General features: G+C 55.5%; 110 protein-coding genes (2 of these 110 only partly in view). 67 read left to right on the plus strand and 43 right to left on the minus strand.

Going from position 1 to position 114,548, the window contains the following annotated elements; translation table 11 throughout:
- The 7 genes from AC4IC4_RS08615 to flgL form a co-directional block, all read left to right on the plus strand.
- Nucleotides 1-674: the 3' portion of a flagellar basal body rod protein FlgF gene (locus AC4IC4_RS08615; protein ID WP_008500811.1), read on the plus strand. It extends 82 nt beyond the left edge of the window; 674 of the gene's 756 nt are visible here — the last part of the coding sequence; its start codon lies beyond the left edge, outside the window; the stop codon is at nt 672-674.
- Nucleotides 675-685: 11 nt separating this feature from the next.
- The gene (flgG, locus tag AC4IC4_RS08620; RefSeq protein WP_008500810.1) at nt 686-1,468 is read left to right on the plus strand and encodes a flagellar basal-body rod protein FlgG; all 783 of its coding nucleotides are present in this window, start codon (nt 686-688) and stop codon (nt 1,466-1,468) included.
- Between the two features lie 57 nt (nt 1,469-1,525).
- Entirely contained in the window at nt 1,526-2,224 is a 699-nt protein-coding gene (gene flgH / locus AC4IC4_RS08625) for a flagellar basal body L-ring protein FlgH (RefSeq protein ID WP_024909015.1), read from the plus strand.
- A gap of 12 nt (nt 2,225-2,236) precedes the next feature.
- Nucleotides 2,237-3,334 carry a flagellar basal body P-ring protein FlgI gene (locus tag AC4IC4_RS08630; protein ID WP_024909016.1) on the plus strand — a complete coding sequence of 366 codons (1,098 nt, stop codon included), beginning with the start codon at nt 2,237-2,239 and terminating at the stop codon, nt 3,332-3,334.
- Entirely contained in the window at nt 3,334-4,287 is a 954-nt protein-coding gene (gene flgJ / locus AC4IC4_RS08635) for a flagellar assembly peptidoglycan hydrolase FlgJ (RefSeq protein ID WP_032650844.1), read from the plus strand. The genes AC4IC4_RS08630 and flgJ overlap by 1 nt, the downstream gene beginning before the upstream one ends.
- A 75-nt stretch (nt 4,288-4,362) precedes the next feature.
- Entirely contained in the window at nt 4,363-6,003 is a 1,641-nt protein-coding gene (gene flgK, locus AC4IC4_RS08640; RefSeq protein ID WP_032650846.1) for a flagellar hook-associated protein FlgK, read from the plus strand.
- Between the two features lie 14 nt (nt 6,004-6,017).
- On the plus strand, nt 6,018-6,971 hold the full coding sequence (flgL, locus tag AC4IC4_RS08645; protein WP_024909019.1) for a flagellar hook-associated protein FlgL: 954 nt from the start codon (nt 6,018-6,020) through the stop codon (nt 6,969-6,971).
- A 75-nt stretch (nt 6,972-7,046) separates the two neighbouring features.
- Here flgL and AC4IC4_RS08650 read toward each other — a convergent pair whose 3' ends face one another.
- The gene (locus AC4IC4_RS08650) at nt 7,047-8,261 is read right to left on the minus strand and encodes an MFS transporter (protein WP_491472552.1); all 1,215 of its coding nucleotides are present in this window, start codon (nt 8,259-8,261) and stop codon (nt 7,047-7,049) included.
- A 109-nt stretch (nt 8,262-8,370) separates the two neighbouring features.
- Between AC4IC4_RS08650 and AC4IC4_RS08655 the strand changes: the two genes are divergently transcribed.
- Nucleotides 8,371-9,309, plus strand: coding sequence for a LysR family transcriptional regulator (locus tag AC4IC4_RS08655; RefSeq protein ID WP_491472553.1), 939 nt, complete (start codon nt 8,371-8,373; stop codon nt 9,307-9,309).
- Between the two features lie 41 nt (nt 9,310-9,350).
- Here the strand turns inward: AC4IC4_RS08655 and rne are convergent, their stop codons facing one another.
- The gene (rne, locus tag AC4IC4_RS08660) at nt 9,351-12,470 is read right to left on the minus strand and encodes a ribonuclease E (protein ID WP_491472554.1); all 3,120 of its coding nucleotides are present in this window, start codon (nt 12,468-12,470) and stop codon (nt 9,351-9,353) included.
- A gap of 572 nt (nt 12,471-13,042) precedes the next feature.
- Between rne and rluC the strand changes: the two genes are divergently transcribed.
- Nucleotides 13,043-13,990, plus strand: a complete 948-nt coding sequence (rluC, locus tag AC4IC4_RS08665) for a 23S rRNA pseudouridine(955/2504/2580) synthase RluC (RefSeq protein ID WP_024909023.1) — start codon at nt 13,043-13,045, stop codon at nt 13,988-13,990.
- A 132-nt stretch (nt 13,991-14,122) separates the two neighbouring features.
- Here rluC and AC4IC4_RS08670 read toward each other — a convergent pair whose 3' ends face one another.
- Nucleotides 14,123-14,707 carry a Maf family protein gene (locus AC4IC4_RS08670; RefSeq protein WP_024909024.1) on the minus strand — a complete coding sequence of 195 codons (585 nt, stop codon included), beginning with the start codon at nt 14,705-14,707 and terminating at the stop codon, nt 14,123-14,125.
- Between the two features lie 140 nt (nt 14,708-14,847).
- Here AC4IC4_RS08670 and yceD point away from each other — a divergent pair, with 140 nt between their 5' ends.
- The 22 genes from yceD (at nt 14,848) to AC4IC4_RS08780 (ending at nt 33,509) form a co-directional block, all read left to right on the plus strand.
- Entirely contained in the window at nt 14,848-15,369 is a 522-nt protein-coding gene (gene yceD / locus AC4IC4_RS08675) for a 23S rRNA accumulation protein YceD (protein WP_491472555.1), read from the plus strand.
- A gap of 16 nt (nt 15,370-15,385) precedes the next feature.
- The gene (rpmF, locus tag AC4IC4_RS08680; RefSeq protein WP_003857964.1) at nt 15,386-15,559 is read left to right on the plus strand and encodes a 50S ribosomal protein L32; all 174 of its coding nucleotides are present in this window, start codon (nt 15,386-15,388) and stop codon (nt 15,557-15,559) included.
- Between the two features lie 80 nt (nt 15,560-15,639).
- Entirely contained in the window at nt 15,640-16,674 is a 1,035-nt protein-coding gene (gene plsX / locus AC4IC4_RS08685) for a phosphate acyltransferase PlsX (protein ID WP_024909025.1), read from the plus strand.
- 6 nt (nt 16,675-16,680) lie between these two features.
- On the plus strand, nt 16,681-17,634 hold the full coding sequence (locus tag AC4IC4_RS08690) for a beta-ketoacyl-ACP synthase III (protein WP_008500797.1): 954 nt from the start codon (nt 16,681-16,683) through the stop codon (nt 17,632-17,634).
- A 15-nt stretch (nt 17,635-17,649) separates the two neighbouring features.
- Nucleotides 17,650-18,579, plus strand: a complete 930-nt coding sequence (gene fabD, locus AC4IC4_RS08695) for an ACP S-malonyltransferase (protein WP_032650852.1) — start codon at nt 17,650-17,652, stop codon at nt 18,577-18,579.
- A 12-nt stretch (nt 18,580-18,591) separates the two neighbouring features.
- On the plus strand, nt 18,592-19,326 hold the full coding sequence (fabG, locus tag AC4IC4_RS08700; RefSeq protein WP_008500795.1) for a 3-oxoacyl-ACP reductase FabG: 735 nt from the start codon (nt 18,592-18,594) through the stop codon (nt 19,324-19,326).
- A 154-nt stretch (nt 19,327-19,480) separates the two neighbouring features.
- Complete coding sequence (acpP, locus tag AC4IC4_RS08705) at nt 19,481-19,717, plus strand: acyl carrier protein (RefSeq protein ID WP_003857954.1); 237 nt, start codon at nt 19,481-19,483, stop codon at nt 19,715-19,717.
- 91 nt (nt 19,718-19,808) lie between these two features.
- Nucleotides 19,809-21,050, plus strand: a complete 1,242-nt coding sequence (gene fabF / locus AC4IC4_RS08710) for a beta-ketoacyl-ACP synthase II (RefSeq protein ID WP_032638623.1) — start codon at nt 19,809-19,811, stop codon at nt 21,048-21,050.
- 120 nt (nt 21,051-21,170) lie between these two features.
- Nucleotides 21,171-21,980 carry an aminodeoxychorismate lyase gene (gene pabC, locus AC4IC4_RS08715; RefSeq protein WP_248163987.1) on the plus strand — a complete coding sequence of 270 codons (810 nt, stop codon included), beginning with the start codon at nt 21,171-21,173 and terminating at the stop codon, nt 21,978-21,980.
- Between the two features lie 2 nt (nt 21,981-21,982).
- Nucleotides 21,983-23,005, plus strand: a complete 1,023-nt coding sequence (gene yceG / locus AC4IC4_RS08720; RefSeq protein WP_491472556.1) for a cell division protein YceG — start codon at nt 21,983-21,985, stop codon at nt 23,003-23,005.
- The gene (gene tmk / locus AC4IC4_RS08725) at nt 22,995-23,636 is read left to right on the plus strand and encodes a dTMP kinase (protein WP_024909031.1); all 642 of its coding nucleotides are present in this window, start codon (nt 22,995-22,997) and stop codon (nt 23,634-23,636) included. The genes yceG and tmk overlap by 11 nt, the downstream gene beginning before the upstream one ends.
- A complete protein-coding gene (holB, locus tag AC4IC4_RS08730) occupies nt 23,633-24,637 on the plus strand; it encodes a DNA polymerase III subunit delta' (RefSeq protein WP_248272240.1) in 1,005 nt (334 codons plus the stop codon). The genes tmk and holB overlap by 4 nt, the downstream gene beginning before the upstream one ends.
- 10 nt (nt 24,638-24,647) lie before the next feature.
- Nucleotides 24,648-25,442 carry a metal-dependent hydrolase gene (locus AC4IC4_RS08735; RefSeq protein WP_032650858.1) on the plus strand — a complete coding sequence of 265 codons (795 nt, stop codon included), beginning with the start codon at nt 24,648-24,650 and terminating at the stop codon, nt 25,440-25,442.
- Between the two features lie 297 nt (nt 25,443-25,739).
- Nucleotides 25,740-27,173, plus strand: coding sequence for a PTS glucose transporter subunit IIBC (gene ptsG, locus AC4IC4_RS08740; protein WP_023311158.1), 1,434 nt, complete (start codon nt 25,740-25,742; stop codon nt 27,171-27,173).
- Between the two features lie 247 nt (nt 27,174-27,420).
- Entirely contained in the window at nt 27,421-27,780 is a 360-nt protein-coding gene (gene hinT, locus AC4IC4_RS08745) for a purine nucleoside phosphoramidase (protein ID WP_006809243.1), read from the plus strand.
- A gap of 1 nt (nt 27,781) precedes the next feature.
- Nucleotides 27,782-28,156, plus strand: a complete 375-nt coding sequence (locus tag AC4IC4_RS08750; protein ID WP_024909034.1) for a YcfL family putative periplasmic lipoprotein — start codon at nt 27,782-27,784, stop codon at nt 28,154-28,156.
- Between the two features lie 10 nt (nt 28,157-28,166).
- Nucleotides 28,167-28,814 (plus strand): penicillin-binding protein activator LpoB, encoded by a 648-nt coding sequence (gene lpoB, locus AC4IC4_RS08755; protein WP_045326975.1) that lies wholly within the window; start codon nt 28,167-28,169, stop codon nt 28,812-28,814.
- Nucleotides 28,795-29,619: a thiamine kinase gene (gene thiK, locus AC4IC4_RS08760; protein WP_491472557.1), complete on the plus strand. Its 825-nt coding sequence runs from the start codon at nt 28,795-28,797 to the stop codon at nt 29,617-29,619. Before lpoB ends, thiK begins: the two co-directional genes overlap by 20 nt.
- A gap of 11 nt (nt 29,620-29,630) precedes the next feature.
- Entirely contained in the window at nt 29,631-30,656 is a 1,026-nt protein-coding gene (nagZ, locus tag AC4IC4_RS08765) for a beta-N-acetylhexosaminidase (RefSeq protein WP_491472806.1), read from the plus strand.
- Between the two features lie 34 nt (nt 30,657-30,690).
- Nucleotides 30,691-31,233 (plus strand): alpha/beta hydrolase YcfP, encoded by a 543-nt coding sequence (gene ycfP, locus AC4IC4_RS08770; protein ID WP_008500781.1) that lies wholly within the window; start codon nt 30,691-30,693, stop codon nt 31,231-31,233.
- Nucleotides 31,234-31,471: 238 nt separating this feature from the next.
- Nucleotides 31,472-32,776: an NAD(P)/FAD-dependent oxidoreductase gene (locus AC4IC4_RS08775; protein ID WP_061715538.1), complete on the plus strand. Its 1,305-nt coding sequence runs from the start codon at nt 31,472-31,474 to the stop codon at nt 32,774-32,776.
- 193 nt (nt 32,777-32,969) lie between these two features.
- A complete protein-coding gene (locus AC4IC4_RS08780) occupies nt 32,970-33,509 on the plus strand; it encodes a glycine zipper 2TM domain-containing protein (protein WP_008500779.1) in 540 nt (179 codons plus the stop codon).
- Nucleotides 33,510-33,568: 59 nt separating this feature from the next.
- On the opposite strand, the gene AC4IC4_RS08785 is transcribed toward AC4IC4_RS08780, so the two are convergent.
- The gene (locus tag AC4IC4_RS08785; protein WP_024909039.1) at nt 33,569-34,204 is read right to left on the minus strand and encodes a TetR/AcrR family transcriptional regulator; all 636 of its coding nucleotides are present in this window, start codon (nt 34,202-34,204) and stop codon (nt 33,569-33,571) included.
- Between the two features lie 244 nt (nt 34,205-34,448).
- Between AC4IC4_RS08785 and bhsA the strand changes: the two genes are divergently transcribed.
- The 7 genes from bhsA to AC4IC4_RS08820 all read left to right on the plus strand — a co-directional run bounded on the left by bhsA (nt 34,449) and on the right by AC4IC4_RS08820 (nt 43,253).
- Nucleotides 34,449-34,706 (plus strand): multiple stress resistance protein BhsA, encoded by a 258-nt coding sequence (gene bhsA, locus AC4IC4_RS08790; RefSeq protein ID WP_008500777.1) that lies wholly within the window; start codon nt 34,449-34,451, stop codon nt 34,704-34,706.
- A gap of 828 nt (nt 34,707-35,534) precedes the next feature.
- On the plus strand, nt 35,535-38,048 hold the full coding sequence (locus AC4IC4_RS08795) for a type VI secretion system Vgr family protein (protein ID WP_491472558.1): 2,514 nt from the start codon (nt 35,535-35,537) through the stop codon (nt 38,046-38,048).
- Entirely contained in the window at nt 38,045-40,183 is a 2,139-nt protein-coding gene (locus AC4IC4_RS08800) for a T6SS effector phospholipase Tle3 domain-containing protein (RefSeq protein ID WP_491472559.1), read from the plus strand. Before AC4IC4_RS08795 ends, AC4IC4_RS08800 begins: the two co-directional genes overlap by 4 nt.
- A 13-nt stretch (nt 40,184-40,196) precedes the next feature.
- Nucleotides 40,197-40,907 carry a T6SS immunity protein Tli3 family protein gene (locus AC4IC4_RS08805; protein ID WP_491472560.1) on the plus strand — a complete coding sequence of 237 codons (711 nt, stop codon included), beginning with the start codon at nt 40,197-40,199 and terminating at the stop codon, nt 40,905-40,907.
- Between the two features lie 2 nt (nt 40,908-40,909).
- On the plus strand, nt 40,910-41,623 hold the full coding sequence (locus tag AC4IC4_RS08810) for a T6SS immunity protein Tli3 family protein (RefSeq protein ID WP_491472561.1): 714 nt from the start codon (nt 40,910-40,912) through the stop codon (nt 41,621-41,623).
- Nucleotides 41,623-41,880 (plus strand): PAAR domain-containing protein, encoded by a 258-nt coding sequence (locus AC4IC4_RS08815; RefSeq protein WP_157188939.1) that lies wholly within the window; start codon nt 41,623-41,625, stop codon nt 41,878-41,880. The genes AC4IC4_RS08810 and AC4IC4_RS08815 overlap by 1 nt, the downstream gene beginning before the upstream one ends.
- Complete coding sequence (locus AC4IC4_RS08820; protein ID WP_208763762.1) at nt 41,880-43,253, plus strand: hypothetical protein; 1,374 nt, start codon at nt 41,880-41,882, stop codon at nt 43,251-43,253. Before AC4IC4_RS08815 ends, AC4IC4_RS08820 begins: the two co-directional genes overlap by 1 nt.
- An 863-nt stretch (nt 43,254-44,116) precedes the next feature.
- Here AC4IC4_RS08820 and ldtC read toward each other — a convergent pair.
- The 3 genes from ldtC to AC4IC4_RS08835 form a co-directional block, all read right to left on the minus strand.
- Nucleotides 44,117-45,082 (minus strand): L,D-transpeptidase LdtC, encoded by a 966-nt coding sequence (gene ldtC / locus AC4IC4_RS08825; protein ID WP_032650862.1) that lies wholly within the window; start codon nt 45,080-45,082, stop codon nt 44,117-44,119.
- 148 nt (nt 45,083-45,230) lie between these two features.
- Entirely contained in the window at nt 45,231-48,677 is a 3,447-nt protein-coding gene (mfd, locus tag AC4IC4_RS08830) for a transcription-repair coupling factor (protein WP_491472562.1), read from the minus strand.
- 149 nt (nt 48,678-48,826) lie between these two features.
- A complete protein-coding gene (locus AC4IC4_RS08835) occupies nt 48,827-49,900 on the minus strand; it encodes an acyltransferase family protein (RefSeq protein ID WP_090417349.1) in 1,074 nt (357 codons plus the stop codon).
- A gap of 256 nt (nt 49,901-50,156) precedes the next feature.
- On the opposite strand from AC4IC4_RS08835, the gene lolC reads away from it, so the two are divergent.
- The 5 genes from lolC to cobB are packed head-to-tail and all read left to right on the plus strand — an operon-like array spanning nt 50,157 to nt 55,095.
- Entirely contained in the window at nt 50,157-51,356 is a 1,200-nt protein-coding gene (gene lolC, locus AC4IC4_RS08840) for a lipoprotein-releasing ABC transporter permease subunit LolC (RefSeq protein ID WP_491472563.1), read from the plus strand.
- Complete coding sequence (gene lolD / locus AC4IC4_RS08845; protein WP_010429765.1) at nt 51,349-52,050, plus strand: lipoprotein-releasing ABC transporter ATP-binding protein LolD; 702 nt, start codon at nt 51,349-51,351, stop codon at nt 52,048-52,050. The genes lolC and lolD overlap by 8 nt, the downstream gene beginning before the upstream one ends.
- Nucleotides 52,050-53,294, plus strand: a complete 1,245-nt coding sequence (lolE, locus tag AC4IC4_RS08850) for a lipoprotein-releasing ABC transporter permease subunit LolE (protein ID WP_491472564.1) — start codon at nt 52,050-52,052, stop codon at nt 53,292-53,294. The genes lolD and lolE overlap by 1 nt, the downstream gene beginning before the upstream one ends.
- A gap of 53 nt (nt 53,295-53,347) precedes the next feature.
- A complete protein-coding gene (nagK, locus tag AC4IC4_RS08855; RefSeq protein WP_491472565.1) occupies nt 53,348-54,259 on the plus strand; it encodes an N-acetylglucosamine kinase in 912 nt (303 codons plus the stop codon).
- A gap of 14 nt (nt 54,260-54,273) precedes the next feature.
- Nucleotides 54,274-55,095 (plus strand): Sir2 family NAD+-dependent deacetylase, encoded by an 822-nt coding sequence (gene cobB, locus AC4IC4_RS08860; RefSeq protein WP_024908604.1) that lies wholly within the window; start codon nt 54,274-54,276, stop codon nt 55,093-55,095.
- 45 nt (nt 55,096-55,140) lie between these two features.
- Here cobB and AC4IC4_RS08865 read toward each other — a convergent pair whose 3' ends face one another.
- A complete protein-coding gene (locus tag AC4IC4_RS08865) occupies nt 55,141-57,072 on the minus strand; it encodes a methyl-accepting chemotaxis protein (protein ID WP_024908603.1) in 1,932 nt (643 codons plus the stop codon).
- 237 nt (nt 57,073-57,309) lie between these two features.
- On the opposite strand from AC4IC4_RS08865, the gene AC4IC4_RS08870 reads away from it, so the two are divergent.
- On the plus strand, nt 57,310-58,539 hold the full coding sequence (locus AC4IC4_RS08870; RefSeq protein WP_491472566.1) for an EAL and HDOD domain-containing protein: 1,230 nt from the start codon (nt 57,310-57,312) through the stop codon (nt 58,537-58,539).
- Between the two features lie 47 nt (nt 58,540-58,586).
- Here the strand turns inward: AC4IC4_RS08870 and potD are convergent, their stop codons facing one another.
- Genes potD through potA form a run of 4 tightly spaced genes read right to left on the minus strand, consistent with a single transcriptional unit; the run spans nt 58,587 to nt 62,389 of the window.
- The gene (gene potD / locus AC4IC4_RS08875) at nt 58,587-59,621 is read right to left on the minus strand and encodes a spermidine/putrescine ABC transporter substrate-binding protein PotD (protein ID WP_024908601.1); all 1,035 of its coding nucleotides are present in this window, start codon (nt 59,619-59,621) and stop codon (nt 58,587-58,589) included.
- Nucleotides 59,618-60,409, minus strand: coding sequence for a spermidine/putrescine ABC transporter permease PotC (gene potC, locus AC4IC4_RS08880; protein ID WP_008500765.1), 792 nt, complete (start codon nt 60,407-60,409; stop codon nt 59,618-59,620). The genes potD and potC overlap by 4 nt, the downstream gene beginning before the upstream one ends.
- On the minus strand, nt 60,406-61,263 hold the full coding sequence (gene potB / locus AC4IC4_RS08885; RefSeq protein WP_032650877.1) for a spermidine/putrescine ABC transporter permease PotB: 858 nt from the start codon (nt 61,261-61,263) through the stop codon (nt 60,406-60,408). The genes potC and potB overlap by 4 nt, the downstream gene beginning before the upstream one ends.
- Nucleotides 61,247-62,389 (minus strand): spermidine/putrescine ABC transporter ATP-binding protein PotA, encoded by a 1,143-nt coding sequence (gene potA / locus AC4IC4_RS08890; RefSeq protein WP_175557795.1) that lies wholly within the window; start codon nt 62,387-62,389, stop codon nt 61,247-61,249. Before potA ends, potB begins: the two co-directional genes overlap by 17 nt.
- A 237-nt stretch (nt 62,390-62,626) precedes the next feature.
- On the opposite strand from potA, the gene pepT reads away from it, so the two are divergent.
- Nucleotides 62,627-63,850: a peptidase T gene (gene pepT / locus AC4IC4_RS08895; RefSeq protein WP_395312687.1), complete on the plus strand. Its 1,224-nt coding sequence runs from the start codon at nt 62,627-62,629 to the stop codon at nt 63,848-63,850.
- Between the two features lie 96 nt (nt 63,851-63,946).
- Nucleotides 63,947-64,438 (plus strand): REP-associated tyrosine transposase, encoded by a 492-nt coding sequence (locus tag AC4IC4_RS08900; RefSeq protein WP_491472567.1) that lies wholly within the window; start codon nt 63,947-63,949, stop codon nt 64,436-64,438.
- Between the two features lie 89 nt (nt 64,439-64,527).
- Here the strand turns inward: AC4IC4_RS08900 and AC4IC4_RS08905 are convergent, their stop codons facing one another.
- From AC4IC4_RS08905 to rluE, 8 genes are all read right to left on the minus strand, one after another.
- Nucleotides 64,528-65,649 (minus strand): ribosomal protein uL16 3-hydroxylase, encoded by a 1,122-nt coding sequence (locus AC4IC4_RS08905; RefSeq protein WP_024908596.1) that lies wholly within the window; start codon nt 65,647-65,649, stop codon nt 64,528-64,530.
- Nucleotides 65,650-65,740: 91 nt separating this feature from the next.
- Complete coding sequence (gene phoQ, locus AC4IC4_RS08910; RefSeq protein WP_024908595.1) at nt 65,741-67,204, minus strand: two-component system sensor histidine kinase PhoQ; 1,464 nt, start codon at nt 67,202-67,204, stop codon at nt 65,741-65,743.
- Nucleotides 67,205-67,876, minus strand: a complete 672-nt coding sequence (gene phoP / locus AC4IC4_RS08915; protein ID WP_024908594.1) for a two-component system response regulator PhoP — start codon at nt 67,874-67,876, stop codon at nt 67,205-67,207.
- Between the two features lie 123 nt (nt 67,877-67,999).
- Nucleotides 68,000-69,370, minus strand: coding sequence for an adenylosuccinate lyase (gene purB, locus AC4IC4_RS08920; protein WP_008500757.1), 1,371 nt, complete (start codon nt 69,368-69,370; stop codon nt 68,000-68,002).
- Nucleotides 69,371-69,389: 19 nt separating this feature from the next.
- Entirely contained in the window at nt 69,390-70,019 is a 630-nt protein-coding gene (gene hflD / locus AC4IC4_RS08925; RefSeq protein WP_008500756.1) for a high frequency lysogenization protein HflD, read from the minus strand.
- A 27-nt stretch (nt 70,020-70,046) separates the two neighbouring features.
- Entirely contained in the window at nt 70,047-71,159 is a 1,113-nt protein-coding gene (mnmA, locus tag AC4IC4_RS08930) for a tRNA 2-thiouridine(34) synthase MnmA (protein WP_032657963.1), read from the minus strand.
- A gap of 40 nt (nt 71,160-71,199) precedes the next feature.
- Entirely contained in the window at nt 71,200-71,673 is a 474-nt protein-coding gene (locus tag AC4IC4_RS08935; protein WP_023292763.1) for an NUDIX hydrolase, read from the minus strand.
- A 9-nt stretch (nt 71,674-71,682) separates the two neighbouring features.
- Complete coding sequence (rluE, locus tag AC4IC4_RS08940) at nt 71,683-72,336, minus strand: 23S rRNA pseudouridine(2457) synthase RluE (RefSeq protein WP_032650888.1); 654 nt, start codon at nt 72,334-72,336, stop codon at nt 71,683-71,685.
- 117 nt (nt 72,337-72,453) lie between these two features.
- Between rluE and icd the strand changes: the two genes are divergently transcribed.
- The 3 genes from icd (at nt 72,454) to AC4IC4_RS08955 (ending at nt 74,449) form a co-directional block, all read left to right on the plus strand.
- Nucleotides 72,454-73,704: an NADP-dependent isocitrate dehydrogenase gene (gene icd, locus AC4IC4_RS08945; RefSeq protein WP_008500752.1), complete on the plus strand. Its 1,251-nt coding sequence runs from the start codon at nt 72,454-72,456 to the stop codon at nt 73,702-73,704.
- A 77-nt stretch (nt 73,705-73,781) separates the two neighbouring features.
- Nucleotides 73,782-74,129, plus strand: a complete 348-nt coding sequence (locus tag AC4IC4_RS08950) for a DUF1304 domain-containing protein (protein ID WP_048990787.1) — start codon at nt 73,782-73,784, stop codon at nt 74,127-74,129.
- A 74-nt stretch (nt 74,130-74,203) separates the two neighbouring features.
- Entirely contained in the window at nt 74,204-74,449 is a 246-nt protein-coding gene (locus tag AC4IC4_RS08955) for a DUF2543 family protein (protein ID WP_048990786.1), read from the plus strand.
- A gap of 288 nt (nt 74,450-74,737) precedes the next feature.
- Here the strand turns inward: AC4IC4_RS08955 and AC4IC4_RS08960 are convergent, their stop codons facing one another.
- The gene (locus tag AC4IC4_RS08960) at nt 74,738-76,237 is read right to left on the minus strand and encodes an EAL domain-containing protein (protein WP_407859763.1); all 1,500 of its coding nucleotides are present in this window, start codon (nt 76,235-76,237) and stop codon (nt 74,738-74,740) included.
- Between the two features lie 235 nt (nt 76,238-76,472).
- On the opposite strand from AC4IC4_RS08960, the gene AC4IC4_RS08965 reads away from it, so the two are divergent.
- From AC4IC4_RS08965 to AC4IC4_RS08975, 3 genes are all read left to right on the plus strand, one after another.
- Nucleotides 76,473-77,993 (plus strand): EAL domain-containing protein, encoded by a 1,521-nt coding sequence (locus AC4IC4_RS08965; RefSeq protein ID WP_491472568.1) that lies wholly within the window; start codon nt 76,473-76,475, stop codon nt 77,991-77,993.
- 113 nt (nt 77,994-78,106) lie between these two features.
- Nucleotides 78,107-79,591, plus strand: a complete 1,485-nt coding sequence (locus tag AC4IC4_RS08970; RefSeq protein WP_491472569.1) for a sensor domain-containing diguanylate cyclase — start codon at nt 78,107-78,109, stop codon at nt 79,589-79,591.
- Nucleotides 79,592-79,704: 113 nt separating this feature from the next.
- A complete protein-coding gene (locus AC4IC4_RS08975) occupies nt 79,705-79,953 on the plus strand; it encodes a GlsB/YeaQ/YmgE family stress response membrane protein (protein ID WP_008500746.1) in 249 nt (82 codons plus the stop codon).
- 129 nt (nt 79,954-80,082) lie between these two features.
- Here the strand turns inward: AC4IC4_RS08975 and AC4IC4_RS08980 are convergent, their stop codons facing one another.
- Both AC4IC4_RS08980 and AC4IC4_RS08985 read right to left on the minus strand, forming a co-directional pair.
- The gene (locus AC4IC4_RS08980) at nt 80,083-80,181 is read right to left on the minus strand and encodes a YoaK family small membrane protein (RefSeq protein ID WP_014883431.1); all 99 of its coding nucleotides are present in this window, start codon (nt 80,179-80,181) and stop codon (nt 80,083-80,085) included.
- A 45-nt stretch (nt 80,182-80,226) separates the two neighbouring features.
- The gene (locus tag AC4IC4_RS08985; RefSeq protein WP_048990801.1) at nt 80,227-81,255 is read right to left on the minus strand and encodes a sensor domain-containing diguanylate cyclase; all 1,029 of its coding nucleotides are present in this window, start codon (nt 81,253-81,255) and stop codon (nt 80,227-80,229) included.
- 309 nt (nt 81,256-81,564) lie between these two features.
- Here AC4IC4_RS08985 and AC4IC4_RS08990 point away from each other — a divergent pair, with 309 nt between their 5' ends.
- Entirely contained in the window at nt 81,565-81,819 is a 255-nt protein-coding gene (locus AC4IC4_RS08990) for a putative hemolysin (RefSeq protein WP_024908585.1), read from the plus strand.
- Between the two features lie 80 nt (nt 81,820-81,899).
- Entirely contained in the window at nt 81,900-82,205 is a 306-nt protein-coding gene (locus AC4IC4_RS08995) for a nuclear transport factor 2 family protein (protein WP_032650897.1), read from the plus strand.
- Here the strand turns inward: AC4IC4_RS08995 and AC4IC4_RS09000 are convergent, their stop codons facing one another.
- Nucleotides 82,206-82,550, minus strand: a complete 345-nt coding sequence (locus tag AC4IC4_RS09000; protein ID WP_032650899.1) for a DUF488 domain-containing protein — start codon at nt 82,548-82,550, stop codon at nt 82,206-82,208.
- A gap of 101 nt (nt 82,551-82,651) precedes the next feature.
- On the opposite strand from AC4IC4_RS09000, the gene AC4IC4_RS09005 reads away from it, so the two are divergent.
- Complete coding sequence (locus AC4IC4_RS09005; protein WP_061715518.1) at nt 82,652-83,359, plus strand: CTP synthase C-terminal region-related (seleno)protein; 708 nt, start codon at nt 82,652-82,654, stop codon at nt 83,357-83,359.
- Between the two features lie 31 nt (nt 83,360-83,390).
- Here the strand turns inward: AC4IC4_RS09005 and AC4IC4_RS09010 are convergent, their stop codons facing one another.
- Nucleotides 83,391-84,578, minus strand: a complete 1,188-nt coding sequence (locus AC4IC4_RS09010) for a CynX/NimT family MFS transporter (RefSeq protein WP_491472570.1) — start codon at nt 84,576-84,578, stop codon at nt 83,391-83,393.
- A 99-nt stretch (nt 84,579-84,677) separates the two neighbouring features.
- Here AC4IC4_RS09010 and AC4IC4_RS09015 point away from each other — a divergent pair, with 99 nt between their 5' ends.
- Entirely contained in the window at nt 84,678-85,469 is a 792-nt protein-coding gene (locus AC4IC4_RS09015; RefSeq protein ID WP_032650905.1) for an AraC family transcriptional regulator, read from the plus strand.
- Here the strand turns inward: AC4IC4_RS09015 and AC4IC4_RS09020 are convergent.
- Complete coding sequence (locus AC4IC4_RS09020; protein WP_024908579.1) at nt 85,453-85,899, minus strand: DUF441 domain-containing protein; 447 nt, start codon at nt 85,897-85,899, stop codon at nt 85,453-85,455. The genes AC4IC4_RS09015 and AC4IC4_RS09020 overlap by 17 nt on opposite strands.
- 145 nt (nt 85,900-86,044) lie before the next feature.
- Here AC4IC4_RS09020 and yoaI point away from each other — a divergent pair, with 145 nt between their 5' ends.
- Nucleotides 86,045-86,149, plus strand: coding sequence for a small membrane protein YoaI (gene yoaI / locus AC4IC4_RS09025; RefSeq protein WP_010430055.1), 105 nt, complete (start codon nt 86,045-86,047; stop codon nt 86,147-86,149).
- Nucleotides 86,150-86,169: 20 nt separating this feature from the next.
- Here the strand turns inward: yoaI and AC4IC4_RS09030 are convergent, their stop codons facing one another.
- The 3 genes from AC4IC4_RS09030 to yeaG all read right to left on the minus strand — a co-directional run bounded on the left by AC4IC4_RS09030 (nt 86,170) and on the right by yeaG (nt 90,064).
- Nucleotides 86,170-86,670 (minus strand): YbaK/prolyl-tRNA synthetase associated domain-containing protein, encoded by a 501-nt coding sequence (locus AC4IC4_RS09030; protein WP_047651996.1) that lies wholly within the window; start codon nt 86,668-86,670, stop codon nt 86,170-86,172.
- A 98-nt stretch (nt 86,671-86,768) separates the two neighbouring features.
- Complete coding sequence (locus tag AC4IC4_RS09035; RefSeq protein ID WP_491472571.1) at nt 86,769-88,055, minus strand: YeaH/YhbH family protein; 1,287 nt, start codon at nt 88,053-88,055, stop codon at nt 86,769-86,771.
- Nucleotides 88,056-88,129: 74 nt separating this feature from the next.
- Entirely contained in the window at nt 88,130-90,064 is a 1,935-nt protein-coding gene (gene yeaG, locus AC4IC4_RS09040) for a protein kinase YeaG (RefSeq protein WP_008500713.1), read from the minus strand.
- A 430-nt stretch (nt 90,065-90,494) separates the two neighbouring features.
- Here yeaG and AC4IC4_RS09045 point away from each other — a divergent pair, with 430 nt between their 5' ends.
- Nucleotides 90,495-91,241, plus strand: a complete 747-nt coding sequence (locus AC4IC4_RS09045) for a MipA/OmpV family protein (RefSeq protein WP_024908575.1) — start codon at nt 90,495-90,497, stop codon at nt 91,239-91,241.
- 78 nt (nt 91,242-91,319) lie between these two features.
- Here AC4IC4_RS09045 and AC4IC4_RS09050 read toward each other — a convergent pair whose 3' ends face one another.
- Nucleotides 91,320-92,204, minus strand: a complete 885-nt coding sequence (locus AC4IC4_RS09050; protein WP_048990777.1) for a D-hexose-6-phosphate mutarotase — start codon at nt 92,202-92,204, stop codon at nt 91,320-91,322.
- Between the two features lie 73 nt (nt 92,205-92,277).
- Entirely contained in the window at nt 92,278-93,273 is a 996-nt protein-coding gene (gene gapA, locus AC4IC4_RS09055) for a glyceraldehyde-3-phosphate dehydrogenase (RefSeq protein ID WP_014831506.1), read from the minus strand.
- A gap of 340 nt (nt 93,274-93,613) precedes the next feature.
- Here gapA and msrB point away from each other — a divergent pair, with 340 nt between their 5' ends.
- Nucleotides 93,614-94,027 carry a peptide-methionine (R)-S-oxide reductase MsrB gene (gene msrB, locus AC4IC4_RS09060; protein ID WP_048990774.1) on the plus strand — a complete coding sequence of 138 codons (414 nt, stop codon included), beginning with the start codon at nt 93,614-93,616 and terminating at the stop codon, nt 94,025-94,027.
- A 56-nt stretch (nt 94,028-94,083) separates the two neighbouring features.
- Nucleotides 94,084-94,347, plus strand: coding sequence for a YeaC family protein (locus AC4IC4_RS09065; protein WP_196239757.1), 264 nt, complete (start codon nt 94,084-94,086; stop codon nt 94,345-94,347).
- A 60-nt stretch (nt 94,348-94,407) separates the two neighbouring features.
- On the opposite strand, the gene chiD is transcribed toward AC4IC4_RS09065, so the two are convergent.
- From chiD to sppA, 4 genes are all read right to left on the minus strand, one after another.
- On the minus strand, nt 94,408-95,664 hold the full coding sequence (gene chiD / locus AC4IC4_RS09070) for a chitinase ChiD (protein ID WP_491472572.1): 1,257 nt from the start codon (nt 95,662-95,664) through the stop codon (nt 94,408-94,410).
- Nucleotides 95,665-95,882: 218 nt separating this feature from the next.
- A complete protein-coding gene (gene pncA, locus AC4IC4_RS09075) occupies nt 95,883-96,524 on the minus strand; it encodes a bifunctional nicotinamidase/pyrazinamidase (RefSeq protein ID WP_491472573.1) in 642 nt (213 codons plus the stop codon).
- Between the two features lie 9 nt (nt 96,525-96,533).
- Nucleotides 96,534-97,550 carry an asparaginase gene (gene ansA / locus AC4IC4_RS09080; RefSeq protein WP_008500705.1) on the minus strand — a complete coding sequence of 339 codons (1,017 nt, stop codon included), beginning with the start codon at nt 97,548-97,550 and terminating at the stop codon, nt 96,534-96,536.
- Between the two features lie 63 nt (nt 97,551-97,613).
- Nucleotides 97,614-99,470, minus strand: a complete 1,857-nt coding sequence (gene sppA / locus AC4IC4_RS09085; protein WP_491472574.1) for a signal peptide peptidase SppA — start codon at nt 99,468-99,470, stop codon at nt 97,614-97,616.
- 167 nt (nt 99,471-99,637) lie between these two features.
- On the opposite strand from sppA, the gene AC4IC4_RS09090 reads away from it, so the two are divergent.
- The 3 genes from AC4IC4_RS09090 to AC4IC4_RS09100 all read left to right on the plus strand — a co-directional run bounded on the left by AC4IC4_RS09090 (nt 99,638) and on the right by AC4IC4_RS09100 (nt 103,261).
- Entirely contained in the window at nt 99,638-100,189 is a 552-nt protein-coding gene (locus AC4IC4_RS09090) for an NAD(P)H nitroreductase (protein WP_491472575.1), read from the plus strand.
- 116 nt (nt 100,190-100,305) lie between these two features.
- Nucleotides 100,306-101,349 (plus strand): selenide, water dikinase SelD, encoded by a 1,044-nt coding sequence (gene selD / locus AC4IC4_RS09095; protein ID WP_024908567.1) that lies wholly within the window; start codon nt 100,306-100,308, stop codon nt 101,347-101,349.
- A 4-nt stretch (nt 101,350-101,353) separates the two neighbouring features.
- Nucleotides 101,354-103,261, plus strand: coding sequence for a DNA topoisomerase III (locus tag AC4IC4_RS09100; protein WP_024908566.1), 1,908 nt, complete (start codon nt 101,354-101,356; stop codon nt 103,259-103,261).
- Between the two features lie 71 nt (nt 103,262-103,332).
- On the opposite strand, the gene gdhA is transcribed toward AC4IC4_RS09100, so the two are convergent.
- Nucleotides 103,333-104,676, minus strand: coding sequence for an NADP-specific glutamate dehydrogenase (gene gdhA, locus AC4IC4_RS09105; protein ID WP_491472576.1), 1,344 nt, complete (start codon nt 104,674-104,676; stop codon nt 103,333-103,335).
- Nucleotides 104,677-104,904: 228 nt separating this feature from the next.
- On the opposite strand from gdhA, the gene AC4IC4_RS09110 reads away from it, so the two are divergent.
- Nucleotides 104,905-105,183, plus strand: a complete 279-nt coding sequence (locus AC4IC4_RS09110) for a YnjH family protein (RefSeq protein ID WP_024908564.1) — start codon at nt 104,905-104,907, stop codon at nt 105,181-105,183.
- Here the strand turns inward: AC4IC4_RS09110 and AC4IC4_RS09115 are convergent.
- Complete coding sequence (locus AC4IC4_RS09115; protein WP_024908563.1) at nt 105,140-105,559, minus strand: pyrimidine (deoxy)nucleoside triphosphate diphosphatase; 420 nt, start codon at nt 105,557-105,559, stop codon at nt 105,140-105,142. The genes AC4IC4_RS09110 and AC4IC4_RS09115 overlap by 44 nt on opposite strands.
- Nucleotides 105,560-105,634: 75 nt before the next feature.
- On the opposite strand from AC4IC4_RS09115, the gene AC4IC4_RS09120 reads away from it, so the two are divergent.
- On the plus strand, nt 105,635-106,204 hold the full coding sequence (locus AC4IC4_RS09120; protein ID WP_048991599.1) for a carboxymuconolactone decarboxylase family protein: 570 nt from the start codon (nt 105,635-105,637) through the stop codon (nt 106,202-106,204).
- The gene (locus AC4IC4_RS09125) at nt 106,197-106,814 is read left to right on the plus strand and encodes a CDP-alcohol phosphatidyltransferase family protein (RefSeq protein WP_267214662.1); all 618 of its coding nucleotides are present in this window, start codon (nt 106,197-106,199) and stop codon (nt 106,812-106,814) included. Before AC4IC4_RS09120 ends, AC4IC4_RS09125 begins: the two co-directional genes overlap by 8 nt.
- Here the strand turns inward: AC4IC4_RS09125 and AC4IC4_RS09130 are convergent.
- From AC4IC4_RS09130 to xthA, 6 genes are all read right to left on the minus strand, one after another.
- Nucleotides 106,811-108,118, minus strand: a complete 1,308-nt coding sequence (locus AC4IC4_RS09130; protein WP_024908560.1) for a sulfurtransferase — start codon at nt 108,116-108,118, stop codon at nt 106,811-106,813. The genes AC4IC4_RS09125 and AC4IC4_RS09130 overlap by 4 nt on opposite strands.
- A gap of 73 nt (nt 108,119-108,191) precedes the next feature.
- Nucleotides 108,192-108,812, minus strand: coding sequence for an ATP-binding cassette domain-containing protein (locus AC4IC4_RS09135; RefSeq protein WP_491472577.1), 621 nt, complete (start codon nt 108,810-108,812; stop codon nt 108,192-108,194).
- Complete coding sequence (locus AC4IC4_RS09140; protein WP_491472578.1) at nt 108,812-110,341, minus strand: ABC transporter permease family protein; 1,530 nt, start codon at nt 110,339-110,341, stop codon at nt 108,812-108,814. Before AC4IC4_RS09140 ends, AC4IC4_RS09135 begins: the two co-directional genes overlap by 1 nt.
- Nucleotides 110,314-111,474, minus strand: coding sequence for an ABC transporter substrate-binding protein (locus AC4IC4_RS09145; RefSeq protein WP_491472807.1), 1,161 nt, complete (start codon nt 111,472-111,474; stop codon nt 110,314-110,316). Before AC4IC4_RS09145 ends, AC4IC4_RS09140 begins: the two co-directional genes overlap by 28 nt.
- 15 nt (nt 111,475-111,489) lie before the next feature.
- A complete protein-coding gene (locus tag AC4IC4_RS09150; protein WP_090417315.1) occupies nt 111,490-112,173 on the minus strand; it encodes a TVP38/TMEM64 family protein in 684 nt (227 codons plus the stop codon).
- 6 nt (nt 112,174-112,179) lie between these two features.
- Complete coding sequence (xthA, locus tag AC4IC4_RS09155) at nt 112,180-112,986, minus strand: exodeoxyribonuclease III (protein ID WP_032645347.1); 807 nt, start codon at nt 112,984-112,986, stop codon at nt 112,180-112,182.
- A 433-nt stretch (nt 112,987-113,419) separates the two neighbouring features.
- On the opposite strand from xthA, the gene astC reads away from it, so the two are divergent.
- A protein-coding gene (astC, locus tag AC4IC4_RS09160) for a succinylornithine/acetylornithine transaminase (RefSeq protein WP_024908554.1) crosses the window boundary here: on the plus strand, nt 113,420-114,548 show its 5' portion. The gene runs 92 nt beyond the window's last position; the window shows 1,129 of its 1,221 coding nt (coding positions 1-1,129); its start codon is at nt 113,420-113,422; its stop codon lies beyond the right edge, outside the window.

The raw sequence follows: 114,548 nt of genomic DNA on the forward strand, positions 1-114,548 counted from the left end.
ATGCCTCAACGCCGGGCTTTCGCGCGCAGCTTAATGCGCTGCGCGCGGTGCCGGTAGAAGGGCTTTCTCTGCCAACCCGTACGCTGGTGACGGCATCGACCCCTGGCGCAGATATGACGCCTGGGCAGATGGACTATACCTCACGCCCGCTGGATGTTGCCCTGCAGCAGGACGGCTGGCTGGCGGTGCAAACGGCCGACGGCAGCGAAGGCTATACCCGTAACGGTAACATCCAGGTGAGCGCGACGGGCCAGCTGACGATTCAGGGGCATCCGGTGATGGGGGAAGCGGGTCCGCTGACCGTGCCGGAAGGTTCTGAGCTGACTATCGCCGCGGACGGCACCATTTCGGCGCTGAACCCAGGTGACCCGGCCAACACCGTTGCGCCCGTCGGACGTCTGAAGCTGGTTAAGGCGGAAGGCAAAGAGGTGCAGCGTGGCGATGACGGCATGTTCCGTCTGACCCAGGCGGCGCAGGCGACGCGTGGTGCCACGTTACAGGCCGATCCGAGCATCCGCGTGATGTCCGGCGTTCTGGAAGGCAGTAACGTCAAGCCGGTCGAAGCCATGACCGACATGATCGCCAGCGCCCGCCGTTTTGAAATGCAGATGAAGATCATCAGCAGCGTGGATGAAAACGCGGGCAAGGCTAACCAACTTCTGGCTATGAGTTAACAGGACTCCTTATGATCAGTTCTTTATGGATCGCGAAAACAGGCCTGGACGCCCAGCAAACCAATATGGATGTGATTGCCAACAACCTGGCAAACGTGAGCACCAATGGTTTCAAGCGTCAGCGCGCCGTTTTCGAAGATTTGCTTTATCAAACCATCCGCCAGCCGGGGGCGCAGTCTTCTGAACAGACGACGCTGCCTTCGGGCCTGCAGATCGGTACCGGTGTTCGCCCGGTGGCCACCGAGCGTCTGCACAGTCAGGGCAACCTGTCTCAGACCAACAACAGTAAAGACGTGGCAATCAAAGGGCAGGGCTTCTTCCAGGTGCAGCTGCCTGACGGTACCTCTGCTTATACCCGCGACGGTTCGTTCCAGGTCGATCAGAACGGCCAGCTGGTGACGGCGGGCGGTTTCCAGGTCCAGCCTGCGATCACCATCCCGGCCAACGCCCTGAGCATCACCATCGGACGTGACGGTGTGGTCAGCGTGACCCAGCAGGGACAGGCCGCGCCGGTTCAGGTTGGGCAGCTCAACCTGACCACCTTCATGAACGATACCGGTCTGGAAAGCATTGGTGAGAACCTCTACACCGAAACGCAATCCTCCGGTACGCCAAATGAGAGCACCCCAGGCCTGAACGGTGCGGGCCTGCTGTACCAGGGCTATGTTGAAACCTCCAACGTGAACGTGGCGGAAGAGCTGGTGAATATGATCCAGGTTCAGCGCGCGTATGAAATTAACAGTAAAGCAGTGTCGACGACCGACCAGATGCTGCAGAAACTGACGCAACTCTAAGGTGTAGCCCGGTGCGGTAAACGCCGCGCCGGCTCCCTGTTTTCGAAGATGAAGGCAATGCAAAAAAACGCGGCGTTTCGTTATCCGATACTGACTGTTCTGGCTGTCACCCTCAGCGGGTGTGCTTTGATCCCGTCCAAACCATTGGTCCAGGGTGCGACGACTGCCCAGCCCGTTCCTGGCCCTGCGCCAGTGGTAAACGGCTCCATTTTCCAGACCGCGCAGCCGATTAATTACGGCTATCAGCCGCTGTTTGAAGATCGCCGTCCGCGTAACGTCGGCGATACATTGACCATTGTGCTGCAGGAAAACGTCAGCGCGAGCAAGAGTTCGTCGGCGAATGCCAGCCGCGATGGCAAAACCAATTTTGGCTTCGATACCGTGCCACGCTATCTCGAAGGGCTGTTCGGCAACGCGCGTGCTGATGTGAACGCGTCCGGCGGTAATACCTTTAACGGCAAAGGCGGCGCGAACGCCAGCAACACCTTCAGCGGTACGCTGACGGTCACGGTTGACCAGGTACTGGTTAACGGCAACTTACATGTTGTGGGTGAAAAACAGATCGCCATCAACCAGGGCACTGAATTCATTCGCTTCTCGGGCGTGGTTAACCCTCGCACCATCAGCGGCACCAACACCGTTCCGTCCACCCAGGTGGCGGATGCGCGCATTGAGTACGTCGGTAACGGCTATATCAATGAAGCGCAAAATATGGGTTGGCTGCAGCGCTTCTTCCTTAATTTATCGCCGATGTAAGCGAGGTGACCCATGTTTAAATCGATCTTCGCCGTGGCGCTTGCGCTGGTGGCAACGTTTGCCCAGGCTGACCGTATTCGCGACCTCACCAGCGTTCAGGGCGTACGTGAAAACTCCCTGATTGGCTACGGTCTGGTGGTGGGTCTGGATGGTACCGGTGACCAGACGACCCAGACGCCGTTCACCACCCAAAGCCTGAACAACATGCTTTCCCAGCTCGGCATTACCGTGCCGGCGGGAACTAACATGCAGCTGAAAAACGTGGCGGCAGTAATGGTCACCGCGTCCTACCCGGCGTTTGCGCGCCAGGGACAAACCATTGACGTGGTGGTCTCCTCAATGGGTAACGCCAAAAGCCTGCGCGGCGGTACGCTGCTGATGACCCCGCTGAAAGGCGTCGACAGCCAGGTCTATGCGCTGGCGCAGGGGAACATTCTGGTCGGCGGTGCGGGAGCATCCGCAGGTGGAAGCAGCGTGCAGGTGAACCAGCTGAACGGCGGACGTATCACCAACGGGGCGATCATTGAGCGTGAACTGCCGACTCAGTTTGGCGCGGGCAATACCATTAACCTGCAGCTCAATAATGAAGACTTCACGATGGCGCAGCAGATTGCCGATACCATCAACCGCAGCCGCGGCTACGGTAATGCAACGGCACTCGATGCGCGCACCGTGCAAATCCGTACCTCCACCGGCAGCAGCAACCAGGTGCGCATGCTGGCAGACATCCAGAATATGGAAGTGAACGTTCCGGTCCAGGATGCGAAGGTGATCATCAACTCCCGTACCGGCTCGGTGGTCATGAACCGGGAAGTGTCGCTCGACAGCTGCGCCGTAGCGCAGGGGAACCTCTCCGTGACGGTAAACCGCTCCGCGAACGTGAGCCAGCCGACTACGCCATTTGGTGGCGGTCAGACGGTGGTGACGCCGCAAACGCAAATTGATATGCGTCAGAGCGGCGGGTCACTGCAAAGCGTTCGCTCCAGCGCCAACCTGAACAGCGTGGTGCGTGCCCTGAACGCCCTGGGGGCAACGCCGATGGATCTGATGTCCATCCTGCAATCGATGCAAAGCGCGGGCTGCCTGCGCGCCAAACTGGAAATCATCTAATGCTGACCGATAGCAAACTGTTGACCAGTGCAGCCTGGGACGCCCAGTCGCTCAACGAACTGAAAACCAAAGCAGGTAAAGACCCGGCGGCGAACATCCGCCCGGTCGCCCGCCAGGTGGAAGGGATGTTTGTACAGATGATGCTGAAAAGCATGCGTGAAACCCTGCCGAAAGATGGGATGTTCAGCAGTGATTCAACGCGTCTCTACACCAGCATGTATGACCAGCAGATTGCGCAGCAGATGACTGCGGGTAAAGGCCTCGGTCTGGCTGACATGATTGTCAAACAGACCGAAGCCGCGCAGGGCATTCAGCCTCAGGAGCAGCCGCAGCAGGTGCCGATGAAGTTCGACCTGGAAACGGTGACCAGCTATCAGAACCAGGCCCTGACGCAGCTGGTGCGTAAAGCGATGCCAAAAGCCACGAGCAGCGGCGATGAGCCGCTCTCCGGTGACAGCAAAGACTTCCTGGCGCAGCTTTCTCTGCCTGCGCGTCTTGCCAGCGAACAGAGCGGCGTGCCGCATCACCTGATTCTGGCGCAGGCCGCGCTGGAGTCGGGCTGGGGTCAGCGTCAGATCCGCAAGGAAAACGGCGAGCCGAGCTTCAACATCTTCGGCGTGAAGGCCACCTCCAGCTGGAAAGGGCCGACAACGGAGATCACGACCACCGAATACGAGAACGGTGCGGCGGTGAAGGTCAAAGCCAAATTCCGCGTCTACAGCTCTTATCTGGAAGCCTTGTCCGATTATGTCGGCCTGCTGAGCCGAAATCCGCGTTATACCGCCGTTACGCAGGCGGCGACGGCGGAGCAGGGTGCTCAGGCGCTGCAAAACGCGGGCTACGCGACTGACCCGAACTATGCACGTAAGCTCACCAGCATGATCCAGCAGCTGAAATCCATGGGCGAGAAGGTCAGCAAAGCCTATAGCACAGATATCGAAAATCTGTTCTGAAAGTTCTCAAGTCCCGGTGGAGGTTGCCGATAACCTTCATCAGGACTCGTGTCTGAACGTATAAAAGGAACCCCCATGTCCAGTTTGATTAACAGCGCCATGAGTGGCCTCAGTGCTGCTCAGTCGGCACTCAATACCGTCAGTAATAATATTTCAAGCTATAACGTGGCAGGTTACACCCGCCAGACCACGGTGCTGGGCGCATCTAACAGCACGCTGACCGGCGGTGGCTGGGTGGGTAACGGGGTGTATGTCTCCGGTGTCCAGCGTGAGTATGACGCCTTCATCACCAACCAGCTGCGCGCCGCGCAGACGCAGAGCAGCGGTCTGACGACGCGCTATCAGCAGATGTCAAAAATTGACGATGTGCTCTCCGATACCACCAACTCGCTCTCTACCACCCTGCAGGATTTCTTCAAGAGTCTGCAAACGCTGGTGAGCAACGCGGAAGATCCGGCTGCACGTCAGACGGTGCTGGGGAAAGCGGGCGGTCTGGTCAATCAGTTTAAAACCAACGATCAGTATCTTCGTGACCAGGATACGCAGGTCAATACCGCCATCTCAAGCAGCGTATCTCAGATCAACAACTACGCGACGCAGATTGCGAATCTGAACGATCAGATTTCTCGTTTGACCGGCGTCGGTGCGGGCGCATCGCCTAACGACCTGCTCGACCAGCGCGATCAGCTCGTGACTGAACTGAACAAAATCGTGGGCGTGGAAGTCTCCGTACAGGATAGCGGCACGTTTAATATCTCTCTCGGCAATGGTTACAGCCTGGTGCAGGGCAGCAAAGCCAGCCAGCTGGCTGCGGTGAAGTCCAGCGCCGATCCGGCGCGTACGACCATCGCCTACGTCGATGACGTGGCGGGTAATATTGAGATCCCCGAGAAATTTATCACCACCGGTTCTTTAGGCGGTTTACTGACCTTCCGTAATGAAGATCTGGATAAAGCGCGTAACACTCTGAACCAGATGGCGCTGGCCTTTGCCGATGCGATGAACACGCAGCATGAAGCTGGTTTTGATGCAAACGGTGATGCGGGCGGTAAGCTGTTCAACTTTGGTTCTCCTGCGGTGCTGTCCAACAGCAAGAACGGCGGATCGGCGGTTGTTACGGCCTCTGTGGCGGACAGCAAACAGGTCCAGGCGACTGACTATAAGCTGCAGTTTAACGGCACTGACTGGACGGTCACCCGCACATCAGACAAAACCAGCTTTACGATGAGCCCGGATGCCAGCGGTAATCTGTCGTTTGATGGCCTTAACGTCAACGTGAGCGGTACGGCAAATACCAAAGACAGTTTCACCGTGAAGCCGGTTTCCAACGTCATCATGAACATGGATCTGGCGATCAGCGACGAGTCCAAACTGGCGATGGCGTCGGTACAGAACGGCGGCGAAAGTGACAACCGTAACGGCCAGAAACTGCTCGATCTGCAAAATGGCAAAGTGGTGGGTGGAAATAAAACCTTCAACGATGCGTATGCCTCTCTCGTCAGTACCGTCGGTAGCACCACGGCGTCACTGAAGGTGAGCAGCCAGACGAAAGCCAATGTGGAAACGCAGTTAATCAAGCAGCAGCAGACCATCTCTGGGGTAAACCTCGACGAAGAGTATGGCAATTTGCAGCGTTATCAGCAGTATTACCTAGCGAACGCCCAGGTTCTCCAGACTGCCAGTACGCTCTTCGATGCAATTATCAACATTCGTTAAGGTTGAGGTGAATAATGCGTATTAGCACCCAGATGATGTATGAGCAGAACATGCGCGGGATCACTGACTCCCAGAGCAGATGGCTGAGCTACGGTGAGCAAATGTCCACCGGTAAGCGCGTTAACCGTCCTTCGGACGATCCTATCGCCGCGTCGCAGGCCATCGTTCTGTCGCAATCTCAGTCGCAAAACAGCCAGTTCGCGCTTGCGCGTACCTTTGCAACGCAGAAGGTCTCGCTGGAAGATAACGTGTTAACCCAGGTGAACACCGCAATCTCAAGCGTGCGCGAGAAGTTAGTTTACGCGTCGAACGGCACATTAAGCGATGACGACCGCCTTTCTCTGGCGACCGATATCCAGGGGATCCGCGATCAGCTGATGAACCTGGCCAACACGACGGATGGCAATGGTCGCTTTATCTTTGCGGGATACAAAACCGAGAGCGCACCGTTTGATGCCGTGACCGGAGATTATAACGGCGGCGCAGAGGCCATCTCGCAGCAGGTTGATACGGCGCGAAATATGACCATTAGCCATACCGGACAGCAAATTTTCGAAAGCATTACCAGTAATGCGGAACAGCTGCCGGGCGGTGGATATGGCCAGACCAACATGTTCAAAATCCTGGATTCTGCCATTGCGTCCCTGAAGACACCGATTGAGAACGATCCGGCTGCCGCAACGGCGCAAAACCAGGTGATTGCCAATGCGCAGATCGGCATCAAAAACGCCCAGAACAACGTCCTGACGGTCGTTGCGGATGTGGGAACCAAGATGAACGAACTGGAAAAACTCGATACGCTGGGAGATGACCGCGCCCTGGGTCAGACTAAGCAGATGAGTGATCTGGTAGATGTCGACTGGAACGAAGCGATTTCCTCTTACACCATGCAGCAGGCGGCCTTGCAGGCGTCTTATAAAGCGTTTAGCGATATGCAGGGCATGTCTCTGTTCCAGCTGAACAAATAACATCTTGACCTCTTGGAACATGTCTTGAAACTGGGCATGTTTTACTGCCCAATCCGTCTGGATTGGGCATTTTTTTTATGCGGCCTCTGCCGGTACGGAGGCGACACGCGCGCTTTCTATCAGACGGATGGTCAGCGCAATGGCGCCACTGACTGTCGACAGAGCGACCACACCCGTCCAGCCAGCCAGCGAGTAGATATTGCTGCCTAACGCGGAGCCCAGCGCCATCCCGATAAAGACCACCGTAAAGAGCAGGGCATTGAGACGACCACGCGCCTGCGGTTCAAGGCTGTACACCAGGTTTTGGTGAGCGACCAGGCTGGACTGCAGACCCAGGTCAAACCCGACGGCAGAGACGGCGATCAGCATCAGCTGTCCATGAACGCTCAACGCGGGCATCAGGAACATCAAGGCGAATGAAACGGTCACTAGGACGGCACCAAGCTGCGTAACTTTTCCTGCGCCCAGTTTGTCCGCCAGACCACCCGCCAGCGGGGCGGCTAATGCACCGGCGGCACCCGCAATACCAAATCCACCCGCTACGGCACTGCCAAGGTGATAGCGTTCCAGCAGCATGACCGCGAGCGTTGACCAGAAGGCGCTGAAGGCAATCGACAGAAAACCCTGAGCCAGCGCCGCGCGGCGCAGCGCCGGATAACGACGCCACAGATGTTCCATTGAACGCATCAGCGCGGGATAGCTCAGCGTGGAGTGAATGGCAAAACGGGGAAGCACAAACCACATCATCACCCCGATGAACGCAATGCTCGCCGCCGCCAGCTGGTACATGACGCGCCAGCCAAACGCTTCGCCCACTACGCCGCTCACGGTTCTTGATAATAAGATACCCATCAGCAGCCCGGTCATTACCGTGCCCACGGTTTTCCCCTGTTTACCTTCTGGTGCAAGAATCGCCGCAGCAGGGACGATATCCTGTGCCATGGTGCCGGCCATGCCGATGAGCAGGCTTGCCAGCAGCAGAGAATGGATCTGCCCGGTCAGGCTACAGCCGAGAAGAAACAGCGCCAGCGCTGCGCTTTTAATCAGAATTAACGTCCTGCGGTCGTGGCGATCGCCCAGGGGAAGCAGGAACAGGATACCGAGCGCATAGCCTGCCTGAGTTAACGTTGGGACCAGACCCATACCTTCAATGCTCAGATGCAGATCGGCACCCATCAGCGGCAGCAGGGGCTGCGCGTAATAGATTGATGCCACGCTGAAACCGGCCCCCAGAGCCAGCATAAAAATCACCCAGCGGCTTACAGCATGGGGAGTCGTTGTTGTGTTCATAAGTTGTTCCTCATTCGTCGTGTGCGGCTATTTTTTATCAGTACGCCTTGCGACGGTAGCGGGCCCGGTGGTAAAACGCTTATACGTTTAACGTATAAGTGAAAATGCAATGAAAAGAGCTGAGCGTATAGACAGGGTGGAGCTAATGCGGACGTTTGTCCGGATAGTGGAGGCGGGTTCCCTCTCTGCGGCGGCACGGCAGCTGGCCACCACCCAGGCCACGGTGAGCAGACGGCTACAGTCGCTGGAGACCATGCTGGGCGTGCGCCTGATATTGCGCACCACCCACACGACGCGGCTGACGGATGATGGCGAACGCTGCTACCAGCACGCTCGTCGGGTGATTGACAGCTGGCTGGCGCTGGAAGATGAGGTGGGGCAGACGGAAGATGAGCCCGTAGGCGTGCTGCGGGTGCGGGCACCCCACGCGTTTGGTCAGGATCAGCTTCTGAAACCCGTAACCGAATTTTTGCAACGCTATCCGCAGCTTTCGATTGAGTGGATGCTCAACGATCGCTCGGCGGACTTCCTCGGCGACAACCTTGACTGCGCTATTCGGGTGGGCGTGGAGGTCGATCCGGCGACCGTATCCGTGCTGCTGGCGGAAGTGCCGCGCTCGGTAGTCGCCTCTCCGGCACTGCTGGCCCGCTTCCCGGCGGTGAATACGCCGGAAGATTTGCAGCAGTTTCCCTGGATAGCGATCAGCTCTTTCTACCAGCGCCACGTGGAGCTATTTCATGATGCCTCGCCCACCACCGCGCGGATTGCTATTACGCCACGCCTCAGCACCGACAGCCTGTATGTCGCACGCAATACGGTGCTCACCGGTCTCGGTGTGGCGGTGGTATCCAGCTGGACGGTACAGGATGATATTCGGGAAGGGCGGTTGGTGCATTTGCTGCCGGAGTGGCAGCCAGCGGCGCTGCCGGTGCATCTGGTTTACCCCTGGTCCCGTTATTATCCGGCACGCTTGCGGCGTTTTCTGGAGCTGATGCGGCAGGTCATGCCGGAGGTCTCCGGGATGAGAAGGCCTGTGCAGCAGCCATAAAAAAAGCCGACCCTAAGGTCGGCTTTTTACTTTCAGCGTCGTTATTCGACAGACTGCGGACGCGTTGCCGGTGCAGTCGCCTGATGCGTTGCACTGTGACCGCCAGCAGCGCCTTTACCATCGAAGCTGAATGCCGGGCGTACCCAGTCACTGTGACGCGGAGCTTCTGGCACGTAATCCGGCGCCGGAGCGCGGGTCATCGGTGCTGTCGCCACGTGGGCAGCGGCTGGCGCAGAGACAACCGGTTCAGGTTTCACTTCAGGCGCTTTCGGTTCTTCAACAACCGGTTCAACCTCAACCTCAATCTCAACGTCCTGAACGACTTCTTCAGTGGTGGTTTCAACGATAGCTTCAGCGGTGTCTTCCACTGCGGCTACAGGTTCAGCTTCTTCAGCAACTTCCTCAGCCACCACGACATCTTCTTCAGCAATAAGCTGCGGTGCGGCATCAACCGGCGCGGCAATTACTTCCGGATGAGTGGTTTCGACTTCAACTGCCTGAGGTGCTTCCGTTTCAACAACCTGAGGTTCAACCACGGTTGCCGCTTCAGTCACAACGTCTTCTACCGCTGCCGCAGGTGCAATCACCTCTTCGGTTACAGGTTGCTCTTCAACAACCTGCTCCGGGCGAGCAACAGGGTAGCGGATCCAGACTTTGCCGGAAGCCATTTCTGGCGAAGCACAGGCAATGGTCAGCGGCATTGGCGACTGAGTTGGGTAACGCTCGTCACGATAGCGACGACGGCGCTGGCCGCTGACGCGCAGATGACGTGGGGAACGGCGTGAACGGCGCGGCATTCCGGCGTTATCACGGTTTTCACCGTTTTCATCCTGCTCAACGTTGTTTTCAACGACCGCTGGCAGATCAACTTTCGCCAGCTGCGTGCCGGTTGCGTTCTCGCGGGTTTCAACTGCGACAACGGTTGACTCTTCGGTTGCTTCTGAGGCGAAGCGGACTTTCTGAGCAAGCTGGCGCTGCTTACGGCGCGGCATAACCTGAGTACGTTCTTCCTGCTCGCCGTCCTGCTGTTCAACAGGCTCTTCGCGGTTCAGGTTTTTGACTTCCTGCTGTGCCTGACGCTTCTCGTCGTTACGGCGACGGTTGCGTTCACGGCGCGGCTGCTGGTCGTCACGCTGTTTGCTTTTCTCAGACTCATCGCCCGCCTGCTGGCGAATTTCACGATCTTCAACATTCTGCTGCTGTTTCTCGCGACGGTTGCGACGGTTGTCTTCGCGTTGCTCACGACCTTCGTTATTTTCAGAACGGTTGTCGCGGTTGTCACGACGCTCGCTGCGGTCATTACGATCGCTACGGTCGTTACGATCGCGGCGGTTGTTCTGACGCTTACGGCGGTCCTGCTGGCGTTCAGGCTTGGCCGCTTTTGGCTCTTCCTTCGGCTGTTCTGGCTGAGCTTCTTCTTCAGCAAACATCTTCTTCAGCGCGCCAAAGAAACGGCTCAGCAGACCCGGCTGCGCCGGCTGGGCTTTCGCTGCTGCTGGTTTCTGCGCTTCAGGTTTAGCCACAGGTTTTTCCAGGGCCGCTTCCGGTGGGGCTTCTGGCATGATAAAGGTCGCTAACGCAGGCTGCTCAGGCAGTTTGCGCTCGGCTGGCTCTTCATCGGAAGGCAGGGCCATCTCTTCTTCGTGCAGCTTCGGCAGCAGATAGCTGAGCGTGGACGTCTCTTCGCCTTTACGGACACGCAGCACGTGATAGTGCGGAGTTTCCATCTGGTCGTTTGGCACGATGATGCAGCGAACGCCACCCTGACGCGCTTCAATAGCACTTACCGCAGCACGTTTTTCGTTCAGCAGGTAGGAGGCAATTGGCACAGGAACAATCGCGTGCACCTCTTTGGTATTCTCTTTCAGCGCTTCTTCTTCAATCAGACGCAGAATAGAGAGGGACAGCGATTCGTTATCACGCACGGTACCGGTGCCGGAGCAGCGAGGGCAAACGTGATGGCTGGACTCACCCAGCGACGGGCTCAGACGCTGACGGGACATCTCCAGCAGGCCAAAGCGTGAGATATGGCTAATCTGGATACGCGCTCTGTCCTGACGCACCGCTTCGCGCAGACGGTTTTCTACCGCACGCTGGTGGCGAACAGGGGTCATGTCGATGAAGTCGATAACAATCAGACCACCCAGATCGCGCAGGCGGAGCTGGCGGGCGATTTCATCAGCGGCTTCAAGGTTGGTGTTGAAGGCGGTCTCTTCGATATCGCCGCCGCGAGTTGCACGCGCGGAGTTGATGTCGATAGCGGTCAGCGCTTCAGTGGTATCGATAACGATAGAACCGCCGGACGGCAGACGCACTTCACGCTGGAAGGCGGATTCAATCTGGGATTCGATCTGATAGTGGCTGAACAGCGGGATTTCACCGGTGTACAGTTTAATTTTGCTGGTGAAATCCGGACGACCCAGCGCGGCGATGTGCTGGCGCGCCAGTTCAAGCACTTTCGGGTTATCGATCAGAATCTCACCTATGTCCTGACGCAGATAGTCACGGAAGGCACGCACGATCACGTTGCTTTCCTGGTGGATCAGGAACGGAGCAGGGCGGCTTTCCGCTGCTTTCTGGATGGCTTCCCAGTGCTTCAGACGGAAGCTCAGGTCCCATTGCAGCGCTTCGGCTGATTTGCCCACGCCCGCGGTACGCACGATAAGACCCATGCCATCAGGCAGTTCGAGGCTTGCCAGCGCTTCTTTCAGCTCGGTACGGTCATCACCTTCGATACGGCGAGAGATGCCACCCGCACGCGGGTTGTTAGGCATCAACACCAGATAGCTCCCTGCCAGGCTGATAAAGGTGGTCAGTGCGGCACCTTTGTTGCCACGCTCTTCTTTATCAATCTGAACGATAACTTCCTGACCTTCACGCAGAACATCTTTGATGTTTGGTCGGCCATGGGCGTTGTAGTTTGCAGGGAAATATTCGCGGGCGATTTCTTTCAGAGGGAGGAAACCATGACGCTCAGCACCGTAATCGACAAATGCAGCTTCAAGGCTTGGTTCAATGCGGGTGATTTTACCTTTGTAAATGTTCGCTTTTTTCTGTTCGTGTCCAGGACTTTCGATATCCAGATCGTACAGGCGCTGCCCATCCACAAGGGCGACACGCAACTCTTCTTGCTGAGTTGCGTTGATTAACATTCTTTTCATCGTAACTTACTCGTTATTCTTACATTGACGACAAAGCTGCGGGCAAGGTGACGCTTTCCGGGGTATGAACCGATGGCCTCGTGTCTGTTCACGTCGCCAACCTCACGGTTGTCGCTCGCTTAAGAGGCGCAGAGTGTCGGTTGCCTGTATTTCATACGGAAACACAGCGCAATTATCAGGGGAATTGCCTGGGTAGAACTCTCCAGAGAACAATCCTTATACCGGGAAGTACTGCAACCCGCAGCCCGCTAACTGCCTGAAAGATCAATACGTCTTACGCCATTGCTGCGTGGATGATCGGTCAGACAAAATTGGTCATTCCGTCAACATCCTTACTTAACCAGGATTTAACACGGAAAACAGCCTCATTATTCCACTGCTCGCCGGGTTATAGCAAGATGACTTTTACCAATTATCACCCGGTTACTCACAGTTTCTTCACTTCAGAATGGCGATTGGTTTAATAACCACCAAATCGGTTGCGCGAAACGGGGAGCTGGCCGGATAAAAGTAAATATAAGCATAGAAAAATGAGTGGCGCTATTGGCTGACGATATTTAGAATCGCCACCCATGAAAACAGAGACTCCAGCCGTAAAAATGGTTGCCATCGCCGAAGACGACGCGGGGCAACGTATCGATAACTTTTTGCGCACCCAGCTGAAAGGTGTGCCAAAGAGTATGATTTATCGCATCCTGCGTAAGGGCGAGGTGCGGGTTAACAAAAAACGCGTGAAGCCCGAGTACAAACTCGAAGCCGGTGACGAAGTGCGTATTCCGCCGGTGCGCGTGGCAGAGCGTGAAGAAGAGACCGTTTCACCAAAACTGCAGAAAGTGGCTGCCCTGAGCGACGTCATCCTTTACGAAGATGACCACATTCTGGTGCTCAATAAACCGTCAGGAACGGCAGTCCATGGCGGTAGCGGTCTGAGCTTCGGCGTGATTGAAGGGCTGCGTGCCCTGCGTCCGGAAGCGCGCTTCCTTGAGCTGGTGCACCGTCTTGACCGCGACACTTCAGGCGTACTGCTGGTGGCGAAAAAGCGTTCCGCGCTGCGTTCGCTGCATGAACAGCTGCGTGAAAAAGGGATGCAGAAAGACTATCTGGCGCTGGTGCGCGGTCAGTGGCAGTCCCATGTAAAAGTGGTGCAGGCGCCGCTGCTGAAGAACATTCTGCAAAGCGGTGAACGCATTGTCCGCGTGAGCCAGGAAGGGAAACCGTCTGAGACGCGCTTTAAGGTTGAAGAGCGCTATGAGTTTGCCACGCTGGTGCGCTGCAGTCCGGTGACTGGTCGTACCCACCAGATCCGCGTGCATACGCAGTTTGCAGGGCACCCCATCGCCTTTGATGACCGCTATGGCGACCGCGAGTTTGATAAGCAGCTGGCGGGGACGGGACTGTCGCGTCTTTTCCTGCATGCGGCAGCACTGAAGTTTACCCATCCGAATACCGGTGAAGTCATCCGTATTGAAGCGCCGCTGGATGAGCAGTTGAAACGCTGTCTTAAAGTTCTGCGCGGCTAAGGTAAACGTAAAACGGCAACGAATGTTGCCGTTTTTAATGTTTGCTCCCTCTCCCCGTGGGAGAGGGCCGGGGTGAGGGCAGCAGGTCGCAGTGTAGTAGGCCCATGCAATCGCAGCGCCACCCGGCGAAGGTCACACCGTCAACGGATTACACTCTTCCCGTCTTAACATCTGACACAAGGCAATCAGCGGTAACCCCACCAACGTGTTGGGATCGCGACCGTCCAGCTTGTCAAACAGCGCAATCCCCAATCCTTCACTTTTAAAGCTCCCCGCACAGTTCAGCGGACGTTCCCGACGCACATAATCCACAATCTCTTGCTCGCTGAGATGGCGGAAGTGTACGTCGAACGGTTCACACTCCGTTTGCAGATGACCGGTGGCGGAGTTATAGAGCGCCAGGCCCGTATAAAAGGTCACGATAGTGCCTCGCGCGCGCAGAAGCTGCTGGCAGGCGTTCTCCTCCGTATGGGGCTTGCCGGTGATTTCGCCGTCCAGCACGCAAACCTGATCGGAGCCTATAATCAAATGCGAAGGATAGCGTGCGGCCAGCGACTGCGCTTTCTCTTTAGCAAGACGCGTTACCAGATGACGCGGTGACTCGCCCGGCTGTGGCGTCTCATCAACCTCTGGCGCGGCGCATTCAAACGGGATCCCGAGCTTTTCCAGCAGCATTCGGCGGTAGGGAGACGTGGAAGCAAGGACGAGATTTGGCATATTTTTATCACCAGATATAGCGTATCGATGCCAGCCATTTTAAACTACAGGCCGCAATGTGTGCGAATAATTGGCAAAAGGCAGCTCTGGTTGCCTTTTTCTTTGACTCTATGACGTTACAAAGTTAATATGCGCGCCCTATGCAAAAGGTAAAATTACCCCTGACTCTTGATCCGGTTCGTACGGCTCAAAAACGCCTCGATTATGAAGGTATCTATACTTCCGATCAGGCTGAGCGTATTGCCGAATCCGTAGTCAGTGTGGACAGTGATGTAGAATGCTCCATGTCGTTCGCTATCGACAACCAGCGTCTCGCCGTTTTAACCGGTGATGTAAAGGTGACGGTAACGCTCGAGTGTCAGCGTTGCGGGAAACCGTTTGTACAGCATGTTCACACAACGTATTGTTTCAGTCCGGTTCGTTCTGACGAACAGGCTGAAGCACTCCCGGAAGCGTATGAGCCGATTGAGGTTAACGAATTCGGTGAAATCGATCTTCTGGCTCTGGTTGAAGATGAAATCATCCTCACCTTGCCAGTGGTTCCGGTGCATGATTCTGAACACTGTGAAGTGTCCGAGGCGGACATGGTCTTTGGGGAACTGCCTGATGAAGCGCAAAAACCAAACCCATTTGCCGTATTAGCCAGCTTAAAGCGTAAGTAATTGAGGAGTAAGGTCCATGGCCGTACAACAGAATAAACCAACCCGTTCCAAACGTGGCATGCGTCGTTCCCATGACGCGCTGACTGCAGTTACCAGCCTGTCTGTAGACAAGACTTCTGGTGAGAAACACCTGCGTCACCACATCACCGCTGACGGTTTCTACCGCGGCCGCAAGGTTATCACTAAGTAATCACGCGCAAGCGTGATTAGGCTTAGTGAGGATTTCCCCGTGCAAACGGGGAATTTACCGAACCAGGCTGCGACGATACCTTGACACGTCTAACCCTGGCGTTAGATGTCATGGGGGGAGATTTTGGCCCTTCCGTGACAGTGCCTGCAGCATTGCAGGCACTGAATTCTAATTCGCAACTCACACTTCTTTTAGTCGGCAATCCCGACGCAATCACGCCATTACTCGCAAAAGCTGACTTTGAACAACGTTCGCGTCTGCAGATTATTCCTGCGCAGTCAGTTATTGCCAGTGATGCCCGACCTTCGCAGGCTATTCGCAATAGTCGTGGCAGCTCTATGCGGGTAGCGCTGGAGCTGGTGAAAGAAGGGCGAGCTCAGGCTTGCGTCAGCGCGGGGAATACCGGCGCGCTGATGGGGCTGTCGAAATTACTGCTCAAACCTATTGAAGGTATTGAGCGTCCGGCGCTGGTGACGGTGTTACCGCATCAGCAGAAGGGCAAGACGGTGGTGCTCGATTTGGGCGCTAACGTCGACTGTGATAGTACTATGCTGGCTCAGTTTGCCGTGATGGGATCGGTGCTGGCAGAAGAAGTCGTCGGGATCAACACTCCCCGTGTTGCGTTACTGAACATTGGTGAAGAAGAGACCAAAGGCCTGGACAGCATTCGCGAAGCGGCTGAATTGCTCAAACAGGTTCCCTCCATCAACTATATTGGTTATCTCGAAGCCAATGAGTTGTTGACGGGGAAAACGGATGTTCTGGTGTGCGATGGCTTCACCGGAAACGTAACGTTGAAGACCATGGAAGGGGTCGTGCGCATGTTTCTTTCTCTGCTGAAATCTCAGGGAGAAGGCAAAAAAAGCGCCTGGTGGCTGATTTTATTGAAGCGTTGGTTACAAAAGAGCCTGACGCGGCGATTCAGTCACCTCAACCCCGACCAGTATAATGGCGCCTGTCTGTTAGGATTGCGCGGCATCGTGATTAAGAGTCATGGCGCCGCCAATCAGCGAGCATTTGCTGTCGCGATTGAACAGGCAGTGCAGGCGGTGCAGCGACAAGTCCCTCAGCGGATTGCCGCTCGCCTGGAATCTGTATTAGCTAAAAGTGACTGAGCGTACATGTATACGAAGATTTTAGGTACCGGCAGCTACCTGCCAAAACAGGTGCGTACCAACGCCGATCTGGAAAAAATGGTAGATACGTCTGACGAGTGGATTGTCACGCGCACAGGTATCCGTGAACGTCGTATTGCCGCGCCAGACGAAACCGTGTCGACCATGGGTTACGAAGCCGCACAGCGTGCTATCGAAATGGCGGGCATTGATAAAGAACAGATTGGTTTGATCGTGGTCGCCACGACGTCTGCCACGCACGCTTTCCCAAGCGCGGCGTGCCAGGTGCAAAACATGCTCGGCATTAAAGGCTGTCCGGCGTTTGACGTCGCTGCCGCGTGCGCAGGTTTCACCTATGCGCTGAGCGTTGCCGATCAGTACGTGAAATCCGGTGCCGTTAAATATGCGCTGGTGATCGGTGCTGACGTGCTGGCACGTACCTGCGATCCTACCGATCGTGGAACGATCATTATTTTTGGTGATGGTGCGGGCGCGGTGCTGCTGGGGCAGTCCGAAGAGCCGGGTATCATCTCGACGCATCTGCATGCTGATGGCAGCTACGGCGAACTGTTGACCCTGCCTAACGCCGATCGCGTTAATCCGGACAACTCGATTTACCTGACAATGGCAGGGAACGAGGTGTTCAAGGTGGCGGTGACTGAGCTTGCGCACATCGTTGATGAAACGCTGGAAGCGAATAACCTTGAGCGCTCCGCGCTCGACTGGCTGGTGCCGCATCAGGCGAACCTGCGTATCATCAGCGCGACCGCGAAAAAGCTGGGCATGTCGATGGATAACGTTGTGGTGACGCTGGATCGTCATGGCAACACCTCTGCGGCGTCGGTACCGTGCGCATTTGATGAAGCGGTACGCGATGGACGAATCAAACGGGGCCAGCTGGTCTTGCTTGAAGCCTTCGGTGGCGGGTTCACCTGGGGTTCCGCGCTGGTTCGTTTCTAGGATAAGGAATAAAAAATGACGCAATTTGCTTTTGTGTTCCCGGGCCAGGGCTCTCAAACCGTTGGGATGTTGTCTGAAATGGCAGCAACCTATCCGGTCATTGAAGAGACTTTCCGTGAAGCTTCTGATGCACTGGGTTATGATTTATGGGCGCTGACCCAGCAGGGTCCGGCCGACGAGCTGAACAAAACCTGGCAGACCCAGCCCGCGCTGCTGACCGCGTCCGTTGCGCTGTGGCGTGTCTGGCAGCAGCAGGGCGGTAAAGCCCCCGCGCTGCTCGCGGGTCACAGCCTGGGCGAATACTCTGCGCTGGTGTGTGCCGGTGTGATCGCGTTTGCTGACGCGGTACGTCTGGTGGAACTGCGCGGCAAATTCATGCAGGAAGCGGTGCCGGAAGGCACGGGCGGTATGTCTGCCATCATCGGTCTGGATGACGCTGCAATTGCAAAAGCATGTGAAGAATCTGCTGAAGGCCAGGTGGTCTCTCCGGTTAACTTCAACTCGCCGGGCCAGGTGGTTATTGCCGGCCATAAAGAAGCGGTTGAACGTGCAGGTGCGGCCTGTAAAGCGGCGGGTGCTAAACGTGCGCTGCCGCTGCCGGTCAGCGTGCCGTCTCACTGTGCGCTGATGAAGCCTGCCGCCGAGAAACTGGCGGTTGAGCTGGAAAAAATTACGTTTAACGCACCGACGATTTCCGTTGTGAACAACGTCGATGTGAAATGCGAAACCACTCCAGAAGCTATCCGTGATGCACTGGTTCGCCAGCTCTACAGCCCGGTACAGTGGACCAAAACCGTTGAGTTTATGGCCTCTCAGGGCGTTGAGCATCTGTATGAAGTCGGCCCAGGGAAAGTCCTCACCGGTCTGACAAAACGTATTGTTGACACCCTGACAGCCTCGGCGATTAACGAGCCGGAAGCGATGTCAGCGGCACTCTCGCAATAAAAGAGGAATACCATGAGTTTTGAAGGAAAAATCGCCCTGGTCACTGGCGCAAGCCGCGGTATCGGGCGTGCAATTGCTGAAACACTGGTTGCGCGCGGCGCGAAGGTGATTGGTACAGCAACCAGCGAGAATGGCGCTCAGGCCATCAGCGAGTATCTGGGTGCAAACGGTAAAGGTCTGGTACTGAATGTGACTGAACCTGCATCTATCGAATCTGTTCTGGAAAATATTCGCGCAGAGTTTGGCGAAGTGGATATTCTGGTAAACAATGCCGGGATCACTCGCGATAACCTGTTAATGCGAATGAAAGACGACGAGTGGAACGATATCATCGAAACCAACCTGTCATCTGTATTCCGTCTGTCAAAAGCGGTAATGCGCGCTATGATGAAAAAGCGTCATGGTCGTATTATCACTGTCGGTTCTGTGGTTGGTACCATGGGAAATGCTGGTCAGGCTAACTACGCTGCGGCGAAAGCAGGTCTGATTGGTTTCAGTAAGTCGCTGGCGCGTGAAGTTGCGTCCCGCGGTATTACGGTAAACGTTGTTGCTCCGGGCTTTATTGAAACGGACATGACGCGTGCGCTGACTGATGAGCAGCGTGCGGGTACGCTGGCGGCAGTTCCGGCGGGTCGTCTTGGCGACCCTAAAGAAATCGCCAGTGCGGTTGCATTTTTAGCCTCTGACGAAGCGGGTTACATCACTGGTGAGACCCTCCACGTCAACGGCGGGATGTATATGGTTTAACCACGATGAAAAATATTTGCGTTATTAGGGCGAATGGCCTCAAAATAACGTAAAATCGTGGTACGAACTGCCGGGATTTAGTTGCAAATTTTTCAACATTTTATACACTACGAAAACCATCGCGAAAGCGAGTTTTGATAGGAAATTTAAGAGTATGAGCACTATCGAAGAACGCGTTAAGAAAATTATCGGCGAACAGCTGGGCGTTAAGCAGGAAGAAGTTGTGAACTCCGCTTCCTTCGTTGAAGACCTGGGCGCAGATTCTCTTGACACCGTTGAGCTGGTAATGGCTCTGGAAGAAGAGTTTGATACTGAGATTCCGGACGAAGAAGCTGAGAAGATCACCACCGTTCAGGCTGCCATTGATTACATCAACGGTCACCAGGCGTAAGTGAACATCTCCAGGCGGTCATTCGACCGCCTGAGTTTTATCTTTTTTAGTCCCACGAATCTCTTTTTTTATCCCTCCCTGGAGGACAAACGTGTCTAAGCGTCGTGTAGTTGTGACCGGACTTGGCATGTTGTCTCCTGTCGGCAATACCGTAGAGTCCACCTGGAAAGCTCTCCTTGCCGGTCAGAGCGGCATCAGCCTAATCGACCATTTCGATACTAGCGCCTATGCAACGAAATTTGCTGGCTTAGTAAAGGATTTTAACTGTGAAGAGATCATCTCGCGCAAAGAGCAGCGCAAGATGGATGCCTTCATTCAATATGGAATTGTCGCTGGCGTTCAGGCCATGCAGGATTCTGGCCTTGTGATTACGGAAGAGAACGCAACCCGTATCGGCGCCGCTATCGGCTCCGGGATTGGCGGTCTTGGCCTGATCGAGGAAAACCATACATCCCTGATGAATGGCGGCCCGCGTAAGATCAGTCCGTTCTTCGTTCCGTCCACGATTGTTAATATGGTGGCAGGTCACCTGACCATCATGTTCGGCCTGCGTGGGCCAAGCATTTCTATCGCCACCGCTTGTACGTCTGGCGTACATAACATCGGCCAGGCCGCGCGCATTATTGCGTACGGCGATGCAGATGCTATGGTTGCCGGCGGTGCTGAAAAAGCCAGTACTCCACTGGGTGTCGGCGGTTTCGGCGCGGCCCGTGCGCTTTCTACCCGCAACGATAATCCACAGGCGGCAAGCCGTCCGTGGGATAAAGACCGTGATGGCTTCGTGCTGGGTGACGGTGCGGGCATGATCGTACTGGAAGAGTACGAACACGCGAAAAAACGCGGAGCGAAAATTTATGCTGAAGTCGTTGGCTTTGGTATGAGCAGCGATGCTTACCACATGACGTCTCCTCCGGAGAACGGTGCAGGTGCTGCGCTGGCGATGGAAAACGCGATCCGTGATGCGGGTATTACCCCAGCACAAATTGGCTACGTGAACGCGCACGGCACCTCTACGCCAGCAGGCGATAAAGCTGAAGCTCAGGCGGTTAAGTCTATCTTCGGCGAATCTGCCAGCCGCGTAATGGTGAGCTCCACGAAGTCCATGACCGGTCACCTGCTGGGTGCGGCGGGTGCAGTAGAGTCAATCTACTCCATCCTTGCGCTGCGCGATCAGGCTGTTCCGCCAACCATCAACCTGGATAACCCGGATGAAGGTTGCGATCTGGACTTCGTTCCTCACGAAGCGCGTCAGGTTAGCGGTATGGAGTACACCCTGTGTAACTCCTTCGGCTTCGGCGGTACCAACGGTTCTCTGATCTTCAAAAAGATCTGATCCTGACGTCCCGATAGCTTTTAAAAAGGTCCGCTTGCCGGGCCTTTTTTATTAAGCCTAATCTTCTTGTCGGCTGCATGACATCCTGCCAGACTAAATGCCCACGCATAAGGAGCCACCATGTTTTTAATCAATGGCCTTGAGCAGGACACGCTGCCTGCCAGCGACAGGGCGATACAGTTCGGTGATGGTTGCTTTACGACGGCGCGCATTCTGGATGGCGATGTCTGCCTGCTGGAGGCGCACATTCGACGTCTGCAGCATGGCTGTGAAAAGTTAATGATTCCCTTTACGCACTGGGACATATTGCGCCAGGAAATGTGCCAGCTGGCAACCGGGAAGGACACCGGCGTACTCAAAGTCATCATCAGTCGCGGCAGTGGTGGCCGGGGCTACAGCGCCGCATCGTGTATCAACCCAACGCGTATTCTCTCCGTTTCTGCTTATCCTGCGCATTATTCTCGCTGGCGAGAGGACGGCGTCACGCTGACGCTGAGCCCGGTTCGACTGGGACGGAACCCGATGCTGGCCGGGCTTAAGCATCTCAATCGCCTCGAGCAGGTGCTCATTCGTACTCATCTTGAACAGACGGACGCCGATGAGGCGCTGGTTCTTGACAGCGAAGGGTTCATTACGGAATGCTGTGCGGCTAATTTACTCTGGCGGCAGGGGGGAGAGGTGTTCACTCCGTCGCTGGAACACGCTGGCGTAAATGGGTTAATGCGTCAGTTTTGTCTGCAACAGCTGGCACGCTCTGGCTTTCGCGTTGTCGAAGTTAGCGCAGGAGAAGCCGCGCTACAGACTGCCGATGAAGTCATCATCTGCAATGCGCTGATGCCTGTTGTACCCGTCCGTGCGTATGGCCAACAACGCTGGTCTTCGCGCGAGCTGTTTCAGTTTTTAGCCCCGATATGTGAGCAAACCAGATAGTCATGAAAAAAATGTTGCGCTTTGTCCTTATCCTCATCGTTGCGCTGGGCGTCGCTGGCGGAGCTGGCGTATGGAAAGTTCGCCAGCTGGCTGACAGCAAGATCCTGGTTAAAGACGAAACGATCTTTACCCTGAAAGCGGGAACCGGCCGCCTGGCGCTTGGGGAACAGCTCTATGGCGACAAGATTATCAATCGTCCACGGGTATTCCAGTGGTTATTGCGCGTGGAGCCTGAGCTGTCACATTTCAAAGCCGGTACCTATCGCTTTACGCCGGGAATGACCGTCAGAGAGATGCTGCAGCTGCTGGAAAGCGGCAAGGAAGCCCAGTTCCCCCTGCGATTTGTGGAAGGGATGCGCCTGAGCGATTACCTCAAACAGCTGCGCGATGCGCCTTATATTAAGCATACCCTGAAGGATGACAGCTATCAGACGGTGGCCGACGTGCTCAAGTTTGAGCATCCTGAGTGGGTGGAAGGTTGGTTCTGGCCGGATACCTGGATGTATACCGCAGGCACGACTGATGTGGCGATTCTTAAGCGGGCGCACAAAAAAATGGTCGCCGCCGTGGATGCCGCCTGGGAAGGGCGAATGGACGGGCTGCCGTATAAAGATCAAAACCAGTTTGTCACCATGGCCTCAATTATCGAGAAAGAGACCGCCGTTGCCGCCGAGCGCGATCGAGTGGCGTCAGTATTTATCAACCGTCTGCGCATCGGCATGCGTCTGCAAACCGACCCTACCGTTATCTACGGCATGGGCGAGAGCTATGCCGGCAAGATCTCAAGAAAAGATCTGGAGACGCCAACGGCGTATAATACCTACGTGATTAGCGGATTACCGCCAGGTCCGATTGCCACGCCGAGCGAAGCGTCGCTTAAAGCCGCCGCGCATCCGGCAAAAACACCGTATCTCTATTTTGTGGCTGATGGAAAAGGGGGACACACCTTTAACACCAACCTTGCCAGCCACAATCGCTCTGTTCAGGACTATCTGAAGGCACTTAAGGAAAAAAATGCGCAGTAAATACATTGTCATTGAGGGACTCGAAGGAGCGGGTAAAACTACCGCCCGCAACGTGGTGGTGGATACGCTAAAAGCGCTTGGCGTGGCGGACATGGTATTTACCCGCGAGCCGGGCGGCACGCAGCTGGCTGAAAAGCTGCGCAGCCTGGTGCTGGATATTAAATCCGTCGGCGACGAAGTTATCACTGACAAAGCCGAAGTGCTGATGTTCTACGCGGCGCGCGTTCAGCTGGTTGAGACGGTTATCAAACCTGCCCTGGCCGGCGGCAAGTGGGTGATCGGTGACCGTCACGATCTGTCGACTCAGGCGTATCAGGGCGGAGGACGTGGTATCGACCAGACCATGCTGGCTACGCTGCGTAATGCCGTACTGGGGGATTTTCGCCCCGACCTGACGCTCTATCTGGATGTGACTCCGGAAGTGGGCCTCAAGCGTGCCCGCGCGCGCGGTGAGCTGGACCGCATTGAACAAGAGTCGTTTGATTTCTTTAACCGCACCCGTGCGCGCTATCTTGAACTTGCCGCACAGGACAGCTCAATTTGTACCATCGATGCGACGCAGTCCCTGGACGACGTCACGCGTGACATTCAGCATACCATTACGCAGTGGGTGCAGGAGCAGCAGGCATGAAATGGTATCCATGGTTGCGCCCACACTTTGAACAGCTGATCGGCAGCTATCAGGCGGGTCGGGGGCATCATGCGTTACTGATTCAGGCATTGCCAGGGATGGGTGATGATGCGTTGATTTATGCCATCACCCGTTTTCTGATGTGTCAGCAGCCGGAAGGGCACAAGAGCTGTGGTAAATGCCGTGGCTGTCAGCTGATGCAGGCGGGCACGCATCCTGACTACTACACCCTTGAGCCTGAGAAGGGCAAAAGCGCGCTCGGCATCGATGCCGTGCGGGAAGTCAGTGAAAAATTGTACGAGCACGCGCGACTGGGCGGCGCTAAAGTGGTCTGGCTTAAAGACGCCACACAGCTTACCGAGGCGGCGGCTAATGCCCTGCTGAAAACCCTGGAAGAGCCGCCGGTTAAAACGTGGTTTTTCCTCTCGTGTCGTGACCCGGGACGATTACTGGCGACGCTGCGTAGCCGCTGTCGTCTTCATCACCTGGCGGTGCCCCAGGAATCGTGGGCGCTGAGCTGGCTTGAGCGTGAGGTGACAACGTCACCTGAGAGTGCGCTGACCGCCTTGCGCCTGAGCAGCGGCGCGCCCGCGGCGGCGCTGGCATTACTGCAGCCTGACGTCTGGTCAGAGCGAGAAACGCTCTGCCGGGCTGTTGAAACGGCACTGAATAACCACGACTGGCTAAGCGTATTGCCTGCGCTTAACAGCGATCGGGTCGTTGAGCGTCTGCACTGGCTGGCCTCGTTGCTGCTGGATGCACTCAAAACTCAGCAAGGGGCAACGCTTCTGACCAACCCGGATGCGTGGTCGCTGGTGAATACGCTGGCGAACCGCCTCTCAGGGACGATTCTTCATGCGATGCTTCATGAAATTTGCCAGAGCCGAGAACAGCTTTTAACCGTGACGGGCCTTAATCGCGAGCTTTTACTGACTGACCAGTTACTGCGTATCGAACATTACCTGCAACCCGGCGTCACACCGCCTGTTTCCCATCTCTGAGAGAGACATTATGTTTTTAGTCGACTCACACTGCCATCTTGATGGCCTGGATTATCAATCCCTGCATAAAAACGTGGATGACGTGCTGGCAAAAGCCGCTGCCCGCGATGTGAAATTCTGTCTTGCGGTGGCAACCACGCTGCCGGGCTACCGCTCCATGCGTGAGCTGGTGGGCGTTCGCGATAACGTGGTGTTCTCCTGCGGCGTGCATCCGCTGAATCAGGACGAGGCGTACGACGTTGAGGATCTGCGCCAACTGGCAGCAGAAGAGGGCGTGGTGGCGATGGGCGAGACCGGGCTGGACTACTTTTACACGCCGGAAACCAAACCGCGTCAGCAGGAGTCCTTCCGCAACCATATTCGCATTGGCCGGGAGCTGAACAAGCCGGTTATCGTCCACACCCGCGACGCGCGTGCGGATACCCTGGCGATCCTCCGGGAAGAAAACGTGACGGATTGCGGTGGCGTACTACACTGTTTCACAGAAGACAGAGAAACGGCGGGTAAGCTGCTTGATTTGGGGTTTTATATCTCGTTTTCGGGGATCGTGACGTTCCGTAACGCTGAGCAGCTGCGTGATGCTGCACGTTATGTTCCGCTCGATCGCATTCTGGTGGAGACCGACTCTCCGTATCTCGCACCGGTACCGCATCGCGGTAAAGAGAACCAGCCCGCTATGACGAGAGATGTGGCTGAATACATGGCCGTACTGAAGGGCGTCAGCATTGATGAGCTGGCCCGCGTGACGACGGAAAACTTCTCCACGCTGTTCCATATCGACCCCGCCCGCCTGCAATCTGTCTGATACACCTGTTTTTTTTAGGCTCGTAATTAATAAGTAAAGCGAGTAAAGTTCACCGCCTCATTTGGGGCGGTGAGGGTGTTTTTAGACACATCCGGACATGCTTTTTGTAAATAACTGAAAGTTTTTCGACCGCCTTAAGCTGAAACGTGATAGCCGTCAAACAAACTCAGAGGGAATTATTTTACTCTGTGTAATAAATAAAGGGCGCTTAGATGTCCTGTCCACGGCACGGTACTCCCCCCGGGCCAATGCGTGAAAGCGTAAAAAAAGCACAAATACTCAGGAGCACTCTCAATTATGTTTAAGAATGCATTTGCTAACCTGCAAAAGGTCGGTAAATCGCTGATGCTGCCAGTATCCGTACTGCCTATTGCAGGTATCCTGCTGGGTGTCGGTTCTGCTAACTTCAGCTGGCTGCCAGCCGTAGTCTCCCACGTGATGGCCGAAGCAGGCGGTTCTGTCTTTGCTAACATGCCGCTGATCTTCGCGATCGGTGTGGCTCTGGGCTTCACCAATAACGACGGCGTTTCTGCGCTGGCTGCAGTGGTTGCCTACGGCATCATGGTGAAAACCATGGCTGTGGTTGCGCCGCTGGTTCTGCATTTACCGGCAGAAGAGATCGCCGCGAAACACCTGGCGGACACCGGTGTTCTGGGCGGTATCATCTCCGGTGCGATTGCAGCGTATATGTTCAACCGCTTCTATCGCATCAAGCTGCCTGAGTATCTGGGCTTCTTCGCGGGCAAGCGTTTCGTTCCGATCATCTCTGGTCTGGCAGCGATTTTCACTGGCGTGATCCTGTCCTTCATCTGGCCACCAATCGGCTCCGCTATCCAGACCTTCTCTCAGTGGGCTGCTTACCAGAACCCGGTTGTGGCGTTTGGTATCTACGGCTTCATCGAGCGTTGCCTGGTGCCATTCGGTCTGCACCACATCTGGAACGTTCCATTCCAGATGCAGATTGGTGAATTCACCAACGCAGCAGGCCAGGTATTCCACGGCGATATCCCACGTTACATGGCGGGTGACCCAACTGCAGGTAAACTGTCTGGTGGCTTCCTGTTCAAAATGTACGGTCTGCCTGCAGCGGCGATTGCTATCTGGCACTCTGCGAAGCCAGAGAACCGTGCAAAAGTGGGCGGTATCATGATCTCCGCAGCGCTGACCTCGTTCCTGACCGGTATCACCGAGCCGATCGAGTTCTCCTTCATGTTCGTTGCGCCGATCCTGTACGTTATCCACGCGATTCTGGCGGGCCTGGCGTTCCCAATCTGTATTCTGCTGGGTATGCGTGACGGTACGTCCTTCTCTCACGGCCTGATCGACTTCATCGTTCTGTCCGGTAACAGCAGCAAACTGTGGCTGTTCCCAATCGTCGGTGCGTGCTACGCAGTTGTGTACTACACCATCTTCCGCGTGCTGATTAAAGCACTGGACCTGAAAACCCCAGGCCGTGAAGATGCGACAGAAGACAGCAAAGCTGGCGCGACCAGCGAAATGGCTCCTGCACTGGTTGCTGCGTTCGGTGGTAAAGAGAACATCACTAACCTGGACGCGTGCATCACTCGTCTGCGTGTGAGCGTTGCCGACGTCGCGAAAGTAGACCAGCCGGGTCTGAAAAAACTGGGCGCAGCGGGCGTAGTTGTTGCAGGTTCTGGTGTACAGGCAATCTTCGGTACCAAATCCGATAACCTGAAAACCGAAATGGATGAGTACATCCGCAGCAACTAAGTTGTGACCTGGGGAGACTAAGGCAGCCGAATGGCTGCCTTTTTTATTTGTGTCGTAAAAAACGCCACTGAGACGCGCAAGCGGTCACTCTTCACTCAGCTGATGAACATTCAGGAAAGAAATCGAGGGAGGAGGTTGAAAGGACAGGAGAAACTCGCTCATACTCTTGAATTGTGTCACACACCGATCCCGGGAGTGTGTTTACAGCGGACGCATTGCGCCAGATTAAACAAAAAAGGAAAAGGTCATGGCTGAAGAAACGATTTTCAGTAAAATTATCCGCCGCGAAATTCCGTCGGATATCGTCTATCAGGATGAACTGGTGACGGCTTTCCGGGACATTTCCCCTCAGGCCCCGACGCACATCCTTATCATTCCCAATATTCTGATTCCGACTGTAAACGACGTAAAAACCGAGCATGAAGTGGCGTTAGGTCGTATGCTGACGGTGGCCGCGAAAATCGCTGAACAGGAAGGGATTGCAGAAGACGGTTACCGTCTGATCATGAACTGCAACCGTCATGGTGGCCAGGAAGTGTATCATATTCACATGCATCTGCTGGGTGGACGTCCTCTGGGGCCGATGCTGGCACATAAAGGTCTTTGACATGCGTAAAGGGCGTATTGCAGCGCTGGTAGTGACGATGATGATTGTGGGGTGCAGCACGCGCCCGGCGATCCCCGTGAACGATGAACAGACGCTGGTCATGGAATCCTCCGTGCTTGCCGCGGGCATCACGGCGCAACAGCCCGCGCTGACCATCAGTGAAATCAACTCATCTGCCTCCTCTACGCTCTTTAATGAAAGACACGAACCCGTGACGGTCCACTACCGTTTTTTCTGGTATGACGTAAGAGGTCTCGAAATGCATCCGCTGGAGGCGCCGCGCAGCGTCACCATTCCGGCCAGGTCGTCGGTAACGCTCTATGGCAGCGCCAACTATCTGGGTGCGCATAAGGTGAGACTTTATCTTTATCTCTGAGGGGTGAACCTTGATTAAAAACTTGAGCCGCTATGCGCTCGTGACAGCTTTCGCGCTGTTCCTGGCGGGGTGTGTGACCCGAACTGAACAGCCTGCGCCTGTGGAAGAGGCGAAACCGGGCACAGAACAGCCAACACAGCCAACGCAGCCGCAGCCAACCGTGCCGTCCGTACCGTCTATACCGGCGCAGCCTGGCCCGATTGAGCATCCGGACCAGACGTCGCAGCCCACGCCGCGCGTGCGCCATTACGACTGGAACGGCGCAATGCAGCCCATGGTCGGCAAAATGCTGCAGGCACAGGGCGTGACGGCAGGTAGCGTGTTGCTGGTTGATAGCGTGAACAACCGTACCAACGGTTCGCTGAACGCGGGCGAAGCGACTGAAACGCTGCGCAACGCCCTGGCAAACAACGGTAAGTTTACGCTGGTCTCGGCTCAGCAGCTCGCGGTAGCCAAACAGCAGCTGGGCCTGTCGCCGCAGGATAGCCTTGGCACACGCAGCAAGGCGATCGGCATTGCCCGTAACGTTGGCGCACAGTATGTGCTTTACTCTAACGCCACCGGTAACGTGAATACCCCAGCCCTGCAGATGCAGCTGATGCTGGTTCAGACAGGCGAAATTATCTGGTCAGGTAAAGGTGCGGTTACGCAACAATGACAGCACGCGTGAAGAGATTCTGACGCGCTATTTTCCTCAATACCGCCTTATCGCGCCGCAGGCCCACTCCGGGCTTGGCGGCGCGAGTTGCATTATAGCGCAGGGCGAACACCGTCTGGTCTTGCGGCAGAATCACGATCCCTACGCGCCTGCCTCCCATTTTCGTCGTCAGTTTCGTGCCCTGAGACGTCTTCCGTCAGATCTCGTGCCAGCCCCCCGTTTTTTCAGACAGGGCTGGATGGCCGTCGACTATCTGGACGGTGACGTTAAAAGCGCGTTACCGGACACGCCGGCGCTCGCGGCGATGCTGTATCATCTGCACCGGCAGCCACGTCTGGGATGGCGAATCACGTTATACCCGCTGCTGGAACGCTACTGGCAGCAGGCCGAGCCTGGCAGACGCACCCCAATGTGGCTGGCACATCTCAAGCGGCTGCGTAAAACGGGCGAGCCGCAGCCGATTCGGCTCGCGCCGCTGCACATGGATGTTCATGCCGGGAATATTGTTCATACGCCAGCGGGCATCAGGCTTATCGACTGGGAGTATACCGGAGATGGCGATGTGGCGCTGGAGCTGGCGGCAGTCTGGACGGAGAGTGACGCCGCGCGGCAAATACTCATCAGGGACTACGCCCAGGTGGCACATATTGACCCCGAGGCGCTGAGGCGTCAGGTCAGATGCTGGCGACCCTGGGTCGTCATGTTAATGGCTGGCTGGTTTGAAATGCGCTATCGGCAGTCCAGAGACAAACACTTTATTGCGCTGGCAGACGATGCCTGGCGTCAGTTACAAACGAAAGGATAAGAGAGGTGGATGTGGGTCCAGTCATGTTGGATGTAGAAGGGTTTGAGCTGGATGCGGAGGAGCGTGAAATTCTGGCGCATCCGCTGGTGGGTGGCCTGATCCTGTTTACCCGCAACTATCACGATCCGGCGCAGCTGCGTGAGCTGGTGCGTCAGATCCGCGCCGCGTCGCGCAATCATCTGGTGGTCGCCGTCGATCAGGAAGGCGGCCGCGTGCAGCGTTTTCGCGAAGGGTTTACCCGCCTGCCGGCTGCCCAGTCTTTTGCCGCGCTGTTAGGCACGGAAGAGGGGGGGAAACTGGCGCAGGAGGCCGGCTGGCTGATGGCCAGCGAAATGATCGCCATGGATATCGACATCAGTTTTGCCCCGGTTCTGGACGTGGGGCATATCAGCGCCGCCATTGGCGAGCGTTCATACCATGAAGATCCGCGTATTGCGCTGGCCATGGCGACCCGGTTTATCGACGGTATGCACGATGCCGGAATGAAAACCACCGGGAAACACTTCCCGGGTCACGGCGCAGTGACGGCGGACTCACACAAAGAGACCCCGCGCGATCCGCGCCCGGAAGCGGAAATTCGCGCCAAAGATATGTCGGTGTTCAGGTCGCTGATCACCGACAACAAGCTGGATGCCATTATGCCTGCGCACGTGATTTACAGCGACGTTGATCCGCGCCCTGCCAGCGGCTCTCCGCACTGGCTGAAAACCGTTCTGCGTCAGGAGCTGGGGTTCAATGGCGTGATCTTCTCTGACGACTTATCGATGGAAGGGGCGGCGATTATGGGCAGCTACGCTGAACGCGGTCAGGCGTCGCTGGATGCAGGTTGCGATATGATCCTGGTCTGCAATAATCGTAAAGGTGCCGTGAGCGTGCTGGATAACCTGTCGCCGATCAATGCAGAGCGTGTTACACAATTGTATCATAAAGGTTCATTTAGCCGTCAGGAGCTGATGGATTCGGCGCGCTGGAAGACGGTCAACGCCCGGCTTGAAGACCTGAATGAGCTCTGGCAGGCACATAAAGCCAGCCTGTAAACCCTCCCGGAAGGCGTAGCGTGGTGAGAAGACGATGATCATCTATTTACACGGTTTTGACTCAAACAGTCCTGGTAATCATGAGAAGGTGCTGCAGCTGCAGTTTATCGATCCGGATGTACGGTTGATCAGCTACAGCACGCGCCATCCGAAGCATGATATGCAGCATCTGCTCAAAGAGGTGGACAAGATGTTGCAGCTCAACGTCGACGATCGCCCGCTGATTTGCGGCGTGGGGCTGGGTGGCTACTGGGCGGAGCGGATTGGCTTCCTGTGCGACATTCGCCAGGTGGTGTTCAATCCTAACCTGTTCCCGAACGAGAACATGGAAGGCAAAATTGACCGCCCGGAAGAGTATGTCGATATTGCGACCAAGTGCGTCAGCAATTTTCGTGAGAAAAACCGCGACCGCTGCCTGGTGATCCTTTCACGTAATGATGAAGCGCTCAACAGCCATCGGGCAGCAGAACTGCTGCATCATTACTATGAGATCGTCTGGGACGAAGAACAGACCCACAAGTTCAAGAACATCTCCCCGCATCTGCAGCGTATCAAAGCGTTTAAAACGCTGGGTTAATCCCTTATCCGCAGGCATCAAAGCCCGGCCGCGAAAGCGTACCGGGCTTTCTTTTTGACCAGAATTGTCTACTTTTAAGCCATCAAAACTTGATGCATATCAATTTTGGTATGACCAATGCGCCTGACGTGGTATTCTCAATGCACCTGAATGGTTTCAGTGCTGTAACTTGTTGTTAATTAAGGGTTATTTTTATAACTTTTAATTAACAATTGGTTAATAATTTGAGGGGGTCACGTTGACTACGCCATTGAAAAAGATAGTGATTGTAGGCGGTGGTGCTGGCGGGCTGGAGCTGGCTACACAGCTGGGCAAGAAGCTGGGTCGCGGTAAAAAAGCCAAAATTACGCTGGTGGATCGTAACCACAGCCACCTGTGGAAACCGCTGCTGCACGAAGTGGCGACCGGTTCTCTGGACGAGGGCGTAGACGCGCTCAGCTATCTGGCGCACGCGCGCAACCACCATTTCCAGTTCCAGCTGGGCTCGGTGGTGGACATCAACCGTGAAAGCAAAACCATCACCCTGGCAGAGTTGCGCGATGAAAAAGGGGAGCTGCTGGTTCCTGAGCGCAAGCTGCCGTACGACACGCTGGTCATGGCGCTGGGCAGTACCTCCAACGACTTCAACACGCCGGGCGTGAAAGAGCACTGTATCTTCCTCGATAACCCGCACCAGGCGCGTCGTTTCCATCAGGAAATGCTGAACCTGTTCCTGAAGTACACCAGCAATATGGGTGCGAACGGTAAGGTGAATATCGCCATTGTCGGCGGTGGTGCGACGGGCGTTGAGCTGTCTGCGGAGCTGCACAATGCAGTGAAACAGCTGCACAGCTACGGTTACAAAGGGTTAACTAACGAAGCGCTGAACGTCACGCTGGTTGAAGCCGGTGAACGCATCCTGCCTGCGCTGCCTCCGCGAATTTCCGGTGCGGCACACAATGAGCTCACCAAGCTGGGCGTGCGGGTGTTGACGCAGACCATGGTGACCAGCGCCGACGAAGGCGGCCTGCACACCAAAGACGGCGAGTATATCAAAGCGGATCTGATGGTCTGGGCGGCAGGTATCAAAGCGCCTGACTTTATGAAAGAGATCGGCGGTCTGGAAACGAACCGTATTAACCAGCTGGTCACCGAGCCAACGCTGCAAACCACGCGCGACCCTGACATCTTTGCTATCGGTGACTGTGCCTCCTGCGCGCGTCCTGAAGGTGGATTCGTGCCGCCGCGCGCGCAGGCCGCTCACCAGATGGCAAGCCTGGTGCTGCACAACATTCTGGCGCAGTACAAAGGCAAGCCAATGAAAGCCTATGTCTATAAAGACCATGGTTCACTGGTGTCGCTGTCAAACTTCTCTACCGTCGGCAGCCTGATGGGCAACCTGATGCGCGGCTCAATGATGGTCGAAGGGCGCATTGCCCGCTTCGTGTATATCTCCCTGTACCGCATGCACCAGATTGCGCTGCACGGCTACTTCAAAACCGGGCTGATGATGCTGGTGGGCAGAATCAACCGCGTGATCCGTCCGCGTCTGAAGCTGCACTAATCTTTCACTCCCTCCGGGTCCTCCGGAGGGAGTTTTTAGCATTTCATGCTGTAGATCACAGTTTGAGTGCTTAAGAGTTCTCCTAAATACAATATATCTCCTCTCAACGCCCCTTTTTTGATCCTTTATCTTATTGGCGAAGCGATGCCTCCATTGCAAAATTGTTACCAATAGCAACAAAGGAGGAAGTCCCGTGAATAAATCAATGTTGGCGGGTATAGGGATTGGCGTCGCGGCTGCGTTAGGTGTGGCTGCCGTTGCCAGTCTCAACGTATTAGATCGCGGCCCGCAGTATGCGCAGGTGGTTTCTGCTACACCGATTAAAGAAACGGTAAAAACGCCTCGTCAGGAGTGCCGTAACGTCTCCGTGACGCACCGTCGTCCGGTGCAGGATGAAAACCGCATTGCCGGTTCTGTTCTGGGCGCGGTAGCGGGTGGCGTGATTGGTCACCAGTTCGGCGGCGGCCGGGGTAAAGATGTGGCGACCGTGGTCGGCGCGCTGGGTGGCGGCTATGCCGGTAACCAGGTACAGGGCGCGATGCAGGATAACGATACTTACACCACGACTCAGCAACGCTGCAAAACCGTCTATGACAAGTCGGAAAAAATGCTGGGCTATGACGTGACGTACAAAATTGGCGATCAGCAGGGCAAAATCCGCATGGATAAAGACCCGGGCACGCAAATTCCACTGGATGGAAATGGCCAGTTGGTTCTGAATAACAAAGTGTAAAAAAGATGTTCTCTGAATTTAGCTCCTCATGCGCTCAGGCTGAGGAGCTTTTTTTTGCTTCAGATTTTCAGTAGCTCAGGCCACAGTCGCAGCGTGGTTTCGCTAATATTCTGCAGTTTTTCCAGAGTAGCCCCTTCACGGGCGCTGATCGACATCCCCTGCAAAATACAGCTCAGGTATTGCGCCAGCAGCTGAGGGTTGCATTGTGCAGGGATTTCACCGCGCTGCTGGCGCTGAGCCAGAAATGCGCTGAGCGTCTCTTCCTGCATGGCATGCCGCGATTTCACCGTATTGGCAATCTCTTTCGAGGACGCCGCCAGGGTGGCAGAGGTGTTAATCATAAAGCAGCCCGCAGGCGTCTCTTTACTGGTGAAGCAGGTCGCGACGGCGGTGAAATAGTCGCGAAGCGCCTGTTCGACGCTTTTCTCTTCACAGAACAGCTGGGCTTCGTGTTTCGCCGCAAAGCGCGAAATGTATCTGTCCAGCACTGCCCTGAACAGCCCCTCTTTATTGGTAAATTCGGCATACAGCGTCGGCGCTTTGGCTCCGGTGGCTTCTACCAGATCGGAAAGCGAGGTTGCTTCATACCCATGTTGCCAGAAGAGAGTCATGGCCTTATCAAGCGCTGCATCCCTGTCAAACACTTTTGGTCGGCCACGGCTTTTCTTCGCACAACTCGTGACATCGGTTGTCATGTGCCGTTGGTCCTCTGTTGGTTTGGTGAATAACCATTATAAAAATAAACGCAACCCACCACCAGTGCTGAATGCTTAAAAATATATTAATCATATCTATATGAAAAATAACAACTTTAAAATTAAGTTAATGGTCGTTATAAAATTATGTTGACGCGTGACCTGGATCACATTTATGATTTACCTATCGATCGTTAACTAAATAGATAACGACCTCCAAATTCATCTGCTAAAGGTAAACATCATGAAAAACGTAAAAACCCTCATCGCTGCTGCTGTCCTGAGTTCACTCTCTTTCGCAAGCTTTGCTGCTGTACAGGTACAGTCCACTCCGGTCGATCAGCATAAAGTCGGGACGATCTCTGCGTCTGCCGGGACTAACCTGGGTTCACTGGAAGATCAGCTGGCGCAAAAAGCGCAAGAGATGGGTGCAAAATCTTACCGCATCACCTCTGTGACCGGTCCTAACACCCTGCACGGCACGGCTGTCATCTACAAATAAGCCGGGCATAAACCCTCATTTATGCCACTGCAATAAAAAACGCCCTGCACATGTGCAGTAATGCCGATCGTTTAAGAACACTTGAACGATCCTGCCAGTAAGAGACAATCCGGGTTCAGCCCCTCTGAGCCCGGATTTTTTTTCGTCTGAACACGATATGGACTTCGTTATGGATGCTTACCCGTCCGTGGATACCTTTTCCCGCTCTTTGTATGCGTCCAGCGAGAGTCGTCTGGCCATAATCTGATGCAACCAACAAAGTGGTGTCTACCAAATAGGTGGTGGGTATCAAAGTGTCAGATATGCGGAAAAAAGTGACTCGCGGCAGGCGAAAAAGTTGCCCTGATTATTCTCTTGAATTTAAGCAGCGGCTCTTTGCCTCCTCCTGCGAACCCTGGATACCGGGACGGATTTTATCCTCATATACTGGTGGCAGATAAAATTCCGCTTACGGAAACTACCGTATATTCTTATCAGGCGGCGAACCGGTTTAATATTTATTGCTGTTCGCCAGGGAAGAGCGATTTATAGCAGGAAAAAAGGGCCAAATAACCCTTCAACGGCGGTTCTTGAATATCTGATGATGCGTTCACAGGAAAAGCGCGTTGTCCATATTGTTGTTGCCGACTGAATTGTTATATACGGGTCGGGTATTATTCCGGGTCATATTTATTTATGGTGTGAATATTGTTGTTTTATTTATTTTTAAACTGAATGATATGTATTTTGTAACATTCTGTGATGTGTTACGGAATGACATTTTATTCAATGGTCTGTGGGAGTATTGTTTTTTAATAAACAGTCATTCTTTATTATGGATATTTTGCGATGAAAGGACCGTCAGGCATTGTTCAGCAACAGGATACGTTAAACCGTTATTTACTGTATATTCCACGAGGCAAATCTGTTTTACCGGATGTTCACTCTTTTACCGGGGAAGAAGAACTCAGTAAGCCCTATCGCTACACCATCCGTTTTACCAGCCCGGCATCAAACATTGCCGTCAACGATGTCCTCAATCAGAGGGCGGAATTTATTCTGCGTGCCCCGAATCCGAAATCTGACTGGCACAATCAGGAGCCCTGGCTGCCGGTGCGCCAGATTAACGGAGTGATCACGTCGTTTGCCCGTCTGAAGTCATCTGCCGATGAAGCCCTTTACGAGTGTGTGCTGGAGCATGATCTGGCGCTGCTGGACCGGAATTACCGTTCGGCCGTATACATGAATGTGACAGTGCCAGAGCTCGTCACGAAGCTGATGAAGGAGAGCGGGCGTTTTCAGGGTTACAACATCGATTTTGATCAGTTGAGCCACAGCTACCCCAGCCGTGAAATGATTATTCAGTGGAAAGAAACCGATCTCCAGTTTATCCGCCGTCTGCTGGCCGAGGTGGGGATCTGGTTCCGCTTTGAAAACCATGACAAGGTACAGGGCGAAACGGTGGTTGTCTTTGGTGACGGTGGCCGCCGCTATATCTTCAACGATAAGAAGCTGCCGTACGTTCGCCATTCCGGCATGACCAGCCATGAAGAATACATTACCGAGCTTGAAGAACAATACGAACTCATTCCCGAAAGCGTGCTGGTGCGTACGTATAACTACCGCAATCCATTTTCGCCACAGGCGGATAAAACCATTTTCGATAATGATATTCCCGACGGGATAACCAGCGGAAAACAGTATCACTATGCCGATCATTATCTGGAGGACGGCGATTTTTACGGTGAAGAGGCGGAAACAGCCACGTTCTGCGCACGCCTGCGCTATGAGCGCCTGCTGAACAAACAGAGTGTGCTGGGAGGGACAACCAGTGACCCGGCACTGCTGCCGGGTGTGATGTTCCACCCGACAGGGGATATTCCTGACGGGTTTAAACACGGTTTTCTTGTCACCACAATGACGCTTTCCGGCAGTCGTGCACAGCACTACCGTGCCATCCTGAAGGGGATCCCTTATCTGAACGGCTACAGCTATCGTCCGGAATATCTGTCGCGACCGGTGATTGCCGGTACGGTACCCGGTCGCGTGGCGGCCATCAATCGGGATCACACGTACGCCGGAGTCGATGCTCAGGGCCGATACCGCGTGAAGTTTGATTTTGACCTCGACGAGAAACGTGACGGATTTGAAAGTGCGCTGATGCGTCTGGGCAGACCGTACGGCGGGGATGTGTTTGGTTTTCATTTCCCGCTGCTGGACGGCACAGAGGTGGCTGTAGCCTTTGAAGGCGGCGATCCGGACCGGCCCTTTATTGCGCATGTCATGCATGACGGTAAACACCCTGATCTGGTTACAAACCGCAACGACACCCGCAACGTGATCCGCACTGCTGCTTCGAACAAAATCCGCCTGGAGGACCGCCGCGGTCAGGAACACATCAAGATTTCCACGGAGTACGGCAAGAGTCAGGTCAGCGCTGGCCACCTCGTTGACGCGGAGGGAAAGCAGCGCGGTGAAGGTGTGGAAGCGCGCACTGACAATCACATGGCGCTCCGTGCCGCAAAAGGGGTGATGATCACCACGGAGGCGCAACCGCGTGCTGCGGGTAAGCAACTGGATATGACGGCCGCCATTGCGCAGCTGGAGAAAGCGTTGTCGCTGGCAATGACGCTGCAACAAAGCGCACTGACAGCCGGGGCCAGTAATGTGGAAACCGATCAGCAAAGTCAACTGCGCCAGACGCTGACTAACCTTACCGGCGCGGGCCTGCTGACCTATGCCGACAAAGGTCAGGCGCACGTCACGCCGGACAGTTTGCAGCTGTCTGCCGGGAAAGATGTGATTGTGACGGCGGGCCAGGATACCAGCGTAAACGTGGTGAAAAAATTCTCGCTGGCCGTGGGGGAAAAACTCTCGCTGTTTGCCCGCAAGCTCGGCATTCAGATGATTGCCGGTGCCGGGGATATCACGACGCAGGCCCAGCGCGGGGAAATGCATATGCTTTCGCTGAAGGATTTCACGATGGCGAGTACCGACGGACAGCTGAACGGCAGCGCCAAGCAGGGCATACAGCTGGTCTGTGGCGGTGGCGGAATACGCGTCAGTCCGAACGGACTGGTCACCATCTTCTCGCCAACGGGAATCGAACTGAAAGGGCCAAATCTGAAGTATGACGGCCCGGAAAGCGCACAGGTCACGGTCCCGCCGTTCAATCAGGGCGCGTTTAAACTCCGCTACCAGCTGCACGCCGGAGACGACCCGGAGCAGATTCTCGCAAACAAAAAATTCAGGCTGACCAGTACTGCCGGGAAAGTGGTGGAAGGCATAACTGACAGCAACGGCCATTCATCGCTGCTCGATGCCGACGACCTGGATACCTACAAAATGGAGTTAATGGAATGACGGAAGCCAAACAAAGCCCGTATGCCCCACGGGTGATATCTGAAGGTGATATTCCTGTTCACAAAAGTCTGGGGGAGGTGGCCCAGACCCGCCGTGTGGGCGTCCCGCGTCCGATGCCGGGGATTGTGATCCTCGTTCACGGGGTAAACGACGTCGGGGAGGCCTACCAGAACCAGGAAAAAGGCATTCTTGCGGGACTGAGTAAGCGTCTTAATCGTCAGGATTTTTACGTGCATGAATGGGGTGATTACAGAATTACCCATCCTGGCCGTTCGCCTGTTATCCCGTTCTACTGGGGGTATAAGCCTGTTACGCATGAAGACTACCAGGCAGACCAGAAGCGATACCGGGATGAAGTGGCGAAGTTGGGTAGCCAGGCGAATATACCGTTTGATGCTTATCAGGAGAATGACGAGAAGAAAAAAGCGGCACTGGGTAACGACGGCAAAGGCTCGTTTAAGTATCAGAACGACAACTTCAAAAACGCCCTCGATACAAATTTTGCCAAAGGTGGAGGGACGTTTGCCAATGCGACAACCAACATTCCCGATATGCTGGGTCCGGGGGCTGGTGGCGCTGCGCTGGCCGCCGCAGGGTTTGCCACATTGCACATGAACGGCGGCGATTTCACGCACCCCATCTTTCCGAACCCGCACCGCATCTATCAATTCTTTGCCGCGCAGCGCCTAGCGGATTTGATCCTGACTATCCGCCGAAATCCAGTGACCGGGAAGGATGTTATTAATGTAGTGGCTCACAGCCAGGGCACGATTATCACCATGCTGGCAAATATGCTGGTCAAACAGGAGGGTTTTGATCCGGTTAATTGCACCATTCTGAACCACTCACCGTATTCGCTGGAAGGTCGTCTCAGTGAAGACGCCCAGCCCGGTCATCACCAGACGGCGTTTGCCCGTCAGGAAACGTTTAAACATTTTTGTGCATTGATGGGCACCCAGTACAAAGGCGGGGAGCTGTCAGAGGCAGATATGCAGGCGATGGAAGCCAGCTGTGTATCACGCAAGTCTTCTGATAACCCATTACGCGAGGATGCCAGATATCGTCGTGATAATAACGGCAAAGTTTATAACTACTGGTGTCCGCAGGATGGCACTGTGTCTTTACAAAACATCCAGGGATTCGGCTGGCGAGGGATTCCCGATAAGTTGGCTTCTGGCATTCCGAACCTGCGTCAGCGTGTGTTCTGCCAGCATCGCTGGGTAGGGCGACTGGAAACAGAGTCGTTTAAGATGGCACCGGAGCGGAAAGGCGATTTCAGCACTACGCCGGTGATGAACGCAGGCTACTCGTACAGCGATGTGGTGATAAACGGCGAAGAGCTGCCGGAGCCGTTTATATTTAAACTCATGGGGCAGGATAACCATCCGGATAACGATCCGAAGACCAGTGATAAACCGTACACCGCGTATATCGATCCGAACAGCCCGGATGCCTACATTTCCTATTCAGCTAAAGCCAGTACCATTTCGCGCACTGCATCGGCTACCTATGCGCTTAGTAACTATCAGCGTATCAGCTGGCAACCGGGTCATGTATTAACGCCGAATGAGCTGCAGGTGGAAAGTTTTGACCGGGGGCATGAAGTTATTCGCGGTGAAGTGACGGGAACGAGAGATTTTTCTCAGCTGACGCTGACCTGGCTTAAATCCCGAGACGAACTTGAAAAGGAGTGGCAGAAAACCGATCCGGTAGGCTACAGCCAGCACTCTTCTATCGTTGCGAGTGAATTTGCACCGTCGCACGCGATGGCGTTCGACCTGGCTATCGGTCAGTGCAAATCGTTTGACTATCAGGCCGGCAAGTTCTGGGAAGGATTGTTACACCGCGCAGACTGGCGCGACCCGCAGAATGGCAATCAACATGCGAGAGAATATTACCGTTCAGGTAAATTGAATGAAGCCTTGACCAAATGGTTTATGAATAAACCCGATGATGTTCTGCCTAAAGGTGAGTTCGGCGTGGAAAACCAGTTTAACAACGCGACAACCGTCAGGCCGTCCCGCGACCTGGCCGCCGGGAATCAGGAAGTGGCAAATCTACAATGGGATATGCCTAAGCCAAAATCTGACAGCGACTTGGGAATAGCGAAACAAAAATCGTGGTGGGAATCATGACAGGGAGACAGATATGAGTCTGAAATATACAACGGGTATTGCCATAGCAGCGGTACTGATAAGTTCCGGTTGTCAGGCGAAAGAACCGCCGACGCAGGTAGTTTACCGTTTTGATGACCATCGTTATCTGGAGCTGAAAGGTTGGAACTGCGAGGGCGAGCTCTGGTATACGGATACCAAACGAGGCATTCATACGGAGCCAGTCAGTCAGTATTACCGATTATTTACCCGCAAGTTTATACATCCGTCAGAACGATATATTGCAATAACAGGCTGGGGTGCCGGTGGATTTATGGTTTCTAAAGATTACGGACAAACCTGGCGTTCTGTAGGTATTGCACCTGGTCGTAATGAGCCAAATGGTGATGATGGTCCTCCTTATGAAGACGTTCTTTCTTTCACTGTCGTCAACGATCAGGGTTTTTTGCAGACCAAACATCGACTGTATATGTCGTCCAAACCGTTTGATGACCCGCGCATTCAGCCCGGTGGTCCTGGGATTGAATACACCGTGGATGACGGTATGGGAGGTAAGGTAAACGGCAAGCTGGAGCCAAGCAATGCTGGCCCTGCATGGGGGCTGGACTACATAACTAAACAAGGTCTGAAAGAGGATACAGCCCAGTTTAAGGCTAACTATCAGGGCTTACCCGATAAAGTACCGGAAGTGAAAGATTATACCGGCTGGGACCATATGCAGTGCAATATGGATGCAGGGAGATAGCCATGAAAGGATTTTATTCATTGCTGACCGCGCTGTTGCTGGTGGCCGCAGGTTGCAAGGCTTCAGAGCCGCCGACGCAGGTGGTGTACCGCTTTGATGACCATCGTTATCTGGAATTGAAAGGCTGGAATTGCGAAGGGGAGCTCTGGTACACAGACACTCAGCGGGGTATTCATACCGAATCTGTTAGTCAGTTTTACCGGATTTTTACCAAAAGATATGTTCATCCTTCAGAGCGTTACATTGCGCTTCCGACCTGGGATGTAAGTGGTTTTCGGATTTCAAAAGATTACGGACAAACCTGGCAGGTTGCGCAGTATTCTCCTGGTGAAAATGATCTTAAGGGAATGAATGCCCCACAGCAGGAAGATGTTCTTTCCTTCACAGTGGTCAACGACCAGGGTTTTTTGCAGACCAAACACCGGCTGTATATGTCGTCCAAGCCATTTGACGACCCGCGCCTTGCCGCTGGTGGTCCTGGGATTGAATATACCGTTGACGACGGAACTGGGCAAAAGGTAAGCGGGAAAGTGGAACCTCGTTCACCTGGCTGGCCTTGGGGAATGGTGTATATGACTAAACAAGGTTTAGAAGGCTCTACTGAGCAACTTAAAACCAATTGGCAGAATCAACCCGATAAGGTTCCGGAAGTGAAGGGCTATACGGGCTGGGATCACATGCGCTGCGATATGGATGCAGGAAGGAAAGGATACTGATGAACGGCGTAATTCGACTGAATGACCCGCTGGTGAGCGGTGGGAAGGTAATTAAGGCGTCAGGCGCGCAGTTTATGGGCCTTCCTGTCGCGCTGAAAGGGGATGAGGTGACGTGTCCCGAACATAAGGGGACGTTCCCCATTAACGAGTGCCATCCGACCTGGACGATGAACGGCCGCGGTGTGGTCGTGGATGGTTGTAAAGCGGCGTGCGGCTGTGCCATTCGCACCACGCTTCCCACTGCGGGGGTTGTTTAATGAACTGGTGGTTATTCTCCAAACAGGATGAATTTGAAGAGCGTTTCCCCTATCTGTGGATATGTCTCTTATATGTGGTCGTCGTGGTTATCTGCCTGGGCGTCCGGGCTGTCACATGGCCGGGTAATAAGCATGTCGATCTCGATTTTCTTGCCCAGTCAGTGGTTATTCCGGTTGTTTTTCTGACGGGGTTCGTACAAGTGTTCTCTACCGTGTATCACGGGCTCAGGCACTACATGGAAACGCGATTGCTGATTGCGGCCCAGCAGGAATACAAGGTTGTCAGCTACGCCAGGGGAAATATTACCCTTGCTGGCTGGTCTGTACTGACGCCTCCAAAGGCAACGAAGGAACTGGCGCTGAGTATGCTGAAACTTGAGGGGGAGTTTCCGCTGGCCGCTAAAATACCGTTGAAAATCGAACTGGAAGAATCCTTCGATTTCACGAGAGCCGGGCAGGCTATTATCCGCGTCCTGGAGCCGATGGTCGGAAAACTTTCTCAGTACCGGCAGATTGAAGCGCTGGTGTGGGTACGAGACGGGGACGAATCCTGTAGCGATGAGCTCAGGCGCGTGCTTGAACGTTTAGCGATCGCTACCAAGAAAATAACATTTCTGCCTGAATGCCCGGACTATACGAAAATCACGGAGTGGATAAAGCAGACGAACGGATACGTCGTTGAACGCCTGCTTATCTGTGTCGATCTGCATTCTGACGAAGAAGAGTCGAAGCAGATGGAAAATGTCACCGCGCTTTTCCTCACGAATTACTACGTTAAAACGGAAGGAGAAAAACCGGTTTACCTTTATCAGCCGATGACGGGTGTCACGGACGTTGAAAAAACAGTACCTGTTTATCTGCGTGCGGAAGCGGTCAGTAAACCCAAACAGATCTGGTATACCGGGCTTTCACGTACAGAAAAGTACCCGCTGCTGGAAGTGCTGGATGAGAAAAAAGCTGTGCCGGACCGGCTGGAGCTTGAAATGTCGCTCGGTGAGCATTCTGCCGGGTATCCTTGGCTGATGCTGGCTCTGGCGGCCGATGCGGTAACGTATGCGCAGGGCGATCAGCTGGTGGCTGCTTCCGAAAAGAACAGGTTTTCAATGACGGCTCTGTCGTCCCGGTTAACTCGCCAACCTGATTATCCCCAGGAGAAAAGATACACGACACCGTGGGAAGTTTGTGGGATCGCCGGGTTGATGTTCTTTTTTGGAATTATGATAACCATTGGCAGTTTTGGTGATGGCGGTAAATCTATATCCGGCTGGTTTTTAATTATAATGGCTGTTCTATGTATAGTTATGTTTTTGGTGGTGGGGGCATTTTTTACCTGGTTTTATGGTGATAAAGCTCGTGAGCATATGGGAATGTAATGATGAATGAACTAATTGCTCTGATTTTACCTCACAAAGCTGTATTTTATTATGATGGCTTGGCTTTAGGTGTGATGCTTGCGTTAATGGCAGTGTATATTGATTTGTCTTTTGATCACAGAAACAAAAAGCACTGGTGTACGCACAATAAATTACAGTCATTGAAAGATTCTCCGGAAATCTACCAGTTATATATGTCGATACGTAACCCTTCTCGACGGAATTACTTTGTTAGTGTGCCGCTGAAATTTTTTACAGACTTTAAGACATTTTTAATGATATTGGCTATGTATCTGGGGAGTACAGTCTTAACCATGTCTTATGTTATATATCATTGATAGATGTAGCGGGCTTTGTGCCCGTTGTCATTACATGTCTGAAATAGTAGAGTGAATAACTTTCAGTTCTTTGATATTTTTTGAATGAGCGTTAGTGCGGCTTCTGCCTGTTTGGGATCTCGCTTCTGGTCATAATCTGATGCATCCGACAACGTGGTGTACACCAAATAAGTGGTGGGAATCAAAATGTCAGATATGCAGAAAAATGTGATTCCCGGCAGGCGTAAAGGCTGCCCTGATTATTCTCTTGAGTTTAAGCAGCAGCTCGTTGCCACCTACTGTGAACCCGGGATATCCTGGTGTCCCAGGTACGGGGCTGTGGAAAAGGTGCGACGGGAAACATCCCTAAGCATTTGAAAGGAATGAGGCAAAATGTTAAAGCCTTTATCCGGCCAGAAAAAAAAGCACCGACGATACGATCGTTCAGTGCTTAATGTATCGCCTAAATAACCGTTCAGCTTTAAGTCACGCGAGCCTTAAGTGAACGGCATTACTGCACATGTGCAGGGCGTTTTTCTTTCTGAATTACATCGATTGCTGGATTACATCGTGATGCCGGGTGACATCGGTCGGCATGCCTGACCGGGCCTCCATCGCGCGCTCCATCACCACGCTGTTGGTATTCGCATTCGTTTTGAAGCTTACCATCGCGGCATTCAGGTTAATGGGCAGCGTCTGCGGATCATCGCCAATGTTTTTCGATAGCGGCTGGTGAATTTCGACCAGCCGCACGCCGCCCGGCTCCTCAGAAACCTTAATCGGCGTATTGATAATATTCACTTTGGTACCCGGCGTAACGACGTTAAACAGCGTTTTGATATCGTCATCGCGCAGACGAATACATCCGGAACTGACGCGCATGCCGATGCCAAAGTCCGCATTCGTGCCGTGCAGCAGGTAAACGCCACCGTAGGCTGCCAGGCGGATCGCGTGGTGTCCCATTGGGTTATCCGGGCCTGCCGGCACCACAGCTGGAAGATCAATGCCCTGAGCTTTATAGCGTGCACGAATATTGGCCGTCGGGGTCCAGGTTGGATTCGCGCGTTTATCCGAGACGGTGGTGACCATCGTCGGCGTCAGGGTGTCGCCGCCCAGCTGACCAATACCAATCGGGTAGACGGTCACTTCATTTTTACCCGGCGGGTAATAGTACAGACGCAGCTCGGCCAGGTTTATCACCATCCCCTCGCGCGGGGCGTCCGGCAGGATCGTCTGTAGCGGGATAGTCAACACGCTGCCCGCGCGCGGGACGTAAGGGTCGACGCCGGGGTTCGCCTGCAGCAGAGCCAGAAAACCGACGTTATATTTTTTGGCAATCGCTTCCAGAGAACCGCCATTATTTTCAACCACATGAAAGCGGTTTTCACCTACCACCTTGCTGCCGGGAGGGGGAAGGGGCCAGGTGTTTGCGCGAGCAGGAAGCGCAACCGCGACGGTGGCTGCCAGCGCAAACAGGGTTAACCAGCGAGTAAAACGCGAAGAGGTCATCATCACCATAATCCATGTAAATGATAAGGTTATTGTTTTATAAGGCGTTAAACATAATTATGGCGAATGGGTATGTCGGGAAGATCGGGTGAAGTGCAAAGAGTTTGTAAATTGTCCCCCCGTAGCGCTGGGCTAACAGGGGGAAGGGAGGTTATACGATCGCGTTCTCTTCCAGCTGACGCATAAAGTTACGCACCCAGTCCATACGGGTTTTGCGCTCCGTCAGCTCCTGGGTAAATTTCAGACGGGTTGGGCCATCCAGACGGAAATGCTGCGGCTGTTTTTGCAGCAGACCGATGAGCCACATCGGGTTGACGTGGTTCTTCTCGGCGAATTCAATCACGCCGCCTTTTTCATTGCCTTCGAGCTTGCGAATCCCCAGCTTCTGCGCCTGCTGTCGCAGTCTCGCGATATCCAGCAGATTTCTCGCCGCATCGGGCAGCAGACCAAAGCGATCGATAAGCTCAACCTTGATCTCTTCCAGCTCGTTCTCCTTCTTCGCGCTGGCGATGCGTTTGTAGAATGAGAGTCGGGTATTCACGTCCGGAATGAAATCATCCGGCAGCAGGGAAGGCATACGCAGCTCGACCTCGGTCTGCTGGCTGGTGAGGTCTTCCAGCGACGGCTCGCGTCCGGCCTTTAGGGCATCAACCGCGTTCTCCAGCAGCTCCATATAGAGCGAGAAGCCGATGGTTTCCATCGAGCCGCTCTGGTCTTCACCCAGCAGTTCGCCGGCACCGCGGATCTCGAGATCGTGCGTGGCCAGCGCAAAGCCTGCGCCGAGGTCTTCCAGCGAGGCGATGGCTTCCAGACGCTTTTGCGCGTCGGTGGTCATCGCTTTCGGATGCGGCGTCAGCAGCCAGGCGTAGGCCTGATGGTGTGAACGCCCGACGCGACCGCGCAGTTGGTGAAGCTGCGCCAGACCAAAGTGATCCGCGCGTTCAATGATGATGGTGTTTGCCGTCGGAATGTCGATCCCGGTTTCGATGATGGTGGTGCACACCAGCACGTTAAAGCGCTGGTGGTGGAAGTCGTTCATCACCCGTTCCAGCTCGCGCTCGCGCATCTGCCCGTGACCGATAGCGATACGCGCTTCCGGTACCAGTTCCGCCAGCCTGTCCGCCGCTTTCTGGATATTTTCCACGTCGTTATAGAGGTAGTAGACCTGCCCCCCACGAAGCACTTCACGCAGAATGGCCTCACGCACCACCAGATTATCGTACTCGCGGACAAAGGTTTTCACCGCCAGACGGCGCGCCGGCGGCGTGGCAATAATCGACAGATCGCGCATGCCGCTCATCGCCATGTTCAGGGTGCGCGGTATTGGCGTTGCGGTCAGGGTCAGGATATCGACGTCGGCGCGCATCGCTTTGATGCGCTCTTTATGACGCACCCCGAAGCGGTGCTCTTCGTCGACGATCAGCAGCCCCAGATCTTTCCACTTCACGTCGCTTTGCAGCAGCTTGTGGGTGCCGATCAGAATATCGATCTTGCCTTCGCTTGCCTGCTCCAGAATTTGGGTCTGTTCTTTGGTGCTGCGAAAACGCGACAGCATCTCGATGCGAACCGGCCAGTTGGCGAAGCGGTCGCGGAAGTTGTCGAAGTGCTGCTGAGCGAGCAGGGTGGTCGGCACCAGCACCGCCACCTGCTTGTTGTTTTCGACCGCAAGGAAAGCGGCGCGCATCGCCACTTCGGTTTTACCGAAGCCGACGTCGCCGCAGACTAAGCGGTCCATTGCCAGCGGCTGGCACATGTCGCTCAGCACGGCGTTGATGGCCTGAGCCTGATCCGGCGTGGTTTCAAACGGGAAGCTGTCGCAGAACAGCTGGTACTGTTCCTTATCATGCTTAAAGGCGAAGCCCTCTTTGGCCGCGCGCTGGGCGTAAATATCCAGCAGCTCGGCGGCCACGTCGCGCACTTTTTCCGCGGCCTTCTGGCGCGCGCGCGCCCAGGCATCGCCGCCCAACTTGTGCAGCGGCGCGTTCTCTTCGGCACCGCCCGCGTAGCGGCTGATCAGATGCAGGGACGACACCGGAACATACAGTTTGGCGTCGTTGGCGTAGGTGAGCATCAGGTATTCACCTTTGATGCCGCCCGCTTCCAGCGTGGTCATCCCCTGATAGCGTCCAACGCCATGCTCCAGGTGAACAATCGGCTGGCCCGGGTGCAGCTCGGCCAGGTTGCGGATCAGCGTGTCCGGGTTGATGGTCCGACGGCTGTCCTGACGGCGGCGTGCGACGCGCTCGCCCAGCAGGTCGCTTTCGCAAATCAGCGCCAGGTTGTTGAGCGTGTCGATAAAACCGTGCTCGGCGGCGCCAATCATCAGGTAACGGCCGTTTCCGGTCGCTTCGCTCAGGCGCAGGATGCGCTTCGGCGCCACCTTAATGCGTCCCAGCAGCTCACCTAACGCTTCGCGGCGGCCTTCACTCTCAACGGAGAACACCACCGGGCCGGTAAAGGACTCCAGAAACTTGCGCAGATTATCCAGCGGGGATTTCTGCTGCGCCTGGACGGCCAGGTCCGGCAGCGTCCGGAAGGCGAGGTTGGTGTTGGCGGCCTTGTCGGCAAGCGAATCGGTTTTCAGCTGCATGCGCGGCCAGCGCTTCAGCTCGGCGTTGAGCTCGTCGGTGCGCAGCCACAGCGCTTCCGGCGGCAGCAGCGGGCGCATCGGGTCAACGCCCCGGTTTTCGAAGCGCGCGCGGGTTTCACTTTCAAAGCGGCTGGCGCTGGCGTCGATATCGCCGGTATTAACAATCAGCGTATTCGCCGGGAAGTAGCTGAACAGGGCAGGGAGCGGCTCGTTGAAGAACAGCGGCTGCCAGTATTCGATCCCGGCAGGCAGCGTGCCTTTGCTGACCTGCTGATAAATATGTTCCGCGTCGCGCTTCACCTCGAACTTATCGCGCCACTGGCTGCGAAACAGTTCGATAGCGGTTTTGTCCGTGGGGAACTCATGCGCGGGCAGTAAATTGATGGACTCCACTTCTTCCAGCGTGCGCTGCGTGTCGGCGTCGAAGACGCGCAGGCTGTCGATTTCATCATCGAAAAAGTCCAGACGATACGGCTGGTCGCTGCCCATCGGGTAAAGGTCGAGCAGCGCGCCGCGGGTCGCGTATTCCCCATGCTCCATCACCTGGTCGACGTGGCGATAGCCGGCCCCGTCAAGCTGCGCGCGCAGGGCATCACGGGACAGGCGCTGGCCTTTTTTCATCACCAGCGCGTGACCGTGCAGATAGCTGTGCGGACAGACGCGCTGCATCAGGGTGTTCACTGGCACAATCAGCACGCCGCGCTGCATGGTCGGGAGTTGATAGAGCGTCGACAGGCGCGAGGAGATAATCTCCTGATGCGGAGAGAAGCTGTCATACGGCAGCGTTTCCCAGTCGGCCAGGCTGAACACCAGATTATCGGTGAACTGGCGAATTTCGTCGTGCAGGCGCAGGGCGTTTTGCATATCCGGGGCAACGAGAATCACCGGGCCTGGATGACGCTCGGCGATTTCCGCCACCAGCGTGGCGCACGCCGCGCCCGTGAGTTCACCCAGCTGGCGCTGGTCGCCCGCTTTGACAGGTAAGGAATAACGATAGTGTTCAGGCATGGCTATGTCAGAGTCTCTTATGGATATACCAACAGTATTGGGGCATATCACTGATACGCAATGTCTTTATTATCCTCGATCGTTTTACATAAGCAAATCGTAACCGCACGGCAGGGCTAAACGCCCCCGAAACGGGGGCGGAGAGGGCATTAACGCGTTGAAGGTGACAGGGTCAGCGTAGCGGGAGGAGAGAAGAAAACGTCGCCAAACAGCGCGGTGGAGATCTTACGCACCCCGAGTCCGGCCAGGGTACAGATCAGCAGGCTGGCAAACGGATAGACAAGAATTAGGGATAGCTCGGCCCAGACCGGCCAGTAAGCGGCATTCATCTCGCCGATCAGGAACAGGCTAAAGGCCTCAATCAGGATGCGGTGGGTGGTATAAATCGCAATGGTGTTTGAGCCAATCACGTTCAGCAGATTGTTCGGGTGAACGGCATAGCGCTGCTCAAGGCTATAGAACAGCTTCATGATCAACACAATCGACAGCAATGAGAGCAGCAGCGGAACGTTAGCAAACCACAGCACCACGGAGACGGCGGCGAAAGCGCCGGTTGCCAGCCAGATGCGGCGCAGGTTGACGCTTTTCATCCACGCCATCAGCGCTGCGCCATACCACGCCCCGAGGCTGTAGTAGATCATGTTGCGTACCACGCTGTTCATTCCCCACCACGGCAGCGGCAGGAAGTTGATCGCGATGCTTGCCAGCGCCAGCAGCCCCAGTACCGGCAGCTTCCAGCGGCTCAGCAGTTTACACAGCGTGAAGTAGACCACCAGGGCATACAGATACCACAGGCTGGTGCTGGCGGTGAGCATGCCTTGCACAAATCCTGAGAGCGAGTCGGCGTAGGCCGCGTTCGACGAGGTGGCAAGCTCACGCTCGGGCGCCAGCCAGGCGTTCAGGTGGGTCAGCGCCTGCCATTGCAGGACACCCCACAGCGCCAGCACCCAGACAATGCTCCAGATCCGCTTGTCGAGACTGGTTCGCCAGTCCACCTCGTCGATATAACGACGGATCAGGTAGCCGGAGATAAAGAAGAAGACCGGCATACGAAACGGTGCGAGATAGAGGTTAAAATAGACCCAGCATTTGGCGAGAAGGCCGGAGAGCGGGTGTTGCAGCCCGATCAGATGCGGATAAAACGTGATAACCGAATGATAGATAACCACCAGGCAGATACACAGCCCTTTTATCTGGTTAATCCATAATGCTTTTTGCTTCATTGTTCGCCACTACCTTATTGCCATAAACGAACGAGCAATTGTTGTAAAACGGCACCAGGATGTAATGGGTAACAGTCTGTATCAGGAGGTTTTTCGGAAAAGGTGGAGGTTGCGAGGTGAGTATTCAGACAATAGCACCCTGATTTATCTGAATTTTTCGGAAAAATGATTACCAAAGCTTACTGTTTCAGTCATTTACGCTTAACGGATTCGCTTATATACTCGTGGGTCTGCTATCAGCAAACAGACGGATTTCATGTATCAACCTGTCGCACTCTTCATAGGCTTACGCTACATGCGTGGGCGCGCCGCGGACCGCTTCGGTCGCTTTGTCTCCTGGCTTTCGACTATTGGCATTACGCTTGGCGTGATGGCACTGGTGACGGTGCTTTCCGTCATGAATGGCTTTGAGCGCGAGCTGCAAAATAACATCCTGGGGCTGATGCCGCAGGCCGTTCTCTCATCGACTAACGGTTCGGTTAACCCGCAGCAGCTGCCGGAAAGCGCGGCGAAGTTACAGGGCGTCACGCGCGTTGCGCCGTTGACCACCGGTGACGTGGTGCTGCAAAGCGCCCGCAGCGTGGCGGTCGGCGTGATGCTGGGTATCGACCCGGCGCAAAACGATCCGCTGACACCATATCTGGTTAACGTGAAGCAGACCGATCTGGAAGCCGGAAAATACAATGTGATTCTGGGTGAACAGCTTGCCGGCCAGCTTGGCGTCAACCGTGGCGACCAGCTGCGCGTGATGGTGCCTTCTGCCAGCCAGTTTACGCCGATGGGGCGCCTGCCAAGCCAGCGCCTGTTCAACGTGATTGGTACCTTTGCCGCCAACAGCGAAGTCGATGGCTACCAGATGCTGGTGAACATTCAGGATGCTTCACGCCTGATGCGCTACCCGGCGGGGAATATCACCGGCTGGCGCCTGTGGCTCGACGCACCGCTGAAGGTCGATACCCTCAGCCAGCAAAAACTGCCGAACGGCACCAAATGGCAGGACTGGCGCGAGCGCAAAGGCGAATTGTTCCAGGCCGTGCGGATGGAAAAAAACATGATGGGGCTGCTGCTGAGCCTGATCGTGGCCGTGGCCGCATTTAACATCATTACCTCGCTGGGCCTGATGGTGATGGAGAAGCAGGGCGAAGTTGCCATTCTGCAAACCCAGGGGCTCACGCCGCGCCAGATCATGGCGGTGTTTATGGTGCAGGGGGCCAGTGCCGGTATCATCGGCGCGCTGCTCGGCGCCGTGCTGGGGGCATTGCTTGCCAGCCAGCTCAATAACTTAATGCCGATCATCGGCGCGCTGCTTGACGGCGCGGCGCTGCCGGTGGCTATCGAGCCGCTGCAGGTGGTCGGTATTGCGCTGGCCGCGATGGCCATTGCGCTGCTTTCTACGCTTTATCCTTCCTGGCGCGCCGCCGCCACTCAACCCGCTGAGGCTTTACGTTATGAATAAGATCCTGTTGCAATGCGACAACCTGTCCAAACGCTATCAGGAAGGCACTGTGCAAACCGACGTGCTGCACAATGTGAGCTTTAGCGTGGGTGAAGGCGAGATGATGGCGATTGTCGGCAGCTCCGGCTCGGGCAAAAGTACGCTGCTGCATCTGCTGGGCGGGCTGGATACGCCAACCGAAGGCGACGTGATTTTCTCCGGCCAGCCGATGAGCAAAATGTCCTCAGCGGCGAAGGCTGAGCTACGCAACCGCGAGCTGGGCTTTATCTACCAGTTTCACCACCTGCTGCCGGATTTCACGGCGCTGGAAAACGTGGCGATGCCGCTGCTGATTGGCAAAAAGAAACCGGCAGAAATTAACGCTCGCGCCAGCGACATGCTGAAAGCGGTAGGGCTGGGTCATCGCGGCAACCATCGTCCCTCTGAGCTTTCCGGCGGCGAGCGTCAGCGCGTGGCGATTGCCCGTGCGCTGGTCAACAACCCGCGTCTGGTGCTGGCGGATGAGCCTACCGGTAACCTGGACGCCCGCAATGCGGACAGTATTTTCCAGCTTCTGGGCGAGCTGAACGCCTCGCAGGGCACCGCGTTTCTGGTGGTGACCCACGATCTGCAGCTGGCAAAACGCATGGGGCGTCAGCTTGAGATGCGCGACGGCCATCTGAACGCGGAACTGACCCTGATGGGAGCAGAGTAATGGCGTCACCGTTATCGTTACTCATCGGTTTACGTTTTAGCCGCGGCCGCCGTCGCGGCGGCATGGTGTCGCTGATCTCCGTCATCTCGACCATCGGTATTGCGCTGGGCGTGGCGGTGCTGATTGTCGGCTTAAGCGCGATGAACGGTTTCGAGCGCGAGCTGAATAACCGCATTCTGGCGGTCGTGCCGCACGGGGAGATCGAACCGGTTAACCAGCCATGGACGAACTGGAGCGATGCGCTCGCCAAAGTTGAAAAAGTGCCGGGCATCGCCGCGGCCGCGCCCTATATTAACTTTACCGGGCTGGTGGAGAGCGGGGTAAACCTGCGCGCCATTCAGGTGAAAGGAGTCAACCCAGTCCAGGAAGCGCGTCTCAGCGCGCTGCCGAACTATGTACAGAACGGCGCGTGGGCCAACTTTAAGGCTGGCGAGCAGCAGATCATCATGGGTAAAGGCGTTGCCGATGCCCTGAAGGTGAAGCAGGGCGACTGGGTGTCAATCATGATCCCGAACGCCAGCGCCGACCACAAACTGCAGCAGCCTAAGCGCGTGCGCCTGCACGTCACCGGTATTCTTCAATTGAGCGGTCAGCTCGATCACAGCTTCGCCATGGTGCCGATGGAAGATGCGCGCCAGTATCTCGACATGGGCGACAGCGTGACGGGTATTGCCATTAAGGTGAACGACGTCTTTAACGCCAACAAGCTGGTACGCGACGCGGGCAGCGTGACCAATAACTATGTCTACATCAAAAGCTGGATTGGCACTTACGGGTATATGTACCGTGATATCCAGATGATCCGCGCCATTATGTATCTGGCGATGGTGCTGGTGATTGGTGTGGCGTGCTTTAATATCGTCTCGACGCTGGTAATGGCGGTCAAGGACAAGAGCGGCGACATCGCCGTGCTGCGTACGCTGGGGGCGAAAGACGGTCTTATTCGCGCCATCTTCGTCTGGTACGGTTTGCTGGCGGGGCTGTTCGGCAGCCTGTGCGGCGTGGTGATTGGCGTGGTGGTTTCCCTGCAGCTGACGACGATTATCAACGGGATTGAAAAACTTATTGGTCACCAGTTCCTGTCGGGTGATATCTATTTTATTGACTTCCTGCCGTCTGAACTGCACTGGCTGGACGTTTTTTATGTGCTGCTTACAGCACTTTTACTGAGTCTGCTGGCAAGCTGGTATCCGGCGCGTCGCGCAAGCCGAATTGATCCGGCGAGGGTATTAAGTGGCCAGTAATTACGTCATGATCTAGCGGCTTTCGGGTCGCCAGATCGAAAGAGGAATGCGTTATGTATTATGGATTTGATATTGGCGGCACCAAGATTGCGCTCGGCGTGTTTGATAAAGACCTCAAACTGCAGTGGGAAACCCGCGTTCCCACGCCGCGCGAAAGCTACGACGAATTTTTAACCGCCATTGCCGCGCTGGTGGCGCAGGCGGATGAACGTTTCGGCGTGAAAGGCAGCGTCGGCATTGGTATTCCGGGCATGCCGGAAACCGACGACGGTACGCTTTACGCGGCCAACGTGCCTGCCGCCAGCGGTAAACCGCTGCGCGCCGATCTCTCTGCCCTCCTTGAACGCGACGTGCGTTTAGACAATGATGCCAACTGCTTTGCGCTCTCTGAAGCCTGGGATGATGAATTCCGTCGCTATCCGCTGGTGATGGGGCTGATCCTCGGTACCGGCGTCGGCGGGGGAATCGTCGTCAACGGTAAGCCCATCACCGGCCGCAGCTACATTACTGGCGAGTTTGGCCATATCCGCCTGCCGGTGGATGCTCTCGAGGTGGTGGGGCGTGATTTCCCGCTGACCCGCTGCGGCTGTGGCCAGCACGGCTGTATTGAGAACTACCTTTCAGGCCGCGGGTTTGCATGGCTTTACGAACACTTCTATCATCAGAAACTTGAGGCCCCTCAAATCATTACCCTGTGGGAGCAAGGGGATGCGCAGGCGCGTGAGCACGTCGAGCGCTATCTGGATCTGCTGGCGGTGTGTCTGGGAAATATTCTCACCATCGTCGACCCGGATCTGCTGGTGATCGGGGGAGGGCTCTCAAACTTTGCCGCGATTACGGAACGGTTGTCCGGGCGTTTGCCCCGACATTTATTGCCGGTTGCCCGCGTGCCGCGTATTGAACGCGCGCGACACGGGGACGCAGGAGGGATGCGCGGAGCCGCATTCCTTCATCTCACCGATTAGTTTACGAGGTTTCTATGCTGTCGCGTCGCCAGGGTCGACTCAGCCGTTTTCGCAAAAACAAACGCCGCTTACGTGAGCGCTTGCGCCAGCGGATCTTTTTCAGAGACAGAATAATGCCAGAAGCGATGGATAAACCCAGAGTGGTGGTGCTGACCGGGGCGGGGATCTCCGCCGAGTCAGGAATTCGAACCTTCCGCGCGGCGGACGGGCTGTGGGAAGAGCACCGCGTGGAGGATGTCGCCACGCCGGAAGGTTTTGCCCGCGACCCGGATCTCGTGCAGGCGTTTTACAACGCCCGCCGTCGTCAGCTTCAGCAGCCTGACGTTGCGCCTAATGCGGCGCATCTGGCGCTGGCGAAGCTGGAAGAGGCGCTGGGCGATCGTTTTCTGCTGGTAACGCAGAATATCGACAACCTGCACGAACGGGCCGGCAACAAGAACATCATCCATATGCACGGTGAGCTGCTCAAGGTTCGCTGCGCCTGGAGCGGTCAGGTGCTTGACTGGAAAGAAGACGTGCTGCCGGAGGATAAGTGCCACTGCTGCCAGTTCCCGTCGCGCCTGCGACCGCACGTGGTCTGGTTCGGCGAAATGCCGCTGGGAATGGATGAGATCTACAGCGCGCTGGCGATGGCCGACGTGTTTATCGCCATCGGCACATCCGGCCACGTTTATCCGGCGGCGGGGTTTGTCCACGAAGCGCGACTGCACGGTGCGCATACGGTTGAACTCAACCTTGAGCCAAGCCAGGTGGGCAGCGAGTTTGAAGAGAAACACTACGGTCTGGCCAGCACGGTTGTCCCGGCGTTTGTCGACAAGCTGCTGAAAGGTCTGTAACGCGAATCGCGTGAAAAGGCACCCGCTGGACGGGTGCCTTTTTATTTAAGAATGAAAGAACGCCAGCGTCTTCTCCAGCGATTTAGCCTGCTCGTCCAGCGAGAGCGCCGCCGCTGAGATCTGCTGAACCAGAGAGGCGTTTTGCTGGGTGGTGCTGTCCATCTGGTTAACGGCAGTGCTGACCTGGCTAATCCCGCGGTTCTGCTCGTCCAGCGCCTGAACAATATCGTTGATGACCAGATGCACGTGCGACACCGCTTCAATTACCTGCTTCATCATTACGCCGGTTTCATTGACCAGCTCAACGCCTTTACTGACGCGGCCTGAGGACTCGGCAATCAGCTGGGAAATTTCTTTGGCCGCGTTAGCGCTTCGCTGGGCAAGATTGCGCACTTCACCTGCGACTACCGCGAAACCGCGCCCCTGTTCGCCGGCACGCGCTGCTTCAACGGCCGCATTCAGCGCCAGGATATTGGTCTGGAAGGCGATGCCATCGACGATGCTGTTAATCTCACCGATCTTTCGTGCGCTCTCGTCAATCTCCCCAATCACCACGACTACGTCGTTCACCAGCGTTTCGCCATGCCCGGCGAGGCTCGCGGCGCGATCGGTCAGCGTCGTCGCCTTGTGGGCGTTGTCGGCGTTATTCTTCACCGTGACCGAAATCTCTTCCATGCTGGCTGCCGTTTCAACAATCGCCGCCGCCTGTTCTTCGGTTCGCGAGGCGAGATCAAGGTTGCCCGCCGAAATTTCGCTGGTCCCGCCGTGCACCGAATGGCTGGCTTCGCTGATATTGTCGACTATGCGCTTGAGCTGCATCTGCATGGTGTGCAGGGCATAAAAAATGCTGTGGGTATCTCCGGAGCGAACCGGGATGGTGTTGTTCAGCTCCCCCCGGGCGACGGCCAGGGCGATCCCGGCGGCTTCCGAAGGTTCACCCCCCACCGGACGGTCAACTTTGCGGGTAAAGATCTGCGCCATCACCAGGCTAACCGCCACGATGCTTAACACCATCAGGATGATGGCTTTCAGCAAAAATGCGCGCGCTTCGGCCATCACTTCGCTGACCGGGGTGATAATGGCGAGCTTCCACGGCGTCTGGCTATTACCGACGGCGATGTCCTGCCAGGTGATAAACACATCTTCCTTCAGCAGCGGATCGTTTATCCGGGTGACGTCATGACCGGCAATCTGACCGGCGTAAGGCTTGCCTGCTGCGCGCTTGTCCGGGCTGGACACCACGTTATTACCCGCGGAGAGGAGCAGGGCGTAGCCTGTGCCGTTCCACGGTTTAATCGCGCCGATCGTCGATTGCAGCGTGGCGAGTGAGAAGTCAGAGGTGACCGAGCCCAGAAACTGACCGTCACGCATGATGGGGGCGGCAATCGAGGTGAGCATCACGTCCACGCCGTTGTAGGGGTAAATATAGGGTTCGATGATCACATCTTTATGCCGCTGTTTCGGCAGCAGATAATAATCACCGCTGCCGGGCGTTTCGATGTCCGTCAGCAGGTGTAAGGCCGGTTTGCCGGTAGCGTCGCGGTCGACGTAGCGGGCGTAGCGTCCGGCAGGATCTTCACCGCTCTGACCGGCAAAGGCGGCATCTTTATCGTCAAACGCGTTGGGCTCAAAGGCCATCGACATAGAGAGAAACTGGGGATGAGCCGACAGATAGCTGATGAGCAGCTGGTTCAGGCTCTGGCGATCGAATACCCCCGCCTCGCGCAGCGCCAGCGCGCTGTTGCCCATGTCCCGGGCGGCAGTCAGGGCAGAATCCAGCTGTTTGCTGACCTGTAAAGCTTGCACCTCGGCAATCTGGCGGATATGTTTTTTGGCCAGCACCTCCTGCTGCGCCATCCACTGCCACATCATAAACCCGATCGTTGCCGTAAAGCCCACCGTCACGGTGAGGAAAATGGACAATAGCATCAACGTCTTGACTCTTATTTTAGATCTTCGGACCATGGCGTCTTTCATTCTCATCTCCCGTAATGTAGTGCGTGTCGGGCAGGCACATATTCCTTATCGGATATATTTCCTTCTTTCTGTAGAGCGCCGGGTATATTTAATTTAAATTCCAGAATAGTAAATCCCGTTAATTAGTGTGGATGCTTTTATTTTGTGCATTCAATCAAAATAGCGCTCGATAATGCTCGTTATCATCGTGTAGAAAGAGGATGCTAATAAATATTAAGTGGTAGAGGAGGATGGGATATGTACGGATTTATTGCGCGACAACCCATTTTTAACCCTGAAATGAATACGGTGGCCTATGAGCTGCTCTTCAGAGACGGGATGACAAATCGTTTTCCGGATGTGTCGGCGGAATATGCCACGTCCAGAATGATATCCGATCAGTTTTTATGCGTGCCGTCCCAGCGCATCGCCGGGGCGCATACGTCGTTTATTAATTTCCCGTCGCGAATGGTCATTGACCGCAGTGGTGAAGCGCTGGATAAAGAGAGCGTGGTCATTGAGATCCTTGAAGATGCTGTGCCAGGGGCCGAGCTGCTGCAGGCCGTCAGGGAGATGAATGCGCATGGCTATCAGTTTGCGCTTGATGATTTTACCCTTGCACCAGAATGGGATGCATTTTTACCCTATATTTCAATCCTGAAATTCGACGTCAGAAATTACACCTTAGCGCAAATTAAAGCGTATCTGAAAGCGCGTAAACACCTGACCGGACATATTAAATATCTTGCTGAAAAAATTGAGACTAAAGAGGAATTCAACCAATACAAGGAGGAGGGATTCTCGCTGTTTCAGGGTTATTTTTTCTGCCGTCCGGAGGTCATTAAATATAAACGGCTGTCGCAAAATCAGCTGGCGATTTTTAGGCTGCAAATGGAGGTCGGACGCAATAAGCCTGATTTTCGGATCGTCGAGTCGTTGATAAAAACCGATCTCACGCTCTCTTATAAAATCATGCGCTACATGAAGCATACGGCGTTTAAGCATGTGGGCGCCTGTAATTTCAGCAAGTTAACCCTGAGTGAGGTGCTCAGATACCTCGGGGAAAACCAGCTTAGACGGTTTGTTGCCGTCGTGGTCCTCGCCAGTGCGGGCAATGATACCGTCAGCGAGCTTTACCCGTTGAGTATGATGCGCGGTAAGTTCTGTGAACTGATAGCTGAGACGATGAAAGAACCGGCGCTGGCTGAAAATGCGTTCATGTGCGGCCTGTTTTCTCTGCTCGATACCCTCCTTGAGCTGCCGATGGCAGAGTTAATGAAGCAAATTGCGGTGCCGCAGAGCGTGAGCAACGCGCTGTGCGACCAGGAGGGACGGCTAGCCGATATGGTGAGCCTTTGCCGTTACTATGAACAGCAGCAGTGGGACGAGGCGACCCGGATTCGTCAGGCGCTGGGTCTGTCGGATGAGGAGGTGGTGGAGGCGATGAGAAAGGCGACGATCTGGGCAGGAGAGAATGCGGTCAGTTAATTCCCCCTCACGCCGCGCAGGCGGCGTGAGGAAGAACGCGATACCGGTTAGCGGCCCGCTTTTAATTTCTGGTAATACTCTTCGTAGAGGCGGCTGGCGTCACCGACATCGTTCTGCCATTCACCTTTGCTAATGGTTTCGGCATCCGGGTAGAGCGATTTATCGTTAGCCACTTCCGGCTTCAGCAGCTTGCGCGCGGCGAGGTTTGGCGTCGGGTAGCCAATCGTCTCGGCAACCTGTTTCGCCACGTCCGGGCGCAGCAGGAAGTTAATCAGCTTAAGCGCCCCTTCAACGTTTTTCGCGTTGGCCGGAATCGACAGACTGTCCATCCAGAAGATCCCGCCTTCTTTCGGCCAGACCACCTCAAGCGGCGTACCGGCCTGGCGGGCCACATACGCGGAGCCGTTCCACACCATCCCCAGATTCACTTCGCCTTCCATATACGGGTTAGCCGGGTTATCAGAGTTGAACGCCGCCACGTTAGGCATCAGCTTTTTCAGCTCGGTATACGCCGCTTCAATCTCTTTTGGATCAGTCGTGTTGCCCGAGTAGCCCAGCTTGCGCAGCGCCACCTGGAACACTTCACGCGCGTCGTCGGTTAACAACAGGCTGCCTTTGTACTCCGGTTTCCACAGGTCGGCCCAGCTCGTCACCGTTTTCGGATCGACGGCCTCGCTGTTAACGCCAATCGCGGTTGCCCCCCAGATATACGGAATGGAATAGTCGTTATTCGGATCGAACGGCTTGTTGAGCATCTCCGGATCGAGGTTTGAAAAATGAGTTAGCTTTGTTTTATCGATCTTCTGGATCATGCCCTCTTTGCGCATTTTGTCGACAAAGTAGGTGGAAGGAACCACCAGATCGTACGCGCCGTCTTTGTAGGTTTTGAGCTTGGCATACATGGTTTCATTCGACTCATAGGTCGAGTAGATCACCTTGATGCCCGTCTCTTTGGTGAACTGCTCCAGCAGGCCCGGCGGCACATACTCGGTCCAGTTGTAGAAGTAGAGCGTTTTGCTGTCATCAGCGTGCGCGGCACCCATGCCAAGCACCAGCGCCGCAGCGGCGAGCATTTTTTTCATTTCATTGTCCCCTGAGATTTTGTTTTATCACGAGCAATAACCTGGCTGGCGATCACCAGAACCAGCGAAAACACCAGCAGAATGGTCGCCAGCGCGTTCACCTCCGGTGAGACGCCGACTTTCACCATCGAATAGATCTTCAACGGCAGAATTTCATAGCTCGGCCCGGTCACGAAGGAAGACACGACAACGTCATCCATCGACAGGGTGAAGCTAAGCAGCCATCCGGCCGCCACGGCGGGCATCGCCAGCGGCAGGATGATTTTGCGCAGGATGGTCATCTCGCTGGCGCCCAGATCCTTCGCCGCCTCCAGCATGCGCACGTCGAACCCTTTCAGGCGCGCAAAGACGGTCACCACCACAAACGGCAGGCAGAAGGTGATATGGGAAAACAGCAGCGACCAGAAGCCAAGCTGAACGCCCAGCAGCATAAACAGCACCAGCAGCGAAATCGCCATCACGATGTCCGGTGACATCATCACCACAAACAGCATGCCGCTGACGAACGGTTTGCCGCGAAAGCGATAGCGGTACAGCGCTACGGCGGTGAGCGAGCCAATCAGCGTGGCGAAGGTGGCGGAGAAGATCGCCATCGTCAGAGAGTGCTGAGCGGCCTGCAGCAGGCTGTCATTGTTCATCAGCAGGCTGTACCAGTCGGTGGTAAAGCCCTGCCAGTTAATCCCAAAGCGCGAGCTGTTAAACGAGTTCACGATCAAAATAATGATCGGGATATACAGGTAAGCGTAAATGGCGGTCATAAAACCGCCGCGAAGCAGTCGACCGATCATTCGAGTTCTACCTTTTTATTCAGCAGCCGTGAGGCGCGCCAGTAGACCAGCAGCATCAGACCCATCACCACCGTCAGCGTGATGCTGGTGGCGGACCCGAACGGCCAGTCGCGAATGTTCAGGAACTGGCTCTTGATCACGTTACCGATCAGCAGATTTTTCGCCCCGCCCATCAGGTCAGAAACGTAGAACAAGCCCATAGCCGGGAGCATCACCAGCAAACAGCCCGCAATAATACCGGGCATCGTCAGCGGAATAATGATACGGATAAAGGTCTGCAGCCTGTTGGCACCCAGATCCTTTGCCGCTTCCAGTAGCGGTTTATCCAGCTTCTCAATGCTGGAGTAGAGCGGCATCACCATAAACGGCAGCAGGATATAGACCAGGCCGACAATCACCGCGCTCGGGGTAAACATGATGCGTATCGGCGTATCAATCACCCCCAGCCACAGCAGAAACTCATTCAGGTAACCCTTTGTGCTGAGGAAAATCTTCAGACCATAAATACGGATGAGCGAGTTCGTCCAGAAGGGAACAATCAGTAAAAACAGCAGCAGGGGCCGCACCTTTTGCGGCAGGCCCGCGAGGAACCACGCGAAGGGATATCCCAGCACCAGGCAGGCAATCGTGGCAATCAGCGCCATATTGAGCGAGTGCAGCAGCACGTCAAAATAGAGCGGATCGAGCAGGCGCGCGTAGTTGTCCAGCGTAAAGACCAGCGAAACGAAGCTTGCGTCGTCGCGGGTCAGGAAGCTGGTGGCAATGATCATCAGGTTGGGTAAAAAGACAAACAACACAAGCCAACCGACGATCGTGGCAATCACCACATTCTGGAACTTACTTGTGTTCTTCATCAGCCAGCACAACCTCCCAGCTTTCTACCCAGTTGATAACCATTTTCTGGTCGAGAGAGTGGTCGAAGTCAGGGTCGTCTTCGTTGAAGAATTCGCTGACCATCACCATTTTGCCGTTCTCCAGCTCGACGACAGACTCCAGCGTCATCCCTTTGTAGTTGCGTTCGCGGATATAGCCGATTAACCCTTCGGCCTCGGTATTGCCGTGAATTTCATCGACGCGCAGATCTTCCGGGCGCAGCAGAACGTTGAGCTTTTGTCCCTTTTCTACGGGGAAATTCACCGTGATATTGCACTCGCGTCCTTCGACGCTGGCGCGCACACGCTGGTCGTCCAGACGCTCAATCACCGTGGCGTCAAAGATATTGATCTCGCCAATGAAGCTGGCGACAAACAGATTCTTCGGCTCTTCGTAGATTTCACGCGGCGTGCCGTCCTGCTCGATTTTACCGTCACGCATCACCACGATGCGGTCGGACATGGTCAGGGCCTCTTCCTGATCGTGGGTGACGAAGACAAAGGTAATGCCGAGCTTGCGCTGCAGGGCTTTGAGCTCATTCTGCATCTGCTTGCGCAGCTTGTAATCCAGCGCCGAGAGGGATTCATCCAGCAGGAGCAGGCGTGGCTTGTTGACCACGGCGCGGGCGATGGCCACGCGCTGCTGCTGGCCGCCGGAAAGCTGATGGGGTTTACGCTGGGCAAACGTCTCAAGCTGTACCATGCGCAGGGCGTCGGTGACGCGCGGTTCGATCTCGCTCGCCGGGGTTTTTTGCATCCGCAGGCCGAACGCCACGTTTTCAAACACGGTCATGTGCGGGAAGAGGGCATAGCTCTGAAAGACAGTATTGACGTGGCGATCTTCGGCAGGAACCCGGGTGATGTCCTGGTTTTCAAGATGGATATGGCCGTTATCGACGCTTTCCAGCCCGGCGATAAGGCGCAGTACGGTTGTTTTGCCGCAGCCGGAAGGGCCAAGCAGCGTCAGAAACTCACCGTCATTGATGGTGAGAGTGAGGTCGGAAATGACGTCTTTGCCATCAAAACTTTTACGAATTCGTTCCAGTTTCACCAGCGGTGAACGGGTTTGTGTATTCAATTTTTGCGCTGTCCCATATAGACGCCTCAGGCAGCAGACTGAAGCGGGGTTTGTGTGTAACCACCTTGGTGACTCGTAATGAGGGCGGACATTCTACGGCAATCCCCTGCAATCGCCAATCCTTGTCACTGATTCATAAGCTACATTTACTAACGCATAACGATATAAACGGAAAATATTCTCGTTTGCGGGATAAAAGTGACCTGACGCAATATTTGCGTTTTGATGCTTATTGATAATGTTGTCACAAAAAGTGAGGGTGACTGCATGGATAAATTACTTGAGCGTTTTTTACAGTACGTTTCGCTGGATACCCAATCTAAGCCGGGTGTTCGCCAGGTGCCGAGCACCGAAGGCCAGTGGAAGTTATTAAATCTGCTCAAAGAGCAGCTTGACGCCATGGGGCTGGTCAACGTCACGTTAAGCGAGAAAGGCACTGTGATGGGAACGCTGCCGGCGAATGTCCCGGGTGACATTCCGGCGATTGGCTTTATCTCCCATGTCGACACCTCTCCGGATTTTAGCGGTAAACATGTGAACCCGCAGATTGTGGAAAACTACCGCGGCGGCGACATTGCGCTGGGCATTGGCGACGAAGTGCTCTCGCCAGTCATGTTCCCGGTGCTGCACCAGCTGCTGGGCCAGACGCTGATCACCACCGACGGCAAAACGCTGCTGGGGGCGGATGACAAAGCGGGTATTGCGGAGATCATGACCGCGCTGGCGGTACTGAAAGAGAAAAACATCCCACACGGGGATATCCGCGTGGCCTTTACGCCGGACGAAGAGGTCGGCAAGGGGGCGAAGCACTTCGACGTGGAGGCCTTTAACGCGCAGTGGGCCTATACCGTTGACGGCGGCGGCGTCGGTGAGCTGGAGTATGAAAACTTCAACGCTGCCTCAGTGACGATCAAAATTGTTGGCAACAACGTTCACCCCGGTTCGGCGAAAGGCGTCATGGTGAACGCGCTGTCGCTGGCATCGCGAATTCATGCGGAAGTCCCGGCGGAAGAGAGCCCCGAACAGACCGAGGGGTATGAAGGTTTCTATCACCTGACCAGCATCAAAGGCACCGTGGACAGCGCGCAGATGCACTACATCATCCGCGATTTCGACCGCAAAGCCTTTGAGGCGCGCAAGCGTAAGATGATGGAGATCGCCAAGAAGGTGGGTAAAGGATTACACCCTGATTGCTACATTGAACTCATCATCGAAGACAGCTATTACAACATGCGCGAGAAGGTGATGGCGCATCCGCATATTCTCGATATCGCCCAGCAGGCGATGCGCGACTGCGATATTGAACCGCAGCTGAAGCCGATTCGCGGCGGCACCGACGGTTCTCAGCTGTCGTTTATGGGGCTGCCGTGCCCGAACCTGTTTACCGGTGGCTATAACTACCACGGCAAGCATGAGTTTGTGACGCTGGAAGGGATGGAAAAAGCGGTGAAGGTGATTGTGCGGATAGCGGAGTTAACCGCCAAACGCTAAAAAAACGCCCGGTGGCGCTACGCTTACCGGGCCTACATTCGGATCGTAGGCCGGGTAAGGCGAAGCCGCCACCCGGCATTGAGGCAAGGAGCGCCCATGTCAAACTACCGTCGCCACTACGTTCCCGGCGGCACATGGTTTTTTACCGTCAACCTGCAAAATCGTCAGAGCGATTTGCTTACTCGCCATATCGATAGCCTGCGTTCCGCCACCTCAACGGTTAAGCGTGTTAAGCCCTTCATCATCAACGCGTGGGTTATTTTGCCTGAACACATGCACTGTATCTGGACCCTACCGGAAGGCGACAGTGATTTTTCTGCCCGCTGGCGGGATATCAAAAAGACGTTCAGCCGCAACATCGACATGCGCCATATCTGGCAGCCACGATTCTGGGAACACACTATCCGTAACGAAGAGGACTACCGGCGGCATGTTGATTACATTTACATCAATCCGGTGAAGCACGGCTATGTGGGTAAAGTCAGCGACTGGCCGTTTTCAACGTTTCATCGGGACGTGGCTGAAGGGTTGTATCCGGTGGATTGGGCGGGAGAGATCGAGGATTTTGCAGCGGGGGAGCGGAGATAAAAACGCCCGGTGGCGGCTTCGCCTTACCGGGCCTACATTCGGATCGTAGGCCGGGTAAGGCGAAGCCGCCACCCGGCAAATATCACGACTCAGTCCTCAAAGAACCAGTACCCGCTGTTGACCAGCGCGGCAAGCATCGCGAGGAAGGATGGATCTTCCAGCGCATCACCAAAGGTGTCGGCAGTCAGCACCAGGTGGCTGGCAATAGCTTCCAGCGCCGGACGGTGCGGTGAATCCAGCTTCTCTCCGTTGACGAACACGTCCTCACCAATGCGCAGCACGCGTAATCCGCCCAGACGTACCAGCTTATCGCCCTGCTGGAGCGCATCATAAATCTCGTCAGCCTGATACGGCGGCTCCGGCGGCGCAACGTCCAGCTCGTGACGCGACTGGCTGATAAACTCGCCAAACCACTGTTTGAAGTGCTCCGGCTCGTTAATCAGATCCAGCATCATGCCGCGCAGCTTATCCAGCTCTGCGGGCAGGATATCGGCCGGATGCTCGCGCGCAGGCACATCAGGGTCGCTGTAACGATAGCTGCCCAGCTCGCGTTGCAGCACGTAGTCGGCAAATCCGCTGATCATCTCGCGGCCGCTTGGCGCGCGGAACCCTACGGAGTAGTTGAGTGAGTTTTCCAGCGAGTAGCCCTCGTGAGGGAATCCCGGCGGAATGTAGAGAATGTCTCCCGGCTCCAGCTCTTCGTCGATAATCCCTTCAAACGGGTCAACCTGAAGCAGGTCCGGATGCGGGCAGTGCTGCTTCATTGGCACTTTTTCGCCCACGCGCCAGCGGCGGCGGCCCGTACCCTGAATAATAAACACGTCGTACTGGTCCAGATGCGGACCGACGCCACCGCCAGGAACGGAGAAGGAGATCATCAGATCGTCCATGCGCCAGTCGGGCAGGGCGCGGAACGGACGCATTAAGGCGGCCGTTGGCTCGTGCCAGTGGTTGACCGCCTGCACCAGCAGCGACCAGTTGTTTTCACCGAGGTGATCGTAACTTTCGAAAGGACCGTGGCTAACCTGCCATTTCCCGTCCTGGTGGCTGACCAGACGGCTGTCGACTTCGTTTTCCATGGCCAGGCCGGCCAGTTCGTCAGGCGAGATGGGGTCGACAAAGTTGCTGAACCCGCGCTTCAGAACCACCGGGCGTTTCTGCCAGTAACGTTCAATAAACTCGGGCCAGTTAAGTGTTAAGTGATAATCCATATTTTTTTATTCCGCAGGCTCTTACTGACTCGGATTATAACGGAAGCTCAGCCCCCCGGCTGCGAGATCCTCGCATTTTTCACATAACGGGTTAACTATCGTTCGATGTGGGCTGCTGGCGGCCAAAAATGACCTCCATTCTGGCGCCGCCCAGCAGGCTTTCGCTGGTTTCGATTTTCCCGTCGTACTGATCGACAATCTCGCGCGCGACGGCTAATCCTACGCCCTGGCCTGGACGTAGCGTATCGGCGCGCTGACCGCGATCGAACACCACGTCACGTTTATTGCGCGGGATCCCCGGGCCATCATCCTCAACGATGATATGCAGCTCAGTTTCCGTCTGACGTGCAGACACTTCCACGAACTCCAGACAGTATTTGCAGGCGTTATCCAGCAGGTTACCCATGACTTCCATGAAGTCATTTTTTTCACCCACAAAGCTTATCTCTGGCGAGATATCGAGGCTGATGTTCACCCCTTTACGCTGATACACCTTGTTGAGGGCGGACGTGAGGTTATCCAGAAGCGGCGCTACCGGATGAAGCTCGCGGCTCAGAAGCGCGCTTCCTGAACGCATGCTGGCGCGATGCAGGTAATAGCCAATTTGCTGTGAAATACGGCTGATCTGTTCCAGCATCACCGGCTCGGCATCGTCGACGCTCAGCTTCGAACTGCGCATTGAACGCAGGGTACTTTGCATCACGGCCAGCGGGGTTTTCAGGCTGTGGGTCAGGTCGGTAAGGGTGGTACGGTATTTATCGTAGCGTTCGCGTTCACTTTTCAGCAGGCGATTGAGGTTACGCACCAGGCTGGTGAGCTCACGGGTTGTTTCCGGGTTCAGCTTCTCGCGATGATGTTCTTCCAGTTCACGAACTTCTTTCGCCAGTGATTCAATGGGGCGCAAGCTCCACCACGCCGCCACCCACAGCAGCGGGATCACCAGCAGCAGATTCGCCGCCAGAACGTAGATGAACCAGCTCCAGACCATATAAGAACGCTTCAGCTCGACCGGAATGGTGTCGATCACCACGATGGTCAGCTGCGGCATGTTCAGCGTCGCCGGGTAGAGGTTAATCGCGACGGAGTGCGTCATCTCCGTTTCGGCGTTGTCGGCGCGGATCTCGTTCAGCTTTTGCTGCAGGGAGCGATCTTCACGGATCAGCGAACTGGTGGTGTTGAGATCGGCTTCAATTTCATGAAAACCGTTGGTTTTGAGCCAGTCCGGACGAATGCTTTTGACCAGCCACGGGATATCACGCTGCGCCCACAGTAGCTTCCCCTTTTCGTTATAAATCAGGGCCAGCGTGGGACTCTGCTGATTGAGGTTTTCCGGCATTTCGACGGTGATTTTATTGTTTTCCCACTTCGCCAGGGTATAAAACAGGTTGCTTTCGCCACGCAGCAGGCGAAAGGTGGTTTTATCAAAGCTGACGCTGTAGCCCACCAGGGCCACCATGCCGTAGGAGAGCGACAGCACCAGCACGACGGCTGCCGTTGCCAGTAAAAAGCGCACCCGCAGCGAGAGGGGCAAAATATGGCGCAAGATCCGTCTCATTTAGCGTAATTCGAACAGGTAGCCCTGGCCACGGACGGTAGTAATCACATCCTGTGGATATTGCGCCTGAATTTTCTTACGTAAACGTCCCATCAGCACGTCAATAGTATGGCTCTCGCGCAGTTCAGCATCAGGATAGAGCTGGAGCATTAAGGAATCTTTGCTCACCACTTTGCCATTGTTACGGATCAGCGTCTCCATAATGGTGTATTCGAAGGCGGTGAGCTTGATCACTTCATCATTGATGGATAATTCCCGGCGGGAGAGGTCGACCTGGAAAGGCGGGATGGAGATAACCTGAGACGCCAGCCCGCTGTTGCGACGAAGCAGTGCCTGCATGCGGGCCGCCACCTCTTCAATATGGAACGGCTTGGTGACGTAATCATCTGCACCCGCGCTGAGCACTTCGACCTTATCCTGCCAGCCTTCACGGGCGGTCAGCACCAGGACCGGCAGGGAGACATCGTGGCTGCGCCAGCGGCGAATTAACGACAGACCGTCTTCGTCAGGCAACCCTAAATCGACAATGGCGATATCCGGCAGGTGTTCATTGAGATAATAATCGGCTTCTTTTGCATCTTCAGCATCGTCCACCTGATGTCCCATCTCCTGAAGCTGAACCTTCAGGTGATGACGTAGCAATGCGTTATCCTCAACAACCAGTACGCGCATCATCTCTTCTCCCTAAATAATTGGTATGAATAGTTTAACGCTGATTATGTTGTTGTGGGGATAAACATTGAGTAAACCGGGGAAAAGCATCCCCCTTTTCGAGCGAAAAGGGGGAGAGGGGCGTTACTTCAGCTCGTCGACCATGGTGATGGCGCGGCCAATGTAGTTCGCCGGAGTCATCGCCTTCAGGCGCGTTTTCTCTTCTTCCGGCAGCGCCAGACCGTCGATAAACTGCTTCATGCCTTCGGCGTCAACGCGTTTGCCGCGGGTCAGCTCTTTCAGTTTTTCGTACGGTTTTTCGATGCCATAACGACGCATCACGGTCTGAATCGGCTCCGCCAGCACTTCCCAGTTGTGATCCAGTTCGTCCAGCAGACGGTCACGGTTAACTTCCAGTTTGCTTACGCCTTTCAGGGTGGACTGATACGCGATCAGCGCGTAGCCGATGCCCACGCCCAGGTTACGCAGTACGGTGGAGTCGGTCAGGTCGCGCTGCCAGCGGGATACCGGCAGTTTGCTCGCCATATGCTGCAGCACGGCATTCGCCAGGCCCAGGTTGCCTTCGGAGTTTTCGAAGTCGATTGGGTTTACTTTGTGCGGCATGGTGGAAGAGCCGATTTCACCGGCGATGGTTTTCTGCTTGAAGTGGTTCAGGGCGATATAGCCCCACACGTCACGATCGAAGTCGATCAGGATGGTGTTGAAGCGCGCGATGCAGTCAAACAGCTCGGCGATATAGTCGTGCGGCTCAATCTGGGTGGTGTACGGGTTCCACTGAATGCCCAGAGAGGTCACGAACTCTTCGCTGAACTGGTGCCAGTCCACTTCCGGGTAAGCGGCAATGTGGGCGTTATAGTTACCGACCGCGCCGTTGATTTTGCCGAGGATCTCAACCTGCTCCAACTGACGGTACTGGCGTTCCATACGGTACGCGACGTTCGCCATCTCTTTACCCATCGTGGATGGAGTGGCTGGCTGGCCGTGGGTACGGGAGAGCAGCGGAATGTCGCGGTATTCCACGGACAGCGCTTTTACCGCGTCGATGATTTTACGCCAGTAAGGCAGTACCACCTCTTTGCGCGCGGTGGAGAGCATCAGCGCATGAGACAGGTTGTTGATGTCTTCGGAGGTACAGGCGAAGTGAATGAACTCAGACACGGCGTGCAGCGCAGGGACGCTTTCCACTTTCTCTTTCAGGAAGTACTCAACCGCCTTCACGTCGTGGTTGGTAGTGCGTTCAATGGTTTTAATGCGCGCGGCGTCTTGTTCGCTAAACTCAGCAACGATTTTATCAAGGTAATCGTTTGCCTTTTCGTCAAAAGCAGGAACTTCCTTGATTGCTGCCTGGGCGGCCAGCTTTTGCAGCCAGCGTACTTCAACCTGAACACGGAACTTCAGCAAACCATATTCGCTGAAGATCCCGCGCAGCGCGCTGACTTTATCGCCGTAGCGTCCATCGACAGGGGATACGGCGGTCAGTGAGGATAATTCCATAATTCGCAACTCCGGGAGGTTAACAATGAGCAAGAATTTGTTTTGCCTGAGTGGTCAGGCGATTACGAGAAAACATTAACTGCAGGCGGCCACCGCCAACCTGATGCCACAGCACGGCGGCGCGGATCCCAGCCAGCAGGGACGCACGCACTTTTGCCTGTACCTGCGGACTTTGCAGCACGGCAGGGGAACCGGTGACCTGAATACGCGGGCCCAATGGGCTGATAACGTCAACATAAATGCCGGCCATGGCGCTGAGCAGCGTGTCGGACTGCAGATCAAAATGGTCGAGCTGACGCTGTAACCCGGCAATACGATCGCCCAGGGTATTGAGCGCGCCTTTTGCTGCGCTCAGCTTACGCTCCAGCACCATCAGGCTCAACGTGTAGCGGGTCAGCTCCGCGTTTAATCCCTGACGGCTGCTGGCGTTAAGCACGCCAAGCAGGGTTTCAAGACCGAGACGAAGATTGGTTTCACTGCCGCCGAACACACCCAGGGTCGAGCCGGGGTTGAGATCGATAACGCTGTTGAGTGAAACGTGCAGGGCGTCAGCATCGCAATGACCCTGATGCGCCAGCTGTTGCACCAGACGGGCTGACTGGCAAATTCCCGCCAGTGCCAGGGTGATGTCATAGTAGTTCTTCGCCACACGGTCTCCTTTATGTGTGCAATCGTATTAAACAGCAGGCAGCGGCAGGCGCTGTTCAATGATCCCGCCGCCCAGGCAGATCTCACCGCTGTAGAAGACAGCAGACTGACCCGGGGTGACGGCGGCGACCGGCTCGTCGAAGCGCACGTCAATGCGATCGTCATCAAGCGCGGTAATGGTGCAAGGAATATCGGTCTGGCGGTAGCGGGTTTTCACCGTGCAGCGCAGCGTGCCTTTCAGCGGCTCACGATCGACCCAGTGCAGCTGCTGGGCGATAAGGCCAACGGACATCAGACGCGGATGATCGTGACCCTGGGCAACAACCAGAATATTGTTTTCGACGTCTTTGTCGACAACATACCACGGATCTTCGCTACCTTCTTTGGTTCCGCCGATACCCAGGCCTTTACGCTGGCCGAGCGTGTGGTACATCAGCCCTTGATGCTGGCCAATCTCTTCACCGTCGACGGTGACAATTTTACCCGGCTGTGCGGGCAGGTAACGTCCCAGGAAATCGCGGAATTTGCGCTCGCCAATGAAGCAGATGCCGGTAGAGTCTTTTTTCTTCGCGGTGATCAGGTCCAGTTCTTCGGCGATTTTACGCACCTGCGGCTTTTCCAGCTCGCCGACCGGGAACAGGCTCTGGGCGATTTGCTCGTGGCTCAGCGTATAGAGGAAATAGCTTTGATCTTTATTGCCGTCCAGACCGCGCAGCAGCTGGCTTTTGCCATTCACGTCTGCACGACGCACGTAGTGACCGGTCGCGATGTAGTCTGCGCCCAGATCTTCTGCAGCGAATTCGAGGAAGGCCTTAAATTTGATCTCTTTGTTGCACAGAATATCCGGGTTCGGCGTGCGGCCCGCTTTGTACTCTTCGAGGAACAGTTCAAAAACGTTGTCCCAGTATTCTGCGGCAAAGTTAACGGTGTGCAGTTCAATCCCGAGCTTATCGCATACGGCCTGCGCGTCGGCGAGATCCGCAGCAGCGGTGCAGTATTCCTCGCCATCATCTTCCTCCCAGTTCTTCATGAACAGGCCCTCCACCTTATAGCCCTGTTGCTGTAACAGGTAGGCGGAAACGGAGGAATCGACACCGCCGGACATGCCGACGATCACTTTTTTCTGGCTATTATCTGACATGGAATACTCACGACATTGAACTTCAAGGCGGCGTATTCTATCACGCCCCCCCACCATTGGCACCCTCTGTAAACGGCCAGTTAAATGCGCCGATGACATCCAGCGGTAAGCGGCCAGCAGACTGCCAGCAGCGAATGCTTTCCGCAACCAGCGGCGAGCGCAGGTTTGGCGCGTTCAGGATCTCGTCGGCAGTGACCCACAGACAGCGGTCGATATCGTCATCCTGCGGCTCTGTGGCGCACGTTTCGCTAAGCTCAACGGCAAATAAAAAGCGCAGGAACGGAGTGTGATCGGGCGCGATCCACTGGTGCATACGGATGAAGTGCTGGGGTTCAGCGTGAATGCCGGTCTCTTCCCACAGCTCGCGTTTCGCGGCCTGCAGCAGGGTCTCATTGGCTTCAAGGTGTCCGGCAGGCTGGTTCCACAGCGCTTTGCCGTTAATGCTCTCTTCGACAACAAGGAATTTACCCTTAGCGTGGACCACGCAGGCAACCGTGACATGAGGTTTAAACATAGTGACTCCTTAAGGGGTAACGTCTCGCCATTCGCCGTTTGCCAGCGTTTCCAGCGTGTAGCTGCCCATGGCGTAGCGAATCAGACGCAGGGTAGGGAAGCCGACGTGCGCGGTCATGCGGCGAACCTGGCGGTTGCGGCCTTCATAAAGGGTAATTTTGAGCCAGCTTGTCGGAATGGATTTGCGTTCGCGAATCGGCGGGTTGCGCGGCCACAGCCACTCCGGTTCATTCACGCGTTCAATACCTGCGGGCAGGGTGGGGCCGTCGTTCAGCGTTACGCCGCTGCGTAATTTTTCCAGCGTTTCTTCGTCCGGCTCGCCTTCGACCTGTACGAAGTAAATTTTACCGGTGCGTTTCCCGGGCTGCGTGAGCTTCGCCTGCAAGGCGCCGTCGTTGGTTAAGACCAGAAGGCCTTCGCTGTCGCGGTCCAGACGGCCCGCGGCGTAGACGCCCTGAACAGGTATATAGTCCTTCAGCGTGCTGCGCCCGGCTTCATCGGTAAACTGCGGCAAAACATCGTAGGGTTTATTGAACAAAATAACCCGCTTCGGCTGGGTTTCCTGCGGTCTTCTGGCGGCTTGTCGCGAGCTGAATCGCTCAACCCGGTGTTTTGTAAAAGAAGTTTTCTTCATGGTATTTTCAGGCGTTATCAATTGCCGCATTATAGCCTAATAACGAAGACCTTTCATGGCGCAGGACAATCAGGTACTATCGAAGGGCTCATTACAATTTATTAACATAAGATCAGTAACAACCAGAAGCGCTCGAAGGAGAGGTTAATGGAAAGCAAAGTAGTTGTTCCGGCGGAAGGTAAAAAGATCACCCTGCAAAACGGCAAGATTAACGTTCCTCACAATCCGATTATCCCGTTCATCGAAGGTGACGGTATCGGTGTAGACGTTACCCCGGCAATGCTGAAAGTGGTTGATGCCGCTGTTGAGAAAGCCTACAAAGGCGAGCGTAAAATTTCCTGGATGGAAATTTACACCGGTGAGAAATCTACTCAAGTTTATGGCCAGGACGTCTGGCTGCCAGCAGAAACGCTGGACCTGATCCGCGACTACCGCGTTGCTATTAAAGGCCCACTGACGACGCCAGTTGGCGGCGGTATCCGTTCCCTGAACGTGGCACTGCGTCAAGAGCTGGACCTGTACGTGTGTCTGCGTCCGGTTCGTTACTATCAGGGCACCCCTAGCCCGGTTAAGCACCCTGAACTGACCGATATGGTTATCTTCCGCGAAAACTCAGAAGACATCTACGCGGGTATCGAATGGAAAGCGGACTCTGCTGACGCAGAAAAAGTGATTAAATTCCTGCGCGAAGAGATGGGCGTGAAGAAAATTCGCTTCCCTGAGCATTGCGGTATCGGCATTAAGCCGTGCTCCGAAGAAGGGACCAAGCGTCTGGTGCGTGCAGCCATCGAATATGCAATCACCAACGACCGTGACTCTGTGACCCTGGTTCACAAAGGCAACATCATGAAGTTCACCGAAGGCGCGTTCAAAGACTGGGGTTACCAGTTGGCGAAAGAAGAGTTCGGCGGTGAGCTGATCGACGGCGGCCCATGGCAGAAGATCAAGAACCCGAACACCGGCAAAGAGATCATCATTAAAGATGTGATCGCCGATGCGTTCCTGCAGCAGATCCTGCTGCGTCCTGCAGAATACGACGTGATTGCCTGTATGAACCTGAACGGTGACTACATCTCTGACGCTCTGGCAGCACAGGTTGGCGGTATCGGTATCGCCCCTGGCGCGAACATCGGTGACGAGTGCGCCCTGTTCGAAGCGACCCACGGTACTGCGCCAAAATACGCAGGTCAGGACAAAGTGAACCCAGGCTCTATCATCCTGTCCGCAGAGATGATGCTGCGCCACATGGAATGGTTCGAAGCCGCAGACCTGATCGTTAAAGGTATGGAAGGCGCGATCAACGCGAAAACCGTAACTTACGATTTCGAACGTCTGATGGAAGGCGCTAAGCTGCTGAAATGTTCAGAGTTTGGCGACGCGATTATCGCGAACATGTAATCCAGATTCTGGGTTAAACAAGAGCGGGGGCCTGAGGGTTCCCGTTTTTTTTGCCTCTGCCTGCGGGAGACAACACGATGCTAGCCACTGTCCTTATCGCTGTCGTTGCACTCATCCATCTCTACATTCTTGTGCTGGAAATGTTCCTGTGGAATACCAAAACAGGGCACAAGGCCTTTAATCTGCGTCCAGACTTTGCGCGCGACACCCGCGTGCTGGCTGCAAATCAGGGGCTGTATAACGGTTTTCTGGCGGCCGGCCTGCTCTGGAGCCTCTGGCTCGGCGAAAAGGGGAGTCAGGTGGCCATCTTCTTCCTGGCCTGCGTGTTGATTGCCGGACTTTTTGGCGCGGCCACCGCCAGTCGAAAAATTTTGTATGTACAGGCCGTGCCCGCACTCGCTGCGCTGCTTGCGTTACTTATCTGAAGCAATGCTATGGTTGAGATAACGCGTCCGATATACTCTTGACGTTACCCTTAAAGGCCAGAGACGAGACTGTTATGAATAACAATATCCCACTGAAATATTATGACATTGCTGAGGAGTATGCGACGGAAGCCGCAGAGCAAGTTGCGGAGTCAGAACTCGACGCGCTGGCACATTATTTCCAGCTGCTGCTCACCCGTTTATCGAATAATGAGGAGATCAGCGAGGAGGCTCAGCAGGAGATGGCCGCTGAGGCCGGGATCCGTGCGGGTCGTATTGATGATATTGCGAATTTCCTCAATCAGTGGGGAAATGAATAGTCTGCTTTAAAAACCGTTATGCTGATGCTTTGCGATACAGCTCAGCATCACGCTATCGGACCACATGCATTTTTTCCGCAGAATATGCGAAGCAGGTTTGTCGATAAACAGCACGAAAATCACGGTCAGAAAAAAGAGTACCACTGGAAAAAGTAAGGATAATTTCACGTTTTTAACCAAAATAAGAGTGTGTTTCCGGGGAATCTACCATCTGATTGTGACGACTATATGTTTTTGCGTAAAAAATGGAAACGCCAAATCTAAAAAAAGGTCATGCCAGGCTTCTGGTTACGGTGCAACGCCGGTGAGTCGTTTCGCCAGCTCGCTCCGGGTGAGTGCTTTTGAAAAATACCATCCCTGAATCAGCGCATCGGGATATCGGCTCGCGATAAAGCGATACTGAATTTCATTTTCCACGCCCTCGAAAACAAGCGTTTTATTCAACTTCGCGAGGGCATCGCTGAAGATAGCAAAGATGTTTTGCTTATAATGTTCGCTGATGCCATCCACCAGTGACTTATCGATTTTAATCTCATCATATTCAAGCAGCGACAGGCGGGCGAGGTTTGAATTTTGCACGCCAAAATCATCTATTGATATTTTAACGCCGAGCGACTTGAGCTCCTGACAGAACCCCTCGAGGATATCTGCCGTGGAAACGGCTTTCTCAGAAAGTTCGACCTTCATCAGAGAAAGGGGAAAGTGATTGGCTAAACACGCTCGACGCAAAATGTTAATGAACTGCCCATCTTCAATTTCCTTCCGCCCAACGTTAATGGAGACGATCAGCTGATGTTTAATCGCCAGCGGGGCAATTTCTGAGAGGGATTTTTCGATAATATTATTATAATATTTTTTATACAGACCGATTTTTTTTATTAATGGGATAAACAGCTCCGGAGAGACGTCCCCATGCTTTTGGTCGCGCCATCGCGACAGAACTTCTACACCCACGATTTTTTGATCGTGAATGCGGATAATAGGCTGGTAGTTAACGCTGATGGTATTGGTCAGGACGGCCTTGATCAGCGTACGTTCCAGAGAAAAACGATCTTCATAGATACGGAAGATAAATAACGTTATCGCGACCCAGATAAAAAAGAGTATGACCGTGAGAAACGAAAAGATAAACAGGGGTAACGAGGCCAGCCCTGCATCGTGATGCTTCACGATGACGCACAGGTCCCAGAAGGCGCTGCACTGCGTCAGGGTCAGGGTAAACAACGACGAATGCAGCCAGCTCTGCTGTGTTAGCTCAGGGGAGGTCGTAAAAAAGGTTCTGCCGAAGTCTTTGGTGGTGGTACTCAGGGAATAGCTTGCCGTAACCGGGGTGAATTTATCGTAAGCATAGCGAGTGGTGAAGATAATAATATTATTATAAATTGCCGCATTGCCCGTGAAAAAATCTTTTCTGGAAAACTGCGCCAGAAGAAAGCCTCTCGGCGTTTTATGCAGTTCCGCAGGAAGCGCTACGGGCGTTGCAAGTTTACCCCAAAAAGCAGTACAGACTATTTTTCCCTTCTCGATAAAACCAATATCGTCGAAATAATAGTTATTCAGCGTTATTTGTCTGTAACTATCAAGACTGGTTTTATCACATCCCTGCGTAGTAATGCTTTTAAGGGCCAGCGCTATGCTTTGGGACAGGTCTTCCGAATAATGTAATAGGGTAAGGGATATCTCACGCTGTTTGCTCTTCTGCTGCCCCACGATAACAGCATTGACCGCATAAAGAGACAGGATGACCAGGAGCGTTGAAACGATCGCAACGGCAACGAGTTTTTTCATTTTCCAGTTATCCTGTCCGCTCCCTGATTTGACAAATCTTAACACAGCCAGGGCAAGGCACAAGCCTGATAATCACGTCAGGTGATCAAATTCGGGCAGGTGAACTCATACGAAAGTATCAGTTTTTTAAGACAATTCTCAGCTAAGCTATTTTCATTGTTATAAGCAATACCGGGTAAGTACAGGCTCTTCTTCCAGAACATCCATGCTTGTTTTTTCTATTAAGGAAATCATCGTGCGCAACGTGATGATCCCTATTCTGAGTGCCTTGTTTCTTTTTCTGAGCGGCATTCTGATTATTAACTGGCAGCTATGGCAGATGGCGAAGGCTAATAATAGTCATACCGCCATGGCAAGCACCCAGAAAATAGAAAATATCCTGGCGGAAGCCGTCAGTGCGGCCAGCACGGCGAAGCGCGTTGCGGAGCAGGGGTGTACCAGCAGCGGACAGCTGGCGCTGGGGACAGAAGCCGCGCTAAAACCACATCTGCGCGCCATCATGATCCAGCAGCAGGGTAAAATCATCTGTACTTCCCTTCCCGGGAATGGCGTATTGATTGTGCATCCGGAGACGTTACCTGAACATAAATTAATGCTGTTGCCCGGCAATCGACTGGTGAACGGCGTCCCGGTGCTTGTCTTCCAGATGCCCATCGCGGGAGGGCGTGTCATCGTCAGCGTCAGTGATGCGCATTTGCAGGACGTCATCGTGAACGCATCAAACGGCGTTGATCTGGGGTTGGTTGTCGGCAATAGCATGCTTGGGCGCAACGGTGATGTCACCGGCTGGAAAGCGGCCTCGTGGACGGGGTTACTTACGGCATCTACACAATTCCCCTTTAGTCTGGCCTGGCAACCGCCTGCCTTTTTTAGCCTGACGCGGCTACTGCAACAGGGATGGAGCCTGATACTACTGATTCTCGTGCTATCGGTGGCGGTGGGCATTTTGATCCGCCGTTACAAGGGGAAAAGCACCTCATTTGAAGACGACTTACGTAAGGCCATTTTGCAGGGGGAGATCGTGCCGTATTACCAGCCGATCGTGAACGGTGATACCGGCGGGCTGTATGGCGTTGAAGTCCTGGCAAGATGGAAGCATCCAAAGTCAGGCTTTATTCCACCGGATGTCTTTATTCCGATTGCTGAACGTAGCGGTTTGATTATTCCGCTAACCAAAGGGTTGATGGCGAAAGTGGTGATGCAGCTTAAGCCGCTTTTGCCTAAGCTCCCGGACGGGTTTCATATTGGGGTGAACATCAGCGCCAGACACATCAATGCGCCATCCTTCATCGGTGACTGTCGTGTATTCGGGAAGGGGTTTCAGGGTAAAGAAGTCAAACTGGTTCTCGAGGTGACCGAGCGTGAGCCGCTGATCGATAATCCTCACCTGGTGGAAAACCTTAACATGCTGCATAACGCCGGTTTTGTCATTGCACTGGATGATTTTGGTACCGGCTATTCAGGTCTTTCATGCCTTAATGCGCTTGCCATTGATTATATTAAAATTGATAAAAGCTTTGTGAACCGGGTTTCAGATGAAAAAGACTCAACGATCCTGCTGGACTGCGTCATTGACCTGGCGAAAAAACTCTCATTACGCATTGTGGCTGAAGGCGTAGAAACGAAAGCGCAGCTGGAGTATCTCAACCGTAATGAGATTACGCTGTTGCAGGGTTATTATTTTGGTAAGCCCGTCTCCTATATCGATTTTATTAAAGTCATTTTATCTAAGCCCCGGGAGACGGTAAGTTTGTAAAACGAAATTACGACGAGCTTCTGTTGCATGCTTAAGTGCAATTCATTTTCCTCTTATCCTGAGCTTTGTTACAGTGACAAGAGTTGTCAGCCAGGGATGTCAGGCGTGATAAGGTGGAAAAGCTCGTGCATGTGAAAAATACTTTTTACACAACAACCATTACCGTCATCATTGTCTCGTTGATCATCTCGCTGTCGCTTGCCGTCCAAATTGCCACGTCCAGACAGCAGTCAATCCAGCAAATTAATACCAGCGTCGCTAACCTGAGCCATACCCTTGATGTCTACACCGAGGGGATCATGCGCCAGAGTGAAATGTTAATTACTACCGTTTCCGACATAATCGAAATTTATGGTATGACCCCGCAGCAGGCGACCCATATTCAACGGATGATAAATAATCAGGATAATCTCCTTACCCAGATTAATAATGTGGTTGTTTACGATGCTCAGGGCGATATCTTTACCGCGTTGCACGAAACTTTTACGGGCCCACACAAAGGATCGGACAGGTCATTTTTTATCTATCACAAGGAAAATAAAAATCAGCAGATTTTTATTGGCGAGCCCGTAGTCAGCAGAACCAATGGTAAATGGGTCATCACCATTAGTCGGCGCCTTGAAACCCACACCGGGGCATTTAACGGTGTCGTGGTGGTGACCCTGGGTATCGAGAATTTTCTCGCGCTCTACGGGCAGATTAATATTGGTCACGCGGGCGTCATTGGCTTAACAACAGAGTCAGGCGTGCTGCTGGTCCGTTATCCTTTTAAAAATACCTATATTGGCACGATTGTTTCCGATTCACCGCTCTTCAGGAAATACCTCAAGGTACAAAATACCGGGATAGCCAGTTCCATTTCGCGGTTTGATAAGATCGAACGCATTTATGCCTATGAGAAAAACAGACGCTACGGGCTGGTCACCACCGTGGCCGTCAGCATTGATGAGGCCCTTGCACCCTGGCGCAAGCAGGCGATTCAGCTGGCGGTACTCATTTTCGTGTTCACGGCGATACTCATCGTCGCGTCATACTTCCTGTATTCCGACTTATCCAGAAAAACCAGAGATAACAAGGCGCTGAAGATTATCGCCTCTGAGGATGCGCTGACCGGGCTTTACAACCGTCGCATTTTTGATGAAAAAATCCTCTCGGAAATCGCGCTTTGTGCCGCGCATGATGCACCGATTTCGATACTGATTGTGGACGTGGACTTCTTCAAAAAATACAACGATAACTACGGCCATCCGGAAGGGGACCGCTGTCTGGCGCTGCTGGGAAACAGTCTCAGGGAGAGTCTTACTCGTGGTAATCAGATCGTGGCGCGCTACGGCGGAGAGGAGTTTGCGCTGATATTACCTGATACGGACATCCAGGAAGCGCTTCGTCTGGCCCAGACGATTATTCGCAACGTGTTCTCGCTGCAAATCGTCCATGCCTTTAGCCCCTTTGGGCGGGTAACGGTCAGCGTCGGAATTTCTACCGCACGTGCCGTCGACATCGCGGGCAGCCAGCAGAATATCATTATCGCCGCTGACCAGGCGCTCTATCAGGCAAAACGCGCGGGACGTAACCGGTACGCGTTTGTTGGGGTATGACAGGAGAAAAACCACATAGAGTGATGCTTATCACAAATTTCCTTTCTCAGATCCTGTGCTATTCTTTTTTGTGTCGTTGATTTAATGACAAAAACCATACAGAGAGGAAAGTTATGGGAATTTTATCCTGGATTATCTTTGGGCTTATTGCGGGTATTCTGGCGAAGTGGATCATGCCGGGCAAAGATGGCGGTGGGTTTATCGTCACCGTAATACTGGGTATTGTCGGTGCGGTAGTCGGCGGCTGGATCAGTACGCTGTTCGGTTTTGGCAAGGTCGATGGCTTTAACTTCGGCAGTTTCGCCGTCGCGGTGATCGGTGCGCTGGTTGTTCTGTTTATCTACAGAAAGATCAAAAGCTAAGTTCTGAAAGCGATGAAAAAGGCTGCCGGATGGCGGCCTTTTTACGTATCGGGTTTACCACCAGCCAAGCTGCGTGCCGGCAAACGCCGCAATGGCAACGATCAGCATAATGACGGTTGTCTTCCGCATTTATGCTCCCGGAGCCGCGTAGCCGCCGACAAAAAACCACGCTAAAAAAACCACCGCCGTTATAAATATAACGACCGGGAAAAGGATCCCTATTCTCATACCATCACCTGTTTCGGTTTCAATAACGCCGTAGAGTGTACGGGGTTAATCCATAGTGAGAAAGCGTGTTTTGCTTTTTCCTTTCTTATCCTGATACATCGCCACATCCGCAGCACGTAACGCGCTGTCAGGATCGGTTGCGGCAGGGTCCACTTCGATAACGCCGAAGCTGGCTCCCGGATAAATAATATGAACGCTGCCCAGCCAGTATTCGCCGGCGATGCAGGCGCTGAGGCGCGTTTTGAGCAACGTAAGCTGCGCGTTATCCCCGTCCTGGTGGGGCTGGCTCAGCGACGCGACCAGAAATTCATCCCCCCCCAGACGACCGATAATATCGTCCTGCTGTTTCTCTTCGGTCAAACGCTTGCCCACTTCTATCAGAAACTGGTCGCCAGCCTCGTGGCCGTAACGATCGTTAATCAGCTTGAAATCATCCAGATCGATAAATGCGATGATGGCGTTACGCTTCAGGTGCCGGGCCAGAGAAAAGAGGGTGGTCAGATCTTCAAAAATGGCGCGACGGTTGGGTAAACCGGTAAGGGCATCCGTATAGGAGTGCGCGATGAGGGCCGCATTGGCTTCGCGAAGCTGGGTCACCAGCGACTCTTTCTGAATGGACTGGGCAATCAGCCCGGCGAAGAGCTTCAGAACCTGTTCACCGCGCTCGCTCAGCGGCTTTCTGGCCGTGCTGGTGGCGCAGAGCGTTCCGTAAAGTGAACCATCCGCAAGATGGACTGGAATACTCATGTAGGTGGTAATGCCAAGCGCTTTTGCAGCTTCACACTCGGGCCAGCGTTCGGGCACGTCATTGCTGAACATCGTGTCACTGTCCAGCGCGCGTTTGCACAGCGTCTCATCCCATGGGACGCTCAGCCCCTCCGGGATCGTCATCTGTTTGCTGTTGCGGGCATAGAGGATGTGCTGCAGCCGCGCCTCGATATCCACCTTCGTCAGGTAGGTCGACTCCATGTCGGTGACAATCTCCAGCATCTCCAGCAGCTGGCGAACGAGGCTTTCAAGGGATTGCTCGGTGGCAAGGGTTTCTGAAACGCGAGCGAGGATAAGATCCGACATGACGTAGAATGACTCCCAGGCAGAAGACGTCTGCATCTGCATGTTATGCTGAGTTTTTAGGCTTCAGGCATAGTAAAACATGAATACAGAAAATTTAATATATTCAGGGAGCGGACGGCAGGATAGAAAAAAAGCCCCGTTGTTGAGACCGGGGCAAAGACATCTTGATTACGGAATGATGTTCTCTGGTCATATCGAGAACATGCCACACTATAGTGCTGAAAAGTGCAGTTAAAATGGAGAAATCATGGAGAACGCGGCGATGACCCGTTACCCTTAGGCTGTCATGATGTCACAAGGATCAATGAGATGAGATTTCTGCTTCTGGCGCTGGCGCTTCCCCTGGCCGCCTGCACCGCAAAAACCACGCCACCCGATGCACCGAAACCGCCGCACGTTATCGGTATGGCGAACCCGGCCTCCGTCTACTGCCTGGAGAAAGGCGGGGAACAGATCCCGGTTCAAAGTCCTCAGGGCGTTCGCACCGAGTGCAAATTACCGGGCGGCGAAGTGATCGATGAATGGACGCTCTATCGCCGCGATCATCCGCAACCCACCAGGTGACAGACGGATACCGCCTGCGATACACTTCTCTTTAGGATTAATCTTAGCCAGTTTCTGGCGTTCGTTTCCGCGAGAGAAGTATGTTTCAGCTAAAACCGGGCAGCATGGCGATGATCGTGGGTGCCCGCACGGCGTCAGGCCGTCGAAATATTGGTAAATCTGTTGAGCTGTTTGGCCTGTGCCAGCCTGGCCTGCGCTTCGTTAACCCGGTCAACGGCGTGATGACGCAATTACCGACCACCGCAGATCGCGCGCTCTGGCTGGTGACGGGGGATGTCTACGCCTTTGACAACCAGCACGGCTTTGCGTTTGTCCGCGCCGAACATCTGATGCCGCTCACCCCCGATGAAGCGCCGCAAATCCTCGATGAGCTGGCGATCGGCTGATCACAGGTGGCGCAGCCAGTCGGCTAATACCAGGGCGTGATTTTGCTCCGTGTTTTTGGCAGCAAAGAGCAGGGTGACGGTCTGCCTGTGCGCCAGCGTTGCCAGACGCACGCCCTCGTCAGCATGCTGCGCCAGCTCTTCCCGATAGGCCTGACTGAAGGCGGCGAAATCAATGGTTTCGCTATGAAAGGCCTTGCGTAGTTCAGTTGAGGGCGTGAGCGCTTTACACCATTCGTCATACGCGAGGTCCGTTTTCTTAACACCGCGCGGCCACAGCCTGTCCACCAGTACCCGATAGCCATCGTCAGGGCCTGCCTGTTCGTACACGCGTTTGCATTGAATCATGATTCCACCCTCCCAATTTAAGGTATTGTGATAATTGCAAAAGATCGGTAGTCTGAGGTTCCTTATGTTATCTGATAATACTCTGGCATAAGGAACCTTTCATGGAACACCTCCCGGTTAAAACGACGCTGCGCATTGCGCTGGTTGGCGATTACAATCCCAGTGTAATTGCGCATCAGGCGATCCCGCTGGCCATCGACGACGCCGCCGCAGTGCTTGACCTCACCGCCGATTACGACTGGCTTGCCACCACGGAGCTGACAAGCCCTGAAGATCTGGTGGGCTACGATGCCATCTGGCTGGTACCCGCCAGCCCCTATAAAAACACCGAGGCCGCTTTTATCGCCGCGCGCTATGCCCGTGAAAACAGCATCCCGTTCCTGGGCACCTGCGGCGGGTTCCAGCATGCGCTGATTGAGTATGCCCGAAACGTGCTGGGCTGGGCTGATGCGGCACACGCTGAGACGGATACCGAAGGCACCATGGTGATTGCGCCGCTGACCTGCTCGCTGGTGGAAAAAACCGATGCGATTGAACTGCGCAAAAATACGCTGATCGCCAAAGCGTACGGCAAACCGGAAATTGAAGAGGGGTATCACTGTAACTATGGCGTGTCGCCGGCGTTTGCGCAGGCGCTGGAAAGCGGTGATATGCATGTTACGGGCTGGGACGACCAGGGAGAAATTCGTGCCGCAGAACTGGTCACGCACCCGTTCTTCGTGATCACCTTATTCCAGCACGAGCGTGGTGCGCTGGAAGGACGTCCGGTCGTGCTGGTGCAGGCGATGCTGCGCGCGGCCCGGGGTTAAAAAAGGCAGACCCGAGGGTCTGCCACACTGTTTAACGGGGCGCGATCTCCCGGTCTCGCCCGGCTAAGATGCCGCAGAGGGCCATTATCACCGCGGCCAGGGCGCAGCCCAGAAGCGGGATCCGCCAGTCTCCTGCGCTATCGTGAATTTTCCCCATCAGCGGAGGGCCGCAGGCGGCGAGCAGATAGCCAATCGACTGCGCCATGCCGGACAGCGCCGCAGCCTGGTGCGCGGAGCTGGCGCGCAGACCGATGAACGTCAGGCCGAGGATCATCGTTGCTCCTGTGCCAAAGCCAAACACCAGCGTCCACATCACCGCCATGCCTGGCGTAAACCATAATCCCGCCGCGCTTATCGCGCACAGCAGCGCCACTGCGCCTGCAAGGGCCCGCTGATCTTTCAGACGGTGGAGGATCAGCGGCACGGCAAGCCCCGGCACGGCCGTGGCCAGCTGCAGCAGTCCGTGCACCGAGCCGGCCTGCGCTTCGCTGTAGCCGTGGCTCAGCAGTATCGCCGGCAGCCAGCCGATGATGACGTAGTAAATCAGCGAGTTAATCCCTAAAAAGAGCGTCACCTGCCAGGCGAGCGCCGAGCGCCAGATGGCGCGATTATGCAGCGCGCCAGCGCCCGTTACCGCTGCAACGTGTTTCTGACGCCACTGGGGTAACCAGAGCAGCAGCGCGACCAGCGGAAACGCCATCAGCATCAGCAGTGCGCCATGCCAGCCCGCGTTCCCCTGCGCCAGGGGAACAATCATCGCTGAACCAAACGCCGCCGAGACGCCCATCGTCAGGGAATAAGCACCGGTGAGCTTCGCCACCTGGCCCGGAAAGTCACGCTTAATTAATCCGGGTAACAGCACGTTCCCGAGCGCAATACCGCAGCCAATGACTGCCGTACCGATGAACAGCAGCGCGGCGGAAGGCAGAGAGCGAACCGCAATTCCGGCGCAAATCAGCAGCAGGGAGATAAACAGGCTGCGCTCCATGCCGATACGTCGGGCAACGCCTGCGGCGAGCGGCGAGATAAGGGCGAAAGCCAGCAGAGGCAGGGTGGTCAGCAGACCGGTTTGCGCCGTGCTTAAGCCATAATCAAGACGAATAGTGTCGAGCAGCGGCGCTGCGCCGGTAAAGGTGACGCGAAGCGTAGTGGCAATCATCAGGATGCCTGCAATCAACAGCGCGCCGTGTTTTCCTGAGGTGCGAATAGCAGTAGTCATTATGTTCTCATACGTTCAAGCGAGGGCACACAATACCGATTTTCTCAGCGGTTGAAATCAGGCTAAAATGACAGTTTATCGCTAATATCGGACAAGCTGATGATTGGTCTGGGACTGGAGGGCTACGATCCTGATAGCCAGTACGATGCGGCCGTCGCATTTCGCATTCAGGTGGTGGCGGAGGAACAATATATTCCCCGGCATCATCACCGTAAGGGGCAGCTGATTCTGGCCCTTGGCGGCGCAATCACCTGCGAAGTGGAAAATGCGATGCTGATGGTTCCGCCCCAGTACGCCGTCTGGATCCCCGGCCAGATGCCGCACAGCAACAGAGCCACGCCGGGCGCGCAGCTCTGCTTTTTATTTATTGAGCCGGGGGCGGCAAGCTTGCCCGAACGCTGCTGTACCCTGAAAATCTCTCCTCTGGTGCGGGAGCTGATTTTATCCCTGGCGGAAAAATCGCGTGAGCAGCTTCCTCTTGCGACCACGTCGCGCCTGGTGGACGTGCTGTTTGACGAGCTGCCGCTCCAGCGTCAGGAACATCTGCAGCTGCCCGTCTCGCCCCATCCTAAAATTCGACTGATGAGCGAGAAGATGGCGGAAGAGCCCGCCGCCTGGCAGACGCTGGCGCAGTGGGCGAGCCATTTTGCCATGAGCGAACGCAGCCTGGCGCGGCTGGTGGTGAAAGAGACCGGTTTAAGCTTTCGCCGCTGGCGTCACCAGCTGCAGCTGATCGTGGCGTTACAGCACCTGATCGGCGGGAAATCGGTACAGCAGGTGGCCCAGTCACTGGGCTATGACTCGACCACCGCGTTTATCACCATGTTCAGAAAGGGACTGGGCCAGACGCCAGCGCGTTATATGGCCAGCCTGACTACGACTTCCCGATAAACAGCGAGACAAGGCCTGCCGCAATCAGCGGGCCGACCGGCACGCCGCGGAAGAGCGCCACGCCCAGCACGGTGCCCACCAGCAGACCCGCCACCAGCGAGGGCTGGCTGCTCATCAGCGTGACGCCGCGACCGCCCAGCCACGACACAAAAATCCCCACCGCGATCGCCACCAGCGATTTCCAGTTTACGAATGAGTGCAGCAGGGTTGATGCAGGAAGCGTACCGCTGGCGATGGGCGCCATTACCCCGATGGTTAAAATGATTATCCCGATGGTGAGGCCTTGTTTTTCTATCCACGGGAAAAAGGTATTTAACGGGGTCACGCGAACAATAATAAGCACCAGAATCGAGATGGCGACCGTGGTGTTATGGCTGACAAAGCCGAGCGCGGCGAGTGCCAGAAGAATGAGCAGAGTAGGGTCAAACATAGGGAATCCTTGCCAGAATAATTAACCTGCTTACTGTACGCGCAAACGCGACGCAGGACAGTTTTAAAAAGATTTTATTGTTGTCATAACCTTGTCATTTACGCGGATTAAAACGGAGGCAGATATCGCAAAAGGGGTCGCCATCATGAACGATCACATGTTTGTGGAAACGCTGATTATCTCCTCATCGTTTTTCGCTATTGCCGTTATTCTCGTCGCCTCCGTGCTGTTTCTGGAACGAAAAGGCTGACAGGGCGTCAGCCATTGTAGTTACGCTTTATGGAAAGTTACCAGCTCAGGACGGGCGATGCGCAGGTAATCCTGGGTATCCATAATCACGGATTTCTCCAGCAGGCCAGCGTTAAACGCGATTTCGTCAAAACGCTCGAACAGCAGCGGGTCGGCAACCAGCGCCAAATCAGGATGGAAGCTAAAGGGCGGGATAGCGCCGAAAACGCAGGCGGTCAGGGTATCGACCTCGGCCGGGCTGGCGAGGGAGGCCTTTAGCCCGCCAAAATGGCTGGCAAGCTGGCTCAGGTCAGCCTGCAGATCGGCGGCGAGGATCGCCAGAACGTGTTTTTTTACGCCGTTTCCCTTCACCTTGCAGACCAGGGCTTTGGCGCCTTGCCGCAGATCGGTTCCGCGAATTTCACTTACCGCTTCACATTTCCCGACCGCCTCGTGCTCCATGACGCGAAACCGCGCGCCCTGCTCGGTGAGTAAGGTAATCAGTTGCTGGTGGGTTCCTGCCCCAATAACGTCGTCAGTCATAACGATTTCCCGGTGATAATCCAGTATGCAGCGTTCTACATTAGCACGGGATGAACGGGGTCGAAAGAAAACAGCCAGCGCTTTCGCTGGCTGTTTGATTATGCGTTGCTGGTAGAAGATTGCTTGTGGAACAGCTCCCTGAACACCGGATAAATATCATCCTGGTCACGGATATGCTGCATGGCAAAATTATCGAACATCGATTGCAGATGTTCATACTCCCGCCACAGGGTCTGGTGTGCACGGCGGGTGATTTCGATATAGCTGTAGTAACGCACCACCGGCAGAATTTTCTTCGCCAGGATTTCGTGACACAGCGGTGAGTCGTCGGCCCAGTTATCGCCGTCCGACGCCTGCGCGGCATAAATATTCCACTGCGACGGGTCGTAACGCTCTTTCACCACTTCATCCATCAGCTTCAGGGCGCTTGAGACGATGGTCCCGCCGGTCTCCTGCGAGTAGAAGAACTCATGCTCATCCACCTCTTTCGCCTGAGTGTGGTGGCGGATATAGACCACCTCCACGTTCTTATAGGTTCTGCTCAGGAACAGATAGAGCAGAATATAAAAACGCTTCGCCATATCTTTGGTGGCCTGGTCCATCGAACCGGACACGTCCATCAGACAGAACATCACCGCCTGGCTGGAGGGCTCAGGGCGTTTTTCGTAGTTCTTGTAGCGCAGGTCGAAGGTGTCGATAAACGGTACCCGTTCGATCTTCGCCCTCAGCTCTGCAATCTCTTTACGCAGGCGCTCCTCTTCCAGCAGTTGCGCCGGTTCCGTGTTTTCCACCACCTTCAGGCTGCTCTCCAGCTCGCGCAGTTCGCGACGTTTGCCTGCCGTCATGGCCGTGCGTCGCGCCAGCGAATTCTGCAACGAACGCACGACGCTGATATTGGCGGGCACGCCGTTGGCGGTATAGCCCGCGCGATGGGTTTTATATTCATTAAGTTGACGATGCTGATTCTTTTTCAGATTCGGCAGCGCCAGGTCTTCAAACAGTAGGTCGAGATATTCATCTTTCGAAATCTGGAAGACAAATTCGTCCTGGCCTTCACCGTCCTGGCTGGCCTGTCCCTGACCGCTTCCTGAACCACCGCCGCCGCCGCCCTGAGGGCGCTCAATTCTGTCGTTCTGAACGAAGTGGTCATTACCTGGGTGTACGCGATGGCGCAGGCCGCCTCGCCCCTGATGAAACATCGGTTCGCTGATGTCATCGGTGGGGATGGAGACAGATTCGCCGCTGTCGACGTCGGTCACCGAGCGTTTGTTGATGGCCTCGGAGATAGACTGTTTAATTTGCGCTTTATAACGACGCAAGAAGCGCTGGCGGTTCACCGTGCTCTTGTTTTTGCCGTTAAGACGCCGGTCAATAAACCAGGTCATATACCCCCCGTACTGCATTTGCCAACTTGCATTTTGTAGGCCCGGCAGGCGCTAACCGCCGCCGGGCACTTGTTTTAAGACGATTTACGCACGCGCAGGTACCATTCGCAGAGCAGGCGGACCTGTTTGCGGGTGTAGCCTTTTTCCATCATACGGTCGACAAAATCGTCGTGTTTTTTCTGTTCATCGGTTGAGGTTTTAGCGTTAAACGAGATCACCGGCAGCAGCTCTTCGGTATTGGAGAACATTTTCTTCTCAATAACCGTGCGCAGTTTCTCGTAGCTGGTCCAGTTCGGATTGCGCCCGTTGTTATGCGCTCTGGCGCGCAGGACGAAGTTCACAATCTCGTTACGGAAGTCTTTCGGGTTGCTGATCCCGGCAGGCTTCTCGATTTTTTCCAGCTCCGCGTTCAGGGATTCACGGTCAAACAGCTGGCCGGTATCCGGGTCGCGGTACTCCTGATCCTGGATCCAGAAGTCAGCGTAGGTGACATAACGGTCAAAAATGTTCTGCCCGTACTCTGAATAGGATTCCAGGTAGGCCGTCTGGATCTCTTTGCCAATGAACTCGGCGTATTTCGGGATCAGGTAACCTTTGAGGAACTCAAGGTAGCGTTCAGCCTGCTCCTGCGGGAACTGCTCGCGCTCGATTTGCTGTTCCAGCACGTAGAACAGATGAACCGGGTTGGCCGCCACTTCCGCATGGTCGAAGTTAAAGACGCGGGAGAGGATCTTAAACGCGAAACGCGTGGACAGACCGTTCATCCCCTCATCAACCCCGGCATAGTCGCGGTATTCCTGATACGACTTCGCTTTCGGGTCGGTATCTTTCAGGCTTTCACCGTCATAGACGCGCATTTTCGAATAGATGCTGGAGTTTTCCGGCTCTTTCAGACGCGAAAGGATGGAGAAGCGTGACAGCGTTTCCAGCGTGCCGGGCGCGCAGGGGGCATGCACCAGCTCACTGTGGTTAAGCAGTTTCTCGTAAATTTTGATCTCTTCGGAGATCCGCAGGCAATAAGGCACCTTGACGATGTACACGCGGTCAAGGAAGGCCTCATTGTTTTTGTTATTACGGAAGGTCACCCATTCAGATTCGTTCGAGTGGGCGAGAATAATCCCGTTAAACGGCAGGGCGGAGATACCTTCCGTCCCGTTGTAGTTGCCTTCCTGAGTCGCCGTCAGCAGCGGATGCAGCACCTTGATTGGCGCTTTAAACATCTCGACGAACTCCATAATCCCCTGGTTCGCGCGGCACAGCGCGCCCGAGTAACCGTAGGCATCCGGATCGTTTTGCGCGAAGTTTTCCAGCTTACGGATGTCGACTTTACCCACCAGCGCCGAGATGTCCTGGTTGTTCTCATCGCCAGGTTCCGTTTTGGCGATGGCGATCTGTTCAAGGATAGACGGCCAGACTTTCACCACGCGGAATTTGGTGATATCGCCACCAAACTCGTGCAGGCGTTTTGCCGCCCACGGCGACATGATGGTGCCGAGATAGCGACGCGGGATGCCATACTCTTTGTCCAGAATCTGCGCATCTTCCTGCGGATTGAACAGGCACAGCGGATGGTCGTTCACCGGGCTGCGTTCACCGTTGGCGCTCAGCACATAGATAGGCACGCGCTGCATCAGCGACTTCAGGCGTTCCGCCAGCGAGGATTTACCGCCGCCCACGGGGCCGAGTAAATAGAGGATCTGTTTCTTCTCTTCCAGACCCTGAGCGGCATGCTTCAGATAGGAGACAATCTGTTCGATGGCATCTTCCATACCATAGAACTCTTCAAACGCCGGGTATCGGGCGACCACCCGATTCGAAAAGAGACGGGAAAGCCGAGGCTCCAGGGCAGTGTCAACCATGTTTGGCTCACCAATAGCCATCAATAGCCGTTCTGCCGCATTGGCATAGGCACTGCGATCTTGCCGACAGATGGTAAGAAACTCCTGCAGTGTGAACTCTTCGTCCTTGGCAGCTTCATAGCGCTGGCGATAGTGATCGAATATATTCATGGCATGCCGTCCTTTCGTTTTTTAGCACAGGATAAGAGCCGTTCGTATGAGTAGTGGAGGCTCCCGGAAGAGAATCTCTCGCACCTCACTGCCAAAGCAGCAACCTGTGTGCCAGGTCAGACGCTAAGAACCGCAGGTGTTCAGGAAAACTCTTCTTAAATTAAAGCGTAGATGGCATTTGCAAAACTTGCATGCCCAGAAAATCTACTTTCAATGACATATCAATAACTCATCCAAAAATTTCCACTGTCGTTATAAGACAAATGCACGTTTTTCATTCAGTGGTCATATAAATGAAAGCAGGCTGTCATCTGATAAGTTAAAAATAATGGGTTAATCAGACTGATTAGCAGGCAAAAAATTTTGGGATGTACGGGAATGGCGGTTACACTTCATCCGCTGATTATTTGACTACAGGAAAGAATGGATTGTGACCAAACTCAAACTTCTGGCATTAGGCATCCTTGCCGCGACCGCAGTGAACACCGCACAGGCGGAAAGTCAGTGGACGGTTGGCGCGGGTGTTGGCGTCATTAACAGCCCGTACAAACAGTATGACCGTGACGTTTATCCTGTTCCCGTTATCACCTATGAAGGCGATAACGTCTGGTTCCGCGGGCTCGGCGGCGGCTACTATCTCTGGAACGATACGGCCGATAAGCTCTCCATCATGGCCTACTATGATCCGACGCACTTCAAGCCGGGTGACAGCGACAGCCACGCGCTTCGCCAGCTCGACAAGCGCAAAAGCTCGATGATGGCCGGGCTCTCATACGTGCATAACACCCAGTATGGTTTCCTGCGTACGGCCCTGGCAGGCGATACGCTCGATAACAGCAACGGCTTTATCTGGGATCTGGCGTGGCTGTACCGTTATACCAACGGTGGTCTGACCCTGACGCCGGGTATTGGTGTGCAGTACAACAGCGAGAACTACAACGACTACTACTATGGCGTGTCTAAAAACGAGTCCCGCCGCAGTGGTCTGAAGAGCTACAGCGCAGATGACGGCTGGGATCCGTACCTGGAGCTGACCGCGAGCTATAACTTCCTCGGCGACTGGAGCGTGTACGGTACCGGCCGCTATGAGCGTCTGAGCGACGAAGTGAAGGATAGCCCGATGGTCGACAAATCCTGGGCAGGTATTTTCTCTGTCGGCGTGAGCTACAAGTTCTGATTGCGCACCAATATCGTGCAATTGATGCATTAAAACGGGGCGCGTGCGCCCCGTTTGCTTTAATGTGGTGCAGCAAAATTATCGCTTAACAATGCGGATCGTCTGCCCTAAACGAGACGGTTTTTCGTCGCTCGCTTTTTGCGGGGTGCTCACGCAGGCGGTTTCCACGCAGACAAACGTTTTATACCCTTCATCCGTCATGTCGGCCATGCTGACGGACAGCGCCGGGCCCGGGTTCCAGCCCACCACGTCGCTGTGATGATGATGGACCACTTCAATGCCGCGGTTCAGCGCGCCGTCGTGGATCACGCTGCACGCTTCCGGGTGCAGGTAGACGCGGTCGGTACGGTCAGGGAACGTCTGTACACCGTCGCTCAGTTTACCTTCTTTGGCGTTATCCACTTTGTCGATAAAGGTATCGCCAAGGCCGCTCACCTTCACTGCGCCGATATCACCCACGTTGAAGTAGGTGTGCAGGGCTGCGGTGGTTTCAAACTCACCGTGGGCTTCCAGTTCGATTTCACAGGTTTTACCCAGCTTAAAGCGGGCATACAGGGTGAAATCGTGCGGCCACAGGGCGCGGGTTTCATCATTAGCCTGCAGCTCAAAGGTCAGCACGGCGCCGTTGTCATCTTCGTTGTGCGCTTTCAGGGTCCACTGCTGGTTACGGGCAAAACCGTGAGACGGTAAACCCTGCTGGGCGGACGGGCCGAACCATGGCCAGCAGATCGGTACGCCGCCGCGAATCGCCGCCCCTTTTTTGAAAGAGGTCGCATCGCTCAGCCACAATCCCTCTGCTTCACCTTCGGGTTTCCAGGAGAGCAGGTGGGCGCCGTTCAGCGCCACGGAGGCTTTAACGCGCGGATGGTCAACGACGATAACGTCGGCACCGTCAATCTGACGGCGGGAGAGCACAGGGGTAAGCTGTTCGACTACCGGAAGTGCAAAAATTTTATTAATCATTAAGCAATCCTCTGTCTTATAAATAAAAAAAGGCGACCGAAGTCGCCTTTTTGGATCAAGCACTCATCTCAACTTATTTGGAGATGTGAGCGATCAGGTCCAGTACTTTGTTAGAGTAGCCAGTTTCGTTGTCGTACCAGGATACCAGTTTAACGAAGTTGTCGTTCAGTGCGATACCCGCTTTAGCATCGAACACGGAAGTGCACACTTCGCCGTTGAAATCGGTAGATACAACGTCGTCTTCGGTGTAGCCCAGAACGCCTTTCATTGCGCCTTCGGAAGCAGCTTTGATTGCTTTCTTAATTTCTTCATAAGAAGCAGCTTTTTCCAGACGAACGGTCAGGTCAACAACGGATACGTTAGGAGTTGGAACGCGGAACGCCATACCAGTCAGTTTGCCATTCAGTTCTGGCAGTACTTTACCTACAGCTTTAGCAGCACCGGTAGAGGATGGGATGATGTTCTGAGCCGCGCCACGGCCGCCGCGCCAGTCTTTGTGAGACGGGCCATCAACGGTTTTCTGAGTAGCGGTGGTTGCGTGAACGGTAGTCATCAGACCTTCGATGATGCCGAAGTTGTCGTTGATAACTTTAGCCAGCGGTGCCAGGCAGTTGGTGGTGCAGGATGCGTTAGACACGATATCCTGGCCAGCGTAAGTTTCGAAGTTTGCACCACGAACGAACATTGGGGTGTTGTCTTTGGAAGGACCAGTCAGAACAACTTTCTTCGCACCCGCAGTGATGTGTTTACGTGCAGTTTCGTCGGTCAGGAAGATACCGGTTGCTTCAGCAACAACGTCAACACCGATTTCGTTCCATTTCAGGTTAGCTGGGTCTTTTTCAGCAGTAACGCGGATGGTTTTGCCATTAACAACCAGGTGGCCGTCTTTCACTTCAACGGTGCCGTCGAAACGACCGTGAGTTGAGTCGTACTTCAGCATGTACGCCATGTATTCAGCGTCCAGGAGATCGTTGATACCAACGATTTCGATGTCAGAACGTTTCTGAGCAGCACGGAAAACAATACGGCCGATACGGCCAAAACCGTTGATACCTACTTTGATAGTCATATATTCCACCAGCTATTTGTTAGTGAATAAAAGGTTGCCTGTAAAATTACAAAAACCTTACGCAGCGTCAAGCGGAATCGTGTCAATCATTGCGACAAATCAATCCTGTGACTAACGTTTGTGCGACTGACTCGCCTCACTTTCCCTTTGAGCTTGCACCCATATGGGGGCTGCGCCGGGATTTTAAAGGCCTCGCAGGATAAAAATGTGAGCATGATCACAATTGCCTGACCGCCTTTTCGCGACACATAAGTTTAGATCAAAAGTGCACGCAAGGGTGTTAATGTTTTGTTAGAATCCGGGTTAAAAGATGTCTGTTTCTACAGCGAGATGTAAGCATATGTCGAACCAACGTAACCCTGAAGATTTGAAAAAAAACCTCACAGAAATGCAGTTTTACGTGACGCAGAATCACGGGACGGAACCGCCGTTCACCGGGCGTTTACTGCACAACAAGCGGGACGGCGTCTACCACTGCCTGGTCTGTGATGCGCCGCTGTTTAATTCACAAACGAAATTTGATTCTGGCTGCGGCTGGCCGAGCTTTTACGAGCCGGTGAGCGATGAGGCCATCCGCTACCTGACCGACTCGTCACACGGCATGGTGCGCACGGAAATTCGCTGCGGCAACTGCGATGCGCACCTTGGGCACGTCTTCCCGGATGGCCCTCAGCCCACGGGCGAGCGTTTCTGCGTGAATTCAGCCTCAATGAGCTTCACCGATGATGAGAATGGCGACCAGATTAAGGGTTGAAGAAACGATTCAGCAAATTATTCCTTTGAAAGGGCGGGATTGTGAATATTGATGACATGATTAGCGGTATGACGCCGGAGATTTATCAGCGTCTGGTGACCGCCGTAGAGCTGGGAAAATGGCCCGATGGCGTCGCGCTGACCCCGGAGCAAAAAGAGAACAGCCTGCAGCTGGTGATGCTGTGGCAGGCGCGCAATAACACCGACGCGCAGCACATGACTATCGACACCCAGGGCCAGATGGTGATGAAGAGCAAGCGTGAGCTGAAAGAAGACTTCGGCATCACGCCGAAGCCGATTGCGACGATGAAAATGCAATAACGGTGCGGGTTGATGCCCTCATCCAACCCTCTCCCACGGGGAGAGGGCTTGATTGTCTTACTACTTATGCGGGATCCCGAGCGACTCCGCCAGCTGTTTCGCTAACTGATTGTTGTCATCAGCCCCGTACTCCCAGAACATCGCTCCGGCGAGCCCTTTCTCTTTGATGTAGTCCGCTTTGATCGCCACGGATCGCGGGTTCTCATAAGAAATCGCAAACAGCGCGCTGCCATCGGCACCTTTCACCGAGAGCCACGGCACCTTTGCCTGGTCGTCCCAGTGTTCAGTAAAGCGTTTCTGCGGATCGTTCAGCAGCTTTTTGACGATATCGTTGTACTTCACGTAGGTATCTTTGGTCAGGTCATAGCCGAGTGACTTGAATAACCCAATCTCCTGCGGCCCGAAGTAGGGCTGGGTAACCGGATTTTTTTGCGCATCCGGTTTGGTCCAGTCGATCCCCGGCTCTACGGCGCGTTTCGGCACGCGGCCATAGAAACCAATCCCGAGATTCATCTGCTGCGGCTTCAGTCCGGCGGCCAGATAGTTGTTCACCACAAAGTCCACGCTGTATTTGTCCGCGGCGGCCACCGTCGGCCAGGTGCTGGAGTCATACAGGTTGGCGTTAAAATACTGCGTACCGTACGCCATGTCGTAGGTCATCAGGTTGATGTAGTCGAGCAGGGGGGCGATAGCTTTGACATCCACCCAGCTTTTCGGACTTTCCGCATTCGCGCCTACCGCAATGGTGACCAGCTTTTTATGCCCGAACGCGTCGCGCATCTCCTTCAGCAGGGCGGTAAAATTATCCCGGTCGGCAGGTGTGCTGGCCACCAGCCCCCAGGCGCCGTTGACCGGATACTCCCAGTCGAGGTCGATCCCGTCCAGACCATATTTGTCGACAATCTCCTGCGCGGAGCGGATGAACACCGCGCGACTCTCTTGGGTTGCCGCTGCGCCTGAGAAGCCACGCGCGCCCCAGCCGCCGATGGAGAGCAGGACCTTAAGATTTGGGTTTTGCTTACGCAGAGTGGGGATTAAGGCCAGATCGGACGCCACTTTTGGCGATAGCCAGATCTGATGCAGCTTAGCCGGATCTTTCAGCGCGGCGTTGGTTTCGTCTTTTTCGTCGTTATAGACCAGACCAAACGAGTAGTTCAGGTGGGTGATCTGGCGAACGTCCAGTTTGTTGATATCGCCACCCGGTCCGGCGGTGACATCGCCACCTCCGTTAAAGTAGCCCACGGACATCATGGAACTGGCGGAGGCAACTGACGCGCAAAGCAAGGGTAATGCTGCCAGCAAGGGCAAACGTTTCATACAAGTTCCTCTTTGACTTAATAAAATTAACCACGCCACGGAAAAGGCGTGGCGAAAAAACAGCCTAAAGAGAATAGCATTGCCGCTTCGCTGAGGATGCGAGGGAGTTCACTTTATGGGGGATCGGAGAGGGGGATTGCCGGGTGGCGGCTGCGCCTTACCCGGCCTACGGGGAAAGGTAGGCCGGGTAAGCGTCAGCGCCACCCGGCTTAAAAAGCTTACGCCTGCGTCTCCAGCCAGTCTTCGAGCGTATACAGCGTCGCGCCTTCCGCAGCCATATCCATAAACGCCTGAGCGCTGTCCTGCGGGTGAATGTTCACCCCGCGGCAGCCGTCGGTGATGACGCTGACGGTATAACCTAACTGGAGCGCATCCAGCACGGTGAACTTCACGCAGTAGTCCGTTGCCAGCCCCAGCACGATCAGCTTCGTGATTTCGTGATGACGTAACCACGCGTCCAGCGCCGTTTTCTGGCGATGCCCGTTATCAAAAAACGCGCTATAACTGTCGATAGCCGGGTTTTCACCTTTATGGAACACCGCGTCGATGGCTTTCTGATTCAGGAGCGGATGCAGCGCCGCGCCTTCCGTCTGCTGTACGCAGTGATCCGGCCAGAAGGTTTGCGCCAGCCCGTCGAGCTCTCCCTGAGTGAAAGGCTCGACGTTATGCTGGCTGGCAAAGCTGCCGTGGTTCGCCGGGTGCCAGTCCTGGCTTGCGACAACCGCTTCGCTGCGGGCTTTGCACCAGTCTATCAGCGTGTTGGCCACGTCAACGGTGCTGTCACCTTCAGCGACGGCCAGCGCACCGCCCGCGCAGAAATCATTTTGCAAATCGACCAGGAGCAGGGCGCGTTGCTTCATGAGACCTCCTTATTCGTCAGGCGTCAGTTCGCCGCGCAGGTTTTGCATCATCGCGCTGCGAATGGACTGAATGTCCAGATCCTGACTCAGTAAATAGTGAAGTTTAGTCAGCGTTGCCTCAACGGTCATATCGAAACCGCTGATCACCCCCGCATGCGCCAGCGCGTTGCCGGTGGCATAGCCGCCCATATTCACTTTACCGGACATACACTGGGTCAGGTTCACCACCACAATTCCACGCTCGCTGGCTTCCTGAAGCTCTTTCAGGAATTCACCGTTCTGCGGCGCATTGCCCACGCCGTAGGAGCGCAGGATCAGCGCCTTCACTGGCTGGCGCAGGAAGTTACGCACCACGTCCGCAGAGATACCCGGATAGATGGTGACCACGCCAATCGGTTGCGGAGTAATCGGATGCACAATCAGCTCGCCGGCGGTGTTCGGCGCAGGAGGGGTTCCCAGACGACGGATATGAATCCCGGCCTCCAGCAGCGGCTGCAGGTTAGGGGAGGCGAAGGCGTCAAAACCGTCGGCATGGGCTTTGGTGGTGCGGTTGCCGCGATACAGACGGTTATTAAAGAACAGCGACACTTCGTTGATCGGGTAATTCGCCGCCACGTACAGGGAGTTCAGCAGGTTGATCTGCCCGTCGGAGCGCAGCTCCGCCAGCGGGATTTGCGACCCGGTGACGATAACCGGCTTGCTCAGGTTCTCCAGCATGAAGGAGAGCGCCGAGGCGGTAAACGCCATGGTGTCGGTACCGTGCAGGATCACGAAGCCGTCGTACTGGTCGTAATGGGCTTTAATGTCATCCGCGATGTGCTGCCAGTCTTCCGGCGTCATGTCGGAGGAGTCCATCAGCGGCTCGTATTCGTGGATAGTAAAGTCAGGCATTTCCGGACGGTGGAATTCTGGCATCAGCGCAAGCTGACGCTGAAGGTGGCCGGAGACGGGGATATAGCCGTTTTCGGAGCGCTGCATACCGATGGTACCGCCAGTGTAGGCTACATAAATCGATTTCTTCTGCATGGTAGTGAGTTCTTGTTCTTCAAAAGAAAAAAATCCCCTCTTCGCGGGAAGAGGGGACGGTTTTTAACGGACGTTAGCGCAGGTCAGGCAAAACGCGTAACGACTCTGTGGATCGTTAAAGGCCGCAAGCTTATCGCTTTCTGCCTTCATCGCTTTTGCCGCCGTGGCGACTGGCGCAGGCAGGTAAGCCTGCAACGCCTCCGGCAGCATGGCGCGTACCGAGCCGGACATGCTGTCCATGACCATATCGAAGAACGACGGTTCGTCCTGGTAATACTCGATATGCCACTGCTTCAGCTTCGCCAGTTCGGCGGCTTTCTTCACCGCGTCATCGAAGTCACCCAGGCTGTCCACCAGTCCGTTGCTCTTCGCATCCTGACCGGTCCAGACGTGGCCCTGCGCAATCTGATCGATCTGCTCAGGCGTTTTTTTACGCGAGTCTGCGACCAGGGTGATAAAGCGTTTATAGCCGTTCTCAATGCTGAGCTGCATCATCTCAGAGACTTCCGGCGGCAGAGATTTGGTCACCGACACATCCGCCAGCGGAGAGGTCGCTACGCCATCGGTATGCACGCCCAGGGAATCCAGGCTGTTCTCTACGGTGTTGATCACCCCGAAGATACCAATCGAACCGGTCAGCGTGCTTGGGTTAGCCACGATGTAGTTGGCTGGCGTTGAGATCCAGTAACCCCCGGAGGCGGCCATTCCGCCCATTGAGACGACGATAGGCTTGCCGGCGGCGCGGGCCGCGGCCAGTTCAGCGCGGATCACCTCGGAGGCGCTGACGCTACCGCCAGGGCTGTTGACCCGCAGGACAATCGCTTTCACTTTCGGATCCAGGCGCGCATCGCGGATTTGTGACGCGGTAGTATCGCCGCCCACGTTCCCCGGGGTCTCCTGACCGTCCATGATCGCACCGTTGGCAAAGACCACCGCGACGCTGTCACCGCTGTCATCCGGCTTTTTCGTCGAGTAATCATACATGCTGATGGCGCTGTAGTTTTTATCCTCTTTGCTCCAGCCAAACTGCTTGCTCAGGGATTTTTCAATCTCGGCGCTGGTGCCCAGGGCATCAACCAGTTTGTTATCCAGCGCATATTTCGCGGTATCACCGTCAACCTTACGCAGGCCTTCCAGCACGCCCTTCGCGCCAGGGAACGCCTGCTCAGGCGTAATCTGACGGTTGGCGGCAACGGTGCCCAGATAGTTCTGCCACAGCTCGCCAATCCAGCGGCTGTCCGCTTCGCGGGCGGCAGGGGACATATCGTCGCGGATAAACGGCTCAACGGCGGATTTATAGGTACCGACGCGGAAGACGTGGGTGGTGACCTTCAGCTTGTCGAGCAGCGATTTGTAGTACAGGCCGTTGGTGGCAAAGCCGTGAAGATCCACCGTACCCTGCGGGGAGAGCCAGATCTTATTGGCGAAGCTCGCCAGATAATATTGCCCCTGGCTGTAGCTGTCGCCCACGGCAATCACTGGCTTGCCGCTGTCGCGGAATTCGCGCAGCGCTTTACCGATGTACTGCATTGAAGGCTGATCGCCTCCGGCAAAATCTTTCAGATCCAGCACGATCCCTGTGATGTTACGGTCGTTTTTGGCCTGGCGGATGGTATCGACGATATCAAACAGGGAGTTTTCCTGCAGACGATCTGAGGTTGCGCCAAACAGCTGGCGACCAATCACGCTCAGGCGACTGCTGGTGGACGGCTTATCAACGATAACGCCGGTGATATCGAGTAATAGCGCGCCGCGCGTTGAATGCTGCGCCTGATTCGCGTTACTGATATGCATCCAGATGCCCGCGCAAACCAGAACCAGGAAGATGAAGAAGATGTTCATCACCAGGTTGCGGACGAAGTTGAGCAGTCTCCACGTCCATTTAAAGAAACCGGCAAAGATTCGCCAAAGGGTTCGCATGTATTCTCCCTAACCAGAAAATGACTGTTTCCGTCGCCACTGGACGGTAATGTTGGGTTATCGTAATGACCCAACCGCCACTTGTCAGCAGGAATCGCCTGCCAGGCTGTAACAAAATCTGCCGCCGTGTTAATTTTGTGAGTAAATTTCAAGAAAGGAGTTAACCAATGGACGCACTCGAACTGCTTGTTAACCGCCGTAGCGCTTCCCGTCTGGCCGAACCTGCCCCGGCAGGCGAGCAGCTGGAGAACATTCTGCGTGCCGGCATGCGTGCCCCCGATCATGGCACACTGCAGCCATGGCACTTCTTTGTAATTGAAGGCGAAGGCCGCGATCGTTTCAGTCAGCTGCTGGAGCAGGGGGCGGTGGCCGCCGGGCAGGATGAGAAAGGGATCGACAAGGCGCGCAATGCTCCGTTCCGCGCGCCGATGATCGTCACCGTCGTGGCAAAATGCCAGGCCGACCATAAGGTGCCGGTTTGGGAGCAGGAAATGTCCGCAGGCTGTGCGGTGATGGCGATGCAAATGGCCGCCGTCGCACAAGGCTTCAACGGCATCTGGCGCACCGGCCCGCTGACCGAAAGCCCGGCGGTCCGGGACGGTTTTGGCTGCGGTGAGCATGACAAAATTGTCGGCTTCCTCTACCTCGGTACCCCGCAGCTTAAAGCCTCCAGCACCATCAGCGTGCCGGACACCAAGCCTTTCGTCAGCCGTTTCTGAGAACGCACGCTAAACTGTCTGGATTCTGAGCATCTGCCGCAGAATTCAGACAGTCATACTTACCTCTTTATGGAATGAGCGCTACCATAGCGCGATTGAGATGACAGGAGACGTCCATGAGCGAGCAAACCATTCGTTTAACGCAGTACAGCCACGGAGCCGGTTGCGGTTGTAAAATTTCCCCGAAAGTGCTGGAGACCATCCTGCACAGTGAACAGGCGAAGTTTGTCGACCCGAACCTGCTTGTCGGCAACGAAACGCGTGACGATGCTGCAGTTTATGACTTAGGTAACGGCACCAGCATTATCAGCACCACCGACTTCTTTATGCCGATTGTCGACAACCCGTTCGACTTCGGTCGCATTGCGGCCACCAACGCCATCAGCGATATCTTCGCCATGGGGGGGAAGCCGATCATGGCGATTGCCATTCTGGGCTGGCCGATCAACACCATCCCGCCGGAAGTGGCCCGTGAAGTGATTGATGGCGGCCGTTTTGCCTGCCAGCAGGCGGGGATTGCGCTGGCCGGTGGTCACTCTATTGATGCTCCTGAACCGATCTTCGGCCTGGCCGTCACCGGCGTGGTGCCGACCGAACGCGTGAAGCGCAACAGCACCGCGCAGGCGGGCTGCAAGCTGTTCCTCACCAAGCCGCTGGGCATTGGAGTGCTGACCACCGCCGAGAAAAAGTCCCTGCTGAAACCGGAGCACAAAGGTCTGGCAACGGAAGTGATGTGTCAGATGAACCTCGCCGGTGCGGCATTCGCCAATATCGACGGCGTGAAGGCGATGACCGACGTCACCGGTTTTGGTCTGCTGGGACACCTCTCCGAAGTCTGTCAGGGCGCGGGCGTGCAGGCGCAGATCTGGTATCAGGACGTGCCGAAGCTGCCGGGCGTGGAGGAGTATATTGCTCAGGGCGCGGTCCCGGGCGGTACCCAGCGCAACTTCGCCAGCTACGGTCACCTGATGGGCGAAATGCCTGAGGAGTGGCGCAACCTGCTGTGCGATCCGCAAACCTCCGGCGGCCTGCTGCTGGCGGTGACGCCGGAGTCAGAAGCTGACGTTCAGGCTACCGCCGCCGAGTTCGGCATCACCCTGACGGCGATCGGCGAGCTGGTGACCGCGCGCGGTGGCCGACCGATGATAGAGATCCGTTAATTCGATGCGGTTGTTTATTGCCGAAAAGCCGAGCCTGGCCCGTGCCATCGCCGACGTGCTGCCTAAGCCGCATCGCAAAGGCGACGGCTTTATCGAATGCGGTAACGGGCAGGTGGTCACCTGGTGTATCGGTCACCTGCTTGAGCAGGCGCAGCCGGATGTCTATGACAGCCGCTACGCCCGCTGGAATTTAAACGATCTACCCATCGTGCCGGAAAAATGGCGCCTGCAGCCCCGACCATCGGTCACCAAACAGCTCAACGTGATCAAGCGCTTCTTGCATGAAGCGGCTGAAATCGTGCACGCGGGTGACCCGGACAGGGAAGGGCAGCTGCTGGTGGATGAGGTGCTGGACTATCTGGAGCTGGCGCCGGAAAAGCGCCAGCAGGTGCAGCGCTGCCTGATCAACGACCTCAACCCGCAGGCGGTGGAGCGAGCCATTTCGCGCCTGCGCGCCAACAGCGAGTTTATTCCGCTGTGCGTCTCGGCTTTAGCCCGCGCCCGTGCCGACTGGCTGTACGGTATCAATATGACCCGCGCCTATACTATCCTCGGGCGCAACGCGGGCTATCAGGGCGTGCTCTCCGTGGGCCGCGTGCAGACGCCGGTGCTGGGGCTGGTCGTGCGTCGTGACGAAGAGATTGAGAACTTCGTCGCCAAAGATTTTTTTGAAGTGAAAGCGCATATCGTCACGCCTAAAGACGAACGCTTTACCGCCGTCTGGCAGCCGAGCGATGCCTGCGAATCGTACCAGGATGAAGAGGGGCGCCTGCTCCATCGTCCGCTGGCCGATCATGTGGTTAACCGCATTACCGGACAGCCGGCCATCGTCACCAGCTATAACGATAAACGGGAATCAGAACCCGCGCCGCTGCCGTTCTCGCTGTCGGCCCTGCAGATTGAGGCCGCGAAGCGCTTTGGCCTCAGCGCGCAGAACGTGCTGGATATCTGCCAGAAGCTCTATGAAACCCACAAGCTGATCACTTATCCGCGTTCGGATAGCCGTTATCTGCCGGAAGAGCACTTTGCGGGACGCCATTCGGTGATGAACGCCATTAGCGTGCACGCGCCGGATCTCCTGCCGCAGCCGGTGGTGAACCCGGACACCCATAACCGCTGCTGGGACGATAAAAAGGTGGACGCCCACCACGCGATTATCCCGACGGCGCGTGCCAGCAGCGTCAACCTGACCGATAACGAAGCGAAGGTCTATAACCTGATCGCCCGTCAGTACCTGATGCAGTTCTGCCCGGACGCGGTGTTCCGCAAATGCGTAATCGAACTGGAAATCGCGAAAGGGAAATTTATTGCTAAAGCCCGTTTCCTTGCAGAAGCAGGCTGGCGCACGCTGCTGGGGAACAAAGAGCGTGACGAGGAGAACGACGGCACGCCGCTGCCGGTGGTTGCTAAAGATGACGAACTGCTGTGCGAGAAGGGCGAAGTGGTTGAGCGTCAGACTCAGCCGCCGCGCCATTTCACCGATGCGACGCTGCTGTCGGCGATGACCGGGATCGCCCGCTTTGTGCAGGATAAAGATCTGAAGAAGATCCTGCGCGCCACCGACGGTCTGGGTACGGAAGCAACCCGCGCGGGGATCATCGAGCTGCTCTTTAAGCGCGGTTTTCTTGAGAAAAAGGGGCGCTATATCCATTCGACCGAGCCGGGACGCGCGCTGATTCATTCCCTGCCGGAGCTGGCCGCCAGGCCGGACATGACCGCGCACTGGGAATCGGTGCTGACGCAGATCAGCGAGAAGCAGTGCCGCTATCAGGACTTTATGCAGCCGCTGGTGGGGACGCTTTACCAGCTGATCGATCAGGCGCGCAGCACGCCGGTGAAGCGCTTCAGAGGGATGGTTGCACCAGGCGCGGGTGCGAAGAAACCGTTTAAAAAGAAGAAGAGCGCGGCCTGATACGCCCGGTTTTCTCCCTCTCCCTGTGGGAGAGGGCCGGGGTGAGGGCACCCGGCCGCACGATATAAACCTTAAATCACACCCTGCCCAATCATCGCATCCGCCACCTTCACGAATCCGGCGATATTCGCCCCGCGCACGTAGTTGGTTTGCGACGCTTCACCGCCGTACTCCACGCAGGCGTGGTGAATATCCAGCATGATATGGTGCAGGCGCGCATCCACTTTTTCTGCCTTCCAGCCGAGACGCGCGGCGTTTTGTGCCATCTCTAGGCCGGAGGTTGCCACGCCACCGGCGTTAGCGGCCTTGCCCGGTGCAAACAGCACGCCTGCCTCAAGGAACAGGTTCGTGGCGTCGATGGTGGTCGGCATGTTCGCCCCTTCGGCCACCGCTTTTACGCCGTTGCTAATCAACGTGCGCGCGGCTTCAGCATCCAGCTCGTTCTGCGTGGCGCACGGCAGGGCGATATCCACCGGCACGCCCCACGGCTGTTTACCTTCGAGGTAGGTCAGGCCAAACTCCCGGGCGTAATCCGCTACGCGTCCATCGCGGCTGGCTTTGATTTCACACAGGCGCGCCAGCTTCTCTGCCGTGAAGCCCGCTTCATCCACCACCGTTCCGCTGGAATCAGAGGCGGTCACTACGCGAGCGCCAAACTGCATCGCTTTCTCAATTGCGTACTGCGCCACGTTACCGGAGCCGGACACCGCGACGCGCATACCTTCGAAACCTAAGCCGTGACGCTTGAGCATGGCTTCGGTGAAGTAAACCAGGCCGTACCCGGTCGCTTCCGGGCGGATCAGGCTCCCGCCAAACGACAACCCTTTGCCGGTAAAGACGCAGGCGCTGTTGTTGGAGAGCTTTTTCATCATCCCGGCCATAAAGCCCACTTCACGTCCGCCCACGCCGATATCACCGGCAGGCACGTCGGTGTCAGGACCAAGATGGCGATAGAGTTCGGTCATCAGTGCCTGGCAGAAACGCATCACTTCGCCTTCGCTTTTGCCTTTCGGGTCGAAATCGCTGCCGCCTTTCCCGCCGCCCATGGGCAGCGTGGTCAGCGCGTTTTTAAAGGTCTGCTCGAAGCCGAGGAATTTCAGAATCGACAGGTTCACGGACGGATGGAAACGCATGCCGCCCTTAAACGGACCGATGGCCGAGTTAAACTGTACGCGCCACGCGCGGTTAACCTGCACCTGGTTGCGATCGTCCACCCACGTCACGCGGAACTGGATCACGCGCTCTGGCTCGACAAGGCGTTCAAGCAAAGACATCTGGCGATAGCGCGGGTTTTGTTCAAGGAAGGGCCACAGGGTGGTCATCACTTCACGCACGGCCTGCGCGAACTCGCTCTGGTGCGGGTCGCGCTGCTGAACATGGGCAAGGAAACTTTCCAGAGAGCGTGTCTGATCCATAGATATAAGAACCTCTTATCGTATTTTATGTGTATTACTTATGCGATTTGTGTTGTTTTTTTGACTATACCACCCGTACTGCTTTGTGTGGCAAGCAGAAATGTAGGGCGAAAGGGAAATTAATGACATGTGCTGTGTCATAACCAAAAGCGATGAAGAGATAAATTAAAGGTTCCGCTCTGGTTTACCGTTATAGTCATTATCAAGGAACAACAGGAAGATGTGTCTATGAACCGTTATCTACTCACCGCGTTATGTCTGATCTTCACTGCTGGCGCACAGGCTGACCGCATTCGTCCGGATGTGGAAGTGAATGTGCCGCCGGAAGTGTTTAGCTCCAGCGGCCAGAATCAAACAGTGCAGCCCTGCAATCAGTGCTGTATCTATCAGAATCAGAACTACTCGGAAGGGGCCGTGGTGAAAGCAGACGGCGTGCTGTTGCAGTGCCAGCGCGACGAGCGCGTTATCGGCACGAACCCGCTGGTCTGGCGTCGCGTAAAACAATAAACGCTTCCAGCAGCGGAATATCCGCGGGGGCCAGGGCGTAGCCAAACGCCTCTTCCGGCGTACACCACGCCAGCGCGCTGTGGTAGTGCGCCGTGAGCTCGCCGCTAAACGCAGGAACGTGCCAGGCGTGCAGGTTGATTAACCGCTGCGAGACTTCGCGCTGGTGGCTTGCTACATATTGCGCAGGCAGCGCTTCAATACCCAACTCTTCGCGCAGCTCGCGGATAAGCGCCTCGGGCTGGGTTTCTCCCGCCTCGACTTTACCGCCTGCAAATTCCCACATGCCCGGCTGGTCGGCGTGGGCAGGGCGCTGCGCCAGTAAAATTTTGTCGTCTTTTTCGATGATAGCGGCAACGACATCGAGTGTTTTCAGCATGGTCGTCAATAATTGATAGCGAAAAAAGACATATTATCGTGCCCTTTCTCAGAGTCCAGTAATCAGGAGAATCAGGTGAAAGAGACCACCGCCTGGGTTGCCCCTATCGAATCCCTTCCCGCCAGCCTTAAACCGATTGCCGCCATGCAGAAAAAGCATTTTGGCGCGGTGCTGAATCCCACTCGCTGGTGGGGACGCATGCCGCGTCTGTTCTGGCTGGTGGCGTTGTTTGTCGGTTTTCTGGAGCGTCGTCGCGCGCGCCTGACGCCCGTGCTTCGCTCGCTGCTCATGACGCGGGTATCCCAGCTCTGCCACTGCGCTTTCTGTATTGATGCCAACAGCCTGCGGCTGGCCGAGCGCTGCGGCGCGCTGGATAAGGTGCAGGCCGTGAGCGACTGGCAGGGTTCCGCCTTGTTCACCGAGCAGGAGCGCGCGGCGCTGGCCTACGCCGAGGCGGTGACCGCCACGCCGCCCCGGGCGGATGAGGCCATCAGAACGGCGCTGAAGCGCCACTTTACGGATGACGCCATCACCGAGATGACGGCGCTCATTGCCTTTCAGAATCTCTCCGCCCGCTTTAACGCCGCGCTGGATATTCCGGCTCAGGGGCTGTGCGCCACGTTTAATGAGACGCCACATGCTTGACCGTCACCTGCACCCGCGGGTAAAGCCCGTTCTGAATCGTCTGGTTTCCGTGCTGGACAGGCCGGGCATTACGCCCGACGGATTAACCCTGACCGGGTTTGCCATTGGCGTGCTGGCGCTGCCGTTTCTGGCCCTCGGCTGGTATCCTGCTGCGCTGGTCGCCATCGTGCTTAACCGCCTGCTGGACGGTCTGGACGGGGCGCTGGCGCGCCGCAGAGGGCTGACCGATGCGGGAGGATTTCTCGATATCGCGCTCGACTTTCTGTTCTACGCCCTGGTGCCGTTTGGCTTTGCGCTCGCTGCTCCCGCAGAGAATGCGCTGGCAGCCGCCTGGCTGCTGTTTGCGTTTATTGGTACCGGCAGCAGTTTTCTGGCGTTTGCGGCGCTGGCCGCGAAGCACGACATCGACAACCCCGGCTATGCGCACAAGTCGTTTTATTACATCGGCGGGTTAACGGAAGGGACGGAGACCATCGCGCTGTTTGTGCTGTGCTGTCTTTTCCCGGCGCACTTCACGCTATTCGCGTGGGTATTTGGCGCGCTGTGCTGGCTGACCACCACAACGCGCGTCTGGAGCGGCTACGTGACGCTGAAGTCACTCAACCCTTAGAGAGCGCTTTCTGGCCCGCGCTCACCGGTTGTCACCGGGTTCTGCGGGTGACTGCTCCATTCGTACCAGCCGCCGTCATAGACGGCGATATTCTTCCAGCCCATCGCCCGGGCGTACATAAAGGTTTCGGACGCCCGCCAGCCGGTGCCGCAGTAAAACGCGACGTGCTGTTCCGGCAGAATATTCCAGCGCTTCCACTGGGCGGCGATGTCGTCCGCACTGCGCATGGTGCCATCCGGGTTATGGAAATCCTCCATGTGGGTAGCATCGCTGCCCGCATGACCCCAGCGGGCACCGGCTATTTCACCTTTTGGCTTGATGTAGCTGTAGCCGCTGGTTTCGCCGATGAACTCCGGCCACGAACGAATGCTGACCAGGGAGGCATCCTGACGGTGCAGCATCCCGCGCGCCTGTTCCATATCGACCATCAGCTGCGGCTGGCCGGGGATTGGCGCGCCGAAATCGGGGGCTGGCGTCACTTTGCCGGGCGTGCCGCGCTCAACCGGGAGGCCTGCATCTGACCACGCCTTCCAGCCGCCGTCGAGAATACGCACATCCTTCACGCCCGCATACAGCATAATCTGCGCCACGCGCGCGGCGGCGTAAACGTCACGACCATACAAGATGACGGTGGTGTCGTGGCGGATCCCGTGCTTCGCCAGCATCGCTTTCAGCTTGTCGTCGGAGACTTTATTCCACAGCGGCTCGCTTTCCACTTCGTTAGTATCGATGTAGCCCGCGCCGGGAATGTGGTTCAGCAGGTAAAACTTCGGTGCGCCCCAGGCGGCTTCGATCACTTTCCAGTCACCCGACGGCGCGGCGGTCACGGGTTTACCCTGCTGGAGGCGGTGGATCCACTGCGGGTAAACCAGCTGTTCAAAATGAGGCAGGCGCTGAAGGCGGTCTGGGGTCTGCAGTGCGTCGCTGAGCAGCGAAACGTGGCGGTAACCGGCTTTCTCCAGGCGGGCTTTCACCGCCAGGTTATCGTTCTCGTCGCCGTACAGGGCGATGGCCGTTGCAGGTGTAAGCTGATGTTGTTTTGCCCAAAGCGCAATCTGCTCGTCGCTCATGGCGCTAAGCCAGGCGGCAGCAAGGTTGAGTGCGGCGGGTTCATGCCCGGAGGGGCCGCTGAGCGTCTGCGGCCAGCCGTTGTAAAACGCGCTGGCGCGGGTGTCGACAGGCGTGCCGTGCTGCGCCTGAAGCTGAGACAGCGTGATGGCGTTGGGCATATCAGCCGCCAGCGAGGAAAAAGAAGCGAGGCCGCAGAGCAGGGCCAGCGCGGTCAGTTGAGAAACACGTTTCATCGAATAACCTGACGTCAGTAAAAGAGGGGGGCATTGTCGTCTCTCCCGAATCGGAAAACATTGCGTTAGCACATTATTGCCAGCGAGAAATCTCAATCAGCTCGCCGCCGGGCGGAATATCGTCTTCATCGTGCGTGACCAGCACCACCGGAATATTGCGCGCGCGGACGGCGTCAAACACCCATGCCCGAAATGAGGCCCGCAACGCTTTATCGAGGCGGCTGAACGGTTCGTCCAGCAGCAGCGCCTGCGGCTCCGCGAGTAGGGCCCGCAGCAGGCTGACCCGGGCGCGCTCCCCGCCGGAAAGAGTGGCCGGATCGCTGGCGTAATGACCGCTCAGCCCGGCGGAATCCAGCGCCTGTTCGACCACTTCCCGACGCGCGCGCCCGGCGAGCCGTTCAGGCAGCGCCAGCAGCAAATTTTGCCCGACGCTGAACGGGTCGAACAGCAGCGCGTCCTGAAAGAGAATACCCAGCCCGCGGGACTCCACGGAAAGTCCGTCGCAGCGACGCGCGTCGAGCCACAGTTCGCCCCGTGCCTGGAAATCGTCTGACAGCGCGCCGACCATCCACGCAAATAGGGTCGATTTTCCGCTGCCGGACGGCCCCATCAGGGTGACGATCTCCCCGCGGGGCACGCAAAAACTGACCTCGCGGAAAAGCGGTTCGATGGTGAGATCTTTTACCTTCAGCATTATCGTAATCCTTGACGGTAGCGGCCCGCGAGCCGGGATAACAGGGCGGCAAGACCAAACACCGTGCCCGTGACCAGCAGTAATCCCAGCGCCCGGTTAGCGAGAATCGGGATGCTGCCTCCGCTGCTGAGCGCGACGGTTTCGGTGGTCAGCGTGGCGAAACGCCCCGCGCCAAGCCAGAGTGTCGGCATGTATTGTGCCATGCTGACGGAAAAACCGGTGGCAAAGGCCAGCAGCGCAGGGCGCACCAGCAGGGGGCATTTCACCAGGCAGAAGACTTTGGCCCGTCGCCAGCCGAGGGTTCTGGCGGTGAGGAGCAGACGGGGATCGATCCTGCGCCAGGCGGGTTGCAGCACCAGCAGCGTCCACGGCAATACCCACAGGAGGTGGCTCCAGAGCACGGCGGCGTAGTGCCCGTCGACGCCCAGATGCAATGCAATCGCATACTGGCCGGTGACGAGCGGGAGGGCCGGAAGGGCGAGCGGTAACCATACCCACAGCGCGCCGCGCTGCGGACCCCATTCCAGCCAGAGTAAGCCGACGACCAGGGCTATCAGGGCTGAAAGCAGACCGAATGACAGGCTGGTCCCCACCGGGCCAACGTCTTCCCGTTGCGCCAGCATCAGCAGCACCGCGGCGCACAGCACGCCGCACGCGGGCAGGAACCCGCTCAGTGCCCGCTCAAGCAGGGCGAGCTGAGACCGGGGACGCGTTCCGGTGAAATCCGCAAACGTGCGAACCCATGCCTTCCAGAGGCCGTATCCCAGGGCGGCAAGCGCGGCCAGCAGCACGAGGAGAAGCAGGCACAGCAGCGTCCCTTTTGCCTGCTGCTGGGCGTCGCCCTGGCTCAGCCACTGCCAGGCCAGCACGGCCAGGGTAGGCGGGTTGCCGGGCCCGAGCACGATCGCCACGTCCACGACCGACAGCGACCACGCCAGCACCGCCAGCATCACCGCGCCGAGAACGGGCGCAATCGCCGGAAGGATCAGCCAGCTGAGCGTCTGAAAACGCCCATAGCCAAAGGTTTGCAGGACGGTCTTCTGCAGTGCGAGCCGTTTTTCCGGCAGGACGGCGTAAATGGCCCACAGGACAAACGCACTCTCTTTGACCGCGAGCGTCAGGCCCAGACCGACGCCGTAGCGGTCAAACGGCGGAGAACAGACGGTGCAGATCTGATAATACAGACCGCCCTCGGCAAACAGCAGTAACGCGCCGGTGGCGAACGCCACATGGGGGATCGCCAGTAGCCACGGCAGGCGGGTCGTAAGACGTCGCCAGCGCTTACCGGGCCACAGAAGGCTGACGAGGAAAAGGGCAATCAGCAACGCCCCCAGCGTGGCGATGAGCGTTGAGACCAGCGTGGCGACGGTCGCCTGAGGTAGCTGCGGATCGTTCAGCAGCCGCTGCCAGTTTGTCACCGAAAACGCCGGGGCAAGCAGCATGGCGCCAGCGGGCAGGACCGGCAGATAAATCACCGCCATCGCCAGCCAGACAAGCCCGCTCAGCGGGTGCCGTAACGACGCAGCCATTCCTGCTCCAGCGCGTTCACCCAGGCGGACTGCGGCTCTGCAAGCACCTTCGGCAGCCCCTGCGGCATGTGGGCGAGCAGCTGTTTGGCTTCGCCTTCGGGCAGTGTTTTCGCATCCAGTACGCTTGGGTCTCCCCATATGGCCGGGTCGGCCTTGCGGATTTGCGCCCGCGGTGACAGCAGGAAATTAGCGACCACTTTCGCCCCCGCGCTCGCGCTGGCATTGGCCGGAATCGCCACAAAATGGACGTTGCCGAGCATCCCGCTCTGGAAACCAAAGCTGTAGCTGTCGGCGGGCAGTTCGCTGCTCGCCACTTTCTGCTGCACATGGGCCGGGTTAAATGTCAGCGACAGGTTCAGACTGCCGCGGGCAAGCAGGGCATCCATCCGTGCAGGTGAAGGGGGGAAGTCTTTGCCTTCGCGCCACAGCAGCGGGTGCAGCTTATCGAGGTAGGCCCAGAGCGGCGCGGTAACGTGGTCAAACGTTTCATCGGGTGCTTTTTGTAACGCCTCAGGACGATCGGTGAGGGTCAGAAGCAACTGCTCAAGAAATGCCGTGCCGGTAAAATCGGGCGGGCGAGGATAGCTGACCTTGCCCGGGTGCTGCTGCGCGTAAGCCAGCAGCGCCTGAGGATCCTCCGGCGGCGTCGGCATGCTGGCTTTGCGGGCGATAAAGGTCAGCTGCGCACCGCCCCACGGGGATTCCGCGCCGTCTGTGGGAATTGCAAAATCCTCCGTAACGGGCTTGCGGGTATCGACATAGCGCCAGTTTGGCAGCGTCTGCGCCCATCCGGTTTGTAGCAGGTTCGCTTCTTTTAACATGCGGAAGTTTTCGCCGTTGACCCACAGCAGGTCGACCGAGCCGTTGGCCTTACGCCCCGCGGCGGCTTCGGTCTGAATACGTTTTACCGCGTCGGCGGCATCCGCCAGCGGGACGATTTTGAGGGTAATGGCATAGTGCGTTTGCATCTCACCGCTGACCCACTCAAGGTAGCGGTTGACCGCCGGATCGCCGCCCCAGGCGTTAAACCAGACGGTCTGGTCTTTGGCCTGTTGTTGGATAGCGTGCCAGCTTTCGGCGGCAGAGAGAGGGGCTGCCAGCAGCAGACCGGTCAGAAACGCGCAAAAACGCACACGGCGCATAATGCCTCACTTTTTAGCAGACGGGAGATAACGGGAAAACAGCCGGCGGGTGACCAGCGGTAATAACCCCAGTAGTGTAAAGGCGAATATCATGCCCGGCGACAAAATATCGCGCAGCGAGGTCACTTTTCCCAGCTCGCGCCCGGCGTTCAGAAAGACAACCGTCGCGGGCAGCATGGCGACCTGGCTGACCCACCAGTAGCGAAATACGCCAATCCGGGTCAGCCCCATCAGCAAATTCACCAGAAAAAACGGGAACAGCGGCATCAGGCGCAGGGCAAAAAGATAGCCCGCGCCGTCATGCGACATACCGGCGTTCACCGTTTTCATCTGCTGAGCAAACCGCCGCTGGACCCCGTCGCGCAGCAGATAACGACTGGCGAGCATGGCCAGCGTGGCCCCGAGCGTGGAGGCAAACGAGACCAGCGCGGTGCCTTCCCACAGGGGAAATAACGCCCCGCCCAGCAGGGTGAGGATCGCCGCGCCGGGTATCGACAGGGCGGAGACCGCGACATAGAGCGCAAAAAAGATCAGCGCGCTGCGCAGCGGCGCGTGGTCGACATGGGAAAGTAACGCCTGCTGGTGAGTTTTAATCCCTTCCAGGGAGAGGGTTCCCGGGGGAAGCATGACAAACGTCAGAATAAATGCGCCCAGAAGGGCGCACAGGAAAGCGATTTTTCGAATGTTCACGCGTCATTACAGCTTGAATTTAGCCCATACCGGCGCGTGGTCGGACGGTTTTTCCATGCTGCGGATATCGTAGTCGATCCCGGTTTCGATGCAGCGTTCGGCCAGCGGCGAACTGGCCAGCAGCAGGTCTATACGCAGGCCACGGTTGTCGTCAAAGCCTTTTGAGCGGTAGTCAAACCAGGAGAAGCGATCCTGCGTTTCCGGGTTGGCATTGCGGAAGGTATCCACCAGGCCCCAGCCCAGCAGGCGCTCCATCCACTCACGCTCTTCCGGCAGGAAGGAGCATTTGCCGGTACGCAGCCAGCGTTTGCGGTTCTCTTCGCCAATACCGATATCGAGATCCGTCGGGCTAATGTTCATGTCGCCCATGATCAGCACCGGATTCTCTTTTTTGAGTTCGGTTGTCAGGAAGTCCTGCAGATCCTGATAAAACTTCGCTTTGGCCGGGAATTTGGTTTCATGGTCACGGCTTTCACCCTGCGGGAAATACCCGTTAATAACCGTGATATTCCCGAGCGCAGAAGGCACTTCCGCCATGATGATGCGACGCTGCGCTTCTTCACCGTCGCCAGGGAAGCCGCGACGCACGGAAACCGGCGGTGCTTTGGTGAGCAGCGCGACCCCATAGTGTCCTTTCTGACCGTGATAGAAGACGTTGTAGCCGAGTTTCGCCACCTCTTCGAGGGGGAACATGTCGTCGTGAACCTTTGTCTCCTGCAGGCCGATCACATCTGGCTGATGTTGCTCAACGATAGCTTCAAGCTGATGAGGACGGGCACGCAGGCCGTTGATATTAAAAGAGACAAATTTCATAGTCGCTGCCAGTGCAAGGTGAATAGTGCATGGATGGTAGCAGAATTTGCGTCAACTGTTACCGGGTTCGACCAATAACTGCGACAGATAATGCCGGTGGTGCAATATTTGCACCATTCTGACGCGCTTCGCCCCCAAACAGGGCGTAAATGACCGATAAATTTCGCGAGCGATCACAATTCCAGAATTATATTTGGCCTGTGCATACTCTTTCTGATTTTCATGCGGCAAAGCGCCGCTTGTCGTAAAAATATTCACTTTTTATGCACGAACAGTGAATAACTCCATATTGTAACTTATTGATATTCTGTCCCCTCAACCCGTTTATGCATTTTAATCGCTGGCTGGCACGAAGGCTGCAATCTACATTCACAGTGCAAACACTCAATTATTTAACATTCAAATAACCTTTTATTTACCGGATGAGGTCGCTATGTCTCTGTCAATTACGCGTGAAAATTTCGATGAATGGATGATGCCGGTTTACGCTCCGGCGGCTTTTATTCCGGTTCGTGGGGAAGGCTCGCGCCTGTGGGATCAGCAGGGTAAAGAGTACATCGACTTTGCAGGTGGGATTGCGGTCAACGCGCTGGGTCATGCGCACCCGGCGCTGCGTCAGGCGCTGAACGACCAGGCGGCGAAGTTCTGGCATACCGGCAACGGCTTTACCAACGAGCCTGCGCTGCGCCTGGCCAAAAAACTGATCGACGCGACGTTCGCCGAAAAAGTCTTTTTCTGTAACTCGGGGGCGGAAGCCAACGAGGCGGCGCTGAAGCTGGCGCGCAAATATGCGCACGATAAATTTGGTACCCACAAGAGCGGCATCGTGGCGTTTAAAAATGCCTTCCACGGGCGCACGCTCTTTACCGTCAGCGCGGGTGGTCAGCCTTCCTACTCGCAGGATTTCGCACCGCTGCCGCCGGATATTCGCCACGGCATCTATAACGATCTGCAGTCCGCCAGCGAGCTGATTAACGATACCACCTGCGCGGTGATCGTCGAGCCGATGCAGGGCGAAGGCGGCGTGCTTCCGGCGCAAAAAGCCTTCCTGCAGGGGCTGCGCGAGCTGTGCGATCGTCACGATGCGGTCCTGATTTTCGACGAAGTGCAGACCGGCGTGGGCCGCACCGGCGAGCTGTATGCCTATATGCACTACGGCGTGACGCCGGACGTGCTTTCGACCGCCAAAGCGCTGGGCGGCGGCTTCCCGATTGGGGCGATGCTGACCACCGATAAATTCGCCAGCGTAATGACCGTGGGCACCCACGGCACCACCTACGGCGGCAACCCGCTGGCTACCGCCGTTGCCGGACAGGTTCTCGATATCATTAACACCCCTGAGGTGCTGAAAGGCGTTAAGCAGCGTCACGACTGGTTTGTCGAGCGTCTGAATGCCATCAACAGCAAAACGGGGCTGTTTAAAGAAATTCGCGGTCTGGGGCTGTTAATCGGCTGCGAACTCACCGCTGAGTTTGCCGGGAAAGCTAAACTTATTTCACAGGAAGCGGCAAAAGTGGGCGTGATGGTGCTGATTGCCGGTGCCAACGTGGTGCGTTTTGCGC

Source organism: Enterobacter sp. Taxon_2 (assembly GCF_058355295.1).

Bases quoted from the DNA above. Each gene is read 5' to 3' on its own strand.
- AC4IC4_RS08960 (WP_407859763.1), bottom strand. From the start codon at position 76,237: ATGAAAAAACTCGTTGCCGTTGCGATCGTTTCAACGCTCCTGGTCATC.
- icd (WP_008500752.1), top strand. From the start codon at position 72,454: ATGGAAAGCAAAGTAGTTGTTCCGGCGGAAGGTAAAAAGATCACCCTG.
- AC4IC4_RS08670 (WP_024909024.1), bottom strand. From the start codon at position 14,707: ATGCCAAATCTCGTCCTTGCTTCCACGTCTCCCTACCGCCGAATGCTG.
- AC4IC4_RS09065 (WP_196239757.1), top strand. From the start codon at position 94,084: ATGATTAGCGGTATGACGCCGGAGATTTATCAGCGTCTGGTGACCGCC.
- AC4IC4_RS08805 (WP_491472560.1), top strand. From the start codon at position 40,197: ATGAGTCTGAAATATACAACGGGTATTGCCATAGCAGCGGTACTGATA.
- acpP (WP_003857954.1), top strand. From the start codon at position 19,481: ATGAGCACTATCGAAGAACGCGTTAAGAAAATTATCGGCGAACAGCTG.
- rluE (WP_032650888.1), bottom strand. From the start codon at position 72,336: ATGCGGCAATTGATAACGCCTGAAAATACCATGAAGAAAACTTCTTTT.
- yeaG (WP_008500713.1), bottom strand. From the start codon at position 90,064: ATGAATATATTCGATCACTATCGCCAGCGCTATGAAGCTGCCAAGGAC.
- AC4IC4_RS08900 (WP_491472567.1), top strand. From the start codon at position 63,947: ATGTCAAACTACCGTCGCCACTACGTTCCCGGCGGCACATGGTTTTTT.
- gapA (WP_014831506.1), bottom strand. From the start codon at position 93,273: ATGACTATCAAAGTAGGTATCAACGGTTTTGGCCGTATCGGCCGTATT.
- AC4IC4_RS08990 (WP_024908585.1), top strand. From the start codon at position 81,565: ATGAGATTTCTGCTTCTGGCGCTGGCGCTTCCCCTGGCCGCCTGCACC.
- AC4IC4_RS08820 (WP_208763762.1), top strand. From the start codon at position 41,880: ATGAACTGGTGGTTATTCTCCAAACAGGATGAATTTGAAGAGCGTTTC.
- phoP (WP_024908594.1), bottom strand. From the start codon at position 67,876: ATGCGCGTACTGGTTGTTGAGGATAACGCATTGCTACGTCATCACCTG.
- mfd (WP_491472562.1), bottom strand. From the start codon at position 48,677: ATGCCTGAACACTATCGTTATTCCTTACCTGTCAAAGCGGGCGACCAG.
- AC4IC4_RS09135 (WP_491472577.1), bottom strand. From the start codon at position 108,812: ATGCTGAAGGTAAAAGATCTCACCATCGAACCGCTTTTCCGCGAGGTC.
- AC4IC4_RS08630 (WP_024909016.1), top strand. From the start codon at position 2,237: ATGTTTAAATCGATCTTCGCCGTGGCGCTTGCGCTGGTGGCAACGTTT.
- flgH (WP_024909015.1), top strand. From the start codon at position 1,526: ATGCAAAAAAACGCGGCGTTTCGTTATCCGATACTGACTGTTCTGGCT.
- AC4IC4_RS08800 (WP_491472559.1), top strand. From the start codon at position 38,045: ATGACGGAAGCCAAACAAAGCCCGTATGCCCCACGGGTGATATCTGAA.
- AC4IC4_RS09010 (WP_491472570.1), bottom strand. From the start codon at position 84,578: ATGACTACTGCTATTCGCACCTCAGGAAAACACGGCGCGCTGTTGATT.
- yoaI (WP_010430055.1), top strand. From the start codon at position 86,045: ATGAACGATCACATGTTTGTGGAAACGCTGATTATCTCCTCATCGTTT.
- AC4IC4_RS09000 (WP_032650899.1), bottom strand. From the start codon at position 82,550: ATGATTCAATGCAAACGCGTGTACGAACAGGCAGGCCCTGACGATGGC.
- pepT (WP_395312687.1), top strand. From the start codon at position 62,627: ATGGATAAATTACTTGAGCGTTTTTTACAGTACGTTTCGCTGGATACC.
- AC4IC4_RS09015 (WP_032650905.1), top strand. From the start codon at position 84,678: ATGATTGGTCTGGGACTGGAGGGCTACGATCCTGATAGCCAGTACGAT.
- tmk (WP_024909031.1), top strand. From the start codon at position 22,995: ATGCGCAGTAAATACATTGTCATTGAGGGACTCGAAGGAGCGGGTAAA.
- lolE (WP_491472564.1), top strand. From the start codon at position 52,050: ATGGCGTCACCGTTATCGTTACTCATCGGTTTACGTTTTAGCCGCGGC.
- ptsG (WP_023311158.1), top strand. From the start codon at position 25,740: ATGTTTAAGAATGCATTTGCTAACCTGCAAAAGGTCGGTAAATCGCTG.
- potC (WP_008500765.1), bottom strand. From the start codon at position 60,409: ATGATCGGTCGACTGCTTCGCGGCGGTTTTATGACCGCCATTTACGCT.
- AC4IC4_RS08795 (WP_491472558.1), top strand. From the start codon at position 35,535: ATGAAAGGACCGTCAGGCATTGTTCAGCAACAGGATACGTTAAACCGT.
- AC4IC4_RS09090 (WP_491472575.1), top strand. From the start codon at position 99,638: ATGGACGCACTCGAACTGCTTGTTAACCGCCGTAGCGCTTCCCGTCTG.
- pncA (WP_491472573.1), bottom strand. From the start codon at position 96,524: ATGAAGCAACGCGCCCTGCTCCTGGTCGATTTGCAAAATGATTTCTGC.
- AC4IC4_RS09140 (WP_491472578.1), bottom strand. From the start codon at position 110,341: ATGGCTGCGTCGTTACGGCACCCGCTGAGCGGGCTTGTCTGGCTGGCG.
- AC4IC4_RS08950 (WP_048990787.1), top strand. From the start codon at position 73,782: ATGCTAGCCACTGTCCTTATCGCTGTCGTTGCACTCATCCATCTCTAC.
- AC4IC4_RS08980 (WP_014883431.1), bottom strand. From the start codon at position 80,181: ATGAGAATAGGGATCCTTTTCCCGGTCGTTATATTTATAACGGCGGTG.
- AC4IC4_RS09115 (WP_024908563.1), bottom strand. From the start codon at position 105,559: ATGCTGAAAACACTCGATGTCGTTGCCGCTATCATCGAAAAAGACGAC.
- AC4IC4_RS08785 (WP_024909039.1), bottom strand. From the start codon at position 34,204: ATGACAACCGATGTCACGAGTTGTGCGAAGAAAAGCCGTGGCCGACCA.
- rne (WP_491472554.1), bottom strand. From the start codon at position 12,470: ATGAAAAGAATGTTAATCAACGCAACTCAGCAAGAAGAGTTGCGTGTC.
- yceG (WP_491472556.1), top strand. From the start codon at position 21,983: ATGAAAAAAATGTTGCGCTTTGTCCTTATCCTCATCGTTGCGCTGGGC.
- yceD (WP_491472555.1), top strand. From the start codon at position 14,848: ATGCAAAAGGTAAAATTACCCCTGACTCTTGATCCGGTTCGTACGGCT.
- AC4IC4_RS08935 (WP_023292763.1), bottom strand. From the start codon at position 71,673: ATGTTTAAACCTCATGTCACGGTTGCCTGCGTGGTCCACGCTAAGGGT.
- nagK (WP_491472565.1), top strand. From the start codon at position 53,348: ATGTATTATGGATTTGATATTGGCGGCACCAAGATTGCGCTCGGCGTG.
- ldtC (WP_032650862.1), bottom strand. From the start codon at position 45,082: ATGATGACCTCTTCGCGTTTTACTCGCTGGTTAACCCTGTTTGCGCTG.
- hinT (WP_006809243.1), top strand. From the start codon at position 27,421: ATGGCTGAAGAAACGATTTTCAGTAAAATTATCCGCCGCGAAATTCCG.
- fabD (WP_032650852.1), top strand. From the start codon at position 17,650: ATGACGCAATTTGCTTTTGTGTTCCCGGGCCAGGGCTCTCAAACCGTT.
- AC4IC4_RS08955 (WP_048990786.1), top strand. From the start codon at position 74,204: ATGAATAACAATATCCCACTGAAATATTATGACATTGCTGAGGAGTAT.
- fabG (WP_008500795.1), top strand. From the start codon at position 18,592: ATGAGTTTTGAAGGAAAAATCGCCCTGGTCACTGGCGCAAGCCGCGGT.
- bhsA (WP_008500777.1), top strand. From the start codon at position 34,449: ATGAAAAACGTAAAAACCCTCATCGCTGCTGCTGTCCTGAGTTCACTC.
- AC4IC4_RS08810 (WP_491472561.1), top strand. From the start codon at position 40,910: ATGAAAGGATTTTATTCATTGCTGACCGCGCTGTTGCTGGTGGCCGCA.
- AC4IC4_RS08655 (WP_491472553.1), top strand. From the start codon at position 8,371: ATGAAAAGAGCTGAGCGTATAGACAGGGTGGAGCTAATGCGGACGTTT.
- xthA (WP_032645347.1), bottom strand. From the start codon at position 112,986: ATGAAATTTGTCTCTTTTAATATCAACGGCCTGCGTGCCCGTCCTCAT.
- potB (WP_032650877.1), bottom strand. From the start codon at position 61,263: ATGAAGAACACAAGTAAGTTCCAGAATGTGGTGATTGCCACGATCGTC.
- AC4IC4_RS08905 (WP_024908596.1), bottom strand. From the start codon at position 65,649: ATGGATTATCACTTAACACTTAACTGGCCCGAGTTTATTGAACGTTAC.
- holB (WP_248272240.1), top strand. From the start codon at position 23,633: ATGAAATGGTATCCATGGTTGCGCCCACACTTTGAACAGCTGATCGGC.
- gdhA (WP_491472576.1), bottom strand. From the start codon at position 104,676: ATGGATCAGACACGCTCTCTGGAAAGTTTCCTTGCCCATGTTCAGCAG.
- purB (WP_008500757.1), bottom strand. From the start codon at position 69,370: ATGGAATTATCCTCACTGACCGCCGTATCCCCTGTCGATGGACGCTAC.
- AC4IC4_RS08750 (WP_024909034.1), top strand. From the start codon at position 27,782: ATGCGTAAAGGGCGTATTGCAGCGCTGGTAGTGACGATGATGATTGTG.
- flgK (WP_032650846.1), top strand. From the start codon at position 4,363: ATGTCCAGTTTGATTAACAGCGCCATGAGTGGCCTCAGTGCTGCTCAG.
- AC4IC4_RS08995 (WP_032650897.1), top strand. From the start codon at position 81,900: ATGTTTCAGCTAAAACCGGGCAGCATGGCGATGATCGTGGGTGCCCGC.
- AC4IC4_RS08735 (WP_032650858.1), top strand. From the start codon at position 24,648: ATGTTTTTAGTCGACTCACACTGCCATCTTGATGGCCTGGATTATCAA.
- flgG (WP_008500810.1), top strand. From the start codon at position 686: ATGATCAGTTCTTTATGGATCGCGAAAACAGGCCTGGACGCCCAGCAA.
- msrB (WP_048990774.1), top strand. From the start codon at position 93,614: ATGTCGAACCAACGTAACCCTGAAGATTTGAAAAAAAACCTCACAGAA.
- chiD (WP_491472572.1), bottom strand. From the start codon at position 95,664: ATGAAACGTTTGCCCTTGCTGGCAGCATTACCCTTGCTTTGCGCGTCA.
- sppA (WP_491472574.1), bottom strand. From the start codon at position 99,470: ATGCGAACCCTTTGGCGAATCTTTGCCGGTTTCTTTAAATGGACGTGG.
- AC4IC4_RS08865 (WP_024908603.1), bottom strand. From the start codon at position 57,072: ATGAAAGACGCCATGGTCCGAAGATCTAAAATAAGAGTCAAGACGTTG.
- rpmF (WP_003857964.1), top strand. From the start codon at position 15,386: ATGGCCGTACAACAGAATAAACCAACCCGTTCCAAACGTGGCATGCGT.
- AC4IC4_RS09130 (WP_024908560.1), bottom strand. From the start codon at position 108,118: ATGAAACGTGTTTCTCAACTGACCGCGCTGGCCCTGCTCTGCGGCCTC.
- AC4IC4_RS09020 (WP_024908579.1), bottom strand. From the start codon at position 85,899: ATGTTTGACCCTACTCTGCTCATTCTTCTGGCACTCGCCGCGCTCGGC.
- cobB (WP_024908604.1), top strand. From the start codon at position 54,274: ATGCTGTCGCGTCGCCAGGGTCGACTCAGCCGTTTTCGCAAAAACAAA.
- AC4IC4_RS09035 (WP_491472571.1), bottom strand. From the start codon at position 88,055: ATGACCTGGTTTATTGACCGGCGTCTTAACGGCAAAAACAAGAGCACG.
- selD (WP_024908567.1), top strand. From the start codon at position 100,306: ATGAGCGAGCAAACCATTCGTTTAACGCAGTACAGCCACGGAGCCGGT.
- ycfP (WP_008500781.1), top strand. From the start codon at position 30,691: ATGATCATCTATTTACACGGTTTTGACTCAAACAGTCCTGGTAATCAT.
- AC4IC4_RS09030 (WP_047651996.1), bottom strand. From the start codon at position 86,670: ATGACTGACGACGTTATTGGGGCAGGAACCCACCAGCAACTGATTACC.
- AC4IC4_RS09125 (WP_267214662.1), top strand. From the start codon at position 106,197: ATGCTTGACCGTCACCTGCACCCGCGGGTAAAGCCCGTTCTGAATCGT.
- mnmA (WP_032657963.1), bottom strand. From the start codon at position 71,159: ATGTCAGATAATAGCCAGAAAAAAGTGATCGTCGGCATGTCCGGCGGT.
- flgJ (WP_032650844.1), top strand. From the start codon at position 3,334: ATGCTGACCGATAGCAAACTGTTGACCAGTGCAGCCTGGGACGCCCAG.
- lolD (WP_010429765.1), top strand. From the start codon at position 51,349: ATGAATAAGATCCTGTTGCAATGCGACAACCTGTCCAAACGCTATCAG.
- lolC (WP_491472563.1), top strand. From the start codon at position 50,157: ATGTATCAACCTGTCGCACTCTTCATAGGCTTACGCTACATGCGTGGG.
- AC4IC4_RS09100 (WP_024908566.1), top strand. From the start codon at position 101,354: ATGCGGTTGTTTATTGCCGAAAAGCCGAGCCTGGCCCGTGCCATCGCC.
- potD (WP_024908601.1), bottom strand. From the start codon at position 59,621: ATGAAAAAAATGCTCGCCGCTGCGGCGCTGGTGCTTGGCATGGGTGCC.
- rluC (WP_024909023.1), top strand. From the start codon at position 13,043: ATGAAAACAGAGACTCCAGCCGTAAAAATGGTTGCCATCGCCGAAGAC.
- AC4IC4_RS08975 (WP_008500746.1), top strand. From the start codon at position 79,705: ATGGGAATTTTATCCTGGATTATCTTTGGGCTTATTGCGGGTATTCTG.
- AC4IC4_RS09110 (WP_024908564.1), top strand. From the start codon at position 104,905: ATGAACCGTTATCTACTCACCGCGTTATGTCTGATCTTCACTGCTGGC.
- flgL (WP_024909019.1), top strand. From the start codon at position 6,018: ATGCGTATTAGCACCCAGATGATGTATGAGCAGAACATGCGCGGGATC.
- ansA (WP_008500705.1), bottom strand. From the start codon at position 97,550: ATGCAGAAGAAATCGATTTATGTAGCCTACACTGGCGGTACCATCGGT.
- AC4IC4_RS08650 (WP_491472552.1), bottom strand. From the start codon at position 8,261: ATGAACACAACAACGACTCCCCATGCTGTAAGCCGCTGGGTGATTTTT.
- phoQ (WP_024908595.1), bottom strand. From the start codon at position 67,204: ATGAGACGGATCTTGCGCCATATTTTGCCCCTCTCGCTGCGGGTGCGC.
- AC4IC4_RS09050 (WP_048990777.1), bottom strand. From the start codon at position 92,204: ATGATTAATAAAATTTTTGCACTTCCGGTAGTCGAACAGCTTACCCCT.
- AC4IC4_RS09005 (WP_061715518.1), top strand. From the start codon at position 82,652: ATGGAACACCTCCCGGTTAAAACGACGCTGCGCATTGCGCTGGTTGGC.
- AC4IC4_RS08870 (WP_491472566.1), top strand. From the start codon at position 57,310: ATGTACGGATTTATTGCGCGACAACCCATTTTTAACCCTGAAATGAAT.
- AC4IC4_RS08835 (WP_090417349.1), bottom strand. From the start codon at position 49,900: ATGAAGCAAAAAGCATTATGGATTAACCAGATAAAAGGGCTGTGTATC.
- AC4IC4_RS08985 (WP_048990801.1), bottom strand. From the start codon at position 81,255: ATGTCGGATCTTATCCTCGCTCGCGTTTCAGAAACCCTTGCCACCGAG.
- AC4IC4_RS08690 (WP_008500797.1), top strand. From the start codon at position 16,681: ATGTATACGAAGATTTTAGGTACCGGCAGCTACCTGCCAAAACAGGTG.
- AC4IC4_RS08815 (WP_157188939.1), top strand. From the start codon at position 41,623: ATGAACGGCGTAATTCGACTGAATGACCCGCTGGTGAGCGGTGGGAAG.
- pabC (WP_248163987.1), top strand. From the start codon at position 21,171: ATGTTTTTAATCAATGGCCTTGAGCAGGACACGCTGCCTGCCAGCGAC.